This window comes from Veillonella absiana (assembly GCF_032970865.1).
Taxonomy (GTDB): Bacteria; Bacillota; Negativicutes; order Veillonellales; family Veillonellaceae; genus Veillonella; species Veillonella absiana.
Map to the genome: position 1 here is coordinate 173,014 of NZ_JAWJZB010000002.1, position 96,545 is coordinate 269,558.

The 96,545-nt window shown below is 40.1% G+C and carries 84 protein-coding genes, 1 tRNA gene, 1 rRNA gene and 6 pseudogenes (1 of these 92 running past the window's edge); 28 read left to right on the forward strand and 64 right to left on the reverse strand.

All coding sequences use genetic code 11. From position 1 onward, the window contains the following. From RVY80_RS02215 to RVY80_RS02225, 3 genes are all read left to right on the forward strand, one after another. Positions 1-21 carry the final stretch of an electron transfer flavoprotein subunit alpha/FixB family protein gene (locus RVY80_RS02215; protein WP_310746243.1) on the forward strand. Its footprint begins 897 nt before the window's first position, so only the last 21 of its 918 coding nucleotides appear in the window; its start codon lies beyond the left edge, outside the window; the stop codon is at positions 19-21. A 113-nt stretch (positions 22-134) separates the two neighbouring features. Beyond that, on the forward strand, positions 135-1,424 hold the full coding sequence (locus tag RVY80_RS02220) for an FAD-dependent oxidoreductase (RefSeq protein ID WP_295193624.1): 1,290 nt from the start codon (positions 135-137) through the stop codon (positions 1,422-1,424). Continuing rightward, positions 1,421-1,702 (forward strand): ferredoxin family protein, encoded by a 282-nt coding sequence (locus RVY80_RS02225; protein WP_317329484.1) that lies wholly within the window; start codon positions 1,421-1,423, stop codon positions 1,700-1,702. The genes RVY80_RS02220 and RVY80_RS02225 overlap by 4 nt, the downstream gene beginning before the upstream one ends. A 181-nt stretch (positions 1,703-1,883) precedes the next feature. Here RVY80_RS02225 and RVY80_RS02230 read toward each other — a convergent pair whose 3' ends face one another. From RVY80_RS02230 to purB, 12 genes and pseudogenes are all read right to left on the reverse strand, one after another. After that, entirely contained in the window at positions 1,884-3,242 is a 1,359-nt protein-coding gene (locus RVY80_RS02230) for an NAD(P)-dependent oxidoreductase (RefSeq protein ID WP_317329486.1), read from the reverse strand. Positions 3,243-3,505: 263 nt separating this feature from the next. Continuing rightward, a pseudogene (locus RVY80_RS02235) lies at positions 3,506-3,625 on the reverse strand (lactaldehyde reductase); the annotation flags it as partial. Positions 3,626-3,650: 25 nt separating this feature from the next. Then, a pseudogene (tnpA, locus tag RVY80_RS02240) lies at positions 3,651-3,986 on the reverse strand (IS200/IS605 family transposase); the annotation flags it as partial. Positions 3,987-4,039: 53 nt separating this feature from the next. Further along, the gene (locus RVY80_RS02245; RefSeq protein WP_317329487.1) at positions 4,040-4,900 is read right to left on the reverse strand and encodes a pirin family protein; all 861 of its coding nucleotides are present in this window, start codon (positions 4,898-4,900) and stop codon (positions 4,040-4,042) included. Then, positions 4,893-5,327 (reverse strand): MarR family winged helix-turn-helix transcriptional regulator, encoded by a 435-nt coding sequence (locus RVY80_RS02250; protein WP_295193615.1) that lies wholly within the window; start codon positions 5,325-5,327, stop codon positions 4,893-4,895. Before RVY80_RS02250 ends, RVY80_RS02245 begins: the two co-directional genes overlap by 8 nt. A gap of 128 nt (positions 5,328-5,455) precedes the next feature. Further along, positions 5,456-5,656 (reverse strand): annotated as a pseudogene (locus tag RVY80_RS02255) (integrase core domain-containing protein); the annotation flags it as partial. A gap of 308 nt (positions 5,657-5,964) precedes the next feature. Beyond that, positions 5,965-6,041: transfer RNA gene (locus RVY80_RS02260), tRNA-Arg, on the reverse strand. Between the two features lie 237 nt (positions 6,042-6,278). Then, positions 6,279-6,563, reverse strand: coding sequence for a hypothetical protein (locus RVY80_RS02265; RefSeq protein ID WP_295193613.1), 285 nt, complete (start codon positions 6,561-6,563; stop codon positions 6,279-6,281). 96 nt (positions 6,564-6,659) lie between these two features. Then, entirely contained in the window at positions 6,660-7,889 is a 1,230-nt protein-coding gene (locus RVY80_RS02270; RefSeq protein ID WP_317329488.1) for a DNA polymerase IV, read from the reverse strand. Positions 7,890-7,892: 3 nt separating this feature from the next. Next, the gene (locus tag RVY80_RS02275; protein ID WP_317329490.1) at positions 7,893-8,240 is read right to left on the reverse strand and encodes an ArsR/SmtB family transcription factor; all 348 of its coding nucleotides are present in this window, start codon (positions 8,238-8,240) and stop codon (positions 7,893-7,895) included. Between the two features lie 471 nt (positions 8,241-8,711). After that, positions 8,712-9,998 carry an adenylosuccinate synthase gene (locus RVY80_RS02280; protein WP_295191386.1) on the reverse strand — a complete coding sequence of 429 codons (1,287 nt, stop codon included), beginning with the start codon at positions 9,996-9,998 and terminating at the stop codon, positions 8,712-8,714. Positions 9,999-10,283: 285 nt separating this feature from the next. After that, the gene (gene purB / locus RVY80_RS02285; protein WP_317329491.1) at positions 10,284-11,579 is read right to left on the reverse strand and encodes an adenylosuccinate lyase; all 1,296 of its coding nucleotides are present in this window, start codon (positions 11,577-11,579) and stop codon (positions 10,284-10,286) included. A 499-nt stretch (positions 11,580-12,078) separates the two neighbouring features. Between purB and RVY80_RS02290 the strand changes: the two genes are divergently transcribed. Next, complete coding sequence (locus RVY80_RS02290; protein WP_295191392.1) at positions 12,079-12,501, forward strand: CAAX protease; 423 nt, start codon at positions 12,079-12,081, stop codon at positions 12,499-12,501. A gap of 74 nt (positions 12,502-12,575) precedes the next feature. On the opposite strand, the gene RVY80_RS02295 is transcribed toward RVY80_RS02290, so the two are convergent. The 8 genes and pseudogenes from RVY80_RS02295 to RVY80_RS02330 all read right to left on the reverse strand — a co-directional run bounded on the left by RVY80_RS02295 (position 12,576) and on the right by RVY80_RS02330 (position 21,194). Beyond that, positions 12,576-13,193 carry a hypothetical protein gene (locus RVY80_RS02295; RefSeq protein ID WP_317329493.1) on the reverse strand — a complete coding sequence of 206 codons (618 nt, stop codon included), beginning with the start codon at positions 13,191-13,193 and terminating at the stop codon, positions 12,576-12,578. 66 nt (positions 13,194-13,259) lie between these two features. Then, positions 13,260-13,502: pseudogene (locus tag RVY80_RS02300) on the reverse strand (TSUP family transporter); the annotation flags it as partial. Between the two features lie 70 nt (positions 13,503-13,572). Beyond that, positions 13,573-14,520, reverse strand: a complete 948-nt coding sequence (locus tag RVY80_RS02305; RefSeq protein ID WP_317329494.1) for an AEC family transporter — start codon at positions 14,518-14,520, stop codon at positions 13,573-13,575. A 58-nt stretch (positions 14,521-14,578) separates the two neighbouring features. After that, on the reverse strand, positions 14,579-16,216 hold the full coding sequence (locus RVY80_RS02310) for a ClC family H(+)/Cl(-) exchange transporter (RefSeq protein WP_295191397.1): 1,638 nt from the start codon (positions 16,214-16,216) through the stop codon (positions 14,579-14,581). 212 nt (positions 16,217-16,428) lie between these two features. After that, complete coding sequence (locus tag RVY80_RS02315; RefSeq protein ID WP_295191400.1) at positions 16,429-17,748, reverse strand: pyridoxal phosphate-dependent aminotransferase; 1,320 nt, start codon at positions 17,746-17,748, stop codon at positions 16,429-16,431. A gap of 237 nt (positions 17,749-17,985) precedes the next feature. Further along, positions 17,986-19,239 carry a M48 family metallopeptidase gene (locus tag RVY80_RS02320; protein WP_317329497.1) on the reverse strand — a complete coding sequence of 418 codons (1,254 nt, stop codon included), beginning with the start codon at positions 19,237-19,239 and terminating at the stop codon, positions 17,986-17,988. A gap of 12 nt (positions 19,240-19,251) precedes the next feature. Further along, positions 19,252-19,605, reverse strand: coding sequence for a CGGC domain-containing protein (locus tag RVY80_RS02325; protein WP_295193595.1), 354 nt, complete (start codon positions 19,603-19,605; stop codon positions 19,252-19,254). 935 nt (positions 19,606-20,540) lie between these two features. After that, positions 20,541-21,194 carry an ATP-binding protein gene (locus tag RVY80_RS02330; protein ID WP_317329499.1) on the reverse strand — a complete coding sequence of 218 codons (654 nt, stop codon included), beginning with the start codon at positions 21,192-21,194 and terminating at the stop codon, positions 20,541-20,543. Between the two features lie 555 nt (positions 21,195-21,749). Between RVY80_RS02330 and RVY80_RS02335 the strand changes: the two genes are divergently transcribed. Continuing rightward, the gene (locus tag RVY80_RS02335; protein WP_317329501.1) at positions 21,750-22,463 is read left to right on the forward strand and encodes a transposase; all 714 of its coding nucleotides are present in this window, start codon (positions 21,750-21,752) and stop codon (positions 22,461-22,463) included. Then, positions 22,435-22,605, forward strand: a complete 171-nt coding sequence (locus tag RVY80_RS10190) for a transposase (RefSeq protein ID WP_411040688.1) — start codon at positions 22,435-22,437, stop codon at positions 22,603-22,605. Before RVY80_RS02335 ends, RVY80_RS10190 begins: the two co-directional genes overlap by 29 nt. Before the next feature lie 157 nt (positions 22,606-22,762). Here RVY80_RS10190 and RVY80_RS02340 read toward each other — a convergent pair whose 3' ends face one another. The 16 genes and pseudogenes from RVY80_RS02340 to RVY80_RS02415 form a co-directional block, all read right to left on the reverse strand. Beyond that, a complete protein-coding gene (locus RVY80_RS02340; protein ID WP_317329503.1) occupies positions 22,763-24,268 on the reverse strand; it encodes a lipopolysaccharide biosynthesis protein in 1,506 nt (501 codons plus the stop codon). Then, complete coding sequence (locus tag RVY80_RS02345) at positions 24,268-26,958, reverse strand: glycosyltransferase family 2 protein (RefSeq protein ID WP_317329505.1); 2,691 nt, start codon at positions 26,956-26,958, stop codon at positions 24,268-24,270. Before RVY80_RS02345 ends, RVY80_RS02340 begins: the two co-directional genes overlap by 1 nt. Then, positions 26,858-27,124 carry a dTDP-4-dehydrorhamnose 3,5-epimerase gene (rfbC, locus tag RVY80_RS02350; RefSeq protein ID WP_317329573.1) on the reverse strand — a complete coding sequence of 89 codons (267 nt, stop codon included), beginning with the start codon at positions 27,122-27,124 and terminating at the stop codon, positions 26,858-26,860. The genes RVY80_RS02345 and rfbC overlap by 101 nt, the downstream gene beginning before the upstream one ends. Positions 27,125-27,180: 56 nt before the next feature. After that, positions 27,181-27,819: pseudogene (locus tag RVY80_RS02355) on the reverse strand (UPF0236 family transposase-like protein); the annotation flags it as partial. A 119-nt stretch (positions 27,820-27,938) separates the two neighbouring features. After that, the gene (locus RVY80_RS02360) at positions 27,939-28,907 is read right to left on the reverse strand and encodes a glycosyltransferase family 2 protein (protein WP_317329506.1); all 969 of its coding nucleotides are present in this window, start codon (positions 28,905-28,907) and stop codon (positions 27,939-27,941) included. Between the two features lie 81 nt (positions 28,908-28,988). Continuing rightward, positions 28,989-30,032 (reverse strand): acyltransferase family protein, encoded by a 1,044-nt coding sequence (locus tag RVY80_RS02365; RefSeq protein ID WP_317329508.1) that lies wholly within the window; start codon positions 30,030-30,032, stop codon positions 28,989-28,991. 147 nt (positions 30,033-30,179) lie between these two features. Then, entirely contained in the window at positions 30,180-30,968 is a 789-nt protein-coding gene (locus RVY80_RS02370) for a glycosyltransferase family 32 protein (protein ID WP_317329509.1), read from the reverse strand. 1,110 nt (positions 30,969-32,078) lie between these two features. Beyond that, positions 32,079-33,038: a glycosyltransferase family 2 protein gene (locus tag RVY80_RS02375; protein ID WP_317329510.1), complete on the reverse strand. Its 960-nt coding sequence runs from the start codon at positions 33,036-33,038 to the stop codon at positions 32,079-32,081. Then, positions 33,035-34,114, reverse strand: a complete 1,080-nt coding sequence (locus RVY80_RS02380) for a glycosyltransferase (RefSeq protein WP_317329511.1) — start codon at positions 34,112-34,114, stop codon at positions 33,035-33,037. The genes RVY80_RS02375 and RVY80_RS02380 overlap by 4 nt, the downstream gene beginning before the upstream one ends. 93 nt (positions 34,115-34,207) lie before the next feature. Next, positions 34,208-35,326 carry a glycosyltransferase family 1 protein gene (locus RVY80_RS02385; protein ID WP_317329513.1) on the reverse strand — a complete coding sequence of 373 codons (1,119 nt, stop codon included), beginning with the start codon at positions 35,324-35,326 and terminating at the stop codon, positions 34,208-34,210. 63 nt (positions 35,327-35,389) lie between these two features. Then, positions 35,390-35,656, reverse strand: coding sequence for an IS30 family transposase (locus RVY80_RS02390; protein ID WP_317329514.1), 267 nt, complete (start codon positions 35,654-35,656; stop codon positions 35,390-35,392). A 41-nt stretch (positions 35,657-35,697) separates the two neighbouring features. Continuing rightward, a complete protein-coding gene (locus tag RVY80_RS02395; RefSeq protein ID WP_317329516.1) occupies positions 35,698-36,300 on the reverse strand; it encodes an IS30 family transposase in 603 nt (200 codons plus the stop codon). 215 nt (positions 36,301-36,515) lie between these two features. Continuing rightward, positions 36,516-37,532: a UDP-glucose 4-epimerase GalE gene (gene galE, locus RVY80_RS02400; RefSeq protein WP_317329517.1), complete on the reverse strand. Its 1,017-nt coding sequence runs from the start codon at positions 37,530-37,532 to the stop codon at positions 36,516-36,518. Positions 37,533-37,595: 63 nt separating this feature from the next. After that, positions 37,596-39,053 (reverse strand): undecaprenyl-phosphate galactose phosphotransferase WbaP, encoded by a 1,458-nt coding sequence (gene wbaP, locus RVY80_RS02405; RefSeq protein ID WP_317329518.1) that lies wholly within the window; start codon positions 39,051-39,053, stop codon positions 37,596-37,598. Positions 39,054-39,145: 92 nt separating this feature from the next. Continuing rightward, positions 39,146-39,391, reverse strand: a complete 246-nt coding sequence (locus RVY80_RS02410; RefSeq protein WP_317329519.1) for a hypothetical protein — start codon at positions 39,389-39,391, stop codon at positions 39,146-39,148. A gap of 2 nt (positions 39,392-39,393) precedes the next feature. After that, complete coding sequence (locus tag RVY80_RS02415; protein WP_317329520.1) at positions 39,394-39,906, reverse strand: MGDG synthase family glycosyltransferase; 513 nt, start codon at positions 39,904-39,906, stop codon at positions 39,394-39,396. A 546-nt stretch (positions 39,907-40,452) separates the two neighbouring features. Between RVY80_RS02415 and tnpA (RVY80_RS02420) the strand changes: the two are divergent. After that, positions 40,453-40,931: pseudogene (gene tnpA / locus RVY80_RS02420) on the forward strand (IS200/IS605 family transposase). A gap of 297 nt (positions 40,932-41,228) precedes the next feature. Here tnpA (RVY80_RS02420) and RVY80_RS02425 read toward each other — a convergent pair. The 12 genes from RVY80_RS02425 to RVY80_RS02475 form a co-directional block, all read right to left on the reverse strand. Further along, on the reverse strand, positions 41,229-42,266 hold the full coding sequence (locus RVY80_RS02425) for an ATP-binding protein (protein WP_317329521.1): 1,038 nt from the start codon (positions 42,264-42,266) through the stop codon (positions 41,229-41,231). A gap of 160 nt (positions 42,267-42,426) precedes the next feature. Further along, entirely contained in the window at positions 42,427-42,834 is a 408-nt protein-coding gene (locus tag RVY80_RS02430; protein WP_317329522.1) for a hypothetical protein, read from the reverse strand. Between the two features lie 602 nt (positions 42,835-43,436). Beyond that, a complete protein-coding gene (locus RVY80_RS02435) occupies positions 43,437-45,440 on the reverse strand; it encodes an LTA synthase family protein (protein ID WP_317329523.1) in 2,004 nt (667 codons plus the stop codon). Between the two features lie 236 nt (positions 45,441-45,676). Next, positions 45,677-47,203: a glucose-6-phosphate isomerase gene (locus tag RVY80_RS02440; RefSeq protein WP_317329524.1), complete on the reverse strand. Its 1,527-nt coding sequence runs from the start codon at positions 47,201-47,203 to the stop codon at positions 45,677-45,679. 303 nt (positions 47,204-47,506) lie between these two features. Further along, positions 47,507-47,707 carry a GtrA family protein gene (locus tag RVY80_RS02445; protein WP_411040693.1) on the reverse strand — a complete coding sequence of 67 codons (201 nt, stop codon included), beginning with the start codon at positions 47,705-47,707 and terminating at the stop codon, positions 47,507-47,509. Beyond that, positions 47,628-47,849 (reverse strand): glycosyltransferase, encoded by a 222-nt coding sequence (locus tag RVY80_RS10195; RefSeq protein ID WP_411040689.1) that lies wholly within the window; start codon positions 47,847-47,849, stop codon positions 47,628-47,630. The genes RVY80_RS02445 and RVY80_RS10195 overlap by 80 nt, the downstream gene beginning before the upstream one ends. A gap of 34 nt (positions 47,850-47,883) precedes the next feature. Then, positions 47,884-48,759 (reverse strand): UTP--glucose-1-phosphate uridylyltransferase GalU, encoded by an 876-nt coding sequence (gene galU / locus RVY80_RS02450; protein ID WP_317329527.1) that lies wholly within the window; start codon positions 48,757-48,759, stop codon positions 47,884-47,886. 182 nt (positions 48,760-48,941) lie between these two features. Beyond that, positions 48,942-50,135, reverse strand: coding sequence for an O-antigen ligase family protein (locus RVY80_RS02455; RefSeq protein WP_317329530.1), 1,194 nt, complete (start codon positions 50,133-50,135; stop codon positions 48,942-48,944). Positions 50,136-50,171: 36 nt separating this feature from the next. Continuing rightward, a complete protein-coding gene (locus RVY80_RS02460; RefSeq protein WP_317329531.1) occupies positions 50,172-51,371 on the reverse strand; it encodes a glycosyltransferase in 1,200 nt (399 codons plus the stop codon). 20 nt (positions 51,372-51,391) lie between these two features. Further along, positions 51,392-52,150, reverse strand: a complete 759-nt coding sequence (locus RVY80_RS02465) for a glycosyltransferase family 2 protein (RefSeq protein ID WP_317329532.1) — start codon at positions 52,148-52,150, stop codon at positions 51,392-51,394. A 31-nt stretch (positions 52,151-52,181) separates the two neighbouring features. Continuing rightward, positions 52,182-54,113 (reverse strand): LTA synthase family protein, encoded by a 1,932-nt coding sequence (locus tag RVY80_RS02470; protein WP_317329534.1) that lies wholly within the window; start codon positions 54,111-54,113, stop codon positions 52,182-52,184. Between the two features lie 128 nt (positions 54,114-54,241). After that, entirely contained in the window at positions 54,242-55,147 is a 906-nt protein-coding gene (locus RVY80_RS02475) for a hypothetical protein (protein ID WP_317329535.1), read from the reverse strand. A 191-nt stretch (positions 55,148-55,338) separates the two neighbouring features. On the opposite strand from RVY80_RS02475, the gene RVY80_RS02480 reads away from it, so the two are divergent. Continuing rightward, positions 55,339-56,709: a hemolysin family protein gene (locus RVY80_RS02480; protein WP_317329536.1), complete on the forward strand. Its 1,371-nt coding sequence runs from the start codon at positions 55,339-55,341 to the stop codon at positions 56,707-56,709. Between the two features lie 87 nt (positions 56,710-56,796). On the opposite strand, the gene RVY80_RS02485 is transcribed toward RVY80_RS02480, so the two are convergent. The 11 genes from RVY80_RS02485 to dnaA form a co-directional block, all read right to left on the reverse strand. Then, the gene (locus tag RVY80_RS02485) at positions 56,797-57,774 is read right to left on the reverse strand and encodes a TPM domain-containing protein (protein ID WP_317329537.1); all 978 of its coding nucleotides are present in this window, start codon (positions 57,772-57,774) and stop codon (positions 56,797-56,799) included. A 10-nt stretch (positions 57,775-57,784) separates the two neighbouring features. Further along, complete coding sequence (locus tag RVY80_RS02490) at positions 57,785-58,888, reverse strand: TFIIB-type zinc ribbon-containing protein (protein WP_317329538.1); 1,104 nt, start codon at positions 58,886-58,888, stop codon at positions 57,785-57,787. Positions 58,889-58,896: 8 nt separating this feature from the next. After that, positions 58,897-60,132, reverse strand: coding sequence for an SPFH domain-containing protein (locus RVY80_RS02495; protein WP_317329540.1), 1,236 nt, complete (start codon positions 60,130-60,132; stop codon positions 58,897-58,899). Between the two features lie 375 nt (positions 60,133-60,507). Further along, positions 60,508-61,959, reverse strand: a complete 1,452-nt coding sequence (locus RVY80_RS02500) for an amino acid permease (RefSeq protein ID WP_295190290.1) — start codon at positions 61,957-61,959, stop codon at positions 60,508-60,510. A gap of 14 nt (positions 61,960-61,973) precedes the next feature. Next, the gene (gyrB, locus tag RVY80_RS02505; protein WP_317329541.1) at positions 61,974-63,887 is read right to left on the reverse strand and encodes a DNA topoisomerase (ATP-hydrolyzing) subunit B; all 1,914 of its coding nucleotides are present in this window, start codon (positions 63,885-63,887) and stop codon (positions 61,974-61,976) included. A gap of 69 nt (positions 63,888-63,956) precedes the next feature. Then, positions 63,957-64,208: a DUF370 domain-containing protein gene (locus RVY80_RS02510; RefSeq protein ID WP_317329542.1), complete on the reverse strand. Its 252-nt coding sequence runs from the start codon at positions 64,206-64,208 to the stop codon at positions 63,957-63,959. Positions 64,209-64,217: 9 nt separating this feature from the next. Next, the gene (locus RVY80_RS02515; RefSeq protein WP_317329544.1) at positions 64,218-65,108 is read right to left on the reverse strand and encodes a DciA family protein; all 891 of its coding nucleotides are present in this window, start codon (positions 65,106-65,108) and stop codon (positions 64,218-64,220) included. Further along, on the reverse strand, positions 65,086-66,192 hold the full coding sequence (gene recF, locus RVY80_RS02520) for a DNA replication/repair protein RecF (protein WP_317329545.1): 1,107 nt from the start codon (positions 66,190-66,192) through the stop codon (positions 65,086-65,088). The genes RVY80_RS02515 and recF overlap by 23 nt, the downstream gene beginning before the upstream one ends. A 3-nt stretch (positions 66,193-66,195) precedes the next feature. Next, positions 66,196-66,432, reverse strand: a complete 237-nt coding sequence (locus RVY80_RS02525) for an RNA-binding S4 domain-containing protein (RefSeq protein WP_295190276.1) — start codon at positions 66,430-66,432, stop codon at positions 66,196-66,198. Between the two features lie 13 nt (positions 66,433-66,445). Continuing rightward, a complete protein-coding gene (dnaN, locus tag RVY80_RS02530; RefSeq protein WP_295193952.1) occupies positions 66,446-67,555 on the reverse strand; it encodes a DNA polymerase III subunit beta in 1,110 nt (369 codons plus the stop codon). Between the two features lie 339 nt (positions 67,556-67,894). After that, on the reverse strand, positions 67,895-69,421 hold the full coding sequence (dnaA, locus tag RVY80_RS02535; protein ID WP_317329548.1) for a chromosomal replication initiator protein DnaA: 1,527 nt from the start codon (positions 69,419-69,421) through the stop codon (positions 67,895-67,897). Positions 69,422-70,001: 580 nt separating this feature from the next. Between dnaA and rpmH the strand changes: the two genes are divergently transcribed. From rpmH to rsmG, 8 genes are all read left to right on the forward strand, one after another. Further along, positions 70,002-70,136: a 50S ribosomal protein L34 gene (gene rpmH, locus RVY80_RS02540; RefSeq protein ID WP_295190264.1), complete on the forward strand. Its 135-nt coding sequence runs from the start codon at positions 70,002-70,004 to the stop codon at positions 70,134-70,136. A gap of 78 nt (positions 70,137-70,214) precedes the next feature. Next, the gene (gene rnpA, locus RVY80_RS02545; protein WP_295190262.1) at positions 70,215-70,568 is read left to right on the forward strand and encodes a ribonuclease P protein component; all 354 of its coding nucleotides are present in this window, start codon (positions 70,215-70,217) and stop codon (positions 70,566-70,568) included. 25 nt (positions 70,569-70,593) lie between these two features. Beyond that, positions 70,594-70,815 (forward strand): membrane protein insertion efficiency factor YidD, encoded by a 222-nt coding sequence (gene yidD / locus RVY80_RS02550; protein ID WP_317329549.1) that lies wholly within the window; start codon positions 70,594-70,596, stop codon positions 70,813-70,815. A 148-nt stretch (positions 70,816-70,963) separates the two neighbouring features. Continuing rightward, on the forward strand, positions 70,964-71,596 hold the full coding sequence (locus RVY80_RS02555; protein WP_295193961.1) for a YidC/Oxa1 family membrane protein insertase: 633 nt from the start codon (positions 70,964-70,966) through the stop codon (positions 71,594-71,596). Between the two features lie 3 nt (positions 71,597-71,599). Next, a complete protein-coding gene (gene jag / locus RVY80_RS02560; RefSeq protein WP_317329550.1) occupies positions 71,600-72,439 on the forward strand; it encodes an RNA-binding cell elongation regulator Jag/EloR in 840 nt (279 codons plus the stop codon). A gap of 306 nt (positions 72,440-72,745) precedes the next feature. Then, positions 72,746-74,131, forward strand: coding sequence for a tRNA uridine-5-carboxymethylaminomethyl(34) synthesis GTPase MnmE (gene mnmE, locus RVY80_RS02565; RefSeq protein ID WP_317329551.1), 1,386 nt, complete (start codon positions 72,746-72,748; stop codon positions 74,129-74,131). A gap of 124 nt (positions 74,132-74,255) precedes the next feature. Further along, positions 74,256-76,127, forward strand: a complete 1,872-nt coding sequence (gene mnmG, locus RVY80_RS02570; RefSeq protein ID WP_317329554.1) for a tRNA uridine-5-carboxymethylaminomethyl(34) synthesis enzyme MnmG — start codon at positions 74,256-74,258, stop codon at positions 76,125-76,127. A 125-nt stretch (positions 76,128-76,252) separates the two neighbouring features. Next, positions 76,253-77,005, forward strand: a complete 753-nt coding sequence (gene rsmG / locus RVY80_RS02575) for a 16S rRNA (guanine(527)-N(7))-methyltransferase RsmG (protein ID WP_295190250.1) — start codon at positions 76,253-76,255, stop codon at positions 77,003-77,005. A 247-nt stretch (positions 77,006-77,252) separates the two neighbouring features. Here the strand turns inward: rsmG and RVY80_RS02580 are convergent, their stop codons facing one another. Next, positions 77,253-79,682, reverse strand: a complete 2,430-nt coding sequence (locus RVY80_RS02580; RefSeq protein ID WP_317329557.1) for a homocysteine S-methyltransferase family protein — start codon at positions 79,680-79,682, stop codon at positions 77,253-77,255. Between the two features lie 39 nt (positions 79,683-79,721). Continuing rightward, positions 79,722-80,387: a methionine synthase gene (locus tag RVY80_RS02585; RefSeq protein ID WP_317329558.1), complete on the reverse strand. Its 666-nt coding sequence runs from the start codon at positions 80,385-80,387 to the stop codon at positions 79,722-79,724. A 493-nt stretch (positions 80,388-80,880) separates the two neighbouring features. On the opposite strand from RVY80_RS02585, the gene RVY80_RS02590 reads away from it, so the two are divergent. From RVY80_RS02590 to RVY80_RS02630, 9 genes are all read left to right on the forward strand, one after another. Then, positions 80,881-81,687 (forward strand): ParA family protein, encoded by an 807-nt coding sequence (locus RVY80_RS02590; RefSeq protein WP_295190241.1) that lies wholly within the window; start codon positions 80,881-80,883, stop codon positions 81,685-81,687. A gap of 1 nt (position 81,688) precedes the next feature. Continuing rightward, entirely contained in the window at positions 81,689-82,630 is a 942-nt protein-coding gene (locus RVY80_RS02595; protein ID WP_317329559.1) for a ParB/RepB/Spo0J family partition protein, read from the forward strand. A 199-nt stretch (positions 82,631-82,829) separates the two neighbouring features. Further along, the gene (gene hydF, locus RVY80_RS02600; protein WP_317329560.1) at positions 82,830-84,104 is read left to right on the forward strand and encodes a [FeFe] hydrogenase H-cluster maturation GTPase HydF; all 1,275 of its coding nucleotides are present in this window, start codon (positions 82,830-82,832) and stop codon (positions 84,102-84,104) included. 15 nt (positions 84,105-84,119) lie between these two features. After that, positions 84,120-84,641 (forward strand): DUF4446 family protein, encoded by a 522-nt coding sequence (locus tag RVY80_RS02605; RefSeq protein ID WP_295193960.1) that lies wholly within the window; start codon positions 84,120-84,122, stop codon positions 84,639-84,641. Between the two features lie 14 nt (positions 84,642-84,655). Beyond that, positions 84,656-85,606, forward strand: a complete 951-nt coding sequence (locus RVY80_RS02610) for a M23 family metallopeptidase (RefSeq protein ID WP_317329561.1) — start codon at positions 84,656-84,658, stop codon at positions 85,604-85,606. Positions 85,607-85,787: 181 nt separating this feature from the next. Further along, entirely contained in the window at positions 85,788-86,366 is a 579-nt protein-coding gene (locus tag RVY80_RS02615) for a cob(I)yrinic acid a,c-diamide adenosyltransferase (protein ID WP_295190292.1), read from the forward strand. A gap of 12 nt (positions 86,367-86,378) precedes the next feature. Next, a complete protein-coding gene (locus tag RVY80_RS02620; protein ID WP_317329562.1) occupies positions 86,379-87,404 on the forward strand; it encodes a hypothetical protein in 1,026 nt (341 codons plus the stop codon). Between the two features lie 79 nt (positions 87,405-87,483). Next, positions 87,484-87,864, forward strand: a complete 381-nt coding sequence (locus tag RVY80_RS02625) for a GerW family sporulation protein (RefSeq protein WP_295190224.1) — start codon at positions 87,484-87,486, stop codon at positions 87,862-87,864. 249 nt (positions 87,865-88,113) lie between these two features. Next, on the forward strand, positions 88,114-88,563 hold the full coding sequence (locus RVY80_RS02630; RefSeq protein ID WP_317329563.1) for an OmpH family outer membrane protein: 450 nt from the start codon (positions 88,114-88,116) through the stop codon (positions 88,561-88,563). Positions 88,564-88,740: 177 nt separating this feature from the next. On the opposite strand, the gene RVY80_RS02635 is transcribed toward RVY80_RS02630, so the two are convergent. The 3 genes from RVY80_RS02635 to RVY80_RS02645 all read right to left on the reverse strand — a co-directional run bounded on the left by RVY80_RS02635 (position 88,741) and on the right by RVY80_RS02645 (position 90,758). Next, positions 88,741-89,028, reverse strand: coding sequence for a cupin domain-containing protein (locus tag RVY80_RS02635; RefSeq protein WP_295190218.1), 288 nt, complete (start codon positions 89,026-89,028; stop codon positions 88,741-88,743). A gap of 82 nt (positions 89,029-89,110) precedes the next feature. Further along, positions 89,111-89,776, reverse strand: a complete 666-nt coding sequence (locus RVY80_RS02640; protein WP_310746442.1) for a hypothetical protein — start codon at positions 89,774-89,776, stop codon at positions 89,111-89,113. 1 nt (position 89,777) lies between these two features. After that, entirely contained in the window at positions 89,778-90,758 is a 981-nt protein-coding gene (locus RVY80_RS02645; protein WP_317329564.1) for a DUF1858 domain-containing protein, read from the reverse strand. A gap of 369 nt (positions 90,759-91,127) precedes the next feature. Here RVY80_RS02645 and sfsA point away from each other — a divergent pair, with 369 nt between their 5' ends. From sfsA to RVY80_RS02660, 3 genes are all read left to right on the forward strand, one after another. Next, complete coding sequence (gene sfsA, locus RVY80_RS02650) at positions 91,128-92,276, forward strand: DNA/RNA nuclease SfsA (RefSeq protein WP_317329565.1); 1,149 nt, start codon at positions 91,128-91,130, stop codon at positions 92,274-92,276. Between the two features lie 733 nt (positions 92,277-93,009). Continuing rightward, positions 93,010-95,490: a DNA gyrase subunit A gene (gene gyrA / locus RVY80_RS02655; protein ID WP_317329566.1), complete on the forward strand. Its 2,481-nt coding sequence runs from the start codon at positions 93,010-93,012 to the stop codon at positions 95,488-95,490. A 726-nt stretch (positions 95,491-96,216) separates the two neighbouring features. Continuing rightward, a 16S ribosomal RNA gene (locus tag RVY80_RS02660) occupies positions 96,217-96,545 on the forward strand; the annotation flags it as partial.

Consider the following 96,545-nt stretch of genomic DNA (forward strand, 5'->3'; position numbering starts at 1 on the left):
GCAATTAAAGCTGCAAAATAAATAATCGTTCAAGTGATGATACAAAAACTCTCATGGTAGGTATGATTTCCAAATAGTGAAAGCTTCGTATCACTGTGAGAGTTTTTATTTAACTTCAGAAAGGTGTGAACCCTATGGATGAAGAAAGATTTGATGCCATAGTCGTTGGTGCAGGTCTTGCAGGTTGTGCCGCAGCATATAAAATGGTACAAGAAGGTCTTGAGGTTTTATTAATTGAGCGCGGTAACTATGCGGGCGCTAAGAATATGACGGGTGGTCGTATTTATACGCATAGCTTGGAAAAATTAATTCCAGATTTCCGTGAAATAGCACCATTAGAGCGGAAAGTAACAAAAGAAAAAATCTCTATCATCTCGGATAACCAAGCCACTACTATCGAATACGCCTCCAACGATTACAAAGAAAATGAAGAATCTTATACAATCCTTCGTGGCCGTTTTGATCAGTGGCTCGCTGAACAAGTAGAGGAAGCCGGTGGCATGGTAGTAGCCGGTGTGCAAGCAGACGAATTAATTCTAGAGGATGGTAAGGTCGTAGGTGTAAAAGTTGGCGAAGACGATATGTATGGTAATGTCGTAGTTATCGCTGATGGCGTTAACTCTATGCTTGCTGAAAAAGCAGGTTTCCGTAAACCTGTCACTCCTGAACAGATGGCTGTAGGTGCTAAAGATGTATATGAACTTTCACCAGAATTAATTGAAGCTCGTTTCGGCCAATCCGAGGGCGAAGGTACTGCTTGGTTATCTATGGGCGATGTGACTCGTGGTCTCATGGGTGGCGGTTTCATCTATACAAATAAAGAAAGTATTTCTGTAGGTATGGTTGTGAGTCTTGCTCATATAGGTCAATCCGATAAAAATATCGAAGAAATGATGAATGATTTCGTAGCAACGCCTGCTATTGCCCCTCTATTAAAAGATGCAAAATTAGTGGAACGTAGTGGTCATGTAGTTCCCGAAGCAGGTTTTGGCGGTGTATCTAATTTAAGTGGCGATGGCTATGTTATCGTTGGTGATGCAGCGGGATTATGTATGAATCTGGGATATACTGTGCGCGGTATGGACCTTGCTATTGAATCCGGCATTCATGCAGCTCAAACAATTATCGAAGCCAAAGCTGCGGAAGATTACTCTGCAGCAGCTCTTAAAAAATACGATGATCGTGTATTAAATAGTCCGTCCATCGGTGGTGACATGAAACTAACTGCGAAGTTCCCTGAATTTATGGAAACTGACCGCATTTTCAAAGAATATCCTCAAATGGTAAACGGCATTATGCACGATGTATTTAGAGTCAATGACCAAGGGGCCGAACCAATTATGAAGAAAATGATGCGCCGCGTGAAAAAAGTGGGCATTATTAATCTTGCCAAAGATGGCTGGAAAGGGGTGCATTCTCTATGATGACAATAGAAGCAAAATTAGCAACCACACGTTTCAACGTGGATGAAGATAATGCACATATCGAAGTTGACCCTAACTATCCAGATATGGCTGAAAAAATGAAATTGGTCAATGCCTGCCCTGCTCGCTTGTACCGTTTGCAAGACGATGGTTCCTTAACCTTTGACTATGCTGGGTGCTTAGAATGTGGTACATGTCGCATTCTATCCCTAGGTAAAGTTGTAAAAAAATGGGAATACCCTCGTGATACACAAGGTGTAGAATTCCGCGAAGGTTAACTCACTGAGCAGACTAATATCATATGTAATTAAAATAAAAAGCTGAGGTAACTCCAAATTTGGAAGTACCTCAGCTTTTTAGGTTTCATAATACCTGTTGGGTAACCTCAACATGTATTATAGAACCTTTTCTGTATACTGATTCTATATCTCTATACGCTTATTATAATACTATTTTATATTATTTTTCTGCTGTAGCTATGGCTTCTGCTTTTTTCACTTCAATGTATTTGACCATACCATCGACTGCTTTTTTAGCCTCTCTCATAGCTAATACTACTGTAGCTGGTTTATGCACAACATCCCCGCCAGCGAATACGCCTTCACGGCTAGTCATACCATATGGTTCTTCTACTGTTACGATGTAACCGCTATCGTTAACTTCAATGTTATTGCCTTTACCAGTTAAACGAGTTTGAGGTTTATGACCTGCCGCTAAAATAATTTTATCAGCTTCTAGTTCAGCAAATTCACCGATATTTTCGATACCAGTACCATCTTCTGTTAATTTTGTCAGTTCATAACGAAGACCTGTTACTTTATCTTCCCCAATACATGCCACTGGTGATGCAAAGAATTGGAATTCAACACCTTCTGCTAAAGCTTCTTCGTATTCAGATTTTAGTGCAGGCATTTGTTCTTGCCCACGACGATATACGACTGTAACAGATTTTGCACCTAAACGAACACAAGTACGCGCCGCATCCATCGCCACATTACCAGCGCCGATAACAACAACACGATCCCCTGCATCTACAGGAATATCGCGTTTCACAAGCTCACGATTATCTACCAATTGAACATTCGTCAACAAATGCATCGCCTGGAATACACCATCAATAGTATCGTTTTCCATGTGAACATGTTGTGGAATATGCGTACCAGTACCAATAAATACAGCATCAAAGCCATCGGCAAATAAATCATCAATAGTTTTATCTACACCGATATATGTATTACATACAAATGTTACGCCTAAACCTTCCAAACGAGCTACTTCGCGACGAACAACAGATTTGCTCAAACGGAAATCAGGAATACCGAATGTTAAAATACCACCCGGTTCACTTTGCCCTTCAAACACGGTAACTGCATAGCCCAATTTAGCCGCATCCCCAGCCACACTAAGACCTGCCGGGCCAGAGCCGATAACGGCAATGCGTCCATTGTCTTGTTTGATTTTTTTAGGTTTGCGTAGATCGTTGATACTTTCAAAATCAGCAGCAAATCGTTCCAATTTGCCAATATTGATTGGTGGCTTTTTCATGCGATTCATGATACAGTTGCCTTCGCATTGAGTTTCACGAGGACATACACGACCACAGATAGATGGTAAATTTGTGCGCTCTGCCAAAATTTCATTGGCCACACCAAAGTTTCCTTGCGCGATGGCATGGATAAAACGAGGAATTTGATTATCTATAGGACATCCAGTTTGACACAAAGGTTTAGGGCAATTCAAACAACGCTTCGCCTCTAATAATGCCTCTTCCATTGTATAATCTTGGTCAAAATGTAATGGCTTTAATTCGTTACTCATGGCACATGCCTCCCTTAAATACACTGATACTTTCAATTCCTAGGGCCCAACCTCATAGGCCTTTAGTAAATGCACTAGTCATGTTGCAGTATCCAATTACCCTCATGAGGTGATTATATCGTGCATATTTATCTAAATATAATATTACGGTGCAAATGCCTGTCCGTCAAGGTAATATATCAACTTTCAACATAATAAATAAGAGTTATAACAAAGCATACATTCTTGCTTCGTTATAACTCTTATTGTATTCCTATGGGATTCTATCGGAACATGCTCTTATAGATGTCCGCAATTTCTTCTAATGTGCAGTCACGAGGATTACCTGGTGTACAAGCATCATTGAAAGCAGATTCTGCGAGGAATGGAATATCTTCTTCTTTAGCTAAACCCTAAAGGGCATATTGTCTACTTGCCACCCTTAAAAGGGTCCTCATATTCTTTAATACTAATTTTATCCGACATCTTGTCATGTATTTCCTGCTCAGTGATATACTTTTTAATTGTAGCCTCATTTAGTCCTACTGTTGATACATAATATCCCTCAGCCCAAAAGTGTCTATTTCCATATTTATACTTTAAATTGGCATGCTTATCAAATATCATCAGAGCACTTTTACCCTTCAAATATCCCATAAAACTCGACACTGATATTTTTGGTGGAATCGTCACTAACATATGAACATGGTCGATCATTAGATGTCCTTCAATTATAGTAACTCCTTTGTATTCACATAACCATCTCGTGTGCGCTAGGCCTTGAAAAAGCAATTGAAATGCTATGCCAGTACCCAACCTTATTCCTCGTAGTTTACCTTTTCCTTTAGGAATGTGCCTGCCTTGAGTTCATCAAAAGCATGGTATACCTCTTCATTCGTATTCATAACGATTGGACCGCCCCAGGATACTGGTTCGTTAATCGCTTCGGAACTAATGAACAATACTTGGGCGAATTCGCCTTGATTGTTCAATTTCACCACATCACCCGCGCTGAGTTTAGCAGCTGTTTTTTCTGGAACCACCGTATTTCCGACCTTCACGGTGCCACGCAATGTAAAGATCATAACGGATTTATGAGACGGTGTATCGATGAGTACGTCGCCCTCTTGTTCGAGGTGGATATCGTAGTAATCAAGCGGCAAATATTGCCCTTTGAAACCCATATGGCCATCGTATTGGCCAGCAAGCAAACGAAGTTTACCCAAGCCATTTGGCAACGCGATGTCCTCGATGTCATTATTTTTAATACTATGGTAAGCAGGTTTTGCCATTTTATCTTTCTTAGGCAAGTTCAACCATAATTGAACACCTAACATTTTAGGCGCTTCTGGCACAAGTTCTTCATGCATGATGCCAGATCCTGCTGTCATCCATTGCACTTCACCGTCAGCGATAGTGTCCTCGTGCCCCATACTGTCACGGTGCATCATTTTACCATGGTATACATAACTGATAGTTTCAATGCCACGATGTGGGTGCATCGGGAACCCTGCAGTGTAATCCGCAGGATTATCGCTGTCAAAGGAATCAAGCATCAAAATTGGGTTGTATTTATCTACTGTGCCGCCACCCAACACGCGCACCAAGTGCACGCCAGCACCGTCAATGGTGTTGAACCCTTGCACTTGTTCAATTACGGAACGTTCTTGTTTATTCATGGTCTGTACCTTCTTGTTTTCTAAACTTTTGTAATAACTTAAATAACACTTGTTTTTCCTCTTGAGACCAACATGTCATCTTGTTGTGAATCATCGATTCGTTGAGAGGAAACACCTTATCCATCAACGCATGGCCTTCTGGTGTCGCGGTAATATAAAAACGACGTTTATCCGTCGGATCTTGCTCGCGAACGACGAGGCCACGCTTTTCCAAATTCTTGATAATCACCGGCATCGTGCCTGTGGTACTCAAAATCTTGCGCTGAATTTCACCAATGGACAATGTGCCCTTATGCACCACCGCCTCTAATACGGCAAATTGGCTGAGCGTTAAATCATGAGCCGTCATAATTCGACTCGTTTCACTGGCAAAGGTATTCGACGTTCGGGATAACCCAATCAAGAGACTCAAATCTAAATCCTTCATCCTAATATCCTCCTACACACACTATATATACACTATATTTGATCATCATTAAAATATCTTTAATTCGAGATATCTTATTCATATAATATCGTGAACTCGAGATATTGTCAAATGTTCTGCTATAGATTCTAGGTAACATTATTGTCTATTTCAAACCTCTTTTCAAAAGGCGTCTTATAGCCATTATAGCTATGAGGCCTATTATGGTTATACCATAAATGCGCAAACTTAGAAATATCTGCTTGTAAATGTTCAGTACTAAAATACTGATTAGTATTAATCAATTCAGTCTTTAATGTATTAAAATATCGTTCCATTGGGGCATTATCACTGCCTGATATTGCACATCTAGCTGGTCATCGTGATACGGAAATGCTCATTAAGGTCTACCACCCATCCACTCATGGATATGACTGCTTGTACCTTAGCCTTAAACAACCTGTATAACCTAAATGAGCCTAGATTCATTTCATACTAGGGTTGCACCAAAGTTGCACCAGGGTTGCATAAAAGTTGCAGAAAATATTGCAAAAAAAAAAATGCAACCCAAGACACTGGGTTGCACAATTCTATTAGCCAGCATGTTTAACATCCAGGTTTTATCTGGCTTAACACGGCTTAGCTATTAAGTTTTTTATGGTGCGCCTAGCCGGAATCGAACCAGCGACACGCAGTTTAGGAAACTGCTGCTCTATCCTACTGAGCTATAGACGCATGTACAATATTGTAATTTGTTGGTACCAATAAATATGTAACAAAATAAGGTTTACCAACATAGACTATGTAATAGTATTATGTGTAATGATATTACGCAGAATACACATCACTTAACGTATAAATATATTATATATGGTATTAATTCAAAAAAACAACCATCCTCAACGAGAATGGTTGTTTTAATATTAAAATTAATACGGTCCGATACAGCTCGATTATAGCTTTCAGAACAAGTTATGCTGGGCGACTCCAGTCAACTTGTACATCAATAGCTTCCCACATACGTGTAAGGGCTAATTTAAAGTTTTCCAAAGATTCTAATGGTTGTACTTCAAGAGTTTCATACGTATCAAGGCCTACTGCATTATCAATAGTATGTAGTTGATTTAAATAGACCAACACTTTATCTGCCCATTCTTGTTCTGGAAGATCTACATTTACTGTTTTTGTATCTGTGTCATAGGATAAAAATCCATTTTTATTAATGCCATAATGAATGGCTACACGGAACATGCTCATTCTATGTTACCTCACTCCTGGTTGCTTAACCCAATCTTACATACATATATAAATATTGTATCACGAATTACAGCGTTTCACTATCTATAATTGTACTTATGTATCCGTAGCCTCCTCCGTCGCCTTTCGTGCATCCGTCGGATAATGCTCCCCAATGCCACTTTGATGGCGTTTCCAGAGGGCTCCACTCATGATGGCAGTATCGCCAAATTTGGATTGTAGGTCATCAAGCACCTCAGATAGGCGTTCTTGAGACGCATCAGTTTCGGCCGTGAATAGGGAGTCTTGGAATAGCGGATCTTCATCAACGCCGCTGACAGTGATACCCATGAGGCGGATCGGCTTCGTAATGTCTAATTTATCGAATAGGATACGCGCCGTTTTGTAAATAATATGCTCATTATCGGTATTCGTATCTAATTTTTTCTGCCGCGAAATGGTAGAGAAATCAGAAAAACGAATCTTGATAGAAATCGTATGGCCCGTGAGGCCTTTTTTTCGTAGTCGTTTTGCCACGCGATTCGCAAAATAGCGCAGTTCCAAGTCGATAACCTCAGGATCAGTGATATCCTCTCCGTAGGTTTCTTCATTGCCCACGGATTGAATTTTACGATCTGGTTCCACAGGGCGATTATCGATACCATTGGCGAGTTCCCAGATACGTCGTGCCTGATTGCCACAAACGGGGATTAATGGTCGTTCATCAGCGAGTTCTTGAATATCCCCGATTTTGTGAAAGCCCGCCTCTTTAAATCGTTTCTCCGATTGTTTCCCAATCCCCCAAATCCGTTTGATAGGTAAATTCTTAAGGACTTCCTGTTCCTTACCATAGGGAATGACCACAAGACCATCCGGCTTATCTAAATCAGACGCTAATTTAGCAAGAAATTTATTTGGTGCCAGCCCCGCAGAGATGATGAGACCGGTTTCCTCAAATACACGCTTCTTAATGGCTTGTCCTAGCTGATAGGGCCCAGGATACAATGTAGACATTCCTGTTACCTCTAAAAAGGCCTCATCTAAGGATAAAGGTTCTATGATAGGTGTAAACTCGCGCATCACATCATGAATAACATTAGAAATCTCTTTATATCGTTCAAAACGAGGCCACACATAGATACCATCTGGGCAGAGTTGTTTGGCTTTCACCAAAGGCATGGCGGAATGAACACCAAATTTGCGCGCCTCGTAGGAGGCCGTCGCAACCACCCCACGTGCAGAAAGACCACCCACGATAACGGGGTGGCCTCTATATTCAGGATGATCCAGTTGTTCCACAGATGCGAAAAATGCATCCATATCAACATGCATAATCCAACGTCTCATGTATTAAGCCTCAGCTTGTTGGTGTTCGTCAAGACGACAGTATTTAATTTGCGCACAAATACATTCGTCCTTCGTTTTGTACAATTGAGGGATGATATCAAGAATAAATTCAAATGTATCTGCATTGATAGAATAGCGAGTCCACAAACCACTACGTTGAGAATTTACCACGCCCGCATCAATTAAAATTTTCATGTGGTAACTCAATGTAGATTGAGATAAATTAAAGCTCGCTAAAATGTCCGCTGCACATAATTCATTGCAGGACAACATATCGATAATATGCAAACGAGTTTCATCGCTAAGTGCTTTGAAAATACTTGCTAAACGTTCATATGAAATGTCTGCCATAATAATCTAACTCCTCTATTCTAAGTAGTGTTTTGCCCACTAACTACACTAAATCCTCTGTAATATGTATATTATATACTAAAACTCCAAGTAAATCTATTTTTTTCTTTCTAGTTAGTATGTTCATGAATTTTTATGTATATCTATATTATTAAATATGCAAGATAAATCTCTGCTCAATGATAAAACAATATAATCTATGGCATCATAAAAACATATGATATTATGGTAAAAATAGCTATTTTTTCTATATTTCCTTAACTAATCTAATAGATAACAATTGAAGTCTCAGAAAAAAAATGCCTCATGCACTATGCATTAAATCGCATAAAATTACATGAGGCATTATTGCATTTTCTATAGATTTGACTGTATTTTGACAATTAACTATCGATGGTTCGTGTGCGCTACTATCATCCGATAACACCGAAATGCACAAAACACCGTATCGAGGTAATGGGTACTATCAAATTATTTGAAAGCTTCTACCAAGTTAATTGTTTGAGCGCGGTTAGGACCAACGGATACAATACCCAAAGGTACACCAGTTACTTCTGCAATGCGTTCTACGTATTTACGAGCTGCTTCTGGAAGTTCTTCGTATGTACGGATACCAGAGATATCTGTTTTCCAACCAGGCAATATTTCGTAAACAGGAACACAAGCTTCCAAATCTTTAAGGCTTGCAGGGAACCCTTCTACGCGTTTGCCATTCAATTCGTAACCAACGCAGATTTTTAATTCTTCAAAGGAATCAAGAATATCCAAACGTGTGATTGCCAAGTAATCCAAGCTATTAAGGTTAGCAGCATAGGATACAACAACAAGATCCAACCAACCACAACGACGAGGACGGCCAGTAACAGTACCAAATTCATGGCCTAGATTACGAAGGTTATCGCCTACTTCGTTCAATTGTTCAGTAGGGAATGGGCCCGCACCTACACGAGTTGCGTAAGCTTTTACAACGCCGAAAATATTTTTCAAATAGTTAGGGCCTACACCAGCACCTGTGGATGCACCACCAGCAATTGGATGTGAGCTCGTAACGAATGGATATGTACCATGATCAAGGTCAAGCATAGTTGCTTGCGCACCTTCGAACAATACTTTTTTGCCTTCTTTGATGGCTTTCATAACGGATACGTTTGTATCAGTTACGTGGGATTTCAACGCTTCAGCATAGCCGATATAATCAGCCAAGATTTGATCGTAATCAACGCCTTCAGCACCGTATACGTTGCGCAGAACTTTATTTTTGAATTCTACATTGTATGCTAATTTTTCTTTGAACAACTCGATGTCGTACAAATCGCATACACGAATGCCAACACGGTTGATTTTGTCTGCGTAACAAGGACCGATACCGTTTTTAGTAGTACCGATTTTAGCATCGCCTTTGGATGCTTCTTCAGCTTCGTCAAGGGCGATATGATATGGCATAATCACATGTGAACGGTCAGAAATTTGCAAGGAATCTGCAGATTTACCTTCTTTTTTAAGGTTCTCAATTTCCCCAAGCAACACCTTTGGATCGATAACAACGCCAGTACCGATGATATTAGATTTATTGTCGTATAAAATACCGCTTGGTAATAAACGTAATGCGAACGCTTTGTCGTCTACTACTACAGTATGGCCTGCATTATTACCGCCTTGGCTACGAACTACGACGTCCGCCGCTTCTGCTAAACAGTCAACGATTTTACCTTTACCTTCGTCACCCCATTGTGTGCCGATTACCATACTAGTTGCCATGAATGTATCCTCCATGTGATTTATAAACATTCTGAAAGTTTTAATAGCCTTCGTTCACAACAATCTGAACGATAACCACTAATTATTATACACCAAATAACCATGTAATGGTATCTAATAAATGTAATTTTTTAAATGCAATTTGCATATTTAATGTAGGTCTTACACTGATGCGAAAAACCTAGCATATTGAATAGCAAATTGGCTACCAAAAAATGATTACCAACAGCTAGCTCTTGCATAAAAAAGCGCCCCCTAAAGGGCGCTTTCACAGATTCTATGATATTATAAACCGAAACGACCCATGATGGTATCAACGTGTTTCAACAACGCGAATGGATCGAAGCAAGCGTCGATTTCCTCAGCAGTCATAAATTTTGCGATATCAGCGTCAGATTTCAAACCTTCAGCGAAATCTTTACCTTCTAGCCAACGAGCCATGGCATGACGTTGTACCCAACGGTATGCTTCGTCACGAACAGCACCTTTTTCAACAAGATTTGTCAAGATAGTTTGGCTAAAGCAAAGGCCGCCAGTCAAATTCAAGTTTTTCATCATATTTTCAGGATACACTAACAATTTATCGATAGTACGAGTTGTTAAATGTAACATGTAATCCAATATGATCGTTGCATCAGGAAGGATAACGCGTTCTACAGAACTGTGAGAAATGTCGCGTTCATGCCATAAAGCTTGGTCTTCAAAAGCTGCTTGCGCATGGCCACGCAACACGCGAGCCAAACCACAAATACGTTCACAAGTAATAGGATTACGTTTGTGAGGCATAGCGGAGGAACCTTTTTGTTTAGGGCTGAAATACTCTTCTGCTTCGCGCACTTCTGTACGTTGCAAATGACGAATTTCAAGAGCGATGCGGTCCAAAGTACCACCGATAACAGCGATTGTGGACACGAATTGCGCATGACGGTCACGTTGTACAACTTGTGTGGCGATTTTAACTGGTTCCAAACCAAGTTTTTCACACACGTATTGTTCAACAAATGGATCGATGTTGGAGTATGTACCAACGGCGCCAGATACTTTGCCCACAGCCACGTTTTTACGAGCTTGTTCCAAACGTTCGATATCGCGTTCGATTTCTGCCATCCACAAGCATAATTTCAAACCAAATGTGATAGGTTCCCCATGGATACCATGAGTACGACCAATCATAGGTGTATTTTTGAATTCAATAGCGCGACGACGAAGAACGTCATGGAATTTTCTCAAGCCTTCCAATAAAATGTCGCAAGATTGTTTCATCAAGTAACCCAATGCAGTATCTTTTACGTCAGTGGATGTTAAACCAAGATGGATGTATTTCGCTGCCTCTGGGCCTACATATTCGCCTACAGCAGTAACGAAGGAAATGATATCATGATTCGTTTCCTTTTCGATTTCGTGAATACGTTCTACGTCAAAATTGGCTTTTTCGCGAATTGCTCTCGCTGCTTCCTTTGGAATGTTCCCCAATTCAGCTTGTGCCTCAGATGCAAGAATTTCTACCAATAACATGGTATCGAACTCGTTGCGTTCGCTCCAAATATGGCCGATTTCTTCGCGTGTATAACGTGCAATCATGTGTAATCTCCTTTGTAATGGTGAAAATTATGAATTTCATTGTTCTACGGTCCGTCATGATTAGCCTTTCACAAGATGAAAGCCCCCTGGCATTCTCCTTGACAAAAAGCAACAACTAACAAACTCTTGTACAATTCATTTTACCATATGCATGGAATGTGTTCAACGCAGAACCACTTATTTTACGAACAATAAACACATTAGTATTTTTAATGTTCGGAATTTTTACGATAGGCTTGCTTTATGATTATACTTATTTATATTCTTCTACGCACTTATAGCCTTACACCACCAAGAGTCAGCTATACTAGCATTAAAGGATAGCGATTAGTCAGTGCGAAGCCCTCGTCAAATATGATATACTATATCTGTTAACTATTAGACATGCTATATCTGTGAAACTATTAGATATACTATATCCGTTAAACTATTAGATATACTAACATCAGTGGCACACTCGTCCCATAGTCATATATAACTTTCACCTAGGAGGCCCATTATGGCGCAAAAAAAACGTAAACCTGTACTAGCAAAACAACCAGAATCTACCACTAGCACGCGTCTATTACAACTCATGTTTCTAGCAAGTTATATCGCTCTAGGTTATCTATTTTTTATCGATGGCGATTTACCCATTATAGGCGGTATTATCATCCTAGATTTCATCATCAGCATTGGCTATGGGGTATCACAAAGAAAACATATCCTCACGAGTACCACAGCACAATATAACATACGTATGATTCTATCATTCCTAATTACGCTCATTACCACAACATTTTACGCCCTCGCTCTCGTGCGCTCTGATCAAACATCAGTAAGCATGAAAACCATGCTTGTCATCGTTGGTGCTTGCGTATATTTAGCGGTTTTATCTAGTTCAAAAGGTATCATTCAACAATACGTGGAACGAGAACAATAAAAACAATAAAAATACATGGCCCCGTAGTTTAAACTACGGGGCCCATTTTTTCGTCAATGATTTTACAATTTTTCTTAAAAGAATCCCGGTATCAACGCTGATTTAATGGCACGTTTTGCTATGCTTTTTGCACCTTTTTTAGCTTTATTCTTAGCATATCGCTCTGCTTTGCTACCTTTATTTTTCTTGTTGATTTCTTTCTTCAACGCTTTTGCTTCTTTATCGATGGCCTTACGCTCTTCTTTAGACAAGGACTTATCTTTTTTACGTTTTTGCAATTCCTTGTATTTCTGTTTCATCTCTTTTTTTGTGAGCTTTTTAGGCTTCTCTTGTTTTACCTTTTTAGAGTCCTTTTTATTATCCTTTTTAATTTCTTCACGACGGTTCTCTACACGATTATTATCACCATTATTGTCAACACGATTATATGCTTCAGAACGTTCATCAGATTTAAACGCATCTTCTTGTTGCTTCAAAACGTTTTCTTGCTGCTTCAAAGCCTCTTCTTGTGCTTTACGAAGCTCAAGATCTGTTTCCCGTTGCTCCATGGCAATTTTCTTCATACGTTCTGATAATGTAGGCATGGATCTAGCATCCTCTGCTTGCACTGTACTAATAGTACCGAGTTGGATACCTGTAGCTACTGTTACCGCCATTAATGAGGTCAACATATATTGTTTATATTTAGTCATTCTAGACCTCTTTCTACTGTTCTTAAAGCTCACATGAAATTTTACATAAATCAGCTAAACATCAAACTAAAATGTCACATGAGAGAAAATAATTAACCGTAGTCCTAGCAGAGCCACGCCTACACTCATGATAATCAAAATGCTCTTGGCCCTAAGCCGTTTTGAAATATACGCTCCCGCTTGGGCACCAAAGATGGCACCAATACTAATTGGGATAGCTATATAAAACTGTACATGGTCTGCCATAATATGCGTTAATACCCCTACAGCGGTGGATACTGCTAGAATACAGTGACTCGTCACCCATGCACCATTGATCACCCATCATCCGTACGATGATGCAAATATTCGGTGCTTTCACTAGGAAAAATATCATACATTACGCTGATATGAGATACATATACAGCGGAATGAGCACGAGGCTCAACAATATGGTCGCAAAACTAAGCGTCGCTGCGAATTGACTATCCGCATCATAGCTCTTAGCCATAATAGTCATCAACGTCATAGCGGGCATGGCACCTTGAATGATGAATACTTGTCTAGACATATCCGAAACAGCAAAGAAAGGCAATAAAATTAGTATACACGCTGGACAAATGAGAAATCTGCCTATAATCCCTAACATCATATCCTTGTCGAGTTTCAGCTCATCCAAAGAAACCTTACTGATTTCATAACCAATATACATGAGTGCCAATGGCGTCGTCATGGCCCCTACCATCTGCGCGGTACTGGTGACGAATTTAGGTATGGGAATTGCAAACAGCACTGTTGCAAGGCCCACTAGAAACCCCATGAGCGGTGGCGATATCAATTTGCGAAGGGCCCGAAAAATACTTATGCCCTCCGTTTCACCACGAGACCCACTCTGTTGAATGAGATAGGTACCGATGGTCCAGAAAAATGTAGTATTCGCCATATAATAGAGCATCACCGAAGGCATGCTAGCCTCGCCAAATAGTGCTACATTCACGGGCAGACCTATAAAAATAGTATTTGCCGTAAATGCATTCGTCCAAACAATGCCGCGACGGTCCTTGCGCACGTTAAACACATACACGATGATACCACCGATAACGAAAGCAATCAAAATGGACAGTGCCGGAACAGCCAGTTCAGAAATCAAGGTCATCATAGAGTCCTTGGAAAAATTTTTGTACATGCCGTACCACAAATAAATGGGCAACGACACAAATGTAACGAGCTTAACTAAAAATGGTGCAATCGTATCTGTAATCCATCCACGCACTGACAGCACATAGCCCAATGCGACAACGGCAATCACCACAAATACGCCCTGTAGGGATTGCAAAATAATATCCATACGTCCTCCCTACTATTATGAATAATTGATGTTGGTGAAAGCGCCACCATGGCGCCCTCTATGAGAGGCCATTCACCGGCCCTTGAAAAAACTCTTTTGCAGCCTTCAAACTACCACGTTGGCAGGAAATCTGCAATTCATCACCTGGTTCCAGATGTTCACTAGCCAATGGAACAATATAGGATCCATTACGACAAATACTAACAATCATGGTGCCTTCAGGTAGTGTTAACGTCCGCAATGGAATCTCCACATACGTGCTCACCACAGGTACCTTCGTTTGGAAGAAGGTTTGTACTGATTCATGAGACGGCAAATCCGTCATATCTTGTAATAAAGAATCATAAATTGGTGGTTCCTTGAGGAACTCCGCTACCAAGTAAGCCACAATGGTAACGATACCAATGGCATAAATATTATTAAAGCTATTCGTCATTTCAAGAACGAGGAGAATCGCTAAAATCGGGGTACGCATGGCAGCAGCTAGCATACCACCCATAGCACCGATAACGAATTGTGGTAACAAGCCAGTTTCTATGAGTCCCAAATGGGTTAGGGCGCTTTCACAAAAGGCACCTGTGGCCGCCCCAATAACAAGCATAGGTAGGAAAATACCGCCTTGCGCACCACTGCCATAACAGAAACAAGTGAGCAAAATTTTCCCCACCACGATAGCCGCTAGCAGCCACAAACCATAGGTACCAGACACAGGATCATTCATAGCGGCAAAATGGTAGGCCTGCCCCTCATGAGAAGCCATATCGCCACCGTTAATACCATACGCAAGGTGACTGACCAAATCGTTGCCTCCACCCAACAATAATTGGGAATCAAATCCAATCAATGCCACTACTACAAAAGTAAAGACAAGCTTCATAAAGCGCGACACCTTCATCCACCCAAAAAAGCGTTTAAAGGCAAAAATAGTTCGGCAAAATACAACGCCTACAAGGCCCATCACAATGCCCACACCAACGAGATAGAACAGATACTGAATAGGCACGCCCTCCATAACAGTAAATCCTAATGCCGGTTGCAATCCAAAGATGGACACCGTAATGTAGTTTGAAATGAAAGCTGCTATGAACGTAGGAATGACAAGGTATGGATAAAAACTCTTATGTACCTCTTCAAATACGAACATGGCACCAGATACGGGGGCACTAAATGCAGCCGCAAGCCCTGCGGCTGAACCAGCAGACGTTAAAATTCGTTGTTCCCGAAGGCCACTATTGAGCCAATAGGATACAATTTTACCGGCGGCACCACCGAGCTGAACGGCTGGTCCCTCACGACCTACGGAAAATCCTGCAAGACCAGTAAGTACACCGCCGATATATTTAGAAATCAGCGTCCGATAAGGCTTCATATCAAAGAGGCCCATCATTTCCCCTTCGATTTGAGGGATGCCGGAACCGCCAGATAATGGCGCCCACGCCAGCAATCGATCGATGATAAAGGCCATCACGACCATACCGAGTATCCAAAATACTGCCGTTTGGTACGTCATCCCCTCCAATAGAGTCCAACGCCAATGCTCGGACTCTAAAATCATGTATCGGAATGTGGCTCCGAAAAATCCTGCAATAATGCCAACCAGGGCCCCCTTTAAAACGAGCCAACCTAATAAACTGCGGTTCATGGACATATCGCCGAGGGTAGTGCTTTTTGCCATATGTTTCAAGGATAGTTTCATAGCTACTCCTTTATGAACATTAACTCAATACAATAATATAAACGTGCTTTTACCTAACACATTATCATAAAAATTACTATATAGCAAAAATAGAGCAACAGCCATAGCCATTGCTCTATAGTCATTTCCTAATATACACTGTTTGCCGTACTACACAACCTTGTCACTGCGATGACTAACAAGTCGCATACAAACGGCAAACACGAATCTTCTTACGCCCGTTCTGCTTCATATTGTCTAAATAATTTAGACAACAATTTAGGCGCCAATTTTAACAATTCAGGCTCCTCACAGAAGGATATACGCAATTGTGTTTTACCAGGATTATTATCGTCCTCAGCACCGCTGTAGAATCCATTCAGCGGAGCCATCAATAATGTATAGGTATTCCCATCATCGAGGGTAACTGCACCTTTTTCAGCACAATACAAGGCAAATTCCACCCCATCAAATCCAGGCTTTGCCACATTGCGTACATCGATAACGAAATAGATGGAGGCCTCTGGCTTTGAAATGATAAATTCTGGTTCTTCTGCTAGGAATGCAGCATGCAATTCATAAATCATTTGACGATAGTAATCACGTTGCTCAACATACCATTGTTGCAAGTTTTCAATAGGTTCATGAGCCAATGCACCAAATATATATTGTCCCAATGTGTTAGCACTCAAGTTAGCTGTGTATTCAGCAACGGATTTTTCAAAGCACATTTTATTATCCGTAATGATGGCACCGATACGTAAACCACAAGCATTCCACACTTTGGATGCAGTTTCCAAACTGATGCGACGACCTTCGATACCCAGTACGTCCTTATCAGTTAGGCCCCAGATACTTACTTGTTGAACACCTTCTTCATAGGCAAGCTCACGATACGCCTCGTCGCTGATAATCCACAGATTATGTTTCACACAGAGCTTCGCGTAATCGATGAGTGTTTCACGACTGAACAATTGGCCTGTTGGATTATCGTAAGGAATGATGAGCAGAGCACCAGGTTTTGTTTCCAAAATGCGTTGCTCCACTGTTTCAATGGATGGCAATTGGAATTGACCATCCTCACCCAAACGACGTTCTACGGTCACGGTCTCACGGCCGATACGTTTACCAACCGCATCATAATTCGTATACGATGGGTCAAACATCAAGAGCGGACGATAATCTTCGCCTGCACCGCCACAAACGCCGAGCATGATAATTTCCATCGCCATAGATGCGCCGTCTGTAACGAGCACATCCAGGCCTGTAGGATCAAATCCTTGACTGCGCATAATATGACGAAATGCCTCCTGACACTCCGGCGTACCCGCCGTTGGAACGTACGGTACGATGCCAGTAGCAAATGGACTTTCAGGGGCGCCTAAATTAAATAGACGCTGCTGCATGGCGGGATACATAGGACGCATAACATTGCCAATAGAACCGTTCACCAAAATTGGGCGGTCCTGACGCTCTAAAAATTTAATTTGTCCTAATCGAATCCCGGATGGATTTCGTTCCATCATGTACGGGGATAAAATTGGTTGTTCCATAGTAGAATCCAACTCCCTCTAATACGTGGTCTGGTGAAAGTCCATCCCAACCACAAAACACAAAATAAGACCTCCGACACATACCCTTCGGATAAATCTGTTAACTAATTAAGTATATTGTTTTTCATGAAAAAATACAAATGTTTTTATGGAAAGGAAACTGATTATATATGTAAAATTTGCATATAAAATCAGTTTCTCCAGTTTATTATAAGAATAAGCCTAACTTATGAATATTTATTTGCTTAAATTCGATAAATCTACATTTCCACTAGTTGATGTAGTTGTACTAGTTTTAGAATCTTTTTTATTTGGTTCTTTCTTAACTTTCTCCTTTGTAGTCTTTGATGCAGATTTTCCGCCTTCTTTCACAAAGGCATTATTAAGATTTGTGGCCACCATCAAGGCTACGTCGGATCCAGGGGTAGTCACAATAGACTCGCCAGCTACGGTCACAGTAGCCTCAGAGTAGGAGGCTGAACCGTTAGTAATTTTATTATCATGGTAGAGTTTTGCCAACTTACCAGCCATATAATAGGATCGTTCCTCACCAGTATACCGACCACTAGCCGCTGGCGTGTAAATATTGTCGCCATCTACGATAACTGCATTATCCACCACATTCACATGTTTACCGGAATACTCATACATGCGTTTAATATTTTCCGTTACTCGGGCAGAGGCCTTTGGATGGTTATTAGGGGCCAACACTTGTGCAAATCCCTCACGATACGTTTTATCTCCATAAGTATTACGCATTACCGCCATCGCACCAGCAGCACCGCCAATGTTGTATTGAGAGTCCGCCAGGATATCAAATCCCAAATCATCGGCATTTTTCTCCTGACTCATAGTAAACACTTGGTTGTTAATGTAATTGCCTGCGATATTCCCTAAGATAGCACCACCTGCACTACCACCAGCATAAATGCTGAGCGCCGTAGACAATCCCACCTGTTTTTTCATACCATTTACGATATCCTTGTGTTCGCCATGAGATAATTCATGGGCGATAACATAGGCGAGTTGGTTATCATCGAGTTTATCAAGAGTACCCTTGTTAACGGACATAACACGACCGATGGTCATGAAAGCATTAAAATCCGTTTGTGGATTTACATATACCGCATAAGACCGTTTTACCAACGGCGATTTAGATAAATTAGTAACAATCGTTTGTACTCGCTGTTGAGCTGCCCAATCATCGAGATAACCTGTTTGCTTCTTTGCATTAGCTAAACTCTCTTGTTGACCTTCATCGCTATTATCCATTTTATTAATCGCTGTAGATACATAGGCCATGGCCGCTGCACCAGAAATTAATGTTTCAAGACCTGCTGCATGGGCCGTTGGAACCGTTGTATGTAGAACGGAACCCACTGTAGACGATACTAGCCCGCTCTCTGTAATTGTTGCAGGAATGGCACCTAAACCATTCGTCAACGTCAATGCAACTGCTGTTGTAATGGCTAATCGTTTAACTTTCACCATAGTAACATCCTCCTATACTTGTTTATCTAAAATAATAGCCTCTTTACCATCCTTAGATACAGGACCGCCATGAGTATAGCCCACTACGTCGAATTTCTCAGCACAGCGCGCTGCGATGTCCTCATACTGATCATTTTTACCACGCATACAAGTAGACAAATGCACAGTAGTGACACCATTTTTCTCAAGAGATGCAATTTTTTTATCTAAATCACCACCAGCATGGGTAAACCCAACGAGCTCGATTTCCTCATCCGCATATCGTTCAAAGGAATCCTTCTTACCCATGAACGCTTTTAAACAACCGCCACAAGAGCAACGTTGCATTGTATCTTCATTTACTAGTACTGCTATCTTTTTAGCCACAGGACCTCCTATAGTTAAATCCATAATGTACACCCATTCATTTAGGCGCCTATTGATTTTATTATAGCATGAATGATAGCCATGAATGATGAATGAAATATCGACTCATATGCATATTTCACAAGCAAAAAACCTTCCCCATTTTTGTATGTGCCATTACGGCCATACATTCACGGGGAAGGTATATCTATTCTCTCAACATATCTCAGGGATATGGTTTACTTGTTGTACGCTCAAAGGATATCGGCGGTCTCAATCACCGTTCCGAACCCATTGCTATGAATTAGCGATTGAATGGATTCAACACACCTGTTGTTTGGTTGTTATTACTATGGTAGCTGCTATTTGTGTTTTTATGGTAGCTACTATTTGTGTTTTTGTGGTAGCTGCTATTATTATTGTCTTTTTTTGGTGGTTTTAGAGCGGATTGTTTAGCTTCTACTTTTTTAGTGGATTCTTTTTTAGGATGCGGAACCTACGTTTACGGTTGCCATGAATGCTAATACTGCTGGAATTAATGCTAATTTTTTCATTATTGTTCTCCTCTAATTTCTAACTAGTTGAGCGAATGCTCATATATACTTTCGAGCAAATCGCTCAAATCTTTCGAGTCTAACAAATGACTAGTTCTCAAACCGTATACATCAATTGTCGTATATGTCTGTCGAGTCATAGGCTCGTTTGCTATGCTCTCAGATTACGCCCCTAAAATGAAAGCCCAGTGAGATTCATGTTAACAAACCGTAAATGAAATATAACGTCAAAAACCACGTATCACCTAGATTTCTCTCTCGAAAACTAAATAATACGTGGCTTTATCGATTTTGTTTATTTTATTGAAAGAAAATGAAGTTTCTTCATAAAGGTGCACATATTACTCACCTTTAGATAGTTTAACTCACGCGTGAGTTAAACTCATGAGTAAGCGTGGTTGCTTATAGGTTTTTAGATTTTGTTTCTAACAGCATATTCATTACGCCTTTAGATATATCATCAATCTTTTTCATCATTTCTAACGTCGACATAACTCTTCTATACGTTCTATTCCTATTTCCGCCAACCTTTTCAATTAAGTTTAATGAAGTCAATCGATTTAATGCAGCTTTAACAGTATACTCATTATTATCTTTAAGCATATCTTGAATATTTTTTTTACTCAGCCCCTTTATATCGTCAGTGTCTGAAATAATATTGTAAATAACCTGCTCTACATCGGATAATTCAGGATATACCTCAGCTGGCTGTACAGTCCAAAGCTTTAATTTCGTTTCCTCTATATTGGTCTCTAATTCAGGTTCTTTAAAATTATTCTTTATTACAATATTTTGAATTTTTTGGCTACCACTTCCTGCACGTTCAGCAGCGCCCATCCTTGTAAACAATGACACCAATATAGAGTTTCTTGGATTTGATTTGGCACCTCTAAAGAACTCTTCTTCAATTTTTGTATCTAAACCTGACTCAGGGTATCGTTCTAATAATTTGGCTTTATATGCTTTTACAGAACTACTATCAAGATCATCTATTGTATATCCTTCTAGTAATTCATTATCTAAATCATCTTTTTGATTTCTTATAAAGCTTGTCACTTCATCTTTTTTAGCTTGATAATCTCCACTATGACGACGTATATAGGTCTCAAATATATTCCCTTTTAAATATACTGGCTTTTCACTAAGTGGTGCCTCAGATACATGAATTTTGGCTCTTCACGGAAATTTGGGGGATAAAAATAATAACATATAAAATTGGCATTGAAAAAGAGCATTATCTATTCCAAAATGTAAGTTGCCTAAAACTACGCACGGAGGTCGAATAATGCTCTTTTATTACCATAATGAAATCACTTTTAATTGTCAATATTATCGCACAGAAAATATCACTAACCATCCAAATCCTCATTGCCATACCCGAGTTATCAGTCTACGGACTGCCAGAGATTTTTCCTGTCCGCACTGTCACTCCCGTATGTATAGTTATGGGGCTTTTTCTGTACTCATCAAGGATTTTCCAGATCTTCCTAAGCAAAAGAAGTATATAGAGTTCTCGGGGCACAGATTCCGCTGCACATCCTGCGGGGAGACCATAACGGAAGATATCCCCTGCCAATGCCCTTTCACACGCGTTACTTGGGATATGGCCTTGTGGATCATCCATTTACTGAAGGGCCATCGCTATGCCACCTGCGTTATGGATTTGGAAACGGGATTCACATCTTGTGGGCCGGCCTGGGCCGCTCCATGGCAGATTTTGAGCACTTCTTTAAGAGCATTGGCCTTTCGCTTCTTTCCAGGCTAAAAGCGGTGGCCATGGATATGAACGCATCCTTTAACAGGCTGTTCCAGAAATATTGTCCGAAGGTCCCCATCGTTTATGACCGGTACCATATGCAGGCACAGTTTGGGCGTGATGTTATGGGAGCCGTGCGCCTGGAGGAAGCACAAAAGCATAGGCAGGAAGCAGAAGCATTAAAGGAATATACGAAAGAAACTAATAATCCAGAGCTCCAGAAGATGGCCAGGGAAAAGAGCCATGAAGAAAGGAAGCTTTATACCGAATTAAAGAAATCCCGATGGATACTGTTAAAGAAGGACGACCACCTGAATGAAAGGCAGAAAACTCATCTGTTGGATATCCTGAGCGAGCATAGGGATTTGGCGATTTGTTATGCCATGAAGCAGGAGATGACTCGTCTGTTCACATTGACTGACTATGAAGAAGCTCTCGCCGGATGGACAAAATGGATTCAGGCTGGACTGGAGAGCGGGATTCCTGCATTGGTGAAATTTGCCCGTCAAAAACAAAAGCGAATCCAAGGCTTAGCTGCCCATGCACTGCATCCGATTAATACAGGTTAATACAGGGAAGCTGGAAGGGTTCAATAACAAAATTAAGGTACTAAAAAGAATCGGATATGGGTACCGAAATATGGATTATTTCTTTACCCTTATCCGATTTCATTCTTTACCTGCGGATTATTCATCCCCCAAATTTCCGTGAAGAACCTCTAAAAAGCTCTTTATTTGTAATACGTCCGAAAGATTTCCTCTCACCATGCAGCCTGCCATAAGTGAAATATACGTTGCAAAGCACACGGCCTATCTGAAGTCTGTCTGTGAAAGGATATTACAATCTTTTCCTCTACCAAGGCTTAATATCAGTGTATCTTCTTTAAAATAGCCTGGATTTTCTCTCGTTCCCTCTGATTCATAGCAAAGGCATATACCATTGCCATATATAAGACTGTATACATTGCTGCCTTCAAAACGAAAGGTACTATTCCCCTTTGAGGCAAAAGGTATATATTGGCAACATATCCTATAACGAGACATACACCTGTAACCAGAGATATTCTGCCTATCTGTCTCCAGAAAGAAGCGATGGCCAGACGGATTTCCTTTGCATAATACCAGTTCATTATAAATCCATTTCCCACAATCATGGAAATACCGGTGGCCACCGCGCATCCAATACCGCCATATTTGATTCCCAGTGGGATAGCGAGGAGAAGATTCAAAACCCCTGTGAGTAAATAAATGCGAGCCCGGAAGTCATAACGGTTCATGGCCTGCATAATGGCAAGTCCTATGTTTTGGATCAAATCTACTGTAAATGGAAGAATAATGAGAAGAGTAATGATATAAGAGTCTTCAAATCCTGGTCCTGCCCATAAGGCAATAAACTGCTTTCCGAAAATGATAAAGCCCGTTGCCACCAGGGCTAGAAGATAGTACTGCCATCTGCCAATCTGAATAAAGAGCTCAGAAAGGCTGCTGATCGGCTCCTTCCTGGCCACCATGCCGGTAACATGCGGGAGATACACGCCGGATATGGCTGTAGAAAGGGCCATATAGTTCATATAAATCAGGGATGCAATAGAGTATACCGCCACTGCTGTCGTCCCGCTGATAATTCCCAGAATAATCTGGTTTGTTTTCCAGAATACCTGGTCTATCAAGGACACAGCAAAAACGCTCAGAGCCAATTTCTTGAACTCTGAGAAAAGTTCATGGTTCCAATAATGAAAATGAATTTTTACATGAAGGTCATGGAAGCAGTAATATACCCTTGCTCCACTAAGCACCAGATTCAATACAGTCTGCACAGCCGCTACGGAAAACGCACTGGGATGACGCTGCAGTACCAGCACCACAAGAACAGGCTGCAGCACCAGCTGTATGGTTTCCATTCCTTTTAAAAAGAAAAAACGCTCATGGGCATTTATCACAGAACGGAAAACCATGGTAGATAAAGTAATGACAATATTCAAAAGTAAAAGCAGGAAAATCTGCTTTGCTTCATCCACTTCTGATACCGTCATGCTTCCGGCAAAGATAACATCCAAAAAGCCATAACAGATAACGCCTATAGCCAGTGCCAATACAGTCACTGCACCATATCCACGAACAGAAATGGCAAGTATATTCTCCATGCCGATACTGTCCTTCAATGCCCTATACTTAGCATAGAACCGGATAACCGCAGCAGAAAGGCCGAAATCCATAATGCTGAAATAGGCGATTAATGATCCCATGAGCTGGTAAAGCCCATATTCGCTTTTTCCAATAAAATGAAGGAGTATCGGTACATAGAGAAAGCCAATAACAGCATTAAGGAGAATATTGGTATAACTTAAAAGAATGCCTATTTTACGTTCATTCATCACAGCTTTTTCTTCTCCGTTTCGCCAAAGATGATTGCGTAGCCAAGCCCCAAAAGCAGCCAATAGCAACAAGTGATATTGAGTGAATCACCCATTCCGGAAGCAAGAATGCCGCAGAAAGAAATTGCAAAGAATATGTATCCTAATTTTTCTTCAAATGCAATCGTGTCAGACTTGATTCTTTTCAGCAATTTCAACAATAGAAATAACGGTGGCACCATAAATATGCCAAGCCCAACGAATCCCGTCTCAGCAAATCGAGACGAATATTCCCCTAAAGTGGGGATTCCAGACTTCAAGATCCCCTTTTCTTTCTGATTGCGAAGCCACATTTTTACTTCACCATTAGAAAAAGCCTTTTGAGGGAAATAATTCGGTATATAAGCTGACCGAAGAGATGTCCCCACACCAAGAAGCGGATGATCCATTCCTATTTTTATATTGGCTTCCAAAACAGAATACCTTGCACCATTGCTTCGTTTATTATCTCCTACAACCGAGGTCACATTATTTTTCACATACTTTTGTGCCAATTTAGTGCTTTCTTGTAAACTTTTGCCCACGTTAGATGAATTATTAACTACAGCAGGCTTTTTCTGCTTCATCGCGACTGGGCTTCCTGGTAAAAAACCGCCAGCAACGACAGCCACCCCAAATGCACATGCTATACATAGCATAATAATAAATGCCTTTTTTAAGAGATATGCTCTATACGCAACACTTGCCGCAAACAAAAGCACAACTTCTCCAATGATGAGAACATTTGCCGTCCGTGCTTTTGTCAAAAATAAAAATACAGTCATTACAAATGCAAGTGAAAGCACTCCCACTTTCGCAGTGGTTCGCTTCACTGTAGCAAATGTGTACCATAACCATGGCATCGCAAAAGCACACCATATGCCAAAATATGACGGCTCCGCAAAAAGGGAGCGAAGCTGTCCTTTCCATAAAAGCGGTGGCCACCAGGTACCATTCGACTTGATTTCGTGAACAATCGGATTCAGCTCTGTCAAAATATATTCAGCCGTATGACTTCCGCTTAAATACCATACATCAAGGACTCCATAGGCACATATAATGATCGCCCCCACTACAGCCCCTTTTCTCATGATGTCCAGTCCACGACTACTATCTTTCCTATACCAATAATAAATAAGATAAGAGCAGCCAAATGTCCAAAAGGTCGTCATAAAAAGCCCTTTTAACGGTCTTGCAAACATCCAGATACTCAGTAATGTTGTTTCAGATACGTCAAATCCAAATCTCTGCAAAAAAGCCTGAATGACAGGTATTTTATCGACCTGCGAAATCGGACCATTCAAAACATCTCCATAATATGGATAAATTACCAATCCATGAATTAAAGAAATGAACAACACAACAGCATATATCAAAAGGTAGATCCCAATCCGCCTGCTCAAGGATGTTTTAAAAACATGACATTTCTCATAATATAATGTGAGTAAAAGCCCTGCCAACAGGGGAAAAAAACTGAGTTTTTCAGCAAAAACAGCACCCAAAAAATTGAAACGAATAATTTCTGGAATTGTTGCAAATATAGAAAACAATACCATTAGATACCACAGTCGATTCCTGATTATATGATTCATATTCCATCTCCTTCCAGAAAGTAGATGCTTTGTTTTCAATAAGAAAAAGTAAAGCCAGCCCCATTGACGAAGAAGCAAAAAGCGTTTGAGTCTCTCTGTCATTCCGCCCTCAAAATTTCTAGTTTTAAGAGCAGAAATAAGCGCCCCGTTTTCAACCAATTCAGAAAAAGCTCTACGAAATTTGTTCTTACCATCTTTCTGTTTCGCACAAATTGCCAATAATCGCCCAACTTCCATAAGGGCTCGACTTGGTAGTTGCTCTTTGAAATAGCTTGCTTTATCGATTTGCTGCAAACGCTGCATCGTTTTTAGAAAATTGGTAGCAATGTCTGGCTTATATAAACTTGTCGCCTGCCCCGCTCTTTCATAATAAACATAAAACGGATCAGCAATAACCGCCATTCTGTTCAACCTATACATAAGCGACATGGTTATAAGCATATCCTCTTCGTACCAGCACTCCACCCCTGCTTGAAGTACATCTTTTAACAAATCCCGCTGATACAGCTTCCCCCACAATTCAAATGGCACCCCTGCTCGCTGTTTTTCTCTATGATATAAAGCTTTCGTAGAAAGCAGCTGAATGATACCTGCTTTGTCATATACTCCCGGCTCTGGCCTTATGATTTGCTCTGCCTCGCCCGCACAGGTAACTCGTCTGAACTGACAAATCGCCAATTCAGATGAGTGGTCAACCATTGTTCTCACTAGAGTTTCAACCATTGTTTTTTCAATAGCATCGTCACTATCTACAAATGCGATCCATTCTCCTTGTGACTTTTCATATCCATGGATTCTCGCCAATGATACCCCCTGATTTTTTTGATGTATCACATGCACCCTTTGGTCTTTCATACGGTACTGGTCACATAGCTTTCCTGATCCATCCCTACTCCCATCATCAATCAGTATGACTTCAAGATTTTCATAAGACTGTACCAAAACAGAATCCACACACCTTTTTAAATATTTTTCTGTGTTATATACCGGTATAATGACCGATACTTTTCCCTTCTGCCGACGGTGTTTCCTTATATTCTCCCACCAGCTTCGGCCACCGGATGCCGATTTCAGGATCATTCCAGGCCATACCGCCTTCGTCATTGGGATGCCAGAAGTCGTTCACCTTGTAGCAGAATCCTGCCACATCGGAAAGAACCAGGAAGCCATGGGCAAAGCCTTCGGGAATGAGAAACTGTTTTTTATTTTCTTCTGTCAGCTCCACCCCATACCACTTGCCATAGATAGTTTATCATTTTACGCTACTGCGCCTCACTACGGACGCTCTGAGCGAATTTACGCTATTTCCTCATATACCTGGAGGCGGTGCACTTCCGAAACGCCGCCTTTCTTCTTGTTCTTGAGTACAATTCCATCTCCTTCAATCGCTATAATTCCCGGCTGTGTCGGCTTTTCAACCTTTTCCTCTTCTGCCAATGCTTTTTCATAAGTCTTCGCCTTCTCACCGGCATAGTTCTTGAGTGAGATAACAGACTGATGGGAGATGGTAATCCCCGCCAGGCTTTGCAGGAGTTCGCTGGCACTGCGATATGTGGTAATTGCGACAGCCTCGACAATCCGCTCAATCATTCCCAAGCTGTAGTGTTTTCTGGGCTCAAAGCCCATTTTGCGGTCCAAAGGATAGAAGTTCTTCCCATCTTTCTGCAGAAATCTTCAGGCATAGGTCAGCTCTCCATAGTGGCAGTAAATCGTCCGGGAGTCCCGGCGCGCCACACACCACCCCTGTGCCTTGTAAATCTGATACAGCTCGGCATCAATACGCTCCAGAGCCATAAATATAAGTTGACAGTTCATTTCTTCGAGCCAATGAGTTAGCTTCCTTTCAGACTCAATAGAATCATCAGATTCCTTGATGATAGAAATGACTGCTCCTATTGCATTTTCACTCCAAATTTCTCCAGTTTTTGTTATAACACCCATGAGGAAAGTCCTTTCTTTGTTTTATTCTTTGCCACGGAAATTATAACATTTCCACTCAAGGGGAGGCTTTCCTCTTTTATTGTTTCTGGAAAAATTCCCCTACCGAATAAAATTTTACACTAACACTGACTCCTCTTCAGCTTTAATAAAATATTCAGTATATCTTCTATCCCAATAATAGCACATCCAAGCTTGATTTTTAATTTATAAGAAATATCGTGATCAATAAAAAGATTTTTCCAATAACGATGTAATGACTTTTTTAGCTGAATGACTCTTTTTTTCTGTTGTGAACAATTGTTATTCTTACTATCATATAAATAAGCAGCAACTTGAATTAAATAATCATTAATACTGACATGTAATCCTAGTTCACTATAATAATCATATCTTGTTTTAACAATGTCTATATTATTCCAAAGAACCTCAGATGAAACGCTATGGGTCAGACTACTTTCATTCTGAACATAATGATATAAGCACTTATTGATATGTACAATATTTTTGAACTTTGGCGTCACCTGGGTCAGTACATCATAATCCTCCAACATATGATACGTTTCATTAAACTTCACCTTTTTGAGTAACGATGCTCGAATTACCTGATTAGACAAAAAGTTTTTCAATTCACGCTCAAGACTCTGCTCATAAACAAAAGCATTTAAATCCACCTTTTCTGGCAGGGCAATATGTTGTGGTTCATCAACATCGTCCCGAGTATAAAAATAATCAAAGACAAGACAATCGGGATTATATTTTTCCAATCCAGCATAAATCGTTTCATACCAATCCCTTGTCACATAATCATCTGAATCCACCCATGCAATATAGTCCCCATTCGCTTGAGATAAGCCTAAATTTCGTGCTGATCCTACTCCACCATTTTCCTTATGGAAAACGCGAAGGCAATCACATCTCTTTGAATAGGTTTGCAAGATATCCCAGGTATTATCCTTTGATCCATCATCAACACAGATGATTTCCACCGGAGCTTGCTGTATAGACTGCAATAATGAGTCTAAGCAGCGCCCAATTGTTTTACACGCATTATATGCAGGAATAATTACAGATAATTCAATAGAATCCATTCGATGACACCTTATCTTTTAATATTTCATGGCAAGCTATTCCATACTAATTAAATACCTATACTCACTGATTGATAACTCCTATGATTTCCAGAACAGTATTTTAGAAACATACTGATTTTTATGACACAAACGACTGATTCCCATCACAATTCCCAAGAGAATGGCCGCTAACACTAACGTACTTACTACTTTAACAATAAGTCCATACTCATTGACCCAGTTTATGCCACTTTGACTGACAAGCTGCTTATAAAAAGGGCCAAGCAGTTTCTCGATGACAATGATTTGAATCAAGTATATATCTAATGTATACTGTCCTTCTCTTGCTGCCAAGTGATATAGTGAAGTTTCTTTCATATAGGGGAGCAACTTATACAAGAAAATCAGAGCCAGACAGCTGCCTGTGACTCCCAGGATCATCTTTAAGCCATCATTCACTACCAGCTGCAGAACCGACTGATGGTGATAGTCATACCAGAAGTCTTCCGGCGGCCAGGGCATATTTGAAAAAGCAATATAAGATGCAACGAAAAGGGCCAGCCCCCATTTCCAGTACTTAATATAAGAACGGAAATCTGATTTCACATAAGCCGGCAGGCAATACCCTGCTGCAAAGAAAAAGTATATATGAGGGCTCCTGTAAGACACATACGGAACGATAGACAGTAGTGCGAACAAGGCAAAGTATTTCCAATCATGCCTGAAATTACCCTTGCAGAAATAAAGAGCCAGAAGAACTATTACCGTATTGACAGCTACATCTCCCAGAAACCAGATACCTTTGATATCACCGAACAAGTACTTAAGAAATGTTATAGGTATATGCGGTATAGGAGTTCCCCGAAATAAATCGCAGGCAGCCTTGATCAGGCCAAAAGAAATCATGGGAATGATAAGCCCTGCCAGCCTGGAAGGCAGCTTCTTTATTACATACATATGAACGGATGACCATTTCTGAATAGAAAAATAAAAGAAATAGCCACAGAGCCCCATAAACAAGGGCATATGCATAGTATAGATGAGACGCATCACACTGTCTTCCTGCACAGGCCAGCAGGAAACATTCGATGTCTGCTGTACCACATGCCCCCATACTACAAGAAAAATAATAAAGAATTTCACTATATCAGGCTATACATTTCTTGTCTGTCTGTCTGTCTGTCTGTCTGTCTGTCTGTCTGTCTGTCTGTCTGTCTGTCTGTCTGTCTGTCTGTCAAAAGCATAATCCTTTTCACCATAGAGTCAAGCAATATTTATAAAAAACGTAAATTAATCAATGAACAAACGCCTCAATATCATTGAAATTCCACCGATTTCATAAGCTGCCCTGATACGGCTTGCATAGCGGGACAGTTTGGGATTCATCCCATTTCTACGAAAATCAGCATTATATTTTTGATAGAGTCTGGAATAGTTCCTCTCATCTTCCGGAAGCCAGGAGGATGCAAAATGGTGAATGGTATACGTATTGGACGTTTTACAAATCTCTCCTGTATCTAGGTCCTTGGCACATAAATAATCAAAAGGAAGAAGTACCATATTATGTCCAAACACGAGCTTCTGACCATGCAGATGAAGTCCATACTTTTTCACGGTCATATCTGTGATAACGATCACATTTGTCGTCGTATCACAGGTACCATCTTTTCGCAGAAAATGCCTGTGGTCATAGTCATGAAGCAGCATGCCAATCCATTCATTATCTCGACAGGCACCCATAGTGCCTGTCGGGATATGAGTCGCAGACTCATATCCCGACACCGCATCGTAGACGCGGAGCGGATCCAGCGATTTTACCACTTCCACATCGGTGTCCATGTAAAAGCCTCCCTCTTCATAAAGTGCTTTCAGACGAACATAGTCAGTGACAAAAGCCCACTTCTTAGCTTCATAGGCTTCCCGGCAATAGTCATTCTCATGGATATCGAAGTTGGACTCATTCCACTCTTTGATTTCATAATCAGGGCAGTATTTCTTCCAAGACTCAATATATTTCTTCACATCCTCCGGCTTTTCTTTTCCGCCGAACCAGCAATAATGAATGATTTTAGGTATCATAAGCGACTCCTGCATTTATAACTATTTAGAATTTTATGAGCTTATACATAGAAATGCTCTTACCTGCTGGACCCGGCTTATCACAGATACCAAGAAAATTACGATTATGAAAACAGAGTGCACTTCAGCCAAAGGAATAAGGAAACAAATTTAACCACTCAGGTCGAATGATAAAAGCCACTATCTGATAGACCGCCAATAAAGTGTATAGGATTTCAAGACCATACTTTTTCAATGGCGAAAGGTACTTGAATACATTAACAACATATACAATAGTCAAAGGAATAAAAAACATTTCTACTCGATTGAAAGGATTGAAGATGAGCCCCAGAAAAGAAAATCCCAGACCGAGAATATAAAAAACGAAAATCATTATTTTATTACAAAAACCGAGTACCGTTTCTTCTCGTATAGCACAGCTAGAATCTCATTGACCTCGATACGAAAATATTAATTATCTATTGAGCAGCCCTCTAGTGATTTCTTTAACCATTTCTTCCCTTTTTCCATTTCCTGATTATTTAGCGCTGTATACCGCTTCTTTAAAATAAAGGGTAATAATAAATTTAAAAGCCCAGTATTAAATCCATATCTGTATATAAGTTTCTTACAAAGTATTTTGAATTCTAATCTATGCAAATAAGCACTATTGCAATCCTTTGGTCCATAATTCTTCAATACCCACAACACACTATTGTATGTTTTTATTTGATTATCAACGGATTCGTTTTAAACCAGGATGTCTTCCCCATTACAGAAGGATGAATATATATCGATTGTTTAAACACCTCTTTAAAGCTATGAGGAACCCTAGGAATTTTTTTAATCCTAAAATGTATCCATTTCTATCTATACTATATGAGTCAGTCCCAACAACATCAACCTCCGAATGTTTTAAGAGATAATCCACTTCCTTGTCAGACAATCTGAAACTCAACGCATTTAAATAATCACGCAGTGTTATTTTTTACACGCATTCCATCTGTCTTGATTTCTTCTGAACCCACTATCATGAAATACTTTGGTATCAACATATTTATAGGACTCAAAAATCTTGTAAGACATTTGAGTCTCTCACTCCTTCCCAAAATGCCCATAGGTGTCCAAAGACTAAAATTTCAACCTGAACGCCATTTTCAATCCTGTAACGCCCCCAAAGAGTGAGAGCGCCGCGAGTCGATTCTTTTTTCTGGCTCTGCCATCAAGCAGTACCGAAAGGCGAGCACGCTTCAACGTATCCACGATACGCTGATACTGCTCCGGATGCTTATCTTCCAGTTCAGATGGCTGCAGGATAAGGCGGCAGTAGTTGCTGAACTGTTTATTCATTGCAGCCTGCTCGATAAGTGCTCCTTTCCCTCGGCATGCTTCGACCAACTGGTCCGATGACTCGATCAGGTCATGGATGAAGGCTTCATTTCGCCTCCCCATGATGCTCCCTTTTCGCTGGAAATAGTAATAAAGCGGGACTCGAATGAAAGCCACGGTCTCCGCCGCCAGATAAAACTTGTAAGTGGTATAGAGATCTTCGAAGAGTTTCCCCTTTGGAAATGGATATTTTCGAGCCAAAGACGCAGGAAGAAGGATCCCCCAAGCAGAAACATCATGAAATCCCTGATAAAGAATCTCCGCCAGGCCTTCCTTCGCGTTCACACATGCCGCAGATATACGTGAAGTATCTAAATCCTCTATCCCGTTTCCATCATACACTTCTGTAAATCCGCATACAGAAAAATCAGCACCCTGCCTGATCCCCTGCATCAGCATTTCCAGATAGGCCGGATGCACATAGTCATCACTGTCGACAAAAGTGACATACTCTCCTTTGGCAGCGGTCATACCAGCATTGCGCGCGTCAGAAAGTCCACCATTTTCTTTATGTAATGCATGAATGTTCGAATATTTTTTCGCATACGCATCACACATAGCCGGACAAGTATCGGGTGATCCATCATCTACGAGGATAATTTCAAAGTCTTTGTACGTCTGTGACAGCAGGCTCTCCACGCAGCGCGGAAGATACGCTTCCACTTTGTATACAGGAACAATCACGCTGATTTCAGGAATCATTTCTTATCCTTTCCTTCATATAAGCGAATGCTTTCTTCTATCATCCGCTCCATTTGGTATTTCTTTTGAAATATTTTTTCTGCTTTTCTACCCATATCAGCCAGTTTTTCTTTATCCAATCCTGACAGAAGATGAGTCAATACATCCGGGGAGTCAAACGGAAAGATATAGCCATTTTCTCCATCTTCCACTAACTCCGGCAGGGCTCCACGATTGCTCACAATAATTGGTTTACCATACTTCATCGCCTCCACTCCCACAAGTCCAAAAGCTTCCCAGCGAGAAGGCATAATCACTGCATCGCAGCTCTTATAGTATCCATCCAACTTATCATGTGGAATCCAGCCGCAGAAAGTGATTTTCTCTGTATCAATCATAGGAATCTTTTCACTATCTCCCACAACATTGTCGCCGATAACAAATAAATGAATATCTTTTCGTTTACATTTGCTGAAGTGCTCGAGAAGATAGTCTATCCCTTTCGGTGCATCAAACCTTCCAACGAAAAGCAGATTAATAACCCCTTTTGGAAGCTCAATAGGTGGCGTTTCTCCTTTTGCAGAAGAAATACCACTAAAAATAAGCCGAAGCCTTTTTTTACTTATCCCTGCGTTTTTTGCTGCTCTATATTCATAATCGGACACATTAACAATGGCATCTGTGCGAATAGACAATACTCTCTCTATTAAGGCGTATAATGCCTTTTTCAAACTTGTCGTGTCCCTCAAAAAAGCCCATCCATGAGCATTGTAAATGATACGGCAATGTTTAGGCAAAAAGAATAAAGGTAAACGAACAAACAAGCCTGCCCAAGTACTGTGGCAATAAATGACATCGGGTTTTACATGCTTAACCACACGATAAATAGCTTTGATAGCATTCGGAATATTTCCCAATGTTCTTTTATATGGATAATAGTAAATGCGATCCTCCGGAAATTTCCAGCTATGATCGGAATTGTAATCTGAGCAAACCAGGTAATCTTCTATTTCAGGATAATCAGGATGGTCTAATAATGTACGAATATAAGTTGCCACACCCCCTTGTACATATTCTCCCACATGCAGTACTTTCATGCAATTTCCGCCATTTCCATCAATTGCATGTAAGATCCTAACATATACTGCTCCGAAATAAATTCAGGCTTGAGCCATAGATATTTTACATCTTCATGTCCCCCCAGTTGACAATTTGGTATAGAAGTTCGCCAAATTTCTCGCCTCTTTATTTATCTCAAAACCAGCGTGTCTCAATTCTTCTCCTACCTCTTCATTTCTTTCATATTTCATAGATACAATCCTTTCTGCCCACTTAGAAGCACCTGTAGATAAATCCAAGAACTGTGTCGAATGGGTAAGATGTGTCTCTTTGGTCACTTTCGTGGAGAAAAGGCAAGGAAGTCCATTTGCCTGGGCTTCCACCCCTACCACTGGCAAGCCTTCATAATGGGAAGGCAGCACGAAAATATCCATTACATTATAGAGGTTCTGCACATCATTTCTAAGTCCGAGAAAGTTCACATGGTCTGTAAGTCCCAGTTTCTTTACCTTTTCTTCCATGGCCGACCGTAAAGGACCATCTCCAATCAAAAGTAATACCATATGAGGATTTTTCTTATAGGCTTTAGCAAATACATCTATAAGAAATTCATGGTTTTTCGGAAACACGAATCGCCCAACGTGCCCAATAACAAATTCATCTGTAAGACCCATTTCTTTTCTCAGTATTTTTCTCCTATGAGAATTGAATGCATATTTCCCTAAATCTATGGCATTATTGATAATAGTTACTTTACCACTGTCCATCATTTTCCTGCCATACATCCATTCCCCGGCCAGTCGGCTGCAGGCGAAATAATGAGTAGCAAATAGTCTGGCAAAAGGACGCAGCATGAATTTCATGATGTTCCGCTTGGTTTCCCCCGGAGATGAAGTACTATGGTTATGAAGAATACGCACAGGAGCTCCAGCCGCCCATGCCGCAAAGAGTGAAAAAGCAGATAGTGTGTTCATATTGGAGTGAACGATGCGATAGTGATGTCTTTTGATAACTTTATAAATATCCCACATAAAAGCAATAGGATTTTTATAGTAGGGCGTCACTTTATAGACTCTTCCACCCAGAGCCTCAACTTTTGGCGTAATGTCAATTTTATTATCATTATGGACGATGAAATCGAACTGTACTTTTGTCCGGTCGATGTGTTCATAATAATTCATAATGACAGCCTCTACGCCGCCTCCGGCTACAATCCCGATAATCTGCAATACACGAATCGGCTCTTTCATTTACAAACTCCTTTGATCAGACAATTTTTGTAAGGCGAATTGCAATAAATAACGCAACACTTGTCACAAATTAGAAATTTCCTGTGTAAGCACCTCTGATGCAAGACATTTTCGTGGTCTTTCATTAATCAATGACACGCTTCTATCCAGCTCTTCCTGATTGATGGCAGAGAATAATGTCCCCTTAGGATAAAATTCTCTGAGCAGACCATTGGAATTTTCATTGGCTCCGCGCTGCCATGAGGAATATACCTCTGCAAAATAGAAGGGAATGCCCATGGCCTCTATCTCCCGAAAACAGGCAAATTCCTTCCCTCTGTCTGATGTCATGCTTCGGAAACAGTTCTTTTCATATCGTGTTATCAGCAGTATTACATAGATGTGGCAGAACAACCCGGCATACGAATCGTCACATAGAAACGTGTTTTGAGCTCCAGAAAAGGGACTACACAGGCCTTATCTTTTCCACGAGGAGATACTACGGTATCAATCTCCCAATGCCCAAAGGTCTTTCGTGTCTCTACTTCGGGAGGCCTGTCAGAGATGGGAGTTCCAATCAAGAACTTTCCTCTGGTTTCCATGGTTCTGAAAGGTTTTCCCTTACGACGAAGAACCTTTTTATCGACGGAAAGTTGTTTATTATGAATCCAGTTATAGATGGTTTTAAAGTAGGGAACTTTTCCTTTAAGGGATTGAGCAATCTGCTTTGGGAACCAAGTTTTCTTTAACCGGTCTTCAATGGTTTTAGCTAGAGAAGCAGTAAAGATGGTGCGTCTCCCCTTGGTAGAGCGGCATAAGGAGGCATGGGCTTCTGCACGTTCAGCGAAATACTGTCCCGGTGAACGCTTGAACTCACGAGAAATGGTAGAAGGATGTACCTTCATAAGGGACGCAATTTTACGAACAGAATGGCCTTCAAGCACATATGCTTCTATCTGATAACGTTCTTTTATGGTAAGATGGGAGTAACTCATATTGGTAGTCCTTTCTATAATGTATTTGTCGCTATTTACATTTTACAGGAAACTGCCAATATGAGTTTTTTACTGTTGCATTATATTTTACAATCTACGGTTAAAAACTATTTTTAGCCCTTGTTGCTTCATACAAATATCGAAAGCAAAAAACACTCCAATTATCTCATAAACATATTAGTTTCTCCTCTTTCTATATACATATATTAGCGATATTATTTCTTATATCCCTCAGGATTCTTTGACTGCCAGTTCCATGTATCCCGGCACATGTCTTCCAGAGTTCGTTCTGCATGCCATCCAAGTACTTTCTGCGCTTTCGTCGAATCTGCCCAAACTTCAGAGAGATCCCCCGCTCTTCGTGGCCCGATTTCGTATTTCACTTTAACCCCGGTAGCCTTTTCAAATGCATGAATGATATCGAGAACGCTGTAAGGGGTGCCTGTTCCCAGGTTAAACACTTCAACGCCCTTGTGGCTAGCTGCATATTCTACTGCCTTTACATGGCCATTTGCCAGGTCCATCACATGAATATAGTCACGAAGACAGGTTCCATCTGGTGTGGGATAGTCTCCTCCAAATACGGTGAGATGGTCTCTTCTTCCCACCGCCACCTGGGCAATAAAGGGCATCAGATTGTTGGGAATCCCCTGGGGATCTTCACCAATCAGCCCACTTTCATGGGCCCCAATTGGATTGAAATAACGGAGCAAAATGACGGATAATTTTGGATTCGCTTTTGCTGCATCTTCCAGAATCTGTTCCATCATCACCTTAGTCCAACCATACGGATTGGAACAGCTGCCACGATGCATGGTTTCCACATATGGTGGCTTATTTTCTTCCCCATACACCGTGGCTGAAGAGGAGAACACAAACTGATTAACGCCTGCTTCTTCCATACACTCCAAAAGTGTCAGCGTGGTATCTATGTTATTACGGTAATACTTCAAAGGAAGGCGAACCGATTCCCCCACCGCCTTAAGTCCGGCAAAATGAATGACACAATCAATGTGATTTTCAGAAAAGATATAACGCATCTTTTCTTTATTCTTGACATCGGCTTCATAGGAAATTACTCGTTTTCCTGTAATCTTTTCTATTCTGTGGACAGCTTCCGGGCTGCTGTTGCTGTAATCATCTACAATCACCACCTGGTGACCGGCATTGAGCAGTTCCACTGCGGTATGTGAACCAATATATCCCGCACCACCGGCAAGTAATACATTCATTATACTATGCTCCTTTTTAATCTCTGTACATTATACACTACCAGATGAGTAATAAACTCCCCATCAATAGGCGCCACGACTTTGAATCACAGCTGTCACTGTACGCCACAGAAGCACCAGGTCAAGCCATACACTCCAGTTATGAACGTACCACATATCCATGGCCACGCGCTCAGGATATGTGGTATCACTTCGACCACTCACCTGCCAGAGGCCTGTGATTCCAGGGAGTACCATGTAGTATTCTTTAATATACTGTTCATACCTAGGCACTTCTTTCTGTACAATCGGACGGGGACCTACCAGAGACATTTCCCCCTTCAGTACATTGAGAAGCTGCGGAAGTTCATCCAGACTGGTCTTTCGAAGAAAAGCACCACTTTTCGTAATACGTGGATCATTTTTCAGTTTAAAATCCCGTTCCCATTCTTCTTTTGCCTTTGGATCTGTGGCCAGAAGTTTTTCCAGTCGTTCTTTCGAATCTACGACCATAGAGCGGAATTTGTAGCAGTCGAATTCTTTTCCATCCTTGCCCACCCGACGCTGTTTATAGATTGCCGGTCCTTGCGAATCCGTTTTTATCCATACACAAATTCCAAGAAATAATGGGAGCAGGAATAAACCTCCACTAAGCGTCAGAACAACATCAAATATCCGCTTAATAATCTGATTCAGCCGAAACGCCAAATTATTTTTAATATTTAAGAGCATAATCCGGGTGTCAAAGAAAGATTCCACTTCCACATTTGACATCGGTACGCCTACCAGATTTGGAACTACGCTTACATAGGGAACCAGTGTCTGTGCCCGATAGAGGAGATGATTCATCTGGTCCTGTGGAAGTCCCGGTGCCGCAATGATTACATTCTGAATCCCGGTTTCAGCAATTACCTTTTCCAGATCATTAAAACCTCCAAGAATCGGATATACATCGGCATAGCGGGAAGATGGTTCAAAATCCTCAAGGAATCCGGCTACCCTATAGTTAATGAATACGTTGTTTTTTCCTTCATCAATCGCTGCATCGGCTGTCTTTCCGGCACCTACTACCAGAACAGGAATCTGAAGTCCTGGCATTTTACGGATGCATAAGGCAGTAATATATTTTTCAATTACCAGGAACAGGTAGACAATAACCGCAAAAAGTCCTACATACAGCCGTGATACCTGACCGGATACCTGGGTAAGGAACATAAGGATGATGGAAAAGGCGATACCTCCCAGACAGGCTTTAAACAGTTTTTCCAGCATCTGTGTGCTGGTATAGTGCTTGGAATATATCCCGGCAAATACCAGCGCCAGAAGGAATACGGCAGGTGTCACTATATAGATGTATATGGCGCTTACCTGAAAAATATTGCCCATCAGCAAATTTCTGATATGGAAGGCTATCCATTCGGCCAGTAAAATCCCCACATAATCTCCGCAAAGATATATGGCTTTGCTTATAAGGCGAATCAGAGAAGCACTGCGAGGCTTCTTTTTCTGTTTTCTTTCTGCATGGTTAATCCACTGCTGCATGCTTTTCTCCGTTGTTAACTAGATATACAAATTTCGATATTCTCGTTATAGTCAAATAGGTATCCCCTTTCTTTAAATTGGAGATACCTATTTCAGTTCGTATTGCTTTCCAGCATATGGTCGAGTATCTGGACGATTTCGAGTGCGCTGTCCTTTTTATCATTGCCACAGGCAAGTGCCATTTGCTTGAGTTTATCTTCATTTTTCAGCAGACCGTCGACTGTGTCCGCCAGTTCATTTTTCCTAATCCAGACGGCACATCCCTGTTCTTCCAGATGCTGGGCGTTTGCCCGTTCCTGTCCGGGAAGGGCGTTGACCAAAACCACAGGCAGATTCATGGTCAGCGCTTCTGTACAGGTGAGCGCGCCAAATCCTCGGAAGGGACGCAGTACACATCCAGATGTTTGTACACCCAGAGCTGATGAATATCAAAGTCGGTAATGACTCCGAGAAGAGGGGTATTAATGTCCCCTTCCTTCTTCAGCAGATTGGCTGCACAGGCCGGAAATGGATGGGTAAACAATAGGGCATCCGGTTTCAAGACGGTAATCAGCCTCTTCATCCGCTTTCGGAAACTCCAGGAAAGAAGACTCTGAAACGTTGTTCCTAAATGCCTGTTCTGTGAATTGCTATATAGACTATCGTACATTTCAGGGAATATACGAATCATTTTCAGGTAAGATTCTTTTAAGACGTGATCAATGGAAAGAACATCCCTGGACAGAAAATCCAGCACGCGAACCGCATCATCGGGATGAACCTGTTTGATGGTCTCCGCAATAGCCCGAGCCGCCTGAGAATGCCCCTCTCCAATAGAAGCCGTCATGATGAAAAATTTACGTTTCTTCTGCATTTTTCTCCTCATATATATTTATATATTCTAACATAAAAGTAAGACTCTGTGTAGGAGAAGATGAGATGAAACTCATGGACCGCAAAAATGGCATTGCCATTTCCGAGACTGCAAATCCCGTTGGGGATTCGAGACTGCAAGCCTTCGGCTCGGGACAGCAAAATTATTCATCCCCCAAATTTCCGTGAAGAGCCATTTAATTCTAATAGACGATATATATCAACTTGATTCATATAAAATCACCTCCCATAGTTTTTAAAGTATCAATAGCGTCTAATAACTTCTAATAACTTCTAATAACTTCTAATAATACTAAACAAAAAAACAGATAATATATAGTTTCATCAAACCCTTCAAATCCCTTCAAATTTATTGGTGTAATTATTTTCGCCAATAACTTTAATTGGTCGCCGAACAGGCATGACATAAACCCCCAGTTCAACTGGGGGTTGGTAAAAATATTCTTATAGAAAAGGAAAGAACCTCCCGTGATACAATGATGATGGTCTGGCAACCACATCATTAGTCAAAGAAGGTTCAGTGTCAATGAATGACGTAAAAAGTTTATCACATACGAAATGGAGATGTAAATATCATATAGTATTTGCACCAAAATACAGACGACAAGCGATTTATGGAAAACTGAAAGTTGATATCGGTAAAATACTCAGAGATTTATGCAATCGCAAACATGTCGAGATATTAGAGGCTGAATGTTGCCCAGATCATATCCATATGCTAGTAGCGATTCCCCACATTTAAGCGTATCGTCGTTTATGGGATATCTGAAAAGCAAGAGTAGCCTCATGATATTCGATAAACACGCACATTTAAAATATAAGTATGGAAATCGTCATTTCTGGTGTAGAGGATATTATGTGAATACGGTCGGGAGATACGAAGGTGCGATAAAAGAGTGCATTCGTAACCAACTACAAGAAGATATAGAGCAAGATACTCTAAATTTTAAAGAATATACTGACCCGTTTCACGGGTGGTATATGATTAAATTAATTATAGCATAATAATCGTAGATATGGTAAAAATTCCTCCCAGCCATAGAGTCTCATATAAGTATTTATGTTGCTACTCAACTATTAGCATTTATACTATTACTCAGCTAATTGGTAATATGTATATTTACTGCTGCCAACCTTCTCTAGTTGACCTGAATCCTTCAACTTACTAATAATCCTATACGCTTGAGACTTACTTATATGTAATAACTCTTCTACATCAGTGCGCGTTATTTTCGATTGCTGTTTTGCCAATGTTACTACTAATTCCTCATACCGAGTCTCGTCGATATCCGCGTAACGTACCTATTGAATCGCTTCCCCTGTTGAACGATACACCTTAGCATCCAACATATATTCTTTATGAATTCCACTGCCTCGTGTTTCCACCAATCCTAGTGAAAGTAACTGTTCCAGTTGTACTTTAGTAAACACATCAGGTAAATTAGCAATATTGGAAATCTCCTCTACGGTTGCTCTTTGAATGTTTCGTAATGCATTTAGCACTAAGAGAGCTTTCACAGACAAACTACGGCCTTGTTTAGATTGTTCTTGTACCACCATCGAAACAAAAGCCTTGTCTGGCACAATTCTTGGTAATACCACTCGAACCAAGGTATTCGTAGATTGAGAATAATCGGGCAAAGTACTACCATATTGTAAAAAACCTTCAAAAATACGATCGATACCTCGGCCTGATTGTTCCGCTAGACCAATTCGTTTTAATGCATCTGCCAACACAGGATTTCTACCGTGTGGTTCCGCCTCAAGCAAATTAGATAGAGTTATCCCTTCAATGAATCCACCTGGATTACTAATGATAACTCCCGCATCCTCAAAAGAAATACGTACACGACCTAATTTAGTATAATCTCGATGACAATACGCATTCACAATTGCTTCGCGAAAAGCCCTTGGAGCAATATTAGGAATTTTTATTTGGAATAATCCATCCTCTAACTCAACAAATCGATTCCAATTTCGCAGAATCCCCTCTGCCTGTTCAAGCACAGATAATAATGGATAAACTCCAGATTCATTCAGCTGTACAGCTGTTCCATCTAACACTTGTATGCCAGACTCCGCCGTTGGAACAAGTTGTGCAATGCGGTCAGCCTTACCTAATAGTACAAGATCCGCCAACGTAGGTACGCGTTGGCCCTCAGATGTTATCGTGAGTCGTAATGCATTCAATAACTCTTGGTCATCTAATTCTAATAGATAGCTTTCACCACTATAAGAACGAATGATGCGGCGTAACATTTTTCCCGATGATGTAGCAATAATCTCTCGTCGTTTTGGTACCTCAATCACGACGATGGGCTGCTCATAAGAATAGTCCACCTCAGCACGCACGGCTACAGGTGGTACCGTTTTATTAAAAATGAAAGCCCCTAAATTCGTTATATTACCAATATTTCAACTCGCGCGTGAGTTAAAATCGTGAGTGAGCGTGAGTTAGATAATATCATGTTTATACCTCTGTAAATTCCGTCCTTTTATATTATTCTCTAACACTAACAAAACAGCTACCCCATTTGGTTCTGAATAGTTCCTCCACACGCAAGGCACTGTCATCTATCTCATTATCACTCGCCAACCTAGCATCATCGGCATAAACATCCCGCCCTACAATCAACACAACTTGTTTCTGCTCAATCCAAGTTACAAATCCATCCACCGTTTGCTGTGAAAATCTATGCATCAGTATCACCGCTACATTACTATTTGTTAGTAATGTACGAATCATAGCTATTGTAATCCCTTCACTCTGTTGATCGTCCTTATGAAAGTTAATTTCCTTCTGATTCAACATCGCTTTCTGAGCCGACTCAAATAAATACGGTTCTTTCAATAACCGTAACGAGGAAATTTGTAGAAATTGGCATAATCGCGCTATCTCTGATTCCATCTTATTTTGCCCGAAATCTGATTTCACAGTATCTTGCCGTCCAACAATTTGCTCAACGTCTTGTCCGTCGTCCCCATCCGCTTGGCAAACTCCGTCTGCGTCATGCCCCAACTTTCAATAATTCGTTTCACATGCATCCCTGGGTGAAAGTTAATTTAGAAGTTATAAACACAGTCACAACGCGTATTACCGTGTGCCCAGCATTCCTCTCCGATGTTCCGCAGGAACGAGGCATGCTAACCCATCGCCTGTGCTAAACACAACCGGATGCACCAAGCCGTGCTCTACACCACACCTCTACACGGGTGCTGTTGCTCAGCCCCACACCTACACAAAAAACATTAGAGGTCTAAATACCACCCACCACAAAATGTGGGGCCAGACAATTAATCCCAAACACACCACGGCATTCACACCAACCATATCCAACCACGCTCACCTCTACACCAACATAGAGCCGTACGTAACATCCACCTCCCGGGCACCTCCAATGAAAAAATCTCCCTTACCTATTTCGCAGCGACATTACGCCGCTGAATGCCCAAAGGGCAATTCAGCAGGCGTTAGGAGCCAGAAATAGGTATGAGAGATTTTTGCTTTCTTTATCTATGTTTAATTAACCACGCCGTCAGCATTTCCCACCGTTCAGCGTCCGCCCGATGATTATCCACATTAAAGTATTGTGGCACAGGCTCGGTACTGAGGATATGTTCTTCCCCGTAATCACCACGAGTGGCGCCCATCATCGTATCCGTCATCCATTGATAAGGGGTAACGATACAATCAGGAGATGGTTCAAATAGAGATGGGGCAATAGAATAATATTCAAAGCCCTTTGGTGCCACCGCCTCAATAATGGTCGGCATGATACTCATATGACTACCAATGGTGGCCTTAATCTGAGATTGATCGAGCTCTGGATGCTGCACCAAACCAACGGTGCAGAACATTTCACGTAACGTGTAATCTCGATGCAAATAGGACGTATGGTTCAACTCGCCAAATAACTGCGAATGGTCACCAGTGACCACAAATAAACTATCTGGATGTGCGGCTTTCATGGCTTTCACAAAATTGAACAGGGCACGATCCGCATAGCGATAGGTAGCGAGCATTTTATTGCGTTTCTTGTCCGATTTCACATCATCTGGCGCATGAGGCATAACCACCTCTGGATCGTAATCCAGCACCTCGTCCTCAATCTTGTAGGGACCGTGATTAGACGTGGTATAAATGAAATGGAACGTCGGTTCATCCATATCAGCAATGCGGTCCGCAATGGTTTCTAGGAACACATGGTCATATACGCCAACCCACGTTTTCGGCGCATCAGGACCACAGAAAATGGACGCACTCTCCACTTGGTCAAACCCTTGGGCCGTTCCAAAATGGTTAAAGTTCCCATAGGACGCATTCCCACCATACCAATACACCGTTTTATAGCCTAACTGACGCATCTGATGGGCCAATGCCGTCGGTAGCGGCTCCTTCCAAAACGATTCACGTTCATTGATTTCCATGCCCGCATCATACAAACCAGACATGAGACTCACGATAGACGGACGCGACACATTACCAGCAGGCAAGAAATTCGCCACCTGCGCCGTATGCGGATCTTCCTTGAAATCCCACAACCCAGGACAAATATTCAAGGGCTTGTACATCTCATCTAACGTCCACTGCGGAATACTCTCCCCAACGAGGAGGAAAATATGCTTTGGCCGCTTGATGCGAGGACCTTGTGCCACACGGTGAAAGGCCCGTAAGGGATTATCTAATTTCTGCCACGAATGTTTATACGCCTCCGGAATCACCGCCGTAATAGATTCGGCCAGTTCCTCATCAGATTTCGTATACGCTTCATGTAGCTTTTGTTTATATGCCTTTTCTAAGGCCACCAAATCATCCATAGTAGCGCGAGCAAAGAATAAATCTTCTTTCACCAATGTAGGAATGGTGTCCCACTCGGGTTTATCATCGTGAATCAAGGTGCCCCCATAGCGGAACCAATAAAACCCAAGAATGGATCCGACAAATAAAAGGGTATTAAATGCGTAGTGCATCCAATCCGCACTCAACGCAGGATACGCAATAGAGGGTAATCCCAAAAACCAAGCGCCACAGAACCAGGACAATAAGCCAACGGGAATGAACCCGAGCAAAATCCACCAACCATGATCTTGATTAAAAAAGATATCCACTAAATTATGCTTCTCTGCATTGCGACCATAATGAATGGTGTAATTATAGGTATCATGGAAATGCTTGTAAAAGATGAGCTTCCCTGCAAAGGCTGCGTAAATGACAAGACCATATACTGTCATTGCCACAAGACGAAGGGTATCGCCCATAGTTTCCCACCCTGGCCACATGAGCCCAGGCAAGGTAATAAGCACGAAAGGAATTAAAAATACGTACGCATTAAAATCCATGCCCCACCAAAATCCGTAGCGAAATGCACCACGAACCACATTCCACCGCCCTTTAAGTGAATCATAGGGGCTGTAAATATAAATAAATACGGCCCTAAATAATGCACACAAAATAGGCGGATATAGGAATAACTTAATATTCTGTTGTATTGATGCAAAAAACTGTTCGCCCATAGTATCCTTATAGTGATTTAATAAATTAATAACTATTATCTTGACTAATTAATTATACCACCACTGAGGGGCGGATGCACTAGCGAGGTAATAGAATTCTAGTCACTCTCCACACACTCCTATGAAAAAATCTCCCATACCTATTTCCCAGCGACATTACGTCGCCGATTGCCCAAAGGGCAATTCGGCAGGCGTTAGGAGCCAGAAATACGGTATAGGAGATTTTTGTTATTTTATTATTTTTGCTCTTTAAGCGCTTTAATTTTCGGTCCCAATATTCTCTTATACACCTCAACCCCAGGCTGATCAAAGGCATCAACGCCGGCCAAGATGGATTCATAGAATATAGCCCAACAATACATATACATGAGCTCGCCCAAATGGAATGCATTGAGCTCAGGCAATTCAATGGTCATATTGAAACGGTTATCACTAGTGAGGGCCTCTTGATTCGAATCGAGGGCCACATTCAATATTTGACTCAATCCAATATTAGAAATAGCCTCTAATTTCGCGAATTGACCATAGCTATTCGGCACAATCAAATCATCACCCCAAGATTTAATCTTGATGAACTGTACCACCTTGTTCAGACGACCTTCTTGATGCTCTTGTACCTGTGCATGCATATCTGTCGTACCCACTGCAGCTACTGGGGTACGACTATACGGGCCTTGATGTTCCCGTTGCTTACCAAGGGACTCCGCCAATAACTGTACATACCAGTCAGATAGAGAACGTAAACAATCCCCATAAGGCATGAATACTTCAATGACACGTCCATATGTTTCAGCGGAAATATATTTTAATACGGCACTCAACAAAGCCGGATTTTCAAACACATGATCTGTTTGACATGCTCTATCCATAGATCGTGCACCAGCCAAAAACTGCTGCACATCAAATCCAATGAGCGCCCCCATAGTGAGACTCACCTCAGTAAATACCGAGAAACGTCCACCTACACCATATGGCACGGAAAATGTCTTCCATCCATTTTCAAGGGCCATGGCATGTAATATAGTCGGATTCTCTGTAGATTCTGTATCTGTAATGGCAATCACTTCATAATCGATGTAATGTCCTTTCAGAGCATTCTCTAAAATCATAAAGTTCGCCATCGGTTCAATAGTGGATCCAGATTTGGAATTTACCATTAACAATACTTTATAGGGATCATAATGACGATCCACAAAATCCCCATCCGTTGGCATATTGAACTCGTAATCATCAGAACCATCACTACTAACCATACCGATAATCTGTTTGGCCCGCGCATCAGAATCATGATAAATACGAGTCAAAATACCTTGTAAATAACGCGCATCTGCATTATACCCTGCAAAATATACCTTAGGATAACCATTGCGCTCCTCATCAGACATTTGATTCCAAAACGAACCACATTGTACATCAAATAAAACCTTACTGCCTAAATAGGATCCACCAATGCCAAGAGAAATAACCGCATCAAAATTATTACGACCATATTGACGTAACCGTTCCAAACGCTCCATTAATTGAGGCGTATTAATACCATTTTCCTCAACATATGGCAACTGAGAAAATAATACGGGCTCTGGTGTCCCATCCTTCGATACATGACCTTCCACGACACCAGTACGACGCATGGACTGTGCTAACTCATGGGCCTCACGCACCTTATCCACCATCGCATCCACATTCCCCGACTGAATGCAATGCTCATTATATATGTCTTTATAATCTAATATAAATCCCGATGAAAGTTTCAATTCACTCATAAACTAATTCCTCAATTACGACAACTTCACCCTACATATATTGCCGATAATAACAGATAGCCACTTGCTATCCCACATTATTAACATCTAACACTTGCTATAAATCTCATACTATATAATTTCGCTCTATTGATATGATTTATTCTAATATATATTATATTATGTTTACTCTCAATATCCAAATTATTTTTCTTAAAGTACGCAAAAGGGACCGACTACTAACGGTCCCTTAACTAGAACAAAAACACTTCATTATGAAGTCTAGGCTAACTATCCTATATAATTATATGATAAGCCGGTAAATTACTTAAATGTCCAAAACTTATTAATCACAAAATTAATCGGCACAGTTGTCATCAGCACAATAATTGGAGAAATCCATTCTGAAAGCCCCATCCAATCAACTAGTAACCATAATAATACACTAGTTAATACTAATGACAGTGTATAAGTAGCATAAGTTCTTAACAATGGTAATAACAGTGGCACCTGCTTCTTGAGCATACGCTCTTGTTGAATCGCTAGAACTAGAGTCAATCACTATTACTTCTTCCGGATGAAGGCTCTGCTCGTTAATCTGTTGCATTAGGGTTTGGAAATTATCCTCTCCATTATAGGTAGGTATAATTACTGCAAATGATTTCATTCTATCCCCTTTCCCTAACTGCGAATATTATTTACTAAAAACTATCTACATCTAGATTTTTCAAATAGTCTGATAAATCACGTTTAATATCTTGCTTTCTCAAACCATATTCAATACTAGCCTTCAAAAATCCTAAGCGATCTCCAGTATCATAACGAACTCCTTCATAAGCTAATGCATAAATTGGTGTTTCTAACCGTGCTAATGCATCTGTCAATTGGATTTCATTGCCCGCACCTGGTTTTGTATTTTCTAAAGAATCAAAAATGTCTGGAGTTAAAATATAACGACCTAATACAGCCAAATTAGATGGTGCCATTTCTCTAGATGGTTTTTCTACTAAACCTTGTACTCTATATAAGTTATCTTCAATTTGTTCACCAGATACAATACCATAAGAACTCACTTTATCATCTGGTACAAATTGTGCACCCAATACAGACCCTTGATACTCATCATAACAATCCATCAATTGTTTTAAACAAGGATTTTCTGGATTATATACAATGTCATCACCAAGTAACACAGCAAATGGTTCATCACCAATAAATGCCTTTGCACAATAAATAGCATCTCCTAAACCACGAGGAGATTTTTGACGAATAAAATGCACCTTAATATCTGCCAATTTACGAACCATATCCAATTGTTTTTGTTTACCTTGTTGTTGTAATAATTGTTCAAGTTCGATACTACTATCAAAGTGATCTTCAATAGCACGCTTATTACGGCCTGTAATAATTAAAATTTCTTCAATCCCCGAATCAATAGCTTCTTGAACAATATATTGTATGGCTGGAGTATCAACAATTGGTAACATTTCCTTTGGTTGTGCCTTTGTAGCCGGCAAAAAACGCGTCCCAAACCCCGCTGCAGGGATTACGGCTTTTCTAATTTTATTAAGAGACATACTACACTCCTTTTGTATACAAAGAAAAAGGACTTCTATCCTAAATATCACAAGGCAGAAATCCCCTTTCAAATCAATAACACACTATGTTTATCTTATGCCTTATTTTCACATATTTATATCGATAACCATCGATTATTTATTATCAATATTAACTTATTTTGATAGTACTTTGGTATAACCTAAGACTTATATGAAATATATTTTAATTGCCATAAGATTCCCAATATAAAATACATAATCCGTAAACCAGATGAATTATCTAAAGTATATTCAAATTGACCAAACAAGAATATATACCCAATAATAGCACCACATGCTGCTAAATCATATGGATTTTTATCTTTCATCCAATTTTTAAAACTATCTATCACCAAAAACAAATAAAATCCTACTACTCCAATAAAACCAATGGCCCCAACTTCACTAATTAATTGGAAAAAATTACTATGCGCATGATATAAATGTTGTGTTTCGCGCGGTAATCGATACATTAATTCATAATAATCTCTCCATTGACCAATACCAACACCTATTAATGGATGATCTTTAAACATATTAACGGAGCTTTGCCAAACATCAAATCGTCCTAAATTAGAACCATCGGTAGTTGTATTAGCAATAGAGTAAAATTTAGCTACATAAAAAGGTTGTGAAGCAAATAAAGCAATAACAGTAGCAATAACAGCCAAAGATAAAATTAAATACTTTTTCTTAGCCCAAATATATTGCCAAGATGCAAAAGGAAACAGTAATAGTGTAAAAATCCAAGACCCTCTACTCTGATTTCCATGCATACCAAAGAACATTGAAAAAAGAGCAAAGAAAGAACTCTGTTTTACATAGTTAGGAAATACTGAGTCCCATAATGCTACCAGCATAACTGGTGTCATCATAACCATAATGCCTGCAATAGTTAATGGACTAGATCCAAAACCATACCCACGTGGCACATATCCTATGATAGGCTGAATAAACGCCACTAAATTATCTATACCAAATACCAATAAAAATATTGCCAACATAGTAAGCAATGTATTTTTATTTTTTATGCCTAATACAATAATAGCAAATACAGGGATTCTCCAAATCCACACGTTAAAGAATTCTGGAAATGAAACTGATATATTACCTGTAAATAATACAGAAGGTAATAAAAATAACAACATAATACCATAGGCTTTTGCATATTTTTTCACATATGTTGGAATTTTGTATGTATGACGTTGTTTATAAATTAATATACCAGTAAGTAAAATGGCTAATACATAGCTAATTTGCCCTATAGCCATAGATAGCCTTGTAATACAGGCCATAATAGTAATAAAAATAGCAATATAGGTTTCTAATGAAACATGCTTCAATTTGCTAAACATAGAGTCCCCCTATCTAATAAAAGAATATTATAGCTTTTATCTCAACAATTGTGTTACAAATTCTTCATGCCCAAAATCGTGATTAGCACATTCTAAGGCTTGATAAATATCTGCCATATGAGTTGTGTATTCTTGAACCCACTGTTCTAGTTCTCGTTGCAATACATTTACATCGGTAATATCAATAAAGGCACCAATAGGGTATTTTTCTAATACCTCTGGATTGATTTCACGAGATTGGAGTATACACTTATTAAATCCAATAGCCGTAAAGAGCATAGCACTCCAGTGATACAGATACCGTTTAGCCCCATAAGGCAAGACAATAACATCTACATCTAATAACGCTCGTTCCCAATCAGGACCAATCAAACTCTTATGAACAAATGATATTTGATCGTATTGCTCATAGTTTTTCTGCATCTCCTCAAATAATTGGGAGTCCTCTGGTTTTGCCGTTGCCCCTTGTACCACAAGATTCACAGGTCGATTAAATTGAGCTTTTATAAAGGCATCGAGGAAAGGAATAATATTTTTTTCTTTTCGGAATTGTCCAAAAACACCTAATGTTAGAGGTTTCTCATCCATCTTTGTTGATGATACATCTATAATTCCATCACCCTGTGTGGCAGGCTCCGTGTTTGTAGTCACATCTTCAGTATACTCAGAGTTTTTACTTATATGAACTGGTTTAAATACTGGTGGGATAATACAATCAACATTATCCAAGTTCTCACTATCTAAATTATGGCATAAGGTAATGACCTTGAGATGGATATTTTTATACGATGCAATGAGTTTTGCTGCTTTCACAAAGTTAGCTTGTTCCTTATTATTGATACCGTGGAAAATAATATACACAGGCACAGGGCTATCCTTGAGTTTTGTATCTACGATAGCCTTGACGTAGCGATACGTCGCTGTAGGAATGATAATGGCATCACATTCACCAGCCATAGCCTTGTCATAAGCGCTATTAAACCAAGCACGACGTCGTTTTTCACGAAGTATAGATAACCATAGTTTTTTTAGTGGACTGACCCCAGCATAGGTCACAACCTCACCACCAGATAAGTAGGAAACATCAGTTTTGTAATCTATCTTGAATGGAAAATTTTCAGGTACAAAAAAAACAGTCTCGTCACCACGACGTTTTACTTCATTCACAAGAATGCGATCAAATTCAACCTCATGGCCAGCTGGCATAATGATGCTCTCTAATATAGCAATTTTCATCGTGCACCTCCATAATCCGATTATAATTTACCACCAGATTTATACAAATAGTAAAGCTTCACATATTTTGTCATAGTATAGAAATAATGATTTACGGATAAAATATATCCCATTTTTCCATCCTTAAATCCACCTTGTAAAATATACATTTTAATAAAGGCCCACAATGGACGGAATATAATGTCTTTTACAAAGGATACCTTTTTATTACGTTCTTGGTATTGTATGGCTAATAAGGATGTATATTGGTTAAATTTACGGAAATATTGATCCCAATTATCGTAAGTATAGTGATATAGAATACCTTTGAGATTACTTTCATCATAGGGGGATGTCAATTTTTCATGTACATTACCCAATACCATGGCACCATCTCTAGGACAGAGACGTAAAACCCAATCTGGACGTAATACACCATGTGTAGCCTCATTATGATGGAATTTATTTTCCCGTTGTACTAGATAGGATCCTTTTTCTGGATTATTAATGGCATCTTGCATAGACTTTGCCAATTCTTCAGAAATTCGTTCATCTGCATCAAGGAAAAAAATCCATTCACCTTGAGACTCCTTAATAGCAAAGTTTTTTTGTTGTTCCCAACTGCCATCAAGACCGTGTTGTATTACACGCGCCCCTAATTCTTGAGCTAATGTCACGGTTCGATCTTTACTAAAATCATCAATAACAAGAATATCATCAGCAAATTTAGCACTATTGATACAATCTACAATATTTTGTTCTTCATTTTTAGCTAAAATAATGACAGTTAATTTACTCATGTACTATGTCTCATTTCTTATTTACTAAATCCTATTTAGCATTTCCGTGACGCATACGCCATGCTGCGAGTTCGCGCATTGTGTTCATTGTTGTTTGGAACGTAGCTGGCATGGATGCATCTTCTGTATAAATACCTTTGCTATCCATCCATAGACGATGGTTGAATTCAAATGGTTCTGTTTTAAATAAACTTGGTACCATCGCCTCATAGGTTTGACCTGATCGCCCTACGAGTTCAGCAAGGGTTGGAATAATTTGAATACTCATACCAAATTGGTCATTTGGCATCATCATTGGGGTAATACCTTGACCATAGAAAATAATAGGAATCGTGGATACCACCTCTAGACCTATGTCACGGGCAAAGGTGAATCTTTCACTATGATCGCCAGTGATAACGAAAATAGAACTCTGATCTTGTTGTTCCATGGCCGTGATAAATTCGCCCATCACATGGTCCGCATACCAGAAATGGCCGATTTCATTGACACGTTGTTCCGTATTTTCAATGGTGTCTGGCATATGATTTACGACCTTAGAAGCATCAAAACCTTCTTGTTTCAAATTCAAACTATACGGAGGATGGTTCGATGTGGTCATAATGACATTTAGGATTTTCTCGTTTTTATGGGCCGCCATGTAGGATTCAATGGCCTTGAACAAGGCTTTATCCGGTACGCCCCAGGCATTACCGCTGTCATCATTCATTTCTGATGCATCATGGAATTCATCGAACCCTTGTGAAAGTGCGAAATCTTTCACATTTTGCCATGTACTGAAACCACCATACCAGAATACTGTTTTATAGCCCAATTGTTTCATCACAGGGCCGATACCTAATCCATAAGGCTGTTTATAACTGATACCTTCGTAATTTGGATATAATCCTACGTCTGGCATACCTGTGAGCAAACCATTGATAGCCGGCATGGTACCTGTTCCTTGCGCCAGAGCATATTTCGTATGCATCGCATTAGGTGCATTAGCGAATTTCTTGCCCTCCGCCACTACATAATTACCGATACCATCAAATTCTGGTAAAAATGGCCATAAACCATAGGATTCACCTAAAATAACATATACTGCATTAGGTTGCTGATTTAATTTAGCCTCTGTAATCGTTTTAGTAAAGGATTCATCAAAACTTTTACCATTAGGATTTGCCCCGATAGATGCTAATTTTTCAGATAATTCCTGTGGCGTCAATTGAATCTCTGCCATTTTACTCATCCGTTTCGCTATGGATTGTACTCGGTATAGAGCCTGCGGATCATCTAAAATCGCCTCGTTTAAAAGATTAGATTTCGTTCGCGCTGCCGATTCCCAATTAATGGAATTCGCGTAATTAAAGGCACCGCCATAGCGAACAAATATAGCCAATACCGCAAAAGCTAGAAAACCACCAACACCACAAATCCATTGTTGACGTTTCGTAGACGGTTCCCATTCAATGGTATTCGTGTGGAGTACACGTTTTAATAGATAGATTATGATACCACTCGTTACAAGGCCACCAATCAAAAATGGAATGGCGTGGTATTCATTAATACCTGTATTGATTATGGCGTTAATATCATCATTTTTACCATTAATAAGCATCATATTATAGCCAGAATTGAATATAGTATAGTACGGAATACGTCCGAAGAATAGCAATGTAAGTACTAACGTAGCGATACTATAGATAGTGAATCGAATGGTCCCGGATTTCCATTTTTTGTAAATCATCTGTGGAACCGTAGCAAACACCAATCCCAACAATGCAATAGAACCCGCTGTTTTGAGACTCAACCGAAACCCTAACCACATGGCCTCTAAAATTTCAGGTATCATCGTACTGGCTAATTGGGTATTAAATATACCAATAAACACAGCTCTGAAAACGGATAATAGCACAATAAAGAACACAAAGCCCTTTGCTTCTTGTTGTGCATTTTTAATAAATAATTTCCAACGACTCATATATTTTTCCACTACACACTGTTCTTTATACACACACTACATATATTTATTGTGATACTTTTTACATTTGTCTGTTTTACAGGAATTACCTTTACCACATAGACATGTATGTTGTCTCTGATCAGACTCTACTTTTTTTTAGCATCCTTGGATGTTACGTTTGCTTTTTTATCCTTGGTATTATCCTTAGATTTATTCTTAAGCTTATCTTTTGATTTCTTGTCTTTTTTAGATTTTTTGAACTCAGACTTGAGTTTCTTGGCCTCTTTTTTAAGAGACTTAGCATTTTGTTTTAGGGATTTCTTGGAAATCTTGCCGCTATCGATATCTTCTTTAACCTTTGTGTACACTTGGTTCAAAAGTTCCATCACGATGTGAGGCACCTCTACGTTTGTAGTATCAATGGGTTTTAATTTAATATTTTGTAGGTCAGCGTGTTTAGAAGTATCTATTACATCACTCTTTGAACTATTTGTTACGTCATTATTTACATGACCTTGAGAGCCGTAATAATCATCTAAATCATCAATGATATCGTTGTGAGACGTGTCATCAAGGTCAATATGATCAGCATCATTTTTTACTGATGTAAATGGTTCCATTTCTATATGGCAATTCATATTGATGATGCCGTCTGTTTCGTCATCGGGATCAATTACATTCGATGTACTTGGTGCATTTTGCATATTCGGTGCATGTAATGTATTTGGCGTATTAGATTTATTAGGCGCAATTGGTGCATCTTGTGATAAATCCTGTTCCAGTGATTCATACACATGAAGGAGGGCCATACGGTCCTGAATATCCTCAATCTGATTCCACAAATTATTCAAAAGGGACGTGTAATACAAACGTTCCTTAACCTCCAAGTAGGCTTGATATACCACCTGTAACTCGTCACGAGTTAATCCCTCATCCGTACCAATTTCTTCGATAATTTGTTGAATATGTTGATCCTGTCCATATTTTTCCTTTAGAGACTGTCGTATCGATTGAATTAATTTAGCATCTACAATGCCATGTATTTGTTTCATTCCTTACTCTCCGTTCTAGTAAACGCTACGAGTTAGCGTTTACATTCATAATACTTTATTATAGCAGAAAATAGAGGAATTTACTTGAAATGAACACTAAAACTCTTTAGAATAATAAAGAGATAGTAGATGTTTGTTATCTGTGCTTTTACAAGAGGCATCTACAGAGTAAAAAGGAGAAACAAATTCACATGGATAGTGACCTGACCCTAGATTTTATTATTATTATTGCCCTCATTGTTGCGAATGGATTATTTTCCATGACAGAGCTAGCCATCGTCAATGCGCGGAAACGCAAATTGGAGGAGATGGCAGAGGATGGTAATGAAAGAGCAAAAAAGGCCTTTGAATTAGCGGAGAATCCAAACCAAATGTTTTCTACCATTCAAATTGGTATTACCCTCGTCGGTATTTTAACTGGTTTGTACTCTGGTGCGACCTTCTCAGGTCCGTTAGAGGAGGTATTGGTATCTGCGTTCCCAAGTATGGCCACCTACGCTGCATCAGCTAGTTCTTTCATCATCGTAGCCATCATTACTTACCTGTCCTTGGTCATCGGCGAATTGGTGCCAAAACGATTGGCCCTCAATTCCCCTGAATCCATCGCGGTGCTCGTGGCGAAACCAATTTATTGGTTATCTGTGAGTTTAAAACCCATCGTTGTATTTTTGGGCTATTCCACGGATTTCCTATTAAAAATTCTAGGCGTAAAAATAAAAGAAGAATCCCCTGTTACGGAATCTGAAATCAACAAAATGCTCACCGACGGCGTGGCCCTCGGCGCTTACGAAGAAGAAGAACCAATCATGGTTGAAAATATCTTTCACCTGGCGGACATGAATGCAGCCGACGTTATGACGCCGCGCACGCAATTGAAATGGATTGATTTGAACGGCACGGACGAGGAAATCATGGATGTCCTCAAGAATGCCAATCATTACCGCATTCCTGTGGGCGAAGATTCCCTGGACGAATTGAAAGGCCTCATCACCGTTGCGGACGTGCTAGTGCAACACATGCAACAACCAGAGGATATGCCTATGTCCACCATCATCAAGAATTGTGTGAAAGAACCGTTGCTCGTTCCTGAAAGCATTACCTTGATGAAATTGCTCGATTTATTCCGTAATGAAGGTGTTCACGAAACAGTTGTCCTCGATGAATATGGCGGATTTAGCGGACTTGTAACCCTCCACGATATTATGGAGGAAATCGTAGGGCTCATGCCATCCGGTGAAGAAGAAATTCAAGAGGAAGAAAATCGTATCATTCAACGTACTGATAATTCCTGGCTCGTTGACGGTCTCCTCGACGTAGATGAATTCAAGGAATTCTTCCACATTAATCAAGAACTCCCTGGTGAAGAAGAAGATTTCTACAAGACCATGGGTGGTCTGTTAAATCTATTATTCGGTCGCATCCCTCGCGAAACTGATAAAGTAACATGGGAAGATTATACCTTCGAAATCATGGATATGGATAATACCCGTATCGATAAGATTTTAGTTACCTATGTGCCACCGGTAGTGGATGAAACTGAAGAAGCCGAAGAAAAAAATTAATACGACTACGATAAACACAAAATACCTCAGCCAATGTACTGATTCCTAATGTTAAGGGTTCATATCAATTGCTGAGGTATTTTTGTATTAATAGCGTCCGCCGCCACCGCCGTGGCCACCGTCAGAGGAATTAAATGTAATTCCTCCTCCGCCACGATTATTATTTTTAGGTTTCGGCACCACAGTTACATATTGATACATATATTGATCATTACTCTTTGTAACAGAGAAACTATTTGTATCAATATAATTATCTGCTGTTGCATTAGGTGTCACATTGCTCATAGAACTAATGAGTCCTTTTCGAGTTAACCATCCCACAAAGGCTGCTAATAAACCTGCAACTCCAAAAGATTCAGGGCTAAAATCCTTTTGCGGAGTCCAAGGTTCACCATTTTTTTCATAATAAAAAACGAGTTCACCCGTTTTGGTAGCATACATTTCGTAAGCACCACTATAATCCCCTTGCTTTAACAAAGGCACTACATATTCACTGATATACTCAATGCCGTATTGATTATCTATTTTTGCTTTCAATATTTTATCGGTGGAAATATACCATTGCCGTTGATCGCGCACCTGCAAAAACACGATAGTCCCATTCTCGCCGTGCTTGATATAGGAATCAATGAGTTTATTTGCGTATTTGCCAGGGTCCTGATTATTGATGGTAGACACCGTCACCACTGCCATGGTAATACCATGTTCCTTGCCAATTTTTTGTAACGTAGATGTTACGGCACTACGTTGCTGTGTATTAAGGAAACCTGCATTATCTACGATGCCAGAGCCATCTAATGTTAATAAAGATGTCATATTATCAATAGTGTTGCTGCCAATACCTTGATAGGATGTATTGACCGTTGATTGCTGCGAATTACTATTGTGTTGCTGATTTCTGTTAACAATATTTTCCTGCTGACTAGTACGTTGCATTTGTTGCGTATTGTTATTCTGACTATTCGTGTACGGATACGCAGACGTTGCTAGAGAACTGGTAAACACCAAACTCAAACAAACTACCAATACACTCATCACCGCTGCTATATATTTATTAGGATTCATAGTACACCTCCTAAACCAAGAATAGCTTGATGAGCTGATAACCAATGAGACCAGCCGCTAACATAGCGCCCGTAGGATAGAGGAGGGCCTTTTTCTTGTCATATGGCAAACTGCCTACGACTTTACCAGTCTGACCATTCATCATGAATGTGTAGGGCTGTTTATTGTACTGCGTCGTCACAATCCACACTGGCGCCAAGGCATAGTGCAGATCTCGTTTATCCTTATTGATGGCACTATCCATCAAGGACACGCGCATAAATCCATTTACCGTGCCATTCAAATACTCAACAGCCGTATTATTCACACGTTCATTGGCACGCGGTACCACCGCATCGGATTCCACATCATATTTATCCGCTAAATAACCCACGAGATAGGCCGTGCTGAACGGTTGCATTTCGCTGTAATCAAAGGGCTCGATGCTTTCCATATAGGTATCATCCATTTTTTTGCTACCGTCTACTGGGACTTTCACAAAATTCATTTGCCCCTCGCGTTCGCATTGATACACGCTGGTGGTCGTTACGATGGTATCGCCAGTATCCACGATCATATCGTTTTCGGCCTTGAAAATGCCCGATGCGGTCACGCTAGAATCGAACAACCAAAATGGTACGTACATGGGCTGAATGGCCTTGATACGATTTTCCTTTTTAAACAGATCCGGCAATAGTAATTTGCCCTTATAAAATTCCTTCAGCGCTGCCTCTGCATCTTCCTTCGTTTTTTTGAAAGGAATTACAAAATCTGGTTTCAACATGCCTGTGAAACGGTCCGGAATCATCGTCGGATTGCCACAATAACAACATTCCGTAGCGATGGTATTCTCATCGCACACGAGCTCAGCCCCGCAGGACGAGCAGGTGAAAGTAGTCAATCCAGCGCTTTCCTCATCGCTCCACTCTGTATTAGCAGATTTTACCTCCCATTTTTCTTCCTTTGCTGCCTGTGCCTTGGCCGCTAGTTCCTCTTGTTTTGCATAGAGGGTCTCAATAGTAGCAACCTCGAATTCTGTATTACAGTATTCACAAGTCACTGTGTCTTTGCCAGGTATAAAGGTCAGCGGCGCCCCGCAATTGGGGCATTTATAATTGACTGTAGTATCTGCCATATTTCCCCCTATGGACGTTTGTTACCACATTCACTACAGAATTTACCTGTGTTTACAGTACCACAAGAACAAGTCCAATCTGCACTTGGACGAGCTGCACCGCATTCACCGCAGAACTTGCCAGTATTTACGGTATTACATGAACCACATGTCCAGTTAGCATCAGCTGCAGGAGTCGCTTGAGCAGGTGTTGCTTGAGGCGCTGGCTCCACTGGCTGTTGCGCTTGTTGCGCACCCATGGCATATAGATTAGCCGGATTCATACCGCCTGCTTGGTTCGCCATATTCATGCCCATAAAACCCATAGCCGCGCCCATATTGCCTTCATTAGCGGCCGCCAATTTCATAGCCTCTGCTTGGGCACCTACGAGTTCAGCCGCTGCCATTGTTGGATTTTTGAAGGCTGCATTGCGTTGAAGATCCTTAATCATTTGCTCATCTTCATCGCTAGCTTTCACACTGCTAACTCCGAAGGCAACGATTTCGATCCCCCGCAATTCCTTCCATTTTTGTGTCAAAATTTCATTCAATGCATCGGCGATTTCTTGTGTATGCGCAGGAATAGCGCTGTAACGAACACCTAGAGCAGAAATTTTAGAAAAGGCTGGTTGTAACGCGGTCATCAACTCAGTTTTCAACTGACCATCGATTTTCTCGCGAGAATAGGTATCCTCCACATTACCGCACACATTTGTGTAGAACAACATTGGATTCGTAATGTGATAGGAATACTCACCAAAGCAGCGTACGGAAATATCTATATCAAGACCCACATTCGTATCTACCACGCGGAATGGAATAGGGCTAGCTGTACCATATTTATTGCCCATAATTTCCTTGATATTGAAATAGTACACCCGTTGGTCCTTGCCAGTGTCACCACCAAAGGTAAAACGTTTACCAATACGTTCAAACACGGCTTTGATATCATCTTTCAAATTACCACCGAAAATAGACGGCTCTGTAGACGCATCATAGGTATATTCGCCAGGCTCGGAACAAAGGTCAACCACCTTGCCTTGCTCAACGATAATCATGCATTGACCATCATTAACGGCAATGACGGAACCAGACGTGATAATATTATCCTCCGCACTCGTATTAGAACTGCGTTTCTCGCTAATGCGCTTTTGCCCCTTTGCTACGAGAATATCTTGATCTAAACTCTCGCAATAAAAATACTCTTTCCATTGATCCGCTAACACGCCACCAATCGCACCAGTACCAGCTTTGATTAAACCCATTTTGTTCTCCTATTTCCGCTTGTGAAAGCTAAAAATCCTTTTATATAAAACTATGTAATCATTATATTTAAAAATTTCATTCTTACCTTTGATTTTACAGTATTCAATAGAATTTTGAAAGAAAATAGTTTATTACACGATTTGTTGATGTTCTATCTAATCGTATTGACTCAAGTATTACAGATGCTATAATAATAGTAGGCAAACGGTAAAATTTGCACTATATGCACCCCCTCTTAGTATAGGCAACTAAGAGAGGGCATTTTACTATCTAAATAAAATATTCATTTACAAATAAAACCGCTGATGCAAAGTCAATAAACTCTGTACCAGCGGTTTTTTTAATTTCCTTATTCAGATTTCATAATATAAGTATTATTTATCATAATCTCGATCAAGATTCACATCTTTCAAAGGAATCAATTTAGTTTTATTTGTGAATTTGTAACCTAAATATACTGCAAAGAATACAGGTAAACCGATATAGGCTACGCTGACACCATACCAGTCAATAGTTTCACCCATGAAGGCTGTATAGTTTTGACCAACGATGATGATGATACACAATGCCAATGCCAACAATGGTCCGAATGGGAATAAGGACGCACGGTATGGAATTTCGTTCAAATCTTTATTTTGCGCTTTGAAAGCACGACGGAAACGATAGTGAGCAATAGCGATACCAACCCACGCAATAAATCCGCTCATACCACTAATATTTACAATCCAGTTATAAGCCGTACCTTCACCAATAAGGCTAGTCAAGAATGCAAATAAACCAAAGGCAGATGTTAAACAAAGAGATGCTACTGGAACACCACGGCTGTTTAGTCTACCAAATACAGCTGGTGCTTGACCTTCCTTAGCCAATGCATAGAGCATACGAGTGGAAGAGTACAATCCAGAGTTACCAGCAGATAATACAGCTGTCAAAATGATGGCATTAATAAAACTAGCCGCAAAAGCAAATCCAAAACGATCAAGTACCAACGTAAATGGACTGATAGCGATATTTTCAACGCTACTATTCAACAAGTTTGGATCTGTATAAGGAATCAAGAAACCGATAACAATAAAGGATCCAATATAGAATAATAGAATACGCCAGAAGATAGTTTTAATAGCTTTTGGTACATTTTTTTCTGGGTCTTCTGATTCACCAGCAGCAACACCAATGAGTTCTGTACCTTGGAAGGAGAACCCCGCTACCATAAAGATAGCCATGATGCTGGCCCAACCACCAACGAATGGGGCTTCGCCAACAGTCCAGTTTTCAAATCCTGGGGCTGTTCCGCCAAAACCAAAAATCAACATAAAGCCAGCAAATAAGAATACGAATACGGTGATAACCTTGATGCTAGAGAATATATATTCACTTTCACCAAAGACACGTGTGGACATATAATTCATGCCAAATAATAACACAAGGAAAATAGCACTCCACACGATAGCCGGAACGTCCGGAAACCAGTATTTCATAATGAGCGCACCCGCTACAATTTCCGCAGCTAGCGTAATAGCCCAGTTGAACCAGTAATTCCAACCAAGGGCAAAGCCAAAGGCAGGATCCACGTAACGTGTTGCATAGGTTCCGAAAGAACCAGAGATAGGAAGGTAAGTCGCCATTTCACCGAGGGATGTCATCAAGAAGTACACCATCAAACCGATGAAACCATACGCCACCAAGGCACCGCCTGGGCCAGCGGTAGAGACAACCTCACCGCCAGCCACGAATAAGCCTGTACCGATTGCACCACCAAGAGCGATCATATTCATATGACGCGCCTTGAGGGTACGATGTAATTTTTGATTATTATTGTCAGACATATGCGTTCTCCCTATTACAAGTCGAGATTACGCACATATTTGGCATTATCTTCAATAAATTTACGACGAGGTTCTACTTTGTCGCCCATCAAAATGGTAAAGATTTTATCAGCTTCGATGGATTCATCCATAGTCACTTGTAAAATCGTACGGTTTTCAGGGTTCATTGTAGTTTCCCACAATTGTTCAGGATTCATTTCACCCAAACCTTTGTATCGTTGAATTGTGATACCATCACGGCCCACTTCATCAAGTTTAGCAGCCAATTCTGCATCGCTATATACATACCAATGACCTTTACCTTTTTTGATTTGGTACAAAGGTGGTTGCGCAATGTAAACGTGACCTTGTTCAATCAATGGTTTCATATAACGATAGAAGAATGTAAGAAGCAATGTACGAATGTGAGCACCGTCAACGTCCGCATCTGTCATGATGATGATTTTGTTATAACGTCTCTTAGCAATATCGAATTCTTCACCAATACCAGTGCCGAAGGCAGTGATCATGGAACGAATTTCGTTGTTCGCCAAGATTTTATCAAGACGAGCTTTTTCTACGTTCAAAATTTTACCGCGTAGTGGCAAAATCGCTTGGTAACGACGATCGCGACCTTGTTTTGCAGAACCACCCGCAGAGTCACCTTCTACGAGGTAGATTTCTGTCATAGATGTATCTTTTTCAGAGCAATCCGCCAATTTACCAGGCAAAGAGCTAACTTCCAAAGCATTTTTACGACGAGTCAAATCACGAGCTTTACGAGCAGCTTCACGGGCACGATTGGCCATAGTCGCTTTTTCAATGATTTTTTTCGCGTCTGTTGGATGTTCCTCGAAGAATGTTTTCAAGCCATCGGAAACGATCACATCAGTAATACCTTTTACTTCGCTATTACCAAGTTTTGTTTTAGTTTGGCCTTCGAATTGAGGTTCCAATACTTTTACGGATACAATCGCTGTCAAACCTTCACGTACGTCTTCGCCGGAAAGGTTACTTTCATTTTCCTTGATCAAACCAGCTTTACGACCATAGTCGTTAATGGTACGAGTCAAGGCACTACGGAAACCACTCAAATGAGTACCGCCGTCAATAGTGTTGATGTTATTTACGAAGGACAATAGATTTTCGCTATAGCTATCGTTATATTGCAATGCCACCTCAACAACAACGTCATCTTTTGTTTTTTCGATGTCGATAACAGTTGGGTTTGTGATTTCTTTGTTTTCATTCAAGAATTGAACGAAGGAAGTTAAACCACCTTCATAGTTGAATACTTCTGTGCGAGGATTGCCTTCTTCATCAAGGTTACGAAGATCACTCAATGTAATTTTCAAACCTTTATTCAAAAATGCTAATTCTTGTAGACGAATTTTCAATGTATCAAAATCGAATACAGTGGTTTCAAAGATATCTTCATCTGGTTTGAAAATAACAGTGGTACCTGTTTTGGAACTTTTACCAATTTCTGTTAATTCAGACGTTTTATAACCACGACCAAAAGTAATTTCACGAATTACGCCATCTTGAGCTACTTGAACGCGAGTCCACTCACTCAAAGCATTCACTACGGAAATACCAACGCCGTGCAAACCACCAGAAACCTTGTATCCGCCACCGCCGAATTTACCGCCGGCGTGCAATTTCGTTAATACTAACTCTACCGCGGACATACCTGATTCATGCATTCCAGTTGGAATACCACGACCATCATCCACAACGGTAACGCTATTATCTTCGTTAATGCTGACTTCAATATGTGTAGCATAACCAGCCAATGCTTCATCTACTGAATTATCTACTACTTCGTATACGAGATGGTGTAAACCACGAATAGACGTACTACCAATGTACATCCCCGGTCGTTTACGAACCGCCTCCAAGCCCTCCAGAACTTGTATATTCTGGGCACCATAATCTTGTTCAGGCATAGAACGCTCCTCCTAATTTCAATTAATCATAAACTTTATTATACTATAGAAACTATATTCTGTGTAATTTTAGATATTTAAATGAATAAGTTCCTGGAATTCCTCTATTCGTTTCATCAATGTTTTCAACGAAATACTAGATCCATATAGGCCCTCATCCGTGACGATATATGTTTTGATATCCTCTGCAGGCATTTCATTTAAAATAGGACCATCATAATAATGAATAGGTGATTTCTTAGCCTTACTGCCTTGAGCGTGCACCATTGTTATCACTGATTCAATGGGAATGCTCTTGTTATCTCCGATGTGAACGTACATACTACCTCTCTACCTCTTTTTTTCATCTAAATACTTGGACCTATATTTATTACATAAATTATTAACGAAATCCTCAGATAAATCCTTCACAGATTTTCCCGTAATCAACATGGCCAGCATATATTTTTGGCGTTGGTCCGTAGATCCAAAATGGATTTTATCCATATAATAGTAAATACTTTCCTTTTTCGCCTCATTAAATGCATTCATGGAACATTTCACAAATTGTTGAATTTGGTCCTGCCGAATATTTGGATATTTTCTCAGCACTCGCTTGATAGTCCCAATATGCTTACGATAAAACATATAATCACAGGTGACGCACACCTTACGAGGTACCGTCATCCACGTACCACATACTGGACATTGGTGAAAGCCCCGTTCAGCCAAATGCTTATTTTTTTTGCACTGATTAATTTGTGCCTGCCGAGCAATCTCTTTTAATTTTGGATTTTCAATATTCACCAAGGTCGCATCAATACGAGCTAATTCTTCATCACTAATAGTAATTTTAGACGTATCATAAGAACCATCCCCCATATATTTTGGACGTCCTATTAAATAGGGCAATACAGCATCTTCATTATTGATATCTTTCACAAAGCTCTGGCGATGCATTTGTAAACGAATACTCGTAATTACAGGATGACCATAGAATTCGTTTATTTTTTTGATGATTTGTTTTTCCTGCATCTTGATTTCCTGCATCCACTGCGATGTGAATGCACTCAATACCAATACAGGTGGTTCTATATGTAGAATCCGAGAATTTTTAGCAAACCCAGGACCGACGATTTTTTTCCATTCATGAACAATTCGATTAAGATGAAATGTTTCATAAATGCCAATATCTTGTAACGTACGAGGCAAACATGCATCAAGGTTTTCCATTCGTTGCATTGATTGTGCCTCCTTTACATTTAATGAATTGAACATGGTCCATATATTTAAAATCGTGAATATCTGTGGTCGTTATAAATGTTTGGATTCGTTTATGAATAAAGTGCAATAAATTACTGCGTCGCAATTCATCTAGTTCGCTCAATACATCATCAAGGAGCAATACTGGATATTCACCCACCTCAGATTTAATAAACTCAAGCTCACTCAATTTCAAGGACAATACAGCTGTGCGCTGCTGTCCTTGGGAACCGTATTTTTTCAAATCCATAGCGCCAGAGAAAAATCGTAAATCATCACGATGCGGTCCCACACTGGTGGTTAACCGATGGCGATCCTGTGGTAAAGCCTCCTGTAACAATTGGTAAAACTCATCACGTGTATAGACGATTGTATTCTCATCCCCATAATTTTGTTCATATCCAATAGTGAGATTCTCTTGGCCAGCCGTCAATTTACGATTCATCAAGTCGATGAGCAAATTGATTTTTTTGAGGCTTTCTAGCCTTTTTTTAACGATGAATGCCGCCATATCTGCTAACTGCAAATCCCATTCCTCAAGAGGTATAGATTGTTTACCTCTATATTCCTTGAGTAATGTATTTCGTTGTTGTAGCAAACGATTATATTGCAATAGCTGATGATAATAGGTAGCCGAAGTTTGAGATATTTCCATATCTAGAAATCGACGACGACCAGAAGGATTTCCCTTGATGAGCTGTAAATCTTCAGGACAGAATATAACTGTATTTAAGGTGCCTATCAATTCCTTCTGAGATATTTTCGTATCATTTAATCGAATATCTTTAGATCCTTTTCTATAGAGTTTTAGATTTACCTTTTGGGCTGTTTCTCTCTTTTCAAAATTAATGACAATCCCAGATTCATCGGCATTGAACATAAGCATATCGGCTGTGTCATTGGTGCGGTGGCTTTTACCAATGGTACCTACGTAGATAGATTCAAGGATATTTGTTTTACCAACCCCATTATCTCCATGAAGGACGATAATTTCAGGATTAAATTTAATAGTTATATCCTTGTAATTGCGAAACTGAAATAATTGCAGTGAGTCAATTCTCACTGATTATTCCTCCTCTTTAACGATTTTAAGATCCATATCGAGACCTTCTATAGAAATGATATCTCCAACATAACATTTTTTACGTTTTTCCGTACATAATTGACCATTGATAGTAATGATTTGATCATCAATCAAGGCTTTGATTTGACCGCCTGTTTCAATGATACCTTCATATTTTAACAATTGATCGATTTGAATATATTCTGTGTGGATTCCCACAGGTGTAATAGGTTTACTCATGTTTGAGCCTTTCTTAGTTAGTTCTAACTGGTGTTACCACGTATGTATAATTTGGATTATTATCTTGGCGAATAACCACAGGACCATTTTGTTTTAAATACAAATGAATTTTTTCGCCTGTGCTATGACGCAAGATATCGCTGATATAACGACCGTTGAAGGAAATGGTAAATGGTGTACCTTTGAATTCTGTCTCTATTTCTTCCTTCGCCATACCAATTTCAGAATTTTGACTAGACAATACAACTTTATTTTCGCTCCAATCATAACGAATTACGTTATAACTGATGTCTTTTGCAAGTAAGGATACACGATCAACAGCACCTGCAAATTCTTTACGGTCGATGATAGCACTGGAATCGAATTGAGATGGAATTACTTTTTCATATTCAGGATATGTGCCTTCGATTAAACGAGAGATGATGTAAATGGATTCAAACATGAATACGATTTGTGTGCGATTCCAAATGATATTAATCATTGTGGGATTATCTGTAGGCATTAAACGAGATACTTCAGCCAATGTTTTTGTTGGGATAACTGCACGAAGTGGCGTTGTAGCAGGTTCTTGAATGGATATTTTTTTAACCGCCATGCGATGTGTATCAGTTGCTACCATTGTGACATCAGATTCATTGATTTCAAGTAGAGCACCAGCAAATACAGGACGATCTTCATCGGTAGCAGCTGCATAGTTTGTTAAATCGATTAATTCTTTCATATCTGCTGTATCGATGTTTACATGATTTTCGTCATGGATTTGTTCAACAAGGGAGAACTCATCTGGATGTAATGTCACTAAATTGAATTCGGAGGAACCAGATGTGATTTTTAATGAATTACTATCTTCTGGTTTATTCAATGTTATGGTAGATCCGGGTAATTTACGAATCAATTCTTGGAAATAACGTGAACCTACTACTAGAGTGCCTGGTTCTGTGATGTCCGCATCTACTGTTAATTTGATGCCTAGTTCAAAATCATTGCCTTGTAATTCTACTTGGCTACCTTTTGTTGTGATATAAATAGCACCAGGTAAATTAGAGCTTGTTTTATTTTGAGATACTTTTTGTAGTACGTTGATTGCTTTTTGTAGGTTTTCTTTTGGGAATGTAATATTCATTAGTTATACCTTTCTTAACTTGTTAATAGAATTCGAAATGTCGTATTCTATATTTTTGTGAAAGCCTTAAATAAAAATAATTTTTTAGCTGTTTTTAGCTGTATTATATATATAAGGTTGCGGTATTCTTTACTATTGCTGTTTTTGATTGTTGGATATAGTAAGTAGTAAAAGAAGTAGGGCGTGTGGGTTTGTGAAAAACGATGACGAGCGCAGATAGCGTGTTATTTGGCGCCTGTGGATAGCATTGTGAATACTTTGTACCCACTTATCCACATAGTCACAAAAATTTTCATATTTTGAGTTATCCACATAATTATAGACAAGTCAGTCACAATATTATCCACACCCATTTAGCTTGTTTTTTATGTCATTGACGATACGTGCTGTCTCTGGATTTTTTTCCATTTCTTTGGAAATTTTTTCGTACGCGTGGAGTATGGTTGTATGATCTCTGGTGAAAGCAGCTGCAATTTGTGGGTAGCTTTCACTAATGAGGTCACGACAGAGATACATGGCGATTTGACGAGGAAAGGCAAATTGGATTTTACGTTTTTTACCTAGCAAATCTGCTTTTTTGATGCTAAAGTAAGAGCTCACAAAGTCCTGAATATGTTTAATAGATAATAATTCCACTGGTTGTTCTGTAATTAAATCCTCTAGAGCTGATTTTGTGAATTCATAATCTATATCACCCGTCAGATTTTGAAGGGATGCGACGCCAACGAGACGATTTACGGCGCCTTGAAGGACACGAACGTTTTCAGAGAACTGGTATGCCACGTAGTTCACAGCATCATTGGTTAATGAGATGTTGTATTTTTCTAGTATGGATTTGACGATGGCGATACGCGTTTCTAAATCTGGATTATCCATAGTGGCAATAAAGCCCGCTTGGAATCTGGAACGCAAACGATCCTCTAATTGATTCATATCGCTTGGCAAAGTATCACTGGTAAGAACGATTTGTTTTTGATTATCCAAGAGTTCATTAAAGGTATTAAAGAATTCGTTCTTCGTACCTTCTTTATTTTCTAGGAATTGAATATCATCTACCAATAATACATCGATATTGCGGAAAATATTACGGAATACATCCCCTTGGCGACCGCGGACCACCAGGTCTACGAAGGTATTCATGAATTTTTCACTGGTAATGCACATAACGTTTAAGTTTGGATTGTGATCGATAATGTAATTACCAATGGCATGCATTAAATGTGTTTTACCAAGGCCAGACGGGCCATAGATAAATAATGGATTATAGATATTACCAGGATTTTCAGCTACAGCTTGGGCAGCGCCAAAAGGTATTCTATTGGAATTACCAGCCACGAATGTTTCAAAGCGGAATGATTTAATCAGATTAGAATAGGATAAATCAATTTTTTTAGGCTCTGGTTGAGAAACCATTTGCTGTTGACCAAATTGATTTTGTGATTGTTGCTGTGCCGCCAGTTGATCATCAATGGATTGTAATGAATCAGACACAGTTGTTTGATGTGGCGCTGGTGTATCGATGATAACAGGATCATCATAGACAGGCGTATATAATTTTAGATTTGATTGACCAGATTGCGTACTTGGTTGGTTTGGTGTTGTTTCTAAGATATTCATGATAATAATATCTAGATGGCTGCCATTAATTTGGTCTATGGATTCCTGTAATGGTCCAATAACGGCAGGATTTTTTTCTATAATATTTTTTATAAAGTCTTGGGTTACTCCAATGTGGATGGATAAATCCTCAACGGACAAAGGTATTAGCCATGAGCTAATGGTACTCTCCCATAGTTGGAGAGGCATTTTTTTCTTTGTATCCTCGAGGACTTGTTCCCAAAATAGTCCTAGTTCAAAATTTTGCATACGATATCCTTTTAAAAATAGTAGTTTTGCACAAAATGTGGATAAAATGTGTATAAGTCGTTTTTTAGGTGAATAAAATTGTGCATAACACATATTTTATTGTGAATAACTTGTTGATAAATTATTTTACATTCCTCAAAAACGTGAATATATCAATAGTTGGGGTGTGCACAATAGTGCTACAAAAAATTGTGGATAACCGTTGTGGTTATCCAAGCAAGTAATCCAATATTTGAGCGAAATGTAAGAAATCTACCTAAATTTTACCAAAAAAAATGAGTTTTGTCATTTTACTTGTGGATAACTTTGGAATATATATAGGTCGAATTTTGGATATCTAATTTTGGATATCTAATAGTGTATACTAAATTGATATATGGAAATAAAAAAAAGTATTTTTATATCTACTATATATGGATATTTAAAAAATCATTATTTCCATATGTTGTGAAAAATGAATTATTTAGGAAAAATCTAGATAAAACCACGGTTTTTCATTGACAGAAACGGTTGTAACAACTATAATTATGCTGTTATGGTATAAGTAAAACAAAAACATTAACGAGGAGGTGTTTTACTAATGAAACGTACTTACCAACCAAATACTCTTTGGAGAAAACGTACCCATGGTTTCCGTGAACGCATGAAAACTATCGGTGGCCGTCTCGTTTTGAAAAAAAGACGTGCAAAAGGCAGAAAAAAATTATCTGCATAATATAATAGCTTTTAGGCAGGAGAAAAAACTTGGCGCTGCTGCCAAGTTTTTCTATTCTTAGGACTTAGGAATGATAGTATGGGTAGCAATAGCTTAGACAAAGCGAGAAGAATTATACATAACAATGAATATCGCCTTGTGTATAAGCATGGCAAATTTGAAGTAGGTCGTATGTGTGTACTGTATCGGATGCCTGTTGCTAAACAGCCTACACGTATTGGTTTCGTTACGGGAAAAAAGGTTGGTTGTGCTGTTGAGCGCAATCGAGCTCGCCGGTTAATGAAAGAGGTTTATCGCCTTCATCAACACGAAATTCGTGAAGGGTATCATATTGTCATTGTTGGACGTGGCCCTTTGAAAAATGCTACCTATGAACGAGCTGAAAAAGAAATCATGTATTTACTCTGCAAGAGTAAGTTGTTGATTAATTAATGCGCTTTCACAAAGAGGTAGAATGATGTCATATGTCATTTCTAAACTATTGACGGGACTAATCAAATTTTATCAGATTGCCATTTCCCCATTAAAACCTGGATGTTGCCGATTTTATCCTACGTGTTCAGCGTATACTCTGCAAGCTATTCAAAAATATGGACCTTTTAAAGGTGGTTGGCTCGGAATCAAACGGATTTTAAAATGTCATCCTTTTCACCCTGGTGGATATGACCCCGTTCCGTAATCAACACAGTTTTGGAAATACCGAAGTATCTGTATGGACGAAATTTAGACCATACCATAACCTAGTATAGATACGTAAAGGATCCACATTTTGGTTTGCATCGAACAGGAGAATCAAATTGGAAATTTTTCAAGTACTCGTTGATTTTATGCGTGAAAGTCTCGCGTATTGCTATCAATTGACTCAAATGGCAGGCTTTCCTAGCTATGGTGTAGCGATCATCGTATTGACGATCCTAATCAAAGCTATTTTGGCGCCACTGACTGTGAAACAAATCAAATCCATGAAAGGTATGCAAGAATTGCAACCTCGCATGAAAGCCATTCAAGACAAGTACAAAAATGATCCACAAAAAGTACAACAAGAAATGGCTACGCTTTATAAAGAAATGGGTATTAATCCATTATCTGGGTGTTTACCATTATTGGTACAAATGCCATTCTTGATTGCTATTTACTGGGCATTGCAAGGATATCCATACGATCCGGCTTATGAAAGCTTCTTATGGTTACCAAGCCTTGGCGAAGCCGATCCTCTTTATATTTTGCCAGTATTAAGTGCGATTTCCACTTATATCATGTCAAAACAAACTAGTACAGGTGCTACTGGTGCCGCTGCTAGTCAACAAAAGATGATGGCTATTTTTATGCCTCTATTCATTGGTTATATCAGTTTGACCTTCCCAAGTGGTCTTGTTATTTACTGGGTAGTGTCCAACGTATTCCAATTAGTTCAACAACACTTTATTTATAAAAGTTTGGACGAAAAGAAGGGGGCTTAATAGATGGAATTTATAGATGTATCTGCAAAAACCATTGAAGATGCCATCGTTCAAGGTGTGGCGCAATTAAATTCTGAAGGTCGCGAATTAGCGGAAACAGAAGTAATTACGCAACCATCTGGTGGTTTCTTAGGTATTGGTCGTAAACCGGCTGTAGTTCGTTTATATTTCACAACTATGGCTGCTGAGGCGTCACAAGAGGAAATAGCAGAGGCTGTAATTCAGTCTAATGCTGTGGAATTTCAACCAACTGCTTCTATTGATGAATCTGCTACAGTTGTTGTTGAAAGCAACGCATCTGTTGATGCTGATCAAGCTGCTGATTCTGAAGAAGCATTCGATGAAGAAGCTCCAAAAGCGAAACGTTCCCGTGAAGTGAGCAAAGAAGACCAAGCTGAGATTGCTGAAAAAGGCAAACAATTCTTGGAAGATATGTTCAAACAAATGGGTTTAACTGTATTCATCGAAAAAATGACTACACCAGACAAAATTACCTTCCAAGTTCATGGTGATGAGTTAGGTATTTTGATTGGTAAACATGGTCAAACTTTAGATGCTATCCAATATTTAACAAATTTGGTGGCTAATAAAGAAGTGGCTGGTCATTGCCACGTTGTAGTAGATGTGGAAAATTACCGTTCTCGCCGTGAAGAAACATTAGTGAACTTGGCGAAACGTTTGGCTAGCAAAGTAAGACGCAATCGTCAAAAGGTTTCTTTGGAACCTATGAATGCGTTTGAACGTAAAATCATTCACACTGCATTACAGGGTGAAAGAAATATTGTGACTGATAGTGAAGGTGTTGAACCATATCGTCACGTTGTTATTTCCTATAAACGCTAATTTGCTAGTTATACGCTAAATTTTAGTTTAATAGCTAAAATATATTGATATAATAGCAAATACCACGCATTGTGTGGAGCAGTGTTTATAAATAACACGCATGAATGTGAGCCCGATCTTCGGATCGGGTTCTCTTTTTATACGATGGAATTTAACGGCTCATCCGAGATTTTAATTTACTATATGTATTTTGGTGTATGGCGCTATTTCGCTGTAGGCTCGTGATATACTAGTAATAGATATATTTTTTTAGATATAAGGTAATTATCATAATGTAATCCTGCTGAGCAGGATCAAGAGGTAATGATGTATATAGATGATACAATCGCCGCCATCGCAACGCCGCCGGGCATTGGGGGTGTCGGTATAATCCGGGTCAGTGGGAAACAGGCTTTCGCCATTGTGGATTCAATTTTTGAAAGTTCCGGTTCATTACCATTAATGGACCGTCCGAATAAAACTGTACAATATGGCCACATTGTGGACCCAAGTACGAAAAAAACATTGGATGAGGTTATTTTGCTGTTGATGCAAGGACCTCATTCCTATACAGCTGAGGATGTGGTGGAAATTCAATGCCATGGTGGCATCGTGTCCATCCGTTCTATTTTATCTTTGTTGTTGGCATATGATGTGCGTCTCGCAGAGGCCGGAGAATTTACAAAACGGGCCTTTTTGAATGGTCGTATCGATTTGACCCAAGCAGAGGCCATTATCGATATTATCGACGCTAAAACAGAGGATTCTTTGACTCTAGCCGTATCTCAATTAGATGGTACAGTATCCAATTTTGTGAAAGATTTGCGAGAGCAACTCATCGCCATGATTGCTCATTTAGAGGTAACTATCGATTATCCAGAAGAGGATATCGAGGAGGTTACGTCTCATGAGGTAGGCGAGCAATTGAAACCTATCGCACAACAAATGGATGAATTGCTTGCTACGGCCCAAAGTGGGCGCCTCATTCGTGACGGTATTCTTGCCGTTATCGTAGGTCGTCCTAATGCGGGTAAATCTAGCTTGATGAATGCATTATTGCGTGAAAATCGCGCTATTGTAACAGATATTCCTGGTACTACACGAGATAGTATCGAGGAATTTATGAATATTGAAGGCATTTCACTTCGCCTCGTGGACACAGCAGGTATTCGTGAAACTGAGGATACCGTAGAGGCCCTTGGCGTAGAAAAGGCGCGTCAATATCTTGATAAAGCGGACATTGTTCTCTGTGTCATCGATGGTTCCACAGAATTGTCCCCAGAGGAAATTGATATATTGAAAAGCACAGCTGGTCGTAATACCATCGTGCTTCTTAATAAATCCGACGTTAATCAAGTTATTACGGTAGCTGATATCGAGGCACATGGGACTTTCACAGCCGTGGAATCCATCAGTGCTGCCCAAGGCGAAGGTACGGTGGTATTGTCAAAATGGGTGAAAGAACTCGTGTATGGCGGCCAAGTGAGTGGAAATCATGATACAATGATAAGTAATGTACGTCATATTTCCCTCATGGAGGATGCGCGCTCTCAAATCCAGCAAGCCCTTGATTCCATCGATAGTGGCATGCCTGTGGATTTTGTGGCGACGGACCTTCGTGGTGCCTGGGAGGCCCTAGGTGAAATCACAGGAGATAGTTTACGGGAATCCATGGTGGATGAACTATTTAGCCGATTCTGTTTGGGTAAGTAGTAAATTTATACATTATAAAGGCGTACTGTAATCGGCCTTTGAAGCTCTGAAATGTGGAAAACCTAGTTTCGGTGCTTTCACAAAAAATAATAATATAAATAAGTATTCAATAAAGGAAATAAGTATGTATACAGTAGATACCTATGATGTCATCGTCATTGGTGGTGGTCATGCGGGTTGTGAAGCTGCGTTGGCGGCGGCGCGCATGGGACATCGCACGTTGATGGCGACCATCAGTTTAGATAATATTGCCCTTATGCCATGTAATCCTGCCGTTGGCGGACCAGGCAAGAGTCATCTCGTTTACGAGCTCGATGCGTTGGGTGGGCAAATGGGCATTAACGCGGATGCAACGGCTATCCAAATGCGTATGCTCAACATGGGCAAGGGCCCAGCAGTGCATTCCTTGCGTTGCCAATCTGATAAAATTAAATATCAACATTTGATGAAAGAAACTCTTGAGAATACAGATAATCTCAATATTAAACAGATGATGGTGACAGAACTCAAGGTTGAGGACGGCGAAGTTAAAGGTATTGTAACCGAGCTTGATGAATTCTATGCGGCGAAAGCTGTTATTCTTTGTACTGGTACGTATTTGAAGGGTAAAATCCTCGTAGGCGAACTATCCTATACAGGTGGCCCAAACGGCTTGCGTACAGCAGAAGTATTTTCACAATCTCTCATTGATAATGGCATTGAATTGATGCGTTTTAAAACGGGTACACCAGCTCGCGTTGATAAACGGACGCTCAATTTAGATCATATGGAGGTGCAACCTGGGGACCCACATCACCGAGCATTTTCCTTTATGTCCGAATGGATTGATCGTAATGAACAAGTATGTTGGTTAACGTACACAAATGACCATACTCATGATATTATCAAGGAAAACATATTCCGTGCCCCAATGTATAGCGGTAAAATTGAAGGTGTTGGCCCTCGTTACTGCCCATCTATTGAGGATAAGGTGGTTCGTTTTGCTGATAAACATCGTCACCAATTGTTCGTGGAACCAGAAGGTGGTCAAACCAATGAGATGTACGTACAAGGCATGAGTACATCCTTGCCTATGGATGTGCAATATGCATTCTTGCGTACCATTCCAGGCCTTGAAAATGTAGAAATCATGCGTCCTGCGTACGCTATCGAGTATGATTGCCTCAATCCATTGCAATTGACTCCAGCCCTTGGGGTAAAACACATCAAAGGCCTCTATTCAGCAGGTCAAGCGAATGGTACCTCTGGTTATGAGGAGGCCGCTGCTCAAGGTTTGATGGCCGGCATTAACGCTGCATTGTATCTCCAAGGTGAAAGTCCATTTATCCTTGCTCGTTCCGAGGCATATATCGGTGTTCTCATCGATGATCTCGTAACAAAAGGTACACGCGAACCATATCGTATGATGACAAGCCGCAGCGAATATCGATTGCTCTTGCGTCAAGATAATGCAGACCTTCGTTTAACGGAAAAAGGTCGTCAAATCGGTCTTGTAAAAGATAATCGTTATGCGATATTTACAAAGAAAAAACAAGATATCGAAAAAGGTATCAAATTATTGAAAGAATGTCCTGTAAATCCATCTAAGGAAACTCAAGAAATTCTTGAAAAACTTGGTACTGCACCAATCAAAACAGGCATTCGTGCTTATGATCTTGTAAAACGTACGGAGTTGTCCTATGGTATGGTAGCTGATGCATTCGGTATTGAACGTTTTAATCCTGATGTAGAAGAAGCTATCGATATTTCTACAACTTATGAAGGCTATATTAAGAAACAAATGGACCAAGTCGATAAAGTTCGTAAATTAGAGGAAAAAATTCTTCCTCCAGATTGGGACTATATGGCTATGAAAGGTATTTCCCTGGAAGCTCAACAAAAATTGACGAAAATCCGTCCACACTCCATCGGCCAAGCCAGTCGTATCTCTGGTGTATCTCCAGCGGACGTATCCGTATTGTTGGTACAATTGGAACAATATAACCGAGCTAAGTAATTTTGTATGGAATGGCCGCGGCCCGCGTATTCATTTTTTGAGTGCTAATTTCCAATGTGTATTCTATGACACGGCCGCGAGCATAAAGGCCAATTATAGTAGTAATAGTAGAATTTGAGGTTGTTATGAAAGAGCAATATGATGTAGCCATTGCTACAGAACAAGAATTTACCACAGATCTAAAGGCCCAAATGACTGCTTTTGGTTTGCCTTGCACTGATGAGCAAGCTCATGATTTTTACTATTATTATGTGCAGCTCATCGAAACGAACAAGAGTCTAAACCTCACGGCTATCACGGATATGCACGAGGTGGTGGTGAAACATATAGTGGATTCCTTATCCTGTTACGATGCTCAATATATCGCTGATGGTGCGACCATCCTTGATGTAGGCACTGGTGCAGGATTTCCAGGTATTCCTTTGGCTATCTACAATCGCACATTAAAAATTACATTGTTTGATTCCTTGCAAAAACGGTTGAAATTTTTGCAGACTATCATTGATGAATTGAAATTAGAAAATGTCGTTACCTTACATGGTCGCGCAGAGGATATGAGTCATACCGATGCCCACCGTGAAAGCTACGATATCGTTACAAGTCGCGCGGTGGCTAGATTGCCTATTCTCTTGGAATGGACCTTGCCATACGTTAAACAAAATGGCTATTTCATTTCTCTCAAAGGCGCTGCCTATGAAGAGGAAATTCAGGAATCTCCAAAGGCCCTTGATATTCTCGGTGGCACCGTTAAGGAAGTACGACCTATTTCCTTGCCCACCATCGATGATAAACGAGCGGTGCTGTATATACAAAAAACAAAGGCTACCCCTAATAAATATCCGCGGAAACCAAAGGACATCAAGGAGAAGCCGTTATAAAGTAGTATATGAAATTGTAATTTAAAACCATATATCTAATAAAAAGGCAATGCAACAGAAGTTTCAGGGCATTGTCTTTTTATATTGCTTGAATAAATGCCTCAGTATTCCATTTCGGAGCACTGAGGCATTTTGTTTACTTATATGACTTATAGGACAAAATGAGTTGGTTTAAATAGCGATGGAGTTAGATACTATCTAATTCCACCGGTATTTAAAGTTCTTGTATTTATTTACGTATGATTACTTATTGATTCTCGAACAATTCATTTGTAATATTAACCGCTGCAATACCGTCCTTCGCGTATTTATCAGCACCGGCTTGGTCGGCGTAGTCTTGGGAAACTACGGCACCACCGACGATGACTTTTGTATCGAGGCCAGCCCCGCGGATGGCTTCGATGGTATTGTCGATTTGAGGCATGGTAGTGGTCATGAGGGAACAAATACCTACAACAGATGCGTTATGCTCCTTAATGGCGGCTACAATGACTTCAGCGGCCACATCCTTGCCAAGGTCGATGACCTTGTAACCGTTATTTTCAAGGAGGGCGCCGACGATATTTTTACCGAGGTCATGGATATCACCTTTCACAGTGGCCACGATAACAGTGCCTTTGTCGAGGCTTTCACTAGCAGGGAGGATTTCCTTGATCGTTGTGAAAGCAGCCTGCATCGTTTCTGCAGCAAGCATAACTTGAGGTAGGAACAATTTACCGGAACCGAATTTATCGCCCACCACGTTCATCGCCTCGGAGAGACCTTTTTTCGTGATATCTAGTGGGTTTATGCCATCGGAGAGGGCTTGTTTAACGAGCTCAATGATGGCTTCTTTTTCGCCTTGCTCCACGCAAGCGCGGATATTGGCGAGAGGATCATTGCTATCGAAACTAGCCTTGGATGGTGAATTAGGGGCCGAGTTACCAGGAATTTCACCTTCTTGTTCATAGCCATAATCATTGATGAATTTCGCTGCACCAGGGTCCCAGCCGAGCAATGTACAGCCCGCTGTGAAAGCCTTTTTAACAGGATAGTTTAGAGGATTCATGATAGGTGTCGTCAAACCAGCAAGAAGGGCCATTGTAAGGAATTGGCCGTTCAAATATGGACGTTGTGGCATACCAAAGGAAACATTGGACAAGCCCATCACAGTAGGGAAGCCAAATTTTTCCTTGTACAAGCGCAAGGTTTCTAATGTTTCCTTCGCACTATTATCGCCACTAGCCAATGTTAATACCAATGGATCCAGTAACAAATCGTTTGGACGAATACCATAAGAATAGGCAGCCTCAACGATGGTATTGGCTAAAGCAACACGGTCTGTTGATTTCTCTGGTAAATCACCACTGGATAATGGCAAACAGAGAAGGGCCGCACCATAGCGTTTAGCTAATGGCATTACGGCATCAATTTGTTCTTGTTCTGCATTAACGGAGTTAATGAGAGCACGGCCTGGATAGTTTTTTAAACCAATTTCTAGAGCCTTAGAATCCAGTGTATCGATGGATAGAGGAACCTCTACTAGACTAGATAATTCAAAGATGGCACGTTCCATTAAAGGTGTTTGATCCATACCAGCTACACCCATATTTACATCAAGAATATCGGCACCAGCCTCTACTTGTTCTAAGGCATCGCGTTTTACACGGATAAAGCTGCCATCACGTAATTCTTGGGCTAGTACCTTACGGCCCGTTGGGTTGATTCTTTCACCAATGATGAGTGGTTTTTCACTGTGACCAAGGCGTACTAGTTTTGTACGGCTTGTGATAGCTGTGAAAGGTTCCACATGAGGTCGTTCTGCTGGTGTATGAGCTTTCACAGCCTCGGAAATACGAGCGATATGTTCTGGCGTACTACCACAGCAAGCGCCGATATAAGTAGCACCAGCGTCAACGATTGGGAGCATCAATGGGCCCATTTCATCTGCAGAGAGGGGGAATACCGTTTGTTTATTGATGAGCACAGGCATACCCGCGTTTGGTTGGCAAATGAGCGGTAGGTTGGTAACGGCTGCCATTTGACGAACGAGGTCTGTCAATTGTTCAGGACCGAGGGAACAGTTAATGCCGATGATATCAGCGCCAAGGGCTTCGAGCATCACAGCAGCCACGTCAGGCGGTGTACCTGTGATCGTACGGCCATCCTCACTGAATGAGAACTGGCAGATGATTTGGACATCGTCCTTTGTTTTGCCTCGGGCCTTGCGAGCATCAAGGGATGCTAATAGGGCGGCACGCATTTCTTGCACGTCGATGATTGTTTCAATGATAATGAAATCCACGCCACCTTCGATGAGGGCCTCGGCTTGCTCGCGATAGGTGTGGTAAATTTCATCAAAACTCATATTGCCAAGAGGCTGTAAAAAACGACCTGTAGGCCCCATGGAACCAGCCACTCGAGCCTCAGGTTTTACATTAGCGATTGCTTCTTTGGCTAGCGTTACAGCAGCAATATTAATGTCCCGTACACGATCTTGTAAATCATAATCCTCTAATTTGAGGCTGCACGCACCAAATGTATTGGCTGTAATGATATCACTGCCAGCCTCTAAATATTGTGAGTAAATATCACGTACTACATCGGGATGTTCAATATTATATAACTCCGGACAATAACCTTCCTCTAGACCTGCCGCTTGTAACATTGTGCCCATAGCACCATCAAAAATATACATAATTCACGTCCTTTGTGTATTCTCTAAAACTCTCTTTGTTTATACCTTGCGGGATGAGCAATCGACTTGACTGCATGATGTGCAACCGCGTTTGGTTGGTAAGCTTTCATCGCCAGGCATAAAACCAATGATAGCCGTCACAGATTTACGAGGGAACAAAAGGTGGTTATCTGTTACCTTGAGACCGATTTCCTTGGTGCCAATGATATTCGCCAAATCCTTTTGAACCTCAAGTGGCCAATTGCCATAGCCTGGGCTAAAACGCCATGTTGGTTTATAACCTTGTTTTTTAGCGATGTTATTGATGACCTCATTTACTTGATCCGCCACTTGTTCAACCGCTGTCGTAGCCGCTGCGTCTATGAGCAGACCTACGGTATAATTACCTTTTTTAAATAATTCTTCGCTACGTAATTCTACATCTTCGCCTACAGTTACACCCATGACGTACACCTTTGTGGATTTTGCTAGATGATCTCGTACCGTTTTACCTTCTACAAGGAGGGGTGGATTACTCTGAATGGTGAAAGTCTCTGCATCATAATCATATTCCTTATATACGCCTTTGGGTGTGGCTAATAATAGAATTTCTTTACATGCTTCATCTACGTATTGGGTTGGAAAATCTTCTGCGTGTCGCAGCCCAGCGTAGCGTTTTACTTCTGCTTTATTAATAACAGGAAGCATCCCATTGTATATTGCCATAATAAGAGCCTCCCTATTTTGTATAACTCTAATTGTTAGTATAGCATTTGTTGAAATAGTCATAAAAAAATCTACCTGAGTTGTTCAGATAGATTTGGATGTAATATACCATAGCACTGACCATTAATTGATATTATTAGTATAGGGGTTGCTTATAGATGTAGTCAATGAAAGTAGTGATTGTATGAGTATATAATTTTATGATATGTTGTTATAGGGTACGACTATAGTATAAATCCTATATGGTGGGTGTCTATATTTTATGAAAATGTTTCACGTGAAACATTTAGACAATGTTATATTAGATGTAATAGTGCAACTATCATTATAATAAGCTAGAAAATAAGGATATGTAGGGAATTCTCTAAGATAGTTTTATGTTTATCAGAAAAGAATCCCATATTTTACTAAAATTACATGATGTCTTGTTATTTTTAGTAGAAACATATGCTATAATAAATAAGACATTAATTACAAAATAGAGGTGAATATAGTGGGCAAAGTTATAGCCATCACGAATCAAAAAGGTGGCGTTGGTAAAACAACTACATCTGTAAATTTAAGTGCATGCTTGGCAAAATCTGGTAAAAAAGTGCTTATGTTAGATCTTGATCCACAGGGGAATGCTAGTAGTGGATTGGGTATTGATAAAGATAGTTTAGAATCCTGCATTTATGATGTGTTGATTGATGGCGAAGATATTGCTAATATTATTCAACTAACAATGCTTAAAAATTTATTTGTAGCACCTGCAACTATTCAATTGGCAGGGGCTGAAGTGGAATTAGTTGGAATTGTTTCACGTGAAACAATTTTGAAAAAAGCACTTAAATCAATTAAGAAGGAGTATGACTTTATTATCATTGATTGTCCTCCATCTTTGGGGTTGCTTACATTGAATGCGTTAACAGCTGCAGATAGTGCATTAATTCCTATTCAATGTGAATTTTATGCATTAGAAGGTGTTAGCCAACTAGTAAAAACCATTACTATTGTACAACAAACATCTAATAAGGATCTTGAAATCGAAGGTGTTTTATTAACCATGTTTGATGGTCGCACTAATTTGTCTATCCAAGTAGCTGAAGAGGTTAAGAAGTTCTTTGGCACAAAGGTATATAAAACAATTATTCCAAGAAATGTACGTTTAAGCGAAGCTCCAAGTTATGGTGAGCCTGTTATTGTATATGACCCTAAATCTAAAGGTGCTGCTGTATATAATAGCTTGGCAAAAGAAGTGGCTAAGAATACTAAGGAACAAAGTAAAAAAACTAAAGATAAGAAGAAACAAGAGGAATAATATGGTTCGTAGTGCAAATAAAAAAGGCTCTGGTCTTGGTAAAGGCTTGGGGGCTTTAATGGGAAATGCCGAAAATGTAGAAGAAGTAGTAGGCACAAAACATAAGAAGGATAAAACGATATTATCTATAGATTTGATTGAGCCTAATCCAGATCAGCCTCGTAAAAATTTTGCTGAGGATAGTTTGGTAACATTAATGGAGTCCATTAAAAATTATGGTATCGTCCAACCCATCGTAGTTCGTAAACTAGGTGATGTATATCAAATTGTAGCCGGCGAACGTCGTTTTCGAGCAGCTACTCGTTTGGGTATGACGGAAGTACCTGTTATCATCAAAGATTATAGTACTGAAGAAGTGACTGAAATTGCGTTAGTAGAAAATTTACAACGTCAAGACTTGGACCCTATTGAAGAAGCCTTCGCCTATCAAAGGTTGATGGATACTTTCAAACAAACACAAGAGGTGATTGCTGTTCGTTTGGGTCGTAGTCGATCCCATGTGGCTAACATGGTTCGTCTGTTAAAACTACCGGAAGCCATTCGTAATGATTTATCTGTTGGGGAATTGAGCATAGGTCAAGCTAGACCTTTATTGTCTTTAAAATCTGAAGCACTTCAATTAGAAGCGGTAGAAAAAATTAAAGATGGTGATTTGAATGCTCGCCAAGTAGAAAACCTTGTAAAAACACTTTCTACATCTACACAAAAAAATAGCAGACAGAAAAAAGTAGAATCTGCTGAAATTAAAGCTCTTACAGAACAATTGAAGTTACAATTGGGCTCACCAGTAGCTATTAAATTACGAGCTGGTAAAAAGGTACAAGGGAAAATTGAAATTTCTTTTAGTTCTGAATTAGAATTGGAACGCTTGATTGCCTACATGAATGATACACATGAAGATACCGTGCCAGATCATGATGTGGCTATTGAGTTCCGCGTATAATATCATATTAGAATACAATGACGTATCCATACATAGTTAACTATAGATGGTTCATAGATAACTCATCTTATTTGGTTACACTATGTGTGGGTATATTTATTATAAAGGCATATGTGTTTCCTATATGTTAGCAGTAGTATAACAATGATTTTGTAGATATGAATTGAGACATTAAGAAACATATAGTAAAGGTTATATTATGACAATGAATACACCTAAGGCTAATCGAGTCCATATTGGATTTTTTGGCCGATGCAATTCAGGTAAATCTACACTGATTAATATGTTAGCTGATCAACCAGTATCCTTAGTGGCTGATGTGGCAGGGACTACAACTGATCCAGTTAGCAAGGCTATGGAAATATTGCCCTTAGGTCCGGTGATGATTACTGATACAGCAGGGATTGATGATACATCACAATTGGGTCAATTACGTATTGCAAAAACACATGAATTAATAAAAAAAATCAACTTAGCTGTTTATGTTCTACGTAGTGATGAAGCATTCACCGAAGACGATAAAAAATGGATTGAGGAATTGAAATTACAAGAGTTGCCAGTAGCCGTATTCATTAATGAAATTGGTGCTGGTGAAAGTCTGGAGTCAGAGTCTATACATAAGGGTAAAGAATCTACATTAAGTCGTTCTGCAGAGTTATATGTATCACAACATCCTGAATTAAATACATTAGCTACTGTAATTGGTTCTGGTAATTTTACAAGCTCTACTAATCGCCTTGAATTGTTAGATTTATTGGGTGGATTAACACCTCTTGATGCAGAGGAAGATCAATCCTTATTATCTGGATTGGTTAATCCAGGGGATACAATCGTCCTTGTGTGTCCTATTGATAGTGCTGCACCGAAAGGACGTCTTATTTTGCCACAGGTACAAGCAATCCGAGAGATTTTAGATTATAAGGGCTTGGCATTAGTGACACAGACCGAAGAGATTCCAGCTTTGTTGTTATCCTTAAAGAATCCACCAAAATTAGTTATCACCGATTCACAAGCTTTTGAGGAAGTAAATGCATTAGTTCCTGATACAATCCCACTAACATCATTTTCTATATTGATGGCCCGCTTTAAGGGAAAACTAAAAGATTTAGTATTAGGCGTAAATGCTATTAAGAATCTAAAACCTGGCTCAAAAGTACTTATCAGTGAGGGCTGTACTCATCGTCGCCAATGTGATGATATTGGTACCGTAAAGATTCCTATGTGGCTCAAGCAAAATGGATACACCGACTTAGATATGACTTGGACTAGTGGTGGTGCGTTCCCAGAGCATGTAGAAGACTATGATTTTATCATTCATTGTGGTGCTTGTATGCTCACACGTAGAGAGGTCCTTCGACGTATTGATGTCGCTGTAGTTCAAGGGGTTCCTATTGTAAATTATGGTATACTAATTGCCATGTTACATGGTATACTTGAACGAGCGGTTAGTCCTTTTAAGGACGAGTTACAATAGAAAGGACGACATAGCATGTTTGATTTAATTCAGCCATGGCTAGGTGCTCTTGGAATTGGTCTTACCATTCTTATGTTTTTATATTGTGTTATTCTTCACTTTAAAGTGAGCAGTTTGACGAAAAAATATAAGTTCTTTATGGATGGCGAAGATGGTACAAGTTTAGAACGTAAACTATCTGTTGAAGTTAAAGAAATTCGTGATGCAGCGGCAAATTTGGAAGCCTTGTTTAATGAACAACAAACTATTCGCACTGTACAAAATAATACAATACAAAAAATTGGTTTTGTAAAATATAATGCCTTTGAAAATATTGGTAATGATCTTTCCTTTGCCTTAACATTGTTAGATGGCAATAATAATGGTGTGTGCATTTCCAGTATTTATGGTCGTAGTGAATCTCGAATTTTTAGTAAACCGATAGTGCGTGGCAAGAGCGTAGCTAGTTTATCTCAAGAAGAATTAGAAAGTTTAAATGAAGCCTTAGGCGATAAAACGAATGAAGAAGCCTTGGTGAGTGCTTCTGTAGTAAAATAAGGAAGTGAAAGTTTTTGAAATTGCCCGCTTTTATTAGTCATGCAATTGAAAGCAACGGTGACTTTTGTAAAATTACGCTGACGAAACGCCAATTACAAATCCTAATTGGTGTAGTTAGTACCTTGTTGGTGCTTTCACTAGCATTAGGCATTTGGGGCGCATTACGTCAAGCTGAATTAATACAATTACGTCAGCAAACACAGTTGCAAACTGAGCAATTAAAATTATTACAACAAAAAACACAAATGTTGGATAAGAAGATTCAAACGATGGATGCGTTGGATCAAGAAATTCGACAAATGGTAAAAGGTGCTGAGTCTGGTCAACCATCTCAAGGAGGTGGGGAATCGGAAAAGCCTCAAGCCGCTCTATCTGACATAAGTGATGTGAATTTAACGCCATCACAAATGTCTGCTAAGTTGTCTAAAATCGATAAACAAGCGCAAAAACGTTTAGCTAGTTTCTATACATTGCGCAATATTTTAAAAGACGGCGCTAGCGCAGATATCGCGGCGGTTCAAAGTATCAATTTTGCTACTCGTTCTGGAATGATGGCAAATAGTACGACACCAAGTATTTGGCCATCGAAAGGCGTTATCACATCTAATTACGGATATCGTACAGACCCAGTATATGGTTCCTCTGCATTCCATGAAGGTATTGATATTGCTGATGATTATGCTACACAAATCGTAGCAACAGCAGCAGGTACCGTTACATTTGCAGGTCCTACTAGCGGTGGTTATGGTAATCTTGTTGAAATCGACCACGGTAATGGATTTGTTACAAAATATGGTCATAATTCGGTAGTACTTGTTACGGAAGGTATGCATGTTAACCAAGGTCAGGCAGTTGCATTGATGGGTAGCACTGGTAAAAGTACAGGCTCTCACGTTCACTATGAAGTAGATATTAATGGTACTGCTGTGGATCCAATGGTATTCTTGCCGATTAGTAATGATTAATTTGCCAACTAATAGCTAAGCAATAACTGTATAAATAATTAAAGGATAGTCCTTAAGGCTATCCTTTTTTTGAACTTTAAGTATTAGATATAACATAGAATGATAATAAAATAGTATACGTTTTCTACTATTATGATGTAAAATAGAAGTATATGAGAGGTATATGAACGGAGGTATCATTATGAAAGCCTATGTACAAGTTTATACAGGAGAAGGTAAGGGTAAAACAACGGCGGCCATCGGTTTAGCCATTCGCGCTATTGGGGCGGGCAAAAAGGTTTTATTCTTGCAATTTATGAAGTCTAAAGTATATAGTGAACACAATGTGTTACCTAATATAGAAAACTTGACGCTGGAAACGGTGGGGAAACCATTTTTCATTATTAAAAAAGGTATGAAAAGTCCAGATGAGTTAGCTCGTTGGGGTGATGAAGTAGTCGTATTTGAAGCGGGCAATCCCCCTAAGGATTATGTAGCGCTCATTGAAAAAGGTTATGACCATGCACTAGAGGCTATTCAATCTGGGGATTATGATTTAGTTATCCTTGATGAATATAATATGGCATTATTCTTTGAACTCATTAGTTGGGAGAAAACACAGGCCTTGTTAGATACGCGTAATCCTGAAACAGAATTAGTCTTTACAGGCCGTGGGGCCCCACAGGAGTTGTTGGATGCAGCAGATCTAGTAACGGAAATGAAGGAAGTCAAACATTATTATATGCAAGGTGTTATGGCTCGTAAGGGTATTGAAAGCTAAGGAGGTGCGGTAATGAGCGGTATTGCTATAGCTGCCCTCGTTATATTGATTCTACTAGTTGCGATTATACTCATTATATTATTGACTCCTATAACCTATGCTATTGAAGTGAATGGGCGGAGTCCTTATAAAGGTGAAGTTAAAGTTAACTGGTTATGGCGTGTCCTGTCTGTGCATTTAGCATATTTAGAAGGCAAGCCACTATTTAAACAAGTATATTTGTTAGGAAAACAACGAATTGGCCCTATTCGTGACTATGAGGATTGGCTCAATCATCGGGTAGAACAAGAGTTTAATGCATCTATGGCAGAGGAAGAAATGGATGCTGTAAAATCCGAGGCCAAAGCTACAGAACCTGGTGTTGGTGGTACAGACCATACGAATGAAACTGATGAAAGGTCTGACACTGGAACGGAGAAAACCGTTAAGGAACCCTTAGTAGAAAAGGTAACCTTTGATAAAGAGGGCAAGGTTCAGGACACGGTTTATAAAACCGATGAACATGGTGAAACTGTAATGCGTGAAGTCCCAGTGGACGAAGCGAAAACTGATGATACACAATCTGGTGAAAGTGCCAAGGGCGCAGATGATGTTAAGGCTAGTAGTACAGAGGCACCAAAATCTAGTATCGACAAGTTTTGGTGGGCTAAGCATGTGAAGAATGTGGCCTTGTGGGAACAATTGATGCTCATAGGTAAACGATCCTATTTACATTCCAAACCACGGGATATGTTTGTTGAAGGCCGATTTGGCTTAGGTGATCCGTTCCGCACAGGAATGTTGGCTAGCGCTATTTATGCGATTTGGCCTGAAAAAATAGATGATATTGAGCTGGAATATGCGAAATTCCATGCCGAAGGCAGTGGTCATATTAAGGGACGTATTATTCTTGGAGTTCTTGCTTGGTATGGCACTCGTTTCGCACTTTCACAACCGGTACGTGCATTATTAAGTGATGTCATTCATGTGTTGTGGACGAAACAAAAGGAAAGACGAGCGGCACGATTACAAGAGAAGAAGTTACAGGTGCAAGATTAATTAATTTACGATATAATAACAGTATCAATTCTAGAGAGGACACTAGAATTACATATACTATAGTTAGTGGAGGTACACTATGGATAGCAATAATGTAAAAGAAAACTTGGAAACTCTATTTGAGAAATTTAAAAATATGATTAAGGTTGAGTCCGTTGTAGGCGAAGCTGTAACAATCGGCGATGCTACATTGGTGCCATTCGTAGATGTAACCTTTGGTTTTGGTACAGGTACCCACCACAGTGATTCTAAACAACACGAATGTGGTGGCGGTGGCGGCGGTGCCAAAATGGAACCAACTGCTATTTTAGTTATTAAAGGTGAACGTATTGAATTGTTCAATATCAAAGGTAGTGCAAGCACTAATAGCTTTGATCGTCTAATTGGTTTGGTACCAGAGGTTATTTCTCAATTACGCTCTGACAAATACATTTATTTAAATGACGATAATAATCAATAATAGACACTGACGGTTGTTATACTGCGGTGTGATATAGTATAGTGCAGATTGATACAATGGCTCTTGATATAGGTATTGTAAGACTTTTGTAAGCACTTAGATAACAAGGGTTCATGGTTATTTCATGAACCCTTGTTATTCTATGTACAAGACAAGTGTATAACTAGTGGATTGATATATAGTCTTATGTGCGTTATAATATAAGAATAGTGTTAGAGTTGTTTAAACTCTTTTAAGGAGGATTTCGAGATGAATTTGAAGAAAAAAATTACCACACTTGCAGTGTTAGGCGTAATGGTTACAGCTGTAGCAAGTGCTGCTAATATTGGTGTAGTGAATATGAATCAAGTAGTAAGTAGCTACCCTGGTTATGGTGCTATCGATATGAAAATGCAAGCCGTAACTAACGAATACCGTCCAAAAATTGAAAAAGAAATGGAAGCGGTTAATAAAATCCAAGACAAAACTAAAGCTAAAGCTCAATATGATGCTAAAGTAGTACCTTTGATTAAAAAAGCAAACGAAGAAGCTGAAAAAATTGCTGGTCCTATGTTGGATTCCATTCACAGCAAAATCGAAGCTATTCGCGTAGCTAAAGGTCTTGATGTAGTAGTTGATGATCTTGGTGCTATCCAAGCTGCTGACACAAACAGCAAAGTTGAAAATGTAACTCCAGACGTAGTTGCATCTTTGAAATAATTGAAGGATTATAAGAGCCCCGTGGGAAACCACGGGGCTTTGTTGCGTCTATATGACTAGTAAGGGCGCTGGCTTATCAATTTTGCATTGCGTAGCGTGCAAAATTGATAAGCCAGCGCCTTTTACAGGTGAAACAAAAAAGGTGGGGCCTAGGCCTCACCCTTTGATGTTTCTGTATTATTCTGGTTTTGTTACTAGGTTTACAACGAATTCGCTGTCTTCTAATAATGTTGCTTGAATGTAGTTATCGCCGTTAAAGTTCAATACTTGGCCCGGCACTAATACATGTTCTTCTGTTTCGTTTAAGAAGACTTGTACTTTACCTTTTACTACGGTGAAGATTACGTTAGCTTCTGGGTGATTATGTTTTTCTACTTGATTACCAGCTACGCCGCTTTTTTTCACGATAACGAAGTTAGGCCCTTTGAATAATAAACCGAGTTCTTCTTTTACTGTGCCGTTCATAGTGCACCTCCATGTATGAATTATTTTATGAATGTTTGTAGTATAGAAATCAGTAGTTATATCATAAAATAATTAAAATCTATTATTTAGCTTGAATGCTGTATAAACGTGTGCCGTTTTCCTCTGTGGTAACGAATTCGAATTTGTAGGAAATTGCTTTCACAAAGAACTCGAACCATGTTTGGTACGCGAGACTCATGAATTGAGGATCCACACCTGCTGTGCGCCAGTAACCGGATTGTAAACGATGATCGCCAACCCATTGGTATTTGTCGTCGCCGTCAGCCACTACTTGGTCGCCACCGTCGCAAGGCATACCATTTACGTAAAAGTTTTGCAATGCATTGTAGATATCGCCAGCTGTTTCACCTTGTAGGGAATCCTTGCCCACCGTACCGCACGCTGTGCCTTGTGTTGCGAAGGCATCAAGGATTTGTGCGATTACTTGAACACCTTCATCACCAGTATTTGTATCTAATAAATCTTTGATGAAAGCTGCTTCGCGAACGGAAGCTGTTGTGATTTGGCCTTGTAACCAACCGTGGATATTGCCGTGGTCGATAATATCCTCCAGTGGTGTAGCGGGATCGATAGGGGAGCCGTATGTATCTACAGACATTTCGTGTAGTTCATCTGCCAAGTCATCGATAACAGAGCGAGTTTTTTCTAGTACTAGATTTTCGCGTTCTGCTAACAATTGGATTTTTTTGTATAACCAGTAATGAATGTGACCAAGAAATGCTGACATGTTATGCTCCTTTACGTGCTGTTTCTAATTTTTCAACTAAATCGTATACGTTGACACCGTGAATCTCAGCTGCTTGCCACAATGGTTCTGCAGTGGAGGATGGGCAACCTAGGCAACCCATGCCGATGCTTTGTAATACAGGTACTACATTTGGATATGTATCTACAATATCACGGATGATAGTGTTTTCAGTAATAGGTTGACCTGCAGATAAACGATCAGGCTCAACCAATGGATCATTACCTTGACCTGGTAATTTTACAACCGGCTCAGCTGCTGCTGGTTTAGAGGATACAGCGCCCATTGGGGATACTGCATTGTCTGCTAAATCGCCAAGTACTGCCGCTTTGAAAGTATCTAAACCGATGCGGTCGATGAATTCGCCCATGCGTTCGATTTGTGCATTAGCTTTGTAGTATTCAACGATGCGATCTACTAAATCAAGAACTTCTTTTTCAGTTTCTACGTGAGCGATAAGGTCGCCGATACGAGGGTGAGCGCCACCGCTGCCACCTGCGTATACATCCCAACCATCAACGCCACCGATAACCCCAACGTCTTTCATAGCAGATTCAGCACAAGAGTTAAGGCAACCAGACACGCCCATTTTCATTTTGGAGGGCATTTCTTTGGAAATATATTTACGTTCCAATTGCATACCTAAATGCACGCTGTCTTGTTTTGCACGTTTACAGAATGTTGTACCTGGGCAGATTTTTACGCTACGCACGCGATTAGATGTGGAGTACGCTGGTTCCATACCAAGCATTGCCCATGCTGCATCTACGTCTTCTGCTTTAAGATTTGTAATCATGATGCGTTGGCTACCAGTTAATTTTAAAACTGCCCCAAATTTGTTCGCTACATCGATATATTTTTGTAATTGATCAGGTTGAATGAAACCTGCTGGAATACGAGGGGTAATTGCATAACGGTGTTGGCCATTTTTAATACGTTGTAAATTAGCTGCGATTTGTGCCATGATGTTCCTTTCTTGAGTCTTCACTTTGGAGCAGTGCTCTGTATAAGCAGCCCCGAACTACTTAGTTTCCTTATTGTGTGAAACGTATCCTATATGTTTGAATGTATTTTGAATTAATAGGTGATCGTTATTTCATCACCTTATGTGCCTAGTATACAACTTTCACATGAATTAAGTTGTATCCATAGCTACACTTTCAAAAAGAATTTCAAATTTTTTCTATATATGTATTATACTATAGAAATGACACAGTGAATGTGACGGTTTATGCATAGTTGATAGTATGTTTTACTATTGATTGTGAAAGTAATTGGTCAACTAGTCTAAATGTAAGAGTGGGCCCTGCCCGAATTAATATAGAGGAAGATTATGAAAGTTTTATATGATACAGTTTTGAAAGGCACCTTTGTTCGTCGGCCTAATCGATTTGTGGTGCACATTGAATTAGATGGCCAAGAGGTGGCGGCCCATTTACCTAATCCAGGACGCATGTGGGAATTATTGTTCCCTGGCGTCATCATGTATGCAGTGCCTCATGCGAAACCTGATGCAAAGACAGCGTACCGCATCGTTGGCATCGAGCGTGACGGACAAGTCATTATGTTGGACACAAATTATAGCAATGATGTGGCACAATACCTCATTGAAAATAAATTGATTCCTGGTTGGGAAAACTGGCGCGTTGTTCGTCGTGAGTATACGGTGGGCAAGAGTCGATTTGATTTGTTATTAACGAATGACGATGGTGATGATTTCCTATTGGAGGTTAAATCTTGTACATTGTTTAGCAACACTGGCGCCATGTTCCCAGATGCTATTACGGAGCGAGGGCGAAAACATTTAGAGCATTTACGTCATCTCCAAGATGCAGGCTATCACACGGGCGTATTGTTCTTGGTGCAATGGGACAGAGCCAAATGGTTTTTACCAGATTACCATACAGATCTTGAGTTTGCTCGTACCTTTAAAGAGGTGGCCCTATATTTAGATTGGAAAGCAGTGTCCCTTCGTTGGGATGAAAGTTTCTCCATGCCAGAGGTAGTCGGTGAATGTGCCTACGAGCCAGCTGTACTTGACCGCGAGGCTCATGATGCAGGTGATTATATTATGGTGCTCCATCTTGATGCGGACACCGATATGGAGATTGGTTCTAAAGGGATGATGCATTTCCAGAAGGGCTATTACATGTACATCGGTTCTGCGAAAGACAATTTAACGAAACGCATGGAACGCCATAAACGTAAGCGCAAGAAAATGCATTGGCATTTGGATTATTTCCGTGGCGCTTGCGAAGTTGTGGCGGCGATGCCGGTGCGGACCAGTGAGGACTATGAGTGCGAGTTGGCGAGAGCGGTGAGTACAATAGCCGATTGGGAGGTAAGACATTTTGGATGTTCGGATTGCAACTGCGGAAGCCACTTGTACGGACTACATAGCAACCCAGTGCATGATCCACGTTTTATGATGATAATAGAAAACTTCCGTATGAATGCGCTAGATAAACTAATTAATCAGTAGACATGGGGGGGGAGGGATATATATTGCCTTCGTCTCACTGAAGGGGACCTTCAAAGTTCGACTCAGACAACATATATCCCTCTTCACGCAGTTTAGCCCCCAGAGTATATTAGTTTATTTAGCGCATCATCGTTGTACGGGAGTTTTCTATCACATCAAACGTAGAGGCTGACTGGGTTGCGGTGGGACCGTACAGGTATGCATACCGAGTTGCATAGAGGTTCCAAGAATGATTACGGTCCTACACGGTTTGTGCTCTGGTATAGAGGTGGGATGTGATTTACGGTGCTCCGCTCTTTAGTGCGTTGCACTAAATTTGCTACGTAGGTGTTAGAGAGGGGTGTGTAATTTAGTCGTGACAGCTCGTTGGCGTTGCCAACATTGCTACGATGTAGCTGTGAAGGTAGGGCGTAATGTACGGCTTGTCGCTCGTTGACGACTACGTCAACATTGCTCTGAGGTATATTAATATAACTATTATTTGAAGGACAGCAACGATTATTTTTGCTTACTAGTGATTAGGATAAATGTAGTGTTTTCGGCACTTTCACCATGGTTGCGTTAAATTTGCCTGAAATAATGCGATTTTTTAGAATGGTGGGTATTGGATGTCTAAAAAATGGATTGATGGGCGTTAGAGGGCGAAATTTTAAATTTTGTTGGTAAAGTGGCATGAAAACTGCTATAATAGAGACTGAATTAGTATGAAATGTTTTAAGAATGAGGTGAGAACGTGGAAGAAACGACCTGGAGTCATGGGAATATTACGCCTGTCCAGATTGAAAAAGAAATGAAGAACGCCTATATCGATTATGCGATGAGCGTAATTGTTATGCGTGCGTTACCAGATGTTCGTGATGGGTTGAAGCCGGTGCATCGTCGTATTTTGTACGCTATGCATGAAATGGGTATGACCCCAAATAAACCATACAAGAAATCCGCCCGTATTGTCGGTGACGTTCTCGGTAAATATCATCCACATGGTGATAGTTCCGTATATGATGCGACTGTGCGTTTGGCGCAGGATTTTAATACTCGTTACTTGATGGTCGATGGTCATGGTAACTTTGGTTCCATCGATGGTGACTCAGCGGCTGCGATGCGTTATACAGAAGTACGTATGGCTCGCATCACCCAAGAGATGTTGGTGGATATCGACAAGGAAACTGTTGATTTCATGCCGAACTATGATGAATCCCTTCAAGAACCAACTGTATTGCCAGCAAAAATCCCTAATCTGTTGATTAATGGTTCCAGCGGTATTGCCGTTGGTATGGCGACGAACATTCCACCTCATAACTTGAACGAGGTTGCTGATGGCTTGATTATGCTCATCGATAATCCTGCTATTGAGGTTGAGGATTTGATGAAAGCTATCAAAGGTCCAGATTTCCCTACAGGGGCATTGATCTTGGGTCGCGAAGGCATCAAAAAGGCTTATACAACTGGCCGTGGCAGTGTAAAAATGCGCGCTTGTGCAACCATTGAGGAAATGGCGAAGGGCAAACACAAAATCATTGTTACAGAAATTCCTTACCAAGTTAACAAGGCTCGCGTTATTGAAACTATCGCTGACCTTAGCCGTGACAAGGTAATTGACGGTATTACTGCTCTTCGTGATGAAAGTGACCGCCAAGGTATGCGCATTGTTATCGAACTTCGTGCGGATGTGCAACCAGATATCGTATTAAACAAATTATATAAACATACACAATTGCAAGATTCCTTCGGGGTTATCATGCTTGCATTGGTGGATGGTCATCCGAAAGTATTAACATTGAAACAAGTATTGTCTCATTACTTGGATCATCGTTTGGGCGTTATCGTACGCCGTACGCAATTCGAATTGAACAAAGCTGAAGCGCGTGCTCATATTTTGGAAGGTTTGTTAATTGCCTTAGACCACATTGACGAAGTTATCGCTACGATTCGTAGTTCTCAAACTGACGAAATCGCGAAAAACGCGTTGATGAACAAATTCAAACTTTCAGAAAAACAAGCTGTAGCCATCCTTGACATGCGTTTACGCCGTTTGACAGGTTTGGAACGCGACAAAATTGAAGATGAATACAAGGGATTACAAGCATTGATTGCAGATTTGAAAGCTATTCTAGCTAGCGAAGAGCGTCAACGTCAAATTATCAAGGACGAATTAGAAGAGATGAAGAAAAAATACGGCGACCCTCGTCGTAGCGAAATCACTATTGATACATCCGACCTTGATGTAGAAGACCTCATCGCTGACGAAGAAATGGTAATTACCTTGACTAAACAAGGGTATATTAAACGCATGAACGTCAATGTATACCGCAACCAACATAAAGGTGGCGTAGGCGTTGTGGGCATCAAGACGAAAGAGGACGATTACGTTCACCAAATCATGCATGTTCGCACACATAATACATTGTTGTTCTTCACTTCCACAGGTCGTACGTATCGTTTGAAAGCCTATGAAGTACCAGAGGCATCTAGCCGTAATTCTCGCGGTACTGCCATGGTTAATGTATTACCACTCGCTGTTGGTGAAAGTGTAACTACTATGATTGATCTTGAAAAGATTCATGCTGATGTGAACTTGTTCATGGTCACTCGCAATGGCGTTGTAAAACGTACAGCTATTGAAGAGTATCGTAATATTCGTCGCAGTGGATTAAATGCTATTAATCTTGATGAAGGGGACAGTTTGATTTCCATTAACGTTACCACTGGTCAAGATGATGTATTAATTGGTACTAAAAAAGGTATTGCTATTCGCTTTGACGAAAATGATGCGCGTTTATTAAAACGTGCTGCTCATGGCGTGCGTGGCATTAAATTAAATGCTGGTGATGAGGTTGTGGGCGCAGGCATTATTGGTAGCGAAGATACAGACGTACAAGTATTTACTATTAGTGAAGAAGGCTTCGGTAAACGTAATGAATCCGCTGCGTATAGCAGACAAAATCGTGGTGGCAAAGGTTCTAAGAACTTTAAAATCACTGATAAAACTGGAGACGTTGTAGCTGTAGAGATCGTTAAAAATAGTGATGAAATTATGTTGATTTCTGAACAAGGTAAAATTATCCGCTTTAATATGAATGATATTGCTGTTAAAAAAGGCAAAGCCATCTCTGGCGTGAAAACACAAAATTTGGATAGTGGTGATAAAGTTGCCTCCATTGCAGTGATTCCAGCAGAAGAAATGGAAAGTGAACAAGAGACATTAGATTTCTAGACTAGATATAGAATCGAATTGGCATTGTAATCACTGTACTATCATGATTTGAATTAGAATGCTATATAGTAAATAAAGGAGAGTGTCCAATGTGGCACTCTCTTTTTTATACTACTATAACAAGGTAAAACTCTGTAAGAAGTAGCTGTATCTCAGTATGATGTGATAAGTCTATATATAATACAGTAAGAAAGTGCTGTAAGTGTATATATAATAGAGACATTTGTAGTGTGAGAATATAACGCATATGTTTTATTAAACTTTTATGATTAAATATCCTGTAGATGAATAGAGAATAAACGTCGATTATCTACAGGATATTGATTTATAAAGATTCTATAGTAAAATTTGTAAAAAATAGGTCTTGCAAAGGTAAAGACAATGTACTATAATACACATACGGCCTTGAAAGAGACTGTATATTTTTTGTTAAAGCACAACTCGTTGTGACATAACAAAAATCACTTAATGAAAATTGAGTGAAAAAAGATTATAAAAAGTGTTGACATGAACATGTCGATGTGATATTATAATCTAGTCGCCAGTTGGCAGCGCTAAGCTGAAAACACGGCGCAGATCTTTGAAAACTGAACAATGATAGGTAATCATTTCGAAAGAAATGAACATATGCCAGAGTGCGGGTTTCATTAAATGAAACCAACCAAAAAATTCAAGTTGCTATCAGCAACGACAACAAAAAATGAGCTACTCGAATAGCTTCAAGATATCTTGGAGAGTTTGATCCTGGCTCAGGACGAACGCTGGCGGCGTGCTTAACACATGCAAGTCGAACGAAGAGCGATGGGAGCTTGCTCCTATCAATCTTAGTGGCGAACGGGTGAGTAACGCGTAATCAACCTGCCCTTCAATGGGGGACAACAGTTGGAAACGACTGCTAATACCGCATACGATCGTAATTCGGCATCGAGATACGATGAAAGGTGGCCTCTATTTATAAGCTATCGTTGAAGGAGGGGATTGCGTCTGATTAGCTAGTTGGAGGGGTAACGGCCCACCAAGGCAATGATCAGTAGCCGGTCTGAGAGGATGAACGG

Bases quoted from the DNA above. Each gene is read 5' to 3' on its own strand.
- RVY80_RS10195 (WP_411040689.1), bottom strand. From the start codon at position 47,849: ATGAAATCATTTGCAGTAATTATACCTACCTATAATGGAGAGGATAAT.
- dnaN (WP_295193952.1), bottom strand. From the start codon at position 67,555: ATGAATATTACATTCCCAAAAGAAAACCTACAAAAAGCAATCAACGTA.
- RVY80_RS02455 (WP_317329530.1), bottom strand. From the start codon at position 50,135: ATGTTTAGCAAATTGAAGCATGTTTCATTAGAAACCTATATTGCTATT.
- RVY80_RS02470 (WP_317329534.1), bottom strand. From the start codon at position 54,113: ATGAGTCGTTGGAAATTATTTATTAAAAATGCACAACAAGAAGCAAAG.
- RVY80_RS02645 (WP_317329564.1), bottom strand. From the start codon at position 90,758: ATGGCACAAATCGCAGCTAATTTACAACGTATTAAAAATGGCCAACAC.
- RVY80_RS02485 (WP_317329537.1), bottom strand. From the start codon at position 57,774: ATGAATCCTAATAAATATATAGCAGCGGTGATGAGTGTATTGGTAGTT.
- RVY80_RS02310 (WP_295191397.1), bottom strand. From the start codon at position 16,216: ATGAAACTATCCTTGAAACATATGGCAAAAAGCACTACCCTCGGCGAT.
- yidD (WP_317329549.1), top strand. From the start codon at position 70,594: ATGTCATATGTCATTTCTAAACTATTGACGGGACTAATCAAATTTTAT.
- purB (WP_317329491.1), bottom strand. From the start codon at position 11,579: ATGATTGCACGTTATACACGCGAAGAAATCGGCCATATTTGGAGCGAA.
- RVY80_RS02500 (WP_295190290.1), bottom strand. From the start codon at position 61,959: ATGTCTGACAATAATAATCAAAAATTACATCGTACCCTCAAGGCGCGT.
- RVY80_RS02620 (WP_317329562.1), top strand. From the start codon at position 86,379: ATGAGCGGTATTGCTATAGCTGCCCTCGTTATATTGATTCTACTAGTT.
- RVY80_RS02290 (WP_295191392.1), top strand. From the start codon at position 12,079: ATGGCGCAAAAAAAACGTAAACCTGTACTAGCAAAACAACCAGAATCT.
- mnmE (WP_317329551.1), top strand. From the start codon at position 72,746: ATGTATATAGATGATACAATCGCCGCCATCGCAACGCCGCCGGGCATT.
- RVY80_RS02495 (WP_317329540.1), bottom strand. From the start codon at position 60,132: ATGGGTTTAATCAAAGCTGGTACTGGTGCGATTGGTGGCGTGTTAGCG.
- RVY80_RS02465 (WP_317329532.1), bottom strand. From the start codon at position 52,150: ATGAGTAAATTAACTGTCATTATTTTAGCTAAAAATGAAGAACAAAAT.
- RVY80_RS02435 (WP_317329523.1), bottom strand. From the start codon at position 45,440: ATGGGCGAACAGTTTTTTGCATCAATACAACAGAATATTAAGTTATTC.
- gyrB (WP_317329541.1), bottom strand. From the start codon at position 63,887: ATGCCTGAACAAGATTATGGTGCCCAGAATATACAAGTTCTGGAGGGC.
- RVY80_RS02640 (WP_310746442.1), bottom strand. From the start codon at position 89,776: ATGTCAGCATTTCTTGGTCACATTCATTACTGGTTATACAAAAAAATC.
- RVY80_RS02225 (WP_317329484.1), top strand. From the start codon at position 1,421: ATGATGACAATAGAAGCAAAATTAGCAACCACACGTTTCAACGTGGAT.
- RVY80_RS02320 (WP_317329497.1), bottom strand. From the start codon at position 19,239: ATGGTGAAAGTTAAACGATTAGCCATTACAACAGCAGTTGCATTGACG.
- RVY80_RS02390 (WP_317329514.1), bottom strand. From the start codon at position 35,656: ATGACATCAGACAGAGGGAAGGAATTTGCCTGTTTTCGGGAGATAGAG.
- RVY80_RS02280 (WP_295191386.1), bottom strand. From the start codon at position 9,998: ATGGCAACTAGTATGGTAATCGGCACACAATGGGGTGACGAAGGTAAA.
- RVY80_RS02265 (WP_295193613.1), bottom strand. From the start codon at position 6,563: ATGAGCATGTTCCGTGTAGCCATTCATTATGGCATTAATAAAAATGGA.
- RVY80_RS02475 (WP_317329535.1), bottom strand. From the start codon at position 55,147: ATGAAACAAATACATGGCATTGTAGATGCTAAATTAATTCAATCGATA.
- wbaP (WP_317329518.1), bottom strand. From the start codon at position 39,053: ATGCAGCAGTGGATTAACCATGCAGAAAGAAAACAGAAAAAGAAGCCT.
- RVY80_RS02410 (WP_317329519.1), bottom strand. From the start codon at position 39,391: ATGAATCTGCCTGTGGTTTTGGTCAACGCCCTTCCCGGACAGGAACGG.
- RVY80_RS02345 (WP_317329505.1), bottom strand. From the start codon at position 26,958: ATGATCCTGAAATCGGCATCCGGTGGCCGAAGCTGGTGGGAGAATATA.
- RVY80_RS02515 (WP_317329544.1), bottom strand. From the start codon at position 65,108: ATGCAACGAATGGAAAACCTTGATGCATGTTTGCCTCGTACGTTACAA.
- RVY80_RS02525 (WP_295190276.1), bottom strand. From the start codon at position 66,432: ATGAGTAAACCTATTACACCTGTGGGAATCCACACAGAATATATTCAA.
- jag (WP_317329550.1), top strand. From the start codon at position 71,600: ATGGAATTTATAGATGTATCTGCAAAAACCATTGAAGATGCCATCGTT.
- RVY80_RS02595 (WP_317329559.1), top strand. From the start codon at position 81,689: ATGGTTCGTAGTGCAAATAAAAAAGGCTCTGGTCTTGGTAAAGGCTTG.
- RVY80_RS02605 (WP_295193960.1), top strand. From the start codon at position 84,120: ATGTTTGATTTAATTCAGCCATGGCTAGGTGCTCTTGGAATTGGTCTT.
- RVY80_RS02615 (WP_295190292.1), top strand. From the start codon at position 85,788: ATGAAAGCCTATGTACAAGTTTATACAGGAGAAGGTAAGGGTAAAACA.
- RVY80_RS02395 (WP_317329516.1), bottom strand. From the start codon at position 36,300: ATGAGTTACTCCCATCTTACCATAAAAGAACGTTATCAGATAGAAGCA.
- hydF (WP_317329560.1), top strand. From the start codon at position 82,830: ATGACAATGAATACACCTAAGGCTAATCGAGTCCATATTGGATTTTTT.
- RVY80_RS02370 (WP_317329509.1), bottom strand. From the start codon at position 30,968: ATGATACCTAAAATCATTCATTATTGCTGGTTCGGCGGAAAAGAAAAG.
- rpmH (WP_295190264.1), top strand. From the start codon at position 70,002: ATGAAACGTACTTACCAACCAAATACTCTTTGGAGAAAACGTACCCAT.
- mnmG (WP_317329554.1), top strand. From the start codon at position 74,256: ATGTATACAGTAGATACCTATGATGTCATCGTCATTGGTGGTGGTCAT.
- RVY80_RS02585 (WP_317329558.1), bottom strand. From the start codon at position 80,387: ATGGCAATATACAATGGGATGCTTCCTGTTATTAATAAAGCAGAAGTA.
- RVY80_RS02635 (WP_295190218.1), bottom strand. From the start codon at position 89,028: ATGAACGGCACAGTAAAAGAAGAACTCGGTTTATTATTCAAAGGGCCT.
- RVY80_RS02555 (WP_295193961.1), top strand. From the start codon at position 70,964: ATGCGTGAAAGTCTCGCGTATTGCTATCAATTGACTCAAATGGCAGGC.
- RVY80_RS02250 (WP_295193615.1), bottom strand. From the start codon at position 5,327: ATGAAGGATTTAGATTTGAGTCTCTTGATTGGGTTATCCCGAACGTCG.
- RVY80_RS02480 (WP_317329536.1), top strand. From the start codon at position 55,339: ATGGATAGTGACCTGACCCTAGATTTTATTATTATTATTGCCCTCATT.
- RVY80_RS02375 (WP_317329510.1), bottom strand. From the start codon at position 33,038: ATGATTCCTGAAATCAGCGTGATTGTTCCTGTATACAAAGTGGAAGCG.
- dnaA (WP_317329548.1), bottom strand. From the start codon at position 69,421: ATGCAAAATTTTGAACTAGGACTATTTTGGGAACAAGTCCTCGAGGAT.
- RVY80_RS02220 (WP_295193624.1), top strand. From the start codon at position 135: ATGGATGAAGAAAGATTTGATGCCATAGTCGTTGGTGCAGGTCTTGCA.
- RVY80_RS02270 (WP_317329488.1), bottom strand. From the start codon at position 7,889: ATGAGACGTTGGATTATGCATGTTGATATGGATGCATTTTTCGCATCT.
- RVY80_RS02360 (WP_317329506.1), bottom strand. From the start codon at position 28,907: ATGGATTCTATTGAATTATCTGTAATTATTCCTGCATATAATGCGTGT.
- sfsA (WP_317329565.1), top strand. From the start codon at position 91,128: ATGAAAGTTTTATATGATACAGTTTTGAAAGGCACCTTTGTTCGTCGG.
- RVY80_RS02630 (WP_317329563.1), top strand. From the start codon at position 88,114: ATGAATTTGAAGAAAAAAATTACCACACTTGCAGTGTTAGGCGTAATG.
- RVY80_RS02625 (WP_295190224.1), top strand. From the start codon at position 87,484: ATGGATAGCAATAATGTAAAAGAAAACTTGGAAACTCTATTTGAGAAA.
- RVY80_RS02275 (WP_317329490.1), bottom strand. From the start codon at position 8,240: ATGGCAGACATTTCATATGAACGTTTAGCAAGTATTTTCAAAGCACTT.
- rsmG (WP_295190250.1), top strand. From the start codon at position 76,253: ATGAAAGAGCAATATGATGTAGCCATTGCTACAGAACAAGAATTTACC.
- RVY80_RS10190 (WP_411040688.1), top strand. From the start codon at position 22,435: ATGCACTGCATCCGATTAATACAGGTTAATACAGGGAAGCTGGAAGGG.
- RVY80_RS02245 (WP_317329487.1), bottom strand. From the start codon at position 4,900: ATGAATAAACAAGAACGTTCCGTAATTGAACAAGTGCAAGGGTTCAAC.
- galU (WP_317329527.1), bottom strand. From the start codon at position 48,759: ATGTCTCTTAATAAAATTAGAAAAGCCGTAATCCCTGCAGCGGGGTTT.
- RVY80_RS02315 (WP_295191400.1), bottom strand. From the start codon at position 17,748: ATGGAACAACCAATTTTATCCCCGTACATGATGGAACGAAATCCATCC.
- RVY80_RS02460 (WP_317329531.1), bottom strand. From the start codon at position 51,371: ATGAAAATTGCTATATTAGAGAGCATCATTATGCCAGCTGGCCATGAG.
- RVY80_RS02490 (WP_317329538.1), bottom strand. From the start codon at position 58,888: ATGGCAGATACTACAGTCAATTATAAATGCCCCAATTGCGGGGCGCCG.
- RVY80_RS02510 (WP_317329542.1), bottom strand. From the start codon at position 64,208: ATGTACGTTCACATCGGAGATAACAAGAGCATTCCCATTGAATCAGTG.
- RVY80_RS02295 (WP_317329493.1), bottom strand. From the start codon at position 13,193: ATGACTAAATATAAACAATATATGTTGACCTCATTAATGGCGGTAACA.
- RVY80_RS02380 (WP_317329511.1), bottom strand. From the start codon at position 34,114: ATGAAAGTACTGCATGTGGGAGAATATGTACAAGGGGGTGTGGCAACT.
- RVY80_RS02415 (WP_317329520.1), bottom strand. From the start codon at position 39,906: ATGCAGAAGAAACGTAAATTTTTCATCATGACGGCTTCTATTGGAGAG.
- rnpA (WP_295190262.1), top strand. From the start codon at position 70,215: ATGGGTAGCAATAGCTTAGACAAAGCGAGAAGAATTATACATAACAAT.
- RVY80_RS02230 (WP_317329486.1), bottom strand. From the start codon at position 3,242: ATGAGTAACGAATTAAAGCCATTACATTTTGACCAAGATTATACAATG.
- RVY80_RS02385 (WP_317329513.1), bottom strand. From the start codon at position 35,326: ATGAAAGAGCCGATTCGTGTATTGCAGATTATCGGGATTGTAGCCGGA.
- RVY80_RS02445 (WP_411040693.1), bottom strand. From the start codon at position 47,707: ATGCTCAAGAAGCAGGTGCCACTGTTATTACCATTGTTAAGAACTTAT.
- RVY80_RS02340 (WP_317329503.1), bottom strand. From the start codon at position 24,268: ATGAATGAACGTAAAATAGGCATTCTTTTAAGTTATACCAATATTCTC.
- RVY80_RS02430 (WP_317329522.1), bottom strand. From the start codon at position 42,834: ATGGAATCAGAGATAGCGCGATTATGCCAATTTCTACAAATTTCCTCG.
- galE (WP_317329517.1), bottom strand. From the start codon at position 37,532: ATGAATGTATTACTTGCCGGTGGTGCGGGATATATTGGTTCACATACC.
- RVY80_RS02580 (WP_317329557.1), bottom strand. From the start codon at position 79,682: ATGTATATTTTTGATGGTGCTATGGGCACAATGTTACAAGCGGCAGGT.
- RVY80_RS02440 (WP_317329524.1), bottom strand. From the start codon at position 47,203: ATGAGTGAATTGAAACTTTCATCGGGATTTATATTAGATTATAAAGAC.
- RVY80_RS02305 (WP_317329494.1), bottom strand. From the start codon at position 14,520: ATGGATATTATTTTGCAATCCCTACAGGGCGTATTTGTGGTGATTGCC.